The organism is Cohnella herbarum, assembly GCF_012849095.1.
Classification (GTDB): Bacteria; Bacillota; Bacilli; order Paenibacillales; family Paenibacillaceae; genus Cohnella; species Cohnella herbarum.
This window is the reverse complement of the sequence record NZ_CP051680.1, coordinates 3,367,953-3,483,295: the sequence shown is the minus strand read 5'-3', so window position 1 is coordinate 3,483,295 and position 115,343 is coordinate 3,367,953. Positions and strand designations below refer to the sequence as shown.

Sequence of the window (115,343 nt, the reverse complement as noted above, 5' to 3'; positions counted from 1 at the left end):
GATCTTGCTGATGGGCGGATTATCGAATGCCGCCGAAGATTATTTGCCGCGGATTAACGAAAACATCAAGAAACATACGTTTTCCCGAACAAGCGTCGAGGTAACCGTATCCGAGATTAAGGATTTGGCGCCTTTGTACGGAATATCGATTTTGGCTTTGCGGATCGTACAGCCTACCGTTCAATTTCTTAAAGATATTAAGTTAGTCTAACGACCTAGGAGGTGTCTACCTTGCAGATGATGGAAATCAAGCAGCTAAGCAAAGTGTTCGCGGGAGTATCGGGAGAAGTCGTTGCGCTTCAGAATATCGATTTCTCCGTGAAGCAAGGGGAGTTCGTTTCGATCGTCGGCACTTCCGGTTGCGGGAAATCGACGCTTCTGAGCATTGTGGCCGGCTTGAGCAAACATACCTCCGGCGAAATTCTCGTAGAGGGTAAGGCAATCTCGGGCCCGGGGTCCGATCGCGCGGTCGTCTTCCAATCCGATGCGACGTTCCCTTGGCTTACGGTAAGCGAGAATATCGAATACGGCATGAAGGTTAAGCGGATGTCGAAGGAAGCCCGGAAGAAGAAGTGCGACGAGCTTCTCGAATTGCTAGAGCTTGAGAAGTTCAGGGACGCGTACCCTCGCGAGATGTCCGGGGGCATGCGCAAGAGAATCGATATCGGACGAGCCTATGCGGTGGAACCGCAAATTCTGTTAATGGATGAGCCGTTCGGAGCGCTCGACGTCGTCACAAGGGAAGCCATGCAGGACGAGTTGCTGCGGATATGGTCGGAGAGAAGGAAGACGGTTATCTTCGTTACCCATGATCTGGAGGAAGCGATGTTCCTCTCCGATCGCATCATTCTCTTAAGCCCGCGCCCGGGACGGATTAAACAAATTATCGATCTTCCCTTTGCCAGACCGCGCACGCAACAGCTTCGAGAGTCCCACGAGTTCTACGAGCTGCGCAATCAACTTCGGAAGATCATGGGATAGGGGGGACCACAATGAAAATAAAACTGCTCAGTTACGTCTCCATCCTTATTCTGATCGCCGTGTGGCTGGTGTTAACTCTCGGAGGGATCGTGGAGTCTTTGTTTCTCCCGGGACCCAAGCAATTGTACGAGGTGATTTCCACTTCCTACGCGGATTTGGCTAAGCATATGGGATATACCTTGATGAGGCAATTCACCGGATTTTTTATCGGTTCCGCGTTGGGAATTATCGTAGGTTTAATGATCGCTTCCAATCGTTACATTCAGGCTTTATTGGATCCTATTATTGAAATCTTGCGTCCCGTACCTCCGCTTGCGGTCATTCCGATGCTGATCCTATGGCTTGGAATCGGACCAGTTCCGCAAATTCTGCTAGTTATCTTCGGTTGTTTCGTTATCCTCGTCGTAAGTACGGTGGAAGCGGTTAAGAACGTTCCGAAAATATACGTAAACGCGGCACGTACTTTGGGAGCTCAGTGGTTCTATATTTATCGGACCGTCATTCTCCCTGCCATCGTTCCTTCGCTTGTCGGAGCGATTCGCGTTGCGGCAGCGGCTTCGTTCGGCTTGGTCGTGGCTGCGGAATTCATGGGGGCTCAAGAAGGAATCGGCTATTACATGATTATCGCGCAACGATATTTAAGAACGGACATGATTCTAATCAGCATTATTCTCATCAGCGCTATTGCATGGCTGGTGGATCAGGCGATCCGCAAAATCGAGAAACGCATGACCCAATGGTCCGAAAGGCACCAGTAGCTTTCGTAATAATCCATGCGTGGATTCCTGCCCGTATAGAAGAGTTGTAGCATAAGCGGCAGATCCGATAGATGATTAGCATTTCACACACATGAAAAGGGAGATGTTGCGAGATGAAAAAGTGGACTGCGTTATTGGCTTTGATCGTATTGTCGGTTAGTTTGGCAGCTTGCTCGGGGAATGACAAGAATGATGAGGGAGCGGCGGAATCCGGCGGCAAGCTTAAGGAAGTCAGCTTCGGAATGATGCCTTATTACGATTACGCGCCGTGGGCTCTGGCGGAAAATCAAGGATTTTTTGAGCAAGAAGGAATCAAGTTCAAATCGACGATGTTCCCAGTCGAAGGAAACGTAGCGCCTGCGCTCATTAACGGGTCGATCGATATCGGGGGATTCGGGGATACTCCTTCGATTACTCTGGCTTCGCAATTCCAAGATTTGCGCATGGTCAGCTTTCTGAATATTTTCAAAGGTTTTGCTATAATGGCTAATAAAAAAGGCGATTTCAAAACTTACGAGCAGTTTCTCAAGGAATCCAACGATCCGAAGCAAGCGGCTATCGAAACAGGCAAACAGTTGAAAGGCAAATCGATCGTGACGACTTCCGGAGCCGCTTTCTATATGGTTCTCGAACAAGCTTTGGTCAATGCCGGACTTACCATGGACGATGTGAAATTAATAGACATGGAGCCTGACGTCGGAGTGTCGGCCTTTATCTCGGGAACGGGCGATTTCTATCTTGGCGGACTTCCGCAACGCGAGAAGCTTCAAGGCGAAGGATATCCGGCGTTGATCAGCGGCGATGAAATCGGACCTGGCGCGGTCATGCTGGCAGGTTTGGCAACCACGAAGAAATACGCGGACAAAAATCCGGAAACGATCAAGAGTTTGCAAAAGGTTTGGTTTAAGACGATGGATTACATGAAGAGCAATCCGGATGAAGCCTATGCTTTCTTGGCGAAATGGTCGAATGAGCAAAACGGAGGAAAAAGCACGGCGGACGACGCGAAGAAATTCATTGAAGCCTATGTTATTTTCGCGAAGTCTCCGGAAGACGCCAAGGCGCTCTTCTATGACGAGAATTCCTCTACAAGCTGGAAGCAACGCTATGAATACTTAGTGAAGTACCATGAGGAAACGGATATTATCAAGAAGGACTCCGTGAAGATCAACGATTTGGTATTGGCCGAATCTATCTTCCAGTCGTTACAACAGGAATAGGAGGCTGATTTCTTGTCGGGCATACACCTTCATCCGCACGACATTCTTGACGAAGGAGCCGAACGGTTTCTTGAACTGATCGGGTTAATGGGGGATACGGAATATATTTTTCCCGAGGTCAATACCATTTTCGAGCGCAACCCTTATCCGACAGGCAAACTCCCGCATAATCCCGTCCACGAATTCGTGCAAGGGCAAGGGACTTTACATGTGGATATAGACTCGAAAGCGATTTATCCTCCCTTATTTCAGAAGGTAGACGAGTCGATCCTGACGGGTCAAGATCCGATGGCGGTAATAAAGACGGCGCTCGATGAAACCGAACTTAAAGTCATTCCGTGGGTCAATCTTCTAAACGGACATTTCGAAGGCGACGTATCGAACAACGGGGTTATCGATTTTCGCGGTCAACCGGTCGAGCATTGGCTTTGTCCCAACGGGCCGGATGTCGTACCCATGTGGTCTAAAGCGTTAACGGCCATCACCGAAAAGTACGGGTATAAGAAGTTCCTTATCGACCGGATTCGGTTTCCCGACTGGGCCGGCAAGGAAGTCAGGCCTCAAGGGATATTCAGCTGCTTCTGCCGTCATTGCGTGAATCGGATGACGGAAGCAGGAATCGTGGCTTCGCGGCTTCTGGAAGATATGCAGTTAATCGCATCCTTACTGAAGGAACAGAAATTTAGCAAAGCAGCCGATCTCATGCAGCAGTCGCCGCGTGTAAAACTATGGATAGAATTTCGTAAAGACAGCGTATCTTCCTTCGTAGAGCGGTTGGTCGCCGAAGTTCGGCGCATGAATCCCGACATCGAGTTATGGTTGGATCTTTGGCCGCCTTCATACGCCTGGTTATTGGGCCAAGATTACGGCAGGCTGACAAGAACGTCCGATACGTTAAAGCATTTCCCTTATCATAAGCTAGGCGGCGGAGCGGACGTTCAGGGCTTCATCCGGTATTTCGCCCAATCTACGGACAAGCAAGAAGAGGCTTTTCAGGCGTTCCTACGGGTATTCGAACTCGAGTATGACCTGTCCTATGCTACGTTTCAACAAAAAGGATATCCGATTGAATTCGTCCGGAACGAGAACGATAAGGTTAGAGCGCTCTCGAATCCAGGCACGAAAATTTTCAGCGGAGTGCAGATGTGGAACATCGGTCCGGCCGATCTGAAGCTGGCCATACAAGCGGCTCGGGAAAGCGCTGCGGACGATGTCCTCTATTATTGTTACGGATGGGCGGAGAAGGAACTGTTTCAAGCGGTTGGAGAAACCAACGGGACATAAATAATAAGCTGCCGGTAAACTACCGGCAGCTTATTTCGTTGTTTGGTGCCAAAGACGTGTCTAACCGCTTCTTCGCGTTTCCGTCTTATCGTAATCGGATTCTGGGTATGCAATTGTACAAGTTAAGAATCATCGGCTTATTTTCTCGTGGGATAGACCGATCAACTCCAAATCTACCTTCCTCTTACTTAATTGTAGTGGGGATTTTTTTATCATGGCTTTTTCCTAGGTACACTTGATGTGTGCGCGATAAAGTTTTAGTATCAGTGTAAAGCTTATCCAAGTGTCGTTTAAGGGAAAGGAGGGTGCCGTTATGATTGTCGTCGGTTTGGCGGGCTGGGGAGATCATGATTCCTTATATGTACCGGGGACCGCGGCGAAGGACAAGCTTCGCGCTTACGGCTCCCATTTCTCCATCGTCGAGCTGGATAGCTCGTTCTACGCGGTGCAGCCTCCGGATCGAATGGCGCGTTACGCGGCGGAAACGCCGGATGGCTTCGGTTTCGTCGTAAAACCCTATCAGGCCATAACGGGACATTTGCGGGGCAAGTCCTATTATGACAACGATGATGATATGTACCGTGCCTTTCGCGAAAGCCTCGATCCGGTTATGTCGGCTGGGAAATTAATCGCCGCGCTGTTCCAGTATCCTCCTTGGTTCGATTGTACGAAGGACAACGTGCGGTTGCTGCGGGAAACGAAGAAGCGGATGGAAGGGTTTCCGTGCGCGTTGGAGTTTCGTCATCAGAGCTGGTTCGCACCGGAATTCAGGGAGAAAACGCTTGCGTTCATGCGGGATGAGGATTGGATTCATAGCGTCTGCGACGAGCCGCAAGCCGGCGACGGGTCGATTCCCATCATTCTGGAAGCTACGACGCCGGAGTATACGATCGTCCGGATGCATGGGAGAAACGTAGGCGGATGGAATCAAAACGGGGCTCCCAATTGGAGAGAGGTTCGCTATTTGTACGACTATAGCGAGGATGAGCTCCTGGAGTGGAAAGACCGAATAAGTCGGTTGGCATCGCAATCCGCTAAGGTCGGGATCATTTTCAACAACAACTCCGGCGGTCATGCGGCGGGTAACGCGAAGCAGCTTATGCGGATGCTGGGACTTCCGGTGTACGAGCTGCCCGTGGACAATCCGCCCGAGCAACTGGACTTGTTTAACTTATAAACAGCATAGAAGGGAATTATTTCGAATGATTAGATTCGGCATCATCGGCACCAACTGGATTACGGAGGATTTTATTAACGCAGCGCGAAGAATAGGCGATTTCTCGTTAACGGCCGTCTATTCCCGCACGGAGGCAACGGGGCGCCAGTTCGCGGACAAGCACGATATCGCCAACGTGTACACGGATCTAGAACAATTCGCGTCAAGTCCGGAATGGGATGCCGTTTACATTGCGAGCCCGAATTCCTTCCATGCCGAGCAGGCGATCGCATGCATGAATCAAGGGAAGCACGTATTGTGCGAGAAACCGCTGGCCTCCAACGAGCAAGAGATTCGACGTATGACGGAGGCGGCGACAAGTAACGGCGTCCTGTTGATGGAAGCTATGAAATCTACGTTTACGCCTAACTTTAAGGTCATTCAGGAGAACTTGCACAAGATAGGCCCGGTTCGACGTTATTTCGGCAGCTATTGCCAGTATTCCTCGCGATATGATATGTACAAGCGGGGAGAAGTTCCGAATGCTTTTAATCCGGTGTTCTCGAACGGCGCGTTAATGGACTTGGGAGTCTATTGCATCTATCCGTTGATCGTGCTTTTCGGAGAGCCGGAACGGATTCAAGCTAGCGGTTATATGCTGGATTCCGGCGTGGACGGGGCGGGAAGCCTGCTTCTTGGTTATCAGGGAATGGGCATGGACGCGGTTATCCACTATTCCAAAATCGTAGATTCCTATGCGAGCGCAGAGATTCAGGGGGAGAACGGAACGATCGTTTTCGATAAAATAAGCAGGCCGGACAAAGTGCACATCCGTTACCGCGACGGTTCGGTCGAAGACCTCACGCAGCCGCAGGAAGATAATGCGATGTATTACGAGGCATTGGAGTTTATCGAGTTGGTGAAAAAAGGAGAGAAGGAGTCGGCCGTGAATTCCCATGCGAACTCCTTGAAGGTTATCCGGGTCATGGATGAAGCCCGCAAGCAGATGGGACTTGTTTACCCGGCGGACTAACTAATTGAGCTCCTGAAGCCAACTATTGTGAGCCCAGCCAGGTTAACCCCTCCCTCATTGTCGCAAAATGCGACTATGACGAGGCCAAAGAGGGCGACCGCTCCCTCATTGTCGCAAAATGCGACTATGGCGAGGCCAAACACGCCAACTGCCTGCCCATTGTCGCAAAATGCGACTATGCTGAGGCCAAAGAGGGCGACCGCTCCCTCATTGTCGCAAAATGCGACTATGGCGAGGCCAAACACGCCAACTGCCTGCTCATTGTCGCAAAATGCGACTATGGCGAGGCCAAACACGCCAACTGCCTGCCCATTGTCGCAAAATGCGACTATGGCGAGCCCAAACCAACCAACCACTCCCTCATAGTCGGAAATTCCGACTATGGCGAGGCCAAACCAACCAACCGAGCCCTCATAGTCGAAATTTCGGACTATAGCGAGGCCAAACCAACCAACAGCCTTCTCATAGTCGGAAATTCCGAATATAGCGAGGCCAAACCAACTAACCGAGCCCTCATAGTCGGAAATTCCGACTATGGCGAGGCTAAACACACCAACTGCGTGCTCATAGTCGGAAATTCCGACTGGAGTGCTACGATAAAAATGCAGTCGAAAAACACCCTCGTATGAAATAAAATGAAAGCTGACGAGGGGACGAGAGACAATGAATCAGTACGACAAAGCATTCAAAGAAGAAGCAGTCAGATTGAGCGATGAAATTGGACCAAAGAAAGCCGCCGAGCAGTTGGGCGTAGCCTACCACACCTTGCAAGGATGGAGAAAGCAAAGAACCCTGCACGGCGACGGAGCGCATATCGGGAGCGGACGCGCTTATGCATCTGCCGATAAGACTGCGCGAGAAATCGAATTAGAAAAAGAAATAGGCGAGTTGCGCCGAGCGAATGAAATTCTCAAGGATGCACTCGGTTTTTTCGCAAAAGACCGGAAGCGGTAAAGGCATGCCAGCTCTATCTTTACATCTGTAAACGACGGGATCGATGGACCGTCAAGGAGATGTGCGAAGTACTTGCTGTCAGCGAATCGGGCTATTACCGTAGCTTGAAGCCTACGCCCAAACAGGAGCGGCAGCAACGTCTTCTGGTCAAAATCAAAGACATCATTGGAGAACATGACGACAACAGTAACTACGGCGTCCAGCGTATACTGCTGGCGCTGTTACAAATAGAGATCACGACGAGCTACAGCACCGTCTATCGCATCATGAAGATGCACGGTCTGCTGAAGAAAGCCAAGCGTCATCCAAACGGCATTACACGCGAGGATGCCGCTGCTCAAAAGAGCGAGAACCTGATCCAGAGAGACTTTAAATCCACAGCACCCAACCAAAAGTGGCTGTCGGATATCACCGAAGTCCCTTGTTCGGACGGCAAGCTATATCTATCCGCGGTACTGGATTGTTTCAACGGAGAGATCGTGGGCCTCGCCATGGACGACAACATGCGCAAGGAACTCTGCATCCAAGCCTTTGAGAATGCCTGTAAAGCAAGAAATGCCCGCGGAATGATTTATCACAGCGATCGAGGCAGCCAGTTTACGAGCCAAGCTTTCCGTGAGAGTCTGGCTAACTGCGGCGCCATTCAAAGCATGAGCGGCACGGGGCGCTGCTATGATAACGCAAGGATGGAAAGCTTTTTTGCTACGTTAAAGAAAGAGAAGCTGTACAAGATCCGAACGGAGCACTATCCGATGGCCTATATTAAATCAATCATCTTCAGGTACATCATGGTCTACTACAACAGGCGGCGGATCTACACCTCTAATCCAGGGGGCTGGCCGCCAGCTATCTATCGTGAAAGAATGCTGTCAAAGGCAGCGTAGCAACGGGGGTTCCGTATGAGTGTGTTTTCAAACTGCACTTTTTTTGACAACTCCAGACTATAGCGAGGCCAAACCAACCAACAGCCTTCTCATAGTCTGAAATTCCGACTATAGCGAGGCCAAACCAACTAACCGAGCCCTCATAGTCGGAATTTCCGACTATGGTGGGCCCAAACCAACCAACAGCTCCCCCATAGTCGAAATTTCCGACTATGGCAGGGCCAACCAAACCAACCAGCCGCTCATCGTCGCATACCGCGCCCATGGCGAGGCCAAACCAACCAACAGCCTTCTCATAGTCGGAAATTCCGACTATGGCAGGGCCAACCAAACCAACCAGCCGCTCATCGTCGCATACCGCGCCCATGGCGAAGCCAACCAAACCACTTAAGGGGAATCGCAGTGTCCATCGTCACCAGATTAAAGGGTTTCAACTTTTTTTATTTTGCGCTATTCGCGCTGTTCCTTTCTTTCTTGCCTATCTATAGCGCCAAAGTAGGGATATCCGGCACGCATATCGGACTTATCCTCGGCATGGGCAGCTTGATTAGCATCGTGGCGCAACCGCTGTGGGGGATGGTCAGCGATAGGACGCGGACGATCAAGAAGATTTTGCTCCTGTTGCTCTTATCCTCCATTCTCATCGGCACGCTCCTTTTCCAAGCTCACCAGATTTGGAGTTTAGTTATTCTCGTAGCGTTGATGAACGTTTTTTTCTTGCCGACCGATCCGCTTGTCGAGAGCTTGAACTTCCAAACTTCGGAACGCGAAAAGGTAGGTTACGGTTCCGTTCGGATGTTCGGAGCGTTAGGTTACGCTTGCGTGTCGCTGACGGCGGGTTATGCTCTCAACGCGTGGGGAATGGACAGCCTATCGTGGATTTTTTTCGGAGTCGGTTGCGTGGCGTTACTGCTGGCGCTAGGGCTTTCGGATGTTCAAGCATCGACGGTAAGGCCTTCGCTGCATCATTTGAAGCAATTTTTCCTTCAATCGCACACTTTGATATTTTTCCTTATGGTATTGATCGTGGCAATTCCTCACAAGATGAACGATACGTTCATCGGCCTCTATATGGAACAACTGGGCGGGGACGTACGGTTGACCGGTCTATCGTGGTTCGTCATGACGATAACGGAAACGGTCATGTTCGCGCTCATCTCGAAAATAATGAAACCGGGAAAAGAAGCCATTTTCATGATGATAGCGGCTGGCATGTACTGTCTGCGGTTTCTGCTGAGCTCGTGGATCGGGACCCCGTACGGATTGGTTGCGTTGCAAGTTTTCCAAGGGTTTTCTTTTGTTTTTTTCTACGTTGGCGCATTGCAGTATTTGTATAGGATCGTACCCGATCAATGGAAAGCGACGGGGCAGACGGCGCTTACGGCGACCTTCTTCGGAGTTTCGGGTATTATCGGCTCTACCGCCGGTGGATGGCTGATTGACGAATACGGCGGATCGCTCCTCTACAGGGGGATGGGTTTGTTTGCTTTGCTTGGTTTTGCGCTAGGAATCTACTTGGTTAGAAGGCCTATAAAAATCGGCTAGGGAGCTGTTGGAAAAATGCGGAATAGCAATCAGATCGGAGTCATGATCGTTCAAGGCCCGCAATCGTGGGCGATTATCCAGCAATCGAAAGGCGCGGCGTCCATTCGATTGGCGGGGAAGTGGTCTATGGATGCGGAAGTCGAACAATCCCAGGTACTCGCCCGAATCGTAAAAGAGAACTCCGCGGAAACCGTCGTTCATTGGACGAAAGCAGAGATGCAACAAGACCAATCATGGAGCGTTACGCTGGAAAGAGTGCCGGCCGGCGGACTGTATCGAATTGAAACGAGCTTGCAAGTTAACGGAAATCAGGAGCTGGAATGGGCGATTCGCGGAGACATGATCCATCACGTAGGCGTTGGCGATCTGTGGGTCATCGCCGGACAGAGCAATGCCGCGGGTTACGGCAAAGGGCCGGTCAACGATGCGCCCGAATTGGGCATTCACCTGTTTCGGAATAACGGACAATGGGATATGGCTTCCCATCCTTTTAACGAATCGACGCAAACGCTGCACATCGAAAATCGCGAGACATGTAATCCCGGTCATTCTCCGTTTCTTGCCTTCGCACGGCTTCTGAAGCGCGAAACCGGCTATCCGATCGGCCTTGTTCAAACCGCGTTGGGCGGATCTCCGCTTAAGGCTTGGAATCCGCATGAGGACGGGACGCTCTATCGCAATATGCTGAACATCGTGCAAGCTGCGGGAGGCTCGGCCAAAGGCGTTGTCTGGTATCAAGGGTGCAGCGATTGCAATCCGGAGGAAAGCTTAACCTATGCGGAACGTTTTCAGGCGATGGTCGAGCAATGGCGCCGGGACCTCGGAGATGCGGAACTTCCGTTCGCCACCGTGCAGTTGAATCGCCATACGGCGCACGGCGCTACGGATATCGACAACCGTTCTTGGGGGATCGTTCGGGAACAGCAAACGATAGCCGCGCGAAACACGCCGTACGTCACTTTGGTTCCGGCGATTGATTGCCCGTTGTCCGATGAGATCCACAACAGTCCCGCGGGAAATCTGCTGATCGGGGAACGAATGGCGAGAGCAGTGCTGGCTACGGTGTACGGTAAAGAGGTTCATTATCGCGCGCCGGAAGTCGGCGATGTCAGAAGCGAGACCGACGACGAGGGCAACTCGGTCTTGGAGCTTACTTACGACTACGTAGGCGGATATCTTGTATCCATCGGACCTAATCAGCCGGTCTTCGCAGTGGACGATGAATCGGGTACCGCGGAAGTATCGGACTGGTCGATCTCCGGAAGAAACTCGATTCGTATAAAGCTGAAACGACCATTGAAGGGACAAGCGTTCCTTCACGGGGGATACGAGAGAAACCCGGCGGTTTATTTTCCGCTCGATAGCTTAACGTATATGCCTCCGCTATCCTTCTACAAGTATCCCATTCGTTGAGATTTTCGTTGAGCCGATTCTTCTCAAATTAAGCAGGCCGTTCCTGAAGTCGGCTACCCTCGACTGCGGGAACGGCTTTTTGCCGTTTGTTATCTCCATTCGACTTCTATCGCCCGTTTCCGTCAAATAATTGTAAACAAAACATCAAAATTGTAAGTTAAATGTTAAATTTTAAAATGCGATAGGAATGCTCCGCGGGATGCCGAACTACTGTATGAATCATTGAAAGGACGCGTCCGACAACGGGTTCAATCAGATTCAAACAGCATTATCAGCGGAGGTAGGCAGATGATTGAATTTAAGCAAGTAAGCAAAGTATATCCCGGCGGCACGATGGGCTTGAGCAACATTGACTTGACGATACGGCAGGGAGAATTCGTCGTGATCGTCGGGTTGTCCGGTGCCGGCAAATCGACGTTGTTGCGCTCCATTAACCGACTGCACGAAATCACGTCGGGGGACATTCGGATAGACGGCCAATCGATTACATCCGCCGAAGGACGCCGGTTAAGAGAGATGCGGCGAGGCATCGGCATGATTTTTCAAAGCTTCAATCTTGTTAAACGTTCTTCGGTTCTCCGGAACGTGCTAGCCGGAAGAGTCGGCTATCATTCGACGCTGCGGACGCTGCTCGGCTTGTTTCCCAAGCCGGATATGGAACTGGCGTTCGGAGCGCTGAAGCGCGTCAACATGCTGGAGAAGGCCTATCAGCGCGCCGATCAGCTATCCGGAGGCCAACAGCAGCGGGTGTCCATCGCGCGCGCGCTCGCCCAGGAAGCCAAAATCATTCTAGCCGACGAACCTGTCGCCTCGCTCGATCCTCTCACGACGAGACAGGTGATGGATGATCTCAAAAGAATCAATCGCGAGATGGGCATCACGACGATCGTCAACTTGCACTTCGTAGATCTTGCGAGAGAGTACGCGACGAGGATTATCGGCGTACGCGCCGGAGAGATCGTATTCGACGGTTCGGTGTCGGACGCGACGGACGAGGTGTTCTCCGCGATATACGGTCGTCCCGTGTCGGAAGACGAACGCTTGGGGGAACGATCCATTGAAGCCGCCCGAGAGTTATCCGGTTAAACCGTCCCCGAGCCTTAAGCTCTGGATGACCGTACTATTATTGCTCGCTTTGCTCTGGCTGAGCGCTAGGGAGACGGAAGCGTCGATAAGCGAACTTATCGGCGGCATTCCGGAGATGGGGAAATTTATAGCCAAAATGTTCCCTCCGGATTGGAAGTATTTAAGAGTCGTGATCAAACCGATGATCGAGACGGTGCAGATGGCGATCCTAGGCACGACCTTCGGCGCGATCTTCGCCTTGCCGATCTCCTTCTTAGCGGCCAGCAACGTGACGAAAGGCTGGGCTCTGCGCACTCCGGCCAGATTTGTTTTGAACTTGTCGCGGACGATTCCCGACCTGTTGTTTGCCGCTCTCTTCGCTACGGTATTCGGTTACGGACCGCTTGCGGGAATGCTTGCGCTTAGCTTTTTTTCCTTCGGAATTTTATCCAAATGGGCTTATGAAGCGATCGAAACGATAGATAACGGACCGATGGAGGCGATGACGGCCGTTGGAGCGAACAAGCTGCAATGGATTCATTACGGCGTTCTCCCGCAGGTGCTGGCTCAGTTCATCGGATTCGTCATGTACATGTTCGAGATTAATATTAGAGCCGCGGCCATTCTCGGCATCGTCGGCGCTGGCGGGATCGGAATTTACCTGAATCGGACATTGGGAATGTTCCGCTATGATCAGACGATCGTCATTATCCTGTTTACGCTCGTTCTCGTTCTCGCAATCGACGCCGTCAGCTCTAGAATCAGGGGGAAACTCATATGAACGACAAGACGATTCCGCGTATGCCGAATATGCCGAGCCCTCCCAAACCGTATTATGCCCGCGTGAAAACATGGTTAGTGTTTGCCGTAATCATAGCGATCTATGCCTGGGCTTTCTCCGGCATTCCGTTCACGGGAATCAAAGAAACGGCATGGCAAATTACGAAAGCGGTTTTCAACGGATTGTTCCATCCCGACTGGGATTACGTCTATTTGGCGGAAGGGGAAGATTTGCTGCGAGGTTTAGCGGAGACGCTGGCGATTGCTTTGCTGGGTACGACCATTTCCGTATTTCTCACCATCCCGTTCGCCATCTGGGCTTCGCGTAACTTGATCAAGACAAGATTGTTCTCCGGAGCTTCAACGTTTACTTTAAGCCTTATTCGCACGTTTCCCGACATTATTATGGCGATCATCTTCATTAAGGCTGTCGGTCCCGGCGCTTTCGCGGGAGTGATGACGATCGGGATCAACTCGATCGGGATGCTGGGCAAGCTGAACTCGGAGGCGATCGAGGATTTGGACATGGGTCCGTCCGAAGCGCTTAAGGCTTGCGGAGCCAATAGGCTGCAGACGATCTGGTATGCCATCGTGCCGCAGGCGATTCCTTCGTATCTCTCGTTCGCCTTGTTCCGGTTGGAGATCAACGTACGCTCGGCTGCCATTCTCGGCATGGTCGGAGCTGGGGGAATCGGAACGCCGCTGCTCTTCGCGCTAGAAGGGCGAACATGGAGCAGGGTCGGCGTGATCCTGCTTGGCATCATCGTATTGGTGACCGTAATCGATTGGATATCGGGCAAGCTACGACGCAGATTGGTGCAAGGAAAATCCTAATCGCGACACAAGAAAACCCGGACGGTCCGAAGCCCGCTGTAGGGCTTCCGAACGTCCGGGTTATTTTACCGTCGCTTATTGCAATGCTTTTGCGTACTCACGAACGGAATCGAAGTTGCTGTCCGTGCTCTTGGCGTAACCTTGGTGGGAGTAGATTTCGAAAATGATTTTGCGACTTTCTTCATTCGTTCCGAGGCTAATGAACGCGTCTTGGATTTTCGTAATCCATTCTTTGCTCATATCCGAGCGAACGGAAATCGTATCGTTAGGAATCGGAGTCGTGAAGTGAAGGACTCTCGTTTTCTCGAAAATGTCCGGAACGTCTTTAAGCACGATGTTACGGGCGTCTTGGAAGATGGCAGCCGCGTCCGCATCGCCGTTCAGAACCGCCAATACGCCTTTGTCATGGCCTTTCAGTTCAATGCCCGTAACATCGGTGTTCGGATCGATGCCGGCTTTCTTCAACTCTACGGCAGGGTATACGAACCCGGCGGACGACGTTGCGCTCTGCCAAGCGATCTTCTTGCCCTTGAGATCCGCCAACGTCTTGATGTCGGAATCGGCTTTGACGATAATCATCGATTTGTAACTGTCCGCCAGTTCCGTCGTCGGTTGTCCGTCGGCATCGTTAACGCCGAAACGTTGCGCTTGAAGGATGACTTCGGCTGCACCCATTTCCTTAGCTTGCACGTAAGTGTTAGGAGGCAAGAAACCGACATCGACCTTCTTGGATTGCATCGCTTCGATAATCGTGTTGTAATCGGTCGATACGCTAACTTTAACGGGAATGCCAAGCGCGTCGGTAAGCAGCTTCTCAAGCGGTTTGGCTTTGGCTTCAAGCGTTTCCGCGTTCTGGGAAGGTACGAACTGCACGGTTAATTCCGAAGGAACATAACCGTTTTCTTCCGGGCTTGGTTCAGGGCTTCCTTCCGGACTTGGGCTTGCTTCTTGGCTTGGGCTCTCGGATACGCTTGGAGAGGAAGCCTCCACGCTCGCTCCGGAGTTGTCGTTCTTGTTGCCGCACCCCGCGATAATGAGCATTACGATTGAAACGATGAGCATGATACGCAATTTCGGTAAACGGTTAAGCATGTTTTCTGTCTCCTCCTCTATCTTTTGGCAAGAATGGGTAGTACATGCCCTAATCTACCATCGAACTATTTTGCTAATTGAAGTTAATTATTAAATTTGGATTTACGAACGTAAAATTTTATTTACAAATCGATAGGATACGGAGTTGGAACTAAGGATGAAGGAGCTAACGACGATGCGATTAACGGTTCTTGCGACAAGCGATATTCACGGTCACGTCGTTCCGATTCGTTACGTGGATAACGCCGCGACGGATTACGGGTTATTGAAACTCGCCACGATCATTAAGCAAATGCGCCGGGAACAAGAGAATACGCTATTCATCGATAACGGGGATTTGTTGCAGGGGACGCCTTTTGCTTACTATCACGCATGTTTGGATACCCTCGCTCCTCATCCGATCGTGAACATTATGAACGAACTACATCTGGATGCTTTCATTCCCGGAAATCACGAATTCAATTACGGATTAAACTTTGTTGGCAGGGCTAAGCGACAATCCGAGTACCCCTGGCTTTCAGCGAACTTGCTCAAGGAGGGGACGGATGAGCCTTATTTCGGCAAGCCCTATCGGATATTTGCTTTTCCGGGAGGGGCTAAGGTCGGCCTCTTAGGTTTAACGACGTCATATATCCCGAATTGGGAGCAACCGGTTAATATTGAAGGGTTATCGTTCGAATCGGCGACGAGCGCGGCTAAGCGATGGATCCCCGTTATGAAAAATACCGAGGGCGCGGATGTCGTTATCGTCTCTTATCATGGAGGTTTCGAGCGGGACTGGAACACAGGGGAAGAGACCGAGGAGCAGACGGGCGAGAACGAAGGTTGGCAATTGTGTCGCGAAGTCGATGGGATCGACGTTCTGATTACCGGTCATCAACACCGTAGAATCGCGGGAGCGCGAATCGGACGGACGCTCATCGTACAACCGGGTTATCAAGGGAGTTGCCTCGCGCGGATCGATCTGCGATTGCAAAGCCGAAGCGATGGCACATGGTTCGTGGAGGAAAGCGGCGCCGATTTAATCGAAGCTAGCGAAGCCCAAGCGGATGAGACCCTTCTTGCCAAGATACAACAATGCGAGAAACATACGCAGAGCTGGCTCGATCAGCCGCTATGCGAGGTGAGGGGCGAGATGAGAGTCGCGGATCACATGGCGGCCCGTCTTAAAGAACATCCGTTGGTGGAGCTTATTAACCGAATTCAGATGGAGGCGGCGGGGGTGGATATTTCGTGCACGTCGCTTTTCGACAACTTGGCGCCGGGTTTCGGTCCGAAGGTATCGATGAGGGAAGTGACGGCGAATTATCCGTTCCCGAATACGCTTAAAGTGTTGCGCTTGAGCGGAAGGGATATCCGGGAAGCTTTGGAATGGACATCCGCCTATTTCCATATCGCGAACGATGGAGCCATCGAAGTCAATCCAAGTTACCTTCATCCCAAACCTCAGCATTATAATTACGACATGTGGGAAGGTATCGGTTATGCGATTAACGTTTCACGTCCGGAAGGGAGTCGCGTGGAAGAGTTGACATATCGGGATCGACCGATTGATCTTGACGGTCAATACGACGTCGTGATGAATCATTACCGGGCTTCGGGGGGCGGTAATTACCGAATGTTCCGGGGCAAGCCGATCGTTCGGGAAGTGACGGTTGACATGACGGAGATTATTGCCGAATACTTAACGAAGGCGGGCACCGTTCATGCCCGGACGAATAACAACTGGCGAGTTTACGGATAAGGAAGGCGGAATCGAATATGGCGGACACTCACGTCTACACGAAGAGGGAAGAGATCGCCAACGCGATCACGCACGGAATCGGGACTTTGCTTAGCATTGCCGGACTCGTGCTGCTGATCGTATTCGCGAGTTTGGAAGGGACGGCATGGCATGTCGTAAGCTTCACGATCTATGGGGTTACGATGCTGTTGCTCTATACGGCTTCGACGCTCGTGCATTCTTTTCCGGAAGGCAAAGTGAAGGATTTGTTCGAGACGTTCGATCATTCGTGCATTTATTTATTCATTGCCGGCACCTACACGCCGCTCTTGCTCGTGACCTTGCGCAGTCCGCTTGGCTGGACTTTGTTCGGAATCGTGTGGGGGTTGGCCATCGGGGGAGTCGTGTTCAAGGCGTTTTTCACGAAAAAATATTTGGTGCTGTCCACGTTGTTCTACGTATTAATGGGCTGGCTGATCGTTTTCGCGTGGAAGCCCTTGAACGCGCTCCTCGTTCCCGAAGGTCTTCGTCTGCTCATCATCGGCGGGCTTCTCTATACGGTAGGTTCCGTGTTCTACGTATGGAGAGGGTTCCCTTACCACCACGCGGTATGGCATCTGTTCGTCGTGGCGGGTTCGGTCATGCATTTCTTCGCGATCTTGCTCTATGTGCTGTAAGTAGCATACGCGCGTTCTTTTGTGATCAATCCTCGGACAAGAGTCCCAGCCTTTGAGCGGCTAAGACGGCTTGCGTCCGAGAAGAAACGCCGAGTTTGCCGTAGATGCGGGAGGTGTACACTTTAACCGAGCCTTCCGATAAGTTGAGCTTCTCTCCGATCAGCTTATTGGAGGCTCCTTGTCTGATCAGGCTTAGCAGATTGATCTCGGCGGGGGTTAACGGTTCGATGAGAGCCGATTGGTTAACTGCCGCATCTTCAGGCATTTCGGTTCTCGGAAACAGATCGAGCAGCTTTTCTACGTATTGCATCGATACGACCGCTTCCGGTTCGGAGGCCGATCTGTCCTCGTTCTCGTTCTCGATATGAGCCCGATACTTGTGCAACAGTTTCTCCATCGTTGTTCCCCTATCCAAGAAGCTGCGAAGATAACCGTTCGCCTCCCCGATGGCAAGTGCCTCGCTAAGGAAACGAAACGCGTTCGCCCGTTGACCCAATTGATCCGTCAAAACCGCTTGTCCAATGGCAATCTCGACTTGGCACATCAAGCTCCCTTCGCGTTGGGCTTGTGGCTTGAGCAACTCCAGCAATCGGAGAGCTTCCTTCTCCTTGCGCTGCGCCCCTAACAAACGAGCGATCGCCATAAACTCGAATTCCCGATGGAAAGAAGGTTTCTCGATCGCTTTAATTCGCAGTTTGGCCGCCTCTTTCTTTGCCTCCTTCAAATTACCTTCCCGAACGAAAAGCTCTATTTTCCACGCAATCAAATACGAAGTCCAATGGGCTTCGGGCAACTTGGCAACGAATCGCAGCGCCTCGTCCATCGTTTCCAAGGCAAGATCGAATTGTCCGTTCATCCTGTAAAGATTCGCTTGCGTGATTCGGTTCGGAACGTATAAGCCGGGTACGAGCTTCAGCCGGGCCGCCCGTTCGACCTTAAGCAGCAACTGCCGGCTTTCCTCTAAGCGATTCCACTCATAGAACCCCTCGGCCAATGATTGCACGACGTAGAGATTAATTAACGAATCTCCCCACCCGTGTTTCTCGAGCACGTCCGCGAACAGGCGTCCGATCGTCTCCGTATCGTTCGAGAGAACCCCTTTCAGCCCGAATGCGTTTCTGCGAACGAGCGGTTCCGTCAGGTTGTAATTGAAATTGTAGAAGAACGGGTTGTGAGGCAGGATATCGTCCAATATACCGCTTATAAAAGCAAACCATTGGGCGAAGTCTCCTCCGGTGAAAAATAAATTCGATTTGACGAACAGCAGGCCGCTCTGCAACTGTTGGCGCGCCTCGCCGGCTTCCATCTCGGCATAGAGAGCTTCTAATCTTGCGAGTAGTTGTCCCGCGCGCTCCGGTTGCCCCGTTACGACGAGGAGGAAGGCGCGAATCAGCGACATTTCCGGAGAAAGCTCGTATTCCGGAGGAAAGCTGTTCAACCAGCGCAAGAGAGTAGGGAACTCCCCTCGCTTCAAGATCGGCGCGACATGACGGGTGAGCAGGCTTTCCGTTAACGCGTAATCTTCGGCGGAGATGGCGTGATCGATCGCTTCGTCCAACAATCCCCTAGAAGCTAAGCTTTTGCTTGCGGACAAATGAGTCGAATTCCATAACCCCGGTTCATACTTCTTAAGCCTGTTGCGCAGAAACTCGGAGAACAGATGATGATAGCGAAACCAAGTATCGTGGTCGTCCAGAGGAACGAGGAATAAGTTCCAAGATTTCAGCAGTTCCAGCATCCGGGCACCGCCGGACCGGTTCGTGACGGCATCGCAGGCTTTCGCGTCCAGTCGTTCGAGCACGGAGGTGCGAAGAAGGAAGTCGTGGACGTCATCGGGCAATTTGGCGATGACCTCATGGAACAAATAGTCCGACACGTTGCGATTGTATCCTTTGAATTGCTCGATGAAACGATCGTAGTCCGCGTCTGCGCGCAGCGAAATCGAAACGAGCTGAAGTCCGGTTACCCAGCCTTCCGTCTGGTCGAGCAGCTTCTCGATCTGCCTAGCGGAAAGGGGGAGATCGGCATAGTCGCGGTAGAACGTTTCCGATTCTTCCAGCGTGAATTTTAATTGTGCCGCATCGATTACTGTAAGTTCATCTCGGACCTTCCATTTCACCGTCGAGAAAGGGACTTCTTTTCGGCTAGAGATCAGGACATGAATCGTTATCGGCAGATGTTCGATGAGATAAGCGAGACTATCGTGAATTCGAGTCTCGGTAATCGCATGATAGTCATCCAGAATAATCGTGACCGGATGGGAAGCCGTTATCTCGATCAGTTGAAGGATGAACGCATCAAGGAACGTATTCGTCGATAGGCTAGGCATCGTGCGGATAAGCTGTTCGAACGTTTTTCCTGACTTCTTGCCTTTCCCGGGATCGATAACGACGGATAGCGCTTCGGCGACGTATCTCCAGAAGCGAACGGGATCGTTATCCATCTCGTCCAGGGCGATCCATACCGCGGATTGCCCGCTATGACGAACCCATTGGCCAAGCAGAGTCGTCTTGCCGAATCCGGCCGGAGCGCTGACTAGAGTAAGTCGGCCAGCTTGTCCTTGTTCGATCAGCCGAACGAGTCTTTGCCGGTCTACTAGATTTGATCCGGGGGCGGGAAGGGTTATTTTGGTAGGGAGCAGGATCGGTTCCGAAGAAGAATTCATAATACCTCCGCTAATGCTGACAGGTTTCTCTTATTCCCTCATTATAACCTCCTTTTATTCGCTAAATCGACAGGGAGAGTTAACTTTCGTTAATCGTCCATCCCCTGGGATTAAGGAATCCTGCTGGGGACGGCTCTTTTCCATTTTCCTCCGGTTTTTCTAAGCATTCGTTAAGGTTTGTCCTATAGAATAGGTTTGCCGGCTTTTCGTCAATAAGGCCGGGTCGAAGGAGTAAACCGATGAGAATTCTCGTGGTGGAAGACGACCGACCATTGCTGGACGCGGTAACGACGTTGCTCAGAGAAGAGTCGTACCAAGTCGATGAAGCGGATAACGGAATGGATGGTTTATATTTGGCGCAGCAGCGCGTCCATGATCTGATCGTACTGGACATCATGCTTCCAGGCATAAACGGTTTGTCGGTTCTCTCCGAGCTGAGGTCGCAAGGGATCAGAATGCCGGTTCTGTTGCTAACGGCACGCGACAGCGTGGAAGACCGGGTAGCGGGGTTGGATTACGGAGCCGACGATTATTTGGTCAAACCTTTTGCTTCGCCTGAACTACTAGCGCGTATAAGAGCTTTGCTGCGCAGGTTGTCTCTAGGCGCGCCGGACGGGGAGCTGCATTACGGACAGCTTTCGGTGAAGTGCCAGTTTATGGAGGGGTTCGCGAACGGGGAGCCTCTCAAGCTTACGCTTAAAGAGTATGAACTCATGGAATTTTTGCTGCTTAACAGAGAGCAGATTCTAACGAAAGAACAGTTGCTTGACCGGGTTTGGGGGATCGATTCGGAAGCGGGAATGGGCGTGGTCGACGTCTACGTGCATTACTTGCGAAAGAAACTAGCACCCTCCGGTTATGATCGGTATATCCATACCGTACGCGGAGTCGGGTACATGTTAAAGGAGAAAAGCTGATGTTTAACCGTATTCGTACCCAACTAACCATTCGCAACGCGGTCGTGCTCTCCGTTATCTTGATCGCATTGAATTTTTCCGTATTTTTTCTTATGAAAAAGATGTTGTTCGCGCAAGTCGATCAATCTATTACGAACGTTAGCACCAGCGCGACGTTAGCTATCTCGCCGGCGATCGCCGTAGATGGCACCAAACCGCAGAAAACCGTCATGTTCCGAATGGGCCAGATGGATAGGCCGATCATTCAGATGTTCTGGACGGCTGATGGACGTTCCGTACCGATGCCGGGCAACGGTACTTTTAATGAAGAGCAATTGAACGACTTACGACCAAGCAAGTTCGACACTCCTTATACCGTGAAGGCGGGCGATCAGTATTTCCGGGTGTTGAATTCCGGTAACCTGAACGTCTCGGTAGCGAGCAGCACGGACGGGAATACCTATCCGATCATAACGCAGCAATTGCTTAGCAACGTCTCCGCGGAGATCGGAATGCTTAACCGATTGCGGTTGATTCTGCTGGTCGGCGGGATCGTGGGGCTTATGATAGCGGTCATTGCCGGGTTTTATTTGGCGAATCGGGCGCTCATTCCCATCCGTCGATCTCTGGAGAAGCAGCAGCAGTTCGTCTCGGATGCTTCCCACGAGCTGCGAACTCCGCTTTCGGTCATCCAGGCTCACGCTGAGCTCATGCTGCGCCATCCCGACCGCACGATCGAACAAGACAGCAAACATGTTTCTACCGTTTTGCAGGAAGCCCGGCGAATGAGCAAACTCGTCGGAGGGTTGTTGACGTTGGCTCGGTCGGATTCCAATCAATTGGATCTGGAACGAAGGCCTATCCAATTCGATAAAATCGTTCAGGAATGCGTGAGCAAGATGCAGATGCTGGCGGAAGTCAAAGAGATTATCTTGAACGCGGAGATCGACGCCAATATTCCGATGAACGCGGATGAAGAACGACTTCATCAATTGCTCGTCACGGTACTCGACAATGCGATCAAATACACGCCGGAAGGCGGGGTCGTCCGCGTCGTCTGCCGCAAGTTCGCTCACTTCGTGCAACTCGAGGTCGAGGATACCGGAATCGGCATCTCGCCAGAAAACTTGCCGCATGTTTTTGATAGATTTTATCGCGGCGACAAAGCCCGAACCCGGCAAGAAGGCGGCTCCGGGCTTGGACTTGCGATCGCTCAATGGATCGTGGAACGCCACGGCGGCAAAATCCGGATCGATAGCAAGCTATCGACCGGCACTCATGTTTATATCACGTTGCCGTTATAGCGATTAATTCGAAGACTCTCTGCCTTAGACAAGGCGGGGAGTTTTTTTGGTGTGAAGACCTTTGTGGAGGCGAGTTTGTGTACGGAGAGCAATTTCGCGAGTCTGTAGCGCACTGAGTATCTTATCTTTTTCGTGTATTGGTTGGAATGTTCGATAGCGTCCATAGAGGAACTTAACTCGCCCAATTGCGGTTAACACGTACGGTAACGCCCCGAAAGTACTCCATTTTCCTCGCGATCCGCCGGTTTTATCCCATTTTCAGCAACCTTTAAGCTTCCGTTCAGCTTCTCTAACCGATTTCTAAGAATCCGGCACCATACTGGGCTACGAATGATCCATTAAGCGAAGAAGGGTGATAAACGTGAGGAACACGATCAAACAAGGTAAGAAAACGGGTTTGCTGATCGGGGCGCTCGCTCTGGTGATTGCTTTGTCGGCATGTACGTCGTCTGGCGGGAAGAAGGACGCGGCGGTACAAGGGTTGGACAGGGAGGATAAGGGTGCGCTGAAAGTCGCCTATTTCAACGAAGAAGCTTTCTACATGCAGTACGGCAATGCTTTTCAGGCGATGTTCCCCAATGTCCAATTGGAGGTCGTCTCGACGGAATCCGTATTCAACGCGGAGGACCCGGTAGAGGAGATGGAGAAGCTTATCGCGGAACAACAGCCGGACGCACTCTATTTAACGGAAGAGCAATACGCGGAACTGGCGAAAAAAGGATTGTTATACGATCTCGAAGCCGTCGTAAAACAGGACGAGTTCGGTCTCGACGGCTTCCAGCCGTCGGTCATCGAATTGTTGAAAGCGCGCGGAGGCGGCAAGCTGTTCGGCTTGAGCCCTAGTTTCGCCAGCCAAGCGCTCTACTATAACAAAGATATGTTCGATAAGCATGGCATCCCTTATCCGACGGACGGTATGAGCTGGGAAGAAGTCATGCAGCTTGCGGCGCGGTTCCCCGTCAAGAAAGACGGCGACGACGCGTTGAACGGTTTATACCAATCGTCTTCGAATACTTTCGATCTGATTCGCACGATCGGCGAAGCGAAAGGGCTGATGTACGCCGATGCGGATGCGGGGACGGTCTCGATCGATTCTCCGGAGTGGAAAGCGATTTTCCAATCGGTAATAGAGGGGTACAAATCGGGAAGCATCTCCATGCCGTCCGATAGCGGAGGCACCGGCCCGGGTGCGACAGTCTCGATGCGTGGAATGGGCGGCAAAACAATGGTATTCGGCGGGGATTCGATGAAGTTCGTTTCCGGCCAAGCTGCGATGACGATAGACAGTCCGATGATCATGATGTTTATGGGCGGCATGAAAATGGGCGGCTTCTCGACTTCCGTTGGCGCGGCGAAAAAAGCTAATAGCTCAACCGCTAAAGGCCAATCCGTAAGTCCCGCTAAGGAGTTAAATTGGGACGTCGTAACGATGCCGGTAGATCCTTCCCAACCTGACGTAACCGGCAGCATGAGCTTGGATAGCGTGTTCTCTATTAATGCTTCTTCGGAAAATATTCCTGCCGCGTGGGAGTTCCTCAAGTATGCCAATGGAGAACAACTCGCCAAAACGGGCTCGAAATCTTCGCCGTCCTTATCTTCGAGACCCGCTTTCAAGAAAGAAGTAGAAGGTAAAAACATCGACGCCTTTTATGCGCTTGAAGCCAATACGCAGTTATTGCTCCAAACGATGCCGGCAGGTTTCCAGGATTCGTTCGCGCAAATGGCGTCAGGTCAAATCAAGAAAGCGGTGGACGGCAGTCAATCCGTCGACGAAGTGCTTAAGACGATTCAAACGCAGGGGCAGGATCTGCTTACCAAAGCGAAAGTGGAGGCGGAGCAATAATAATGGCTAGCGTTAAGGAGGTGCCGTGCCTCGAAGTGCGGCACGTCCGCAAAAGCTTCTGGTCAAGCAACCGGCAGGTCGACGTGTTAAAAGGGATCGAGATGTCGGTCGCGGCCGGCCAGCTTACGATGCTGCGCGGGCGTTCGGGTTCCGGCAAGACGACGCTGCTTAATCTGATGGGCGGTCTCGACCGCCCGTCGGAAGGCGAGGTGATCTTTCGGGATCGCCCGTTCCATCAGTGGAGCGACAAGCGGTTGACCGTCGTGCGTCGGCGGGAAATCGGGTTTATTTTCCAATCGTTCGCGTTATTGCCGCTGCTTACTGCCTTGGAGAACGTGGAGTTGAGCCTGCGTATGGCAGGTATCCCGCGGGCGGAATGGAAAGAGAGAGCGGCGAAGTGCCTTGATCTCGTAGGATTGACGAAACGAGCGAATCATCGCCCGTTCGAACTGTCCGGGGGAGAACAGCAGCGCGTCGCGATCGCCAAAGGCATCGCGCACAAGCCGTTTCTTCTGTTGGCGGACGAACCGACGGCAGAGCTCGATACGAATATGGCCGCGAGGATGATCGGCGTATTCCGGGAAATCGTGGAAAAGGAAGGGATCGCGATCTGCATGACCACGCATGATTCTACTTTATGGGGGGCGGCGGATGTTGTCTATCAAATGGTCGATGGCCGGATCGTTTCGGAATAAAGGAAAGAGAGCATTGGCGAGCAGGTTGTTGATTATAGCGGCGAGCGTCTCTCTCCTGGCCGGCTGTTCTTTGCTCCCTGCCGAAGAGCATTCGGAAAATCTACTCTCGATCCAGCCTCCGAAAATATCGCAAAAACCGGAGTACGCGGTGAAACGCGGCACGTTGGAGTCGAAGGTGAGCGGATCCGGCAAGCTCATGTCGGAGAAGGAGGAGAACCTGGTTTTCACGGAAGAGAATCGGCGAATCGTCGGCGTTTACGTGAAAGCAGGCGATAAGGTGAAGAAGGGGCAGTTGCTGGCCGAGCTCGATGCGGGCGATACGGAAAGCCGGATACTTCGTAAGGAGATCGAACTGGAGAAGGCTGAACTCGACATTAAAGCCGCCATGCGGGATTCGCAGGATAACGATGAGATTATGCTGCGCAAGCAGCAGCTTGAATACGAATTGATGAAGCAGGACTTGGCTGAATTACGAAAGGAATTGGCAGGGTTGATCCTGACCGCGCCTTATGACGGCACGATCGTCAGCTTCACGGCGGAGAAAGGCGATCTGGCGAAAGCATACGAGAAAGTCGGAAAGATTGCCGATATGAGCTCGCTCGTCGTTGCCGTCCAATTCGGTTCGAGCGATCTGGCGAGTATCGCTCCCGGCATGGAAACGTTGGTCGGAATCAACACGGCAGGGGATCATGCGGGGACGGTAAGAAGGCTGCCGGTCGGCTCGGCAGGGGCGGACGAGGACTCTCTTGATTCGTATGCGCTGATCGATCTAAAGAAACTTCCGGCTAACGTTCAGCATGGCACGCCGTTGTCCGCTTCCGTCATCGTCGAAAGACGAGAGAACGCTCTATACATACCGGTCGCAGCGCTTCGGAAGCAAAACAGCCGCAATTACGTGCTCGTATCGAATGCCGACGGCAGCAAGGGAGAGGTAGACGTAGAGCTCGGCGTGCAAACGACGACGGACGTCGAAATCATCAAAGGGCTACGGGAAGGCCAGAAGGTCGTGGGGAAATAATGCGGATCATCGCCTATCTTCTGCTGAAAATGTGGCAAAATCGTTGGTTTACGCTCAGCACGCTACTCGGGCTGACCGTCGCCGCGGCGTTCGCGATGAGCATTCCGATGTATGCCGACGGCACGTTGAAGCGGGTCGTCTCGCAATCTCTTCAGGAACAGACGAAAGGGTTGCCGGCCGCCTCTCTTTATATGAAGTTCCAGTCGGGAGGCGGCGCGGAACAAACCGATCTAGAAGGACTGGCGGAGTTGGATCGTTGGATCAACGAAGAGCTCCCGGGCCGCATCGGGTTCCCTACCGAAGCGTTCTCAAGCCGAATGAGTTTGCCTATGTCCACGGTACGTTCAGCGCAAGCCGGCACGGGAGGCTCTAGCCAGTTGTTCCGCATGGAGCTCGCCGCGCAAAGCGGTATCACCGAGCTTGTCGATGTGCTGGAAGGAAAGATGCCTAGGGACGGCATGCAGAATGGCGTCGTCGAAGCCCTTGTGCTGAACGAGACGTTAAGCCGCTACGGCTGGAAAATAGGAGATTCGTTCACTTACGATTCCAAGAATGCCGACGGGAAAACGAAACGGCTAACCGTACGCATCTCGGGTACTTATAAATTAAAAGACGAGACGGATTTGAACTGGGCGATCGATGGCAAAGAAAAGTTAGCCGAGACCTTACTCGTAAGCCATGAAACGATGACGAACGATCTGCTTAAGACGAACCGTCTCGTGCTGGATTCCGCGGGTTGGTTTTACGCGTTCGACCTGCGGGATATCCGAATCAGCGATCTATCGTCGCTTATCGGCGAGTTGCAACGGCTGGAGATCAATTTGCACCGAATGCTGGAAAATACGAAAGTTAACCTGTCGTTCATCGATATGCTGCATGAATTCAATCGGCAGAGCGTTGTGCTGCAGGCGATGCTATTCGCGTTAGCGGCACCGGTTCTCGCGATGGTGCTCTATTTCGTCACGCTGAACGCGAAACAATCTCTCGATCGCCAGAGAGGCGATATCTCCGTGCTGCATAGCCGGGGAGCGAGTCCGCGGCAGATCACGGTGTTGTACGCGATCGAAGCCGCGTTGCTCGGAGCGGCGGCGTTGATGATCGGACTTGGACTAGCATGGCTCATGGCCAAGACGATCGGATCGTCCAGCGGATTCCTCTCTTTCGTCGGCCGGAAGTCGATTCCGGTCGGGTGGAACAAATCCGCTTGGTTGTTCGGCATCGTCGCGACCGTGCTCGCGGTAATCGCCACCACGGCGCCGATCCGCAAGTATGCGGAAGCCTCTATCGTGCAGCATACGCAGCAACGCGCACGAATCGATAGGCCTCCGTTCTGGCAGCGTCTTTACTTGGACGTTGCGCTACTGGCAACCGCGGGAACCGGATGGTACCTGCTCGATGCCGGCCTGATTTCTTCGGTCAGCCAGAGCGGAGGGGGCGCGACGGCGGAAGTTCAACCGGTCATCTTCGTCATCCCGGCGATCTTCCTGTTCGCCGCGGGATTGCTCTGTCTTCGGCTATTTCCGCTGCTGCTTCGGTCTTGGAATGCGCTCATGAGAAACCGAATGCCGGTTACGATGTATATCACCTTAACGCAATTGTCGAGATCGGCAGCCGGCTTTTATCCGCTTATGATCTTAATGATTCTTACGATCGGACTTGGCGTATACAATGCTTCCGCAGCCCGAACGATGGACGTCAACGCTTCGGACCGCACGAATTATCAGTACGGGAGCGACGTCTTGCTGAAGGCGGCATGGGATGGCGTTCAGGATGAGAACGACGCGAACAAAATTTACTATAACGAACCGTCTTTCGAGGCTTACTCGAAACTGGAAGGCGTAGAAGCGGCGGCTCGCGTTATGAGGGCGACCGGTAAAGTCGAGATCGGCGGCAAGGCCGCTGGCACCGCTCAGATCGTCGGCATCGATAACGATGATTTCTCCAAGACGGCGTGGTTTCGAGAGGACTTATTTCCGATCCATCCCTTCTACTATCTCAACGCGTTGGGCAAAGCCGAGCAAGCGGTTCTCCTGTCCTCCGGCTTCGCCGAGAAGCACGGCTTGAAGGAAGGAGATCCGTTGAGGATGACGATCGGTTACGGCAATGAACCGGTGGAATTGGTCGTCGTCGGCATCGTGCCCTATTGGCCAAGTCTCTATCCGGAAGAGTCCGCTTTCCTTGTGGCGAATCTCGATTATCTGTACCAGCAGATCGAGAAAATGCCGTATGAAGTGTGGTTGAACATGGAGGAAGGCGCGAAGCTCGCTCCAGCGCTCGAGACGCTTGCGCAGCTAGGTATCGCGATCTCCGAAGCGGAAGATGCCCGGGGGGCGCTCATTGAAAGAAGGAATCATCCGGCGCAAGGCGGCGTCTTCGGTATCCTGAGTCTCGGATTTTTGATTTCGTTGCTGGTTTCGCTGCTCGGTTATTTGATTTTTTGGTTTTTTACTCTGTCGCGCAGGGTTGTACAGCTCGGCATCTTAAGGGCGATGGGACTGTCGAGGGGGCAACTGACGGGGATGCTGCTGCTCGAGCAACTATTTACGACCGGGTTGTCGGTCGTCGCAGGCATCGGGCTCGGGACGATCGCAAGCCGACTGTTCCTGCCGTTCTTGCAAGGAGGGAGCGTGGAAGGAACAAGGCAAGTACCGCCTTTTCGTATCGTTTTCGAGGCCGAAGATACGCTTAAGCTATATATCGCCATGGGGATCATGCTTGCATCGGGAGCATGTCTGCTCATCCTCCAACTGCGGCGGCTTCGGATCACTCAAGCCGTTAAGCTTGGCGAAGAGAGATGAGAACGGAAAGAAAGATAAGGTTGACGGATGATTCGAAGAAGGAGGCCCTGCGATGATCCATTGCGAAGGTCTAGTGAAGATTTTCAAGTCCGACGACGTAGAGGTCGTTGCGCTTCAGGGCTTGAATATGACGGTGGAGCAAGGCGAAATGATGGCCATTATCGGCAATAGCGGCAGCGGAAAATCAACGTTGCTCAACATTCTTGGCGGCCTTGATCGGCCATCGGCAGGACAAGCGATTGTCGGGCCATGGAATCTGCTGAAGATGACGAAGGAGCAACTTATCGAATACAAGCGCCGCACCGTCGGTTTTATATGGCAGAATAACGCTAGAAATCTGGTACCTTATCTTACCGCCCTCCAGAACGTCGAGCTGCCGATGCTTATCCAGGGCAAAGCGGATCGCGCTTACGCTAAGCAATTGCTTGCCTCGGTCGGCTTAGAGCAACGGATGGGCAGCCGGCTCACGCAATTAAGCGGAGGCGAGCAGCAGAGGGTGGCGATCGCGATCGCGTTGTCCAACCGTCCGCTCCTCGTCCTGGCCGATGAGCCGACTGGCTCGGTGGACAGCGCCACGGGAGAGCAGATTCTCGATATTTTCCGCAGGCTCAACCGGGATATGGGGGTTACGATCGTCATCGTCACCCATGATCTCTCCGTTGCGGACAAAGTCGATCGCGTCGTCGCCATAAGGGACGGATTAACGAGCACGGAATGGGTCAAACGGGAGATGACCGCTCCTACGTCGGACTCTGTACAGATGGACTTTGGTTCGGCGGACGAGGAAGCGTCAAACCTAGTCGCCGAGGGTTCGAACGTTGCCGGGCACGCGTCAAAGTTCGGAGCGCAGCATGAACAATTCGTCGTCATCGACCGCGTCGGCCGGCTTCAAATCCCGCAGGCGTATTTAGACGCGATGAGCGTCGACGGCAAGGCGGTGCTCGAATTCGACGGGAAACGGGTTATCATCGGACCTCCCGACGTCTCGGCGCATCCAACGGGACAGATCGGAGGCGAGCGAACGGATGGAACGGGTAACGGCCGATCTGGGTGAACTCTATACGGCGCATTACCTCTATTTGAACAAATTCATGCTTAATCTGACCCGCAACCGGGAAGAAGCGGCCGACCTGGTTCAGGAAATATTTTTAAGGCTGTGCCAGCAGAATCGTCTTCCTGAGCATGCGAAGGAATGGCTCGCCTTAACAGGATATCGCCTCTTCGTCGATCAATGGCGCCGGAAACGGCGGGTTTCCTGGCAACCGCTAGACGATTCCGCCATTTCGAACCGAACGACTCCGGAGCAGGCCGTGCTGGATCGGGAATTCGAGAGGTTAGTGCGGAGACTGCTCTTGCGGTTCAATTCTCGAATGCGTACTGCGTTGTACCTGCGGTTCTATAAGCAATTCAGCTGCGGCGAAATCGCACGTTTGCTCGATTGCCCGGAGAACACCGTCAAGTCTTACTTGCGGCGAGGGAGAAAGCAATTGTCCGCGTGGCTGGTCGACGATCGAGCGATCGGGCTTTGATGCTATCCGACGATGCCGACCTCTCGCTTTACACACGGACTTCTGTGTGATTGAGTTCCATTTCACGCGCGAGTTGCACGAAATTTTCGAGTAATTCTTCTCAATAGTTCCGTTCACGCGCGAGTTGTTCGATATTTTCGAGTAATTCTTCTCCACAGTTCCGTTCAAGCGCGAGTTGTACGAAATTTTCGAGTAATTCTTCTCCACAGTTCCGTTCACGCGCGAGTTGTTCGATATTTTCGAGTAATTCTGTGTTTAGGTGTGATATCGCGGACGAAAATGATTTGGTATTCTAGTTTGGGCTTTGCGATGGGGGGACCAGTAGAGATAGAGGAAACGTGTTCCGCTATCCCGTGTTCTTCCTTGGACTTCCAGCGTAATAATAGAACGCAGTGCCGCTAAGTATGAAGTTTGGCCAGTGGAGGGGGACTATTGGTTGTAGTAGAGGAACTGTATTCCGCTATCCCGTGTTCTACCTGGACTTTCGGCGTATTAGCGGAACGCGGTTCCGTTATGCGTAGAGCTTGGACGGCTTAGGATGTTGGACAGCGAAAAGGATAGATTCGAAGCACTCCAAAGAGATTACTCTGCGTCCTCGATTCATGCGACTTCCCATTCGTCCGCGATTCCTCCATAATAGAAGGACTGTATCAGGACTGATTCTTCAGTAGCCTGACGGCACAGTCCTTTTTATTATCCATAGCTCGATCCGAATGGAGGCATGTCTTATGGCAGTAACGAAAAAAATCAACAAGAGCACGTTGGAAGCTCCGCGAATACCCGACCACTTGGAAACGCTAACGATCGAAGACTATGAAATGCAAGATAAACAAGTATTCGAGAATGGTCGATTCACCCAAGGAACGATAGCGAACCATTCCGCGGACAAAGTCAGTTTCGACCGCGTTGTATTCGAGAACGTCCTGTTCGACCAAGTCAACTTGGAAAGAGCGGAATTTACCGATGTCGTGTTTAACCGCTGCGATTTGTCGAACGTTAATTTCCGCGATTCGATATTGCATCGCGTGCAATTCAATAACTGCAAGATGCTCGGGTTTGATCTCTCGACCTCGACGATGCGCAACGTGAAGTTCGACCAATGCAACGCCCAATACTCCGTCTTCCGGTTCGCGGATATGAAGCAGGTCTGTTTCGCGCAAAGCAATTTCGATAAAGCCGACTACTACGAAGCAAAGTTCTCCATGATCGAATTCAACGAATCGGGCATTGATCAAGCGCAATTCTCAGGAACGAAGCTGACGGGCGTCGACCTCAGCACATGCCGATTTCAGAGCATCGGCGCTACATTGGAAAGCTTGCAAGGCTGCATCGTCGGCTCAGAGCAGGTGCGGGGTTTTGCTTACCTGCTTGGAGTTAAGGTGAAAGAAGATTACCAATAAACTCGCGATGAACGCGAACCCCCGGCTTTGAATAGGATAATACCTATTCAAGGCCTTTTTGTTGTTTCGGAAATGGTAATAACCGCCCACAGCTGCTTGCAGCACACGTTACCTCGAAATCCGACTAATTAGACCGCCCACAGCTGCTTGCAGCACACGTTACCTCGAAAATTGACCAATTAGACCGCTCACAGCGGCTTGCAGCACACATTTAGCGAGGCCGATCCGCACCACCGAGCCCTCATAGTCGAAAAAACCGACTATTGTGAGGCCGAGCCGCACCACCGAGCCCTCATAGTCGAAAAAACCGACTATAGTGAGGTCGATCCGCACCACCGAGCCCTCATAGTCGAAAAAACCGACTATAGCTAGGTCGATCCGCACCACCGAGCCCTCATAGTCGAAAAAACCGACTATAGCTAGGTCGATCCGTACCACCGAGCCCTCATAGTCGAAAAAACCGACTATAGCTAGGTCGATCCGCACCACCGAGCCCTCATAGTCGAAAAAACCGACTATAGCGAGGCAAGTCCGCTTCACCGAGCTCTCATAGTCGAAAAAACCGACTACAGCGAGGCAAATCCGCACCCCCTCCCTAGCTAGTAGGTAGCAAGGAGGCCGAGCGGCCCCCATTTTTCCACGTCGCCTATTCCGGTTCAGCTACGGGCCGTTCATATAGAACGAACGTCAATCAGAGAGGAAGAGACCCCTAATGTTCAACAGGAGAAAACCGGTACTGCTTGTCTTGGTCGCGATGCTTCTGCTTCTGACTGCGGCTTGCTCCAACAAAGGCAAAGATTCCGATAAGCTTACGACGGTTAAATTTTCCGAGGTTATCCGCTCGATTTTCTACGCGCCGCATTACGTGGCCATGTCCCAAGGCTTCTTCAAGGACCAAGGGCTGAACGTAGACATGAACACTTCGCAAGGCTCGGATAAAGGAGCGGCAGCATTGATCGCGGGCACGGCGGATATTTCCTTGGTCGGACCGGAAACGAGCATCTACATCTACAACCAAAAAGGAGACAAAACGCTTAAAGTATTCCACCAGCTTACGTCCAAGGACGGTTCCTTCCTCTTGTCCCGCGAGAAGCTCGACGATTTCAAATGGAGCGATCTGCAAGGAAAAACGATTATCGGCTGGAGACCGGGCAGCGCTCCTCAGATGGTCCTGAACTCTATGCTGATCAAGGAACAAGTCAAAGACGCCAAGGTCATCACGAATCTCGCGGCTCCGGCGATGGCGGGCGCGTTCGCTAGCGGGCAGGGCGATTTCATTCAGCTGTTCGAACCGGTCGCTTCCACGCTCGTGAAGGAAGGCAAAGCCTATTACGCCGCATCGCTGGGCGAAGCGTTCGGGCCGTTCCCGGAAACGTCCTACGTCGCGACTTCGGACTATATTAAAGCGAATCCGAAGATCATCCAGAAATTCACGAACGCGGTCGCGGAAGGCGCCAAGTGGCTGAATACGGCATCCGATGCGGACATCGCGAAGGCGCTGGCTCCTTTCTTCGAAGGAACGCCAGAAGATCTCATCCTGCAATCGGTCGAGAGATATAAGAGCCAGGATACTTGGCCGACGAACCCCGAGCTGACGCAAGCGCAATTCGACACGCTGCAAAACGTGCTTATAGAGAACGGCGTGCTTAAGTCCGAAGAGAAAGTAGCGAATATGGATGACATCGTAGACATGAGCTTCGTCAAAAATATCGGAAAATCGGATTGATGAGCCTATGGAGCAGATCGAACTGAAGGACGTCGGGTTGAGTTATTTTACGCTTAAACAAGAGACCGAAGCGATACGCGACATCAACCTGTCGATCGGGCACGGAGAATTCATCAGCATCGTAGGGCCGAGCGGCTGCGGCAAAAGCACGCTGCTCTCCCTTGTTTCCGGCATGCTAAAGCCTACGAAAGGGACCATTCTGATCGACGGTCACGAGGTGTCGGGAACTTCTCCTAAGGTTGGATACATGCTACAGCATGATCATCTGTTCGAGTGGAGGGACGTTCTTAGCAACCTGATGGTCGGAGCGGAAATTCGCCGGATGGATCGCGCCAAAGCGAAGCGGAAAGCTCTGGAGCTGCTAGATCGGTACGGGCTGGGAGAATTCGCGTCGCACTATCCTTCACAGTTGTCGGGAGGGATGCGCCAACGGGTTGCTTTGATTCGCACGCTCGTTGCGGAACCGGATATTTTACTGCTGGACGAACCGTTCTCCGCGTTGGATTACCAGACTCGGCTAACGCTTTCCGAGGAGGTGTTCCATATCATTAAGGATCAAGGGAAAACGGCGCTGCTCGTTACCCACGATCTATCCGAAGCGATCAGCATGGCCGACCGGGTCATGGTCATGTCGAAGCGTCCGAGCACGATCTCTTCGGTCCATCCGATCCGTTTCGACGAAGGAGACGATCTATCCCCATGGAAGAAACGGGAGGCCGGCCGATACACTTTTTATTTCAATGCGATATGGAAGGAGCTTGAGGAGCATGTCGTCCCCTCTTTATGACCGTTTCCTTAAAGTTCAGAGGCGCAAGCTTCGGCTGATCGCATTGACGCGCTTGTCGGTGCTCGCGGCGTTCCTTGTCTTGTGGGAGCTCGCGGCGAGATGGAAATGGATCGACCCAATGTTGACGAGCAAACCCTCGCAGCTTCTGACTTCTTTTCGCGAGCTGGCTTTCGAAGGCAGTCTGTTCAGGCATACTTGGATTTCCGGAGTGGAAACGTTGGTCGGTATCGTCATCTCCATGGCGCTCGGAACGGCTATCGCGGTCTTGTTCTGGTGGTCGACATTCGCCTCCAAGGTGCTGGAGCCTTATATCGTCGTATTGAATGCTCTTCCGAAGGTGGCGTTAGGCCCGATTTTCTATATATGGCTCGGAGACCGCTACTCGATATACGGCATGGCGGTCGCGATCTCGATTATCGTAACGATTATTATGGTGGAAAGCGGATTTAGGGAAATCAGCAAAACGAAACTGAAGCTCATGGAATCTTTTGGAGCTACGAAGGCGCAAATGCTGCGAATGGTGCTGCTTCCGGCAAGCGTGCCGCATTTTATAGCGACATTGAAGGTGAACGTCGGATTGACTCTCGTCGGGGTCGTGATGGGAGAATTCTTGTCCTCCAAGGCGGGTCTAGGCTATTTAATCATCTACGGCGGTCAGGTTTTTCAGATGAATCTCGTCATGGTCAGCATTATGATGTTAGCCCTTTTGTCCGTCATTCTGTATGGATTCGTAAACTTGTTGGCGAGATTCGCGCGGAAAAAATACAACTACGAGGCGTGACGGCGGCGGGAAAACGAGGGGAGTCAGAGAGCGTCGGATATGGCGATAAAAAAATCAGCGCCGTCGCGGCTGCCCTTGTGGCGGCAATGCGTTCGGCGCTGCTCTGCTTTCTTGTTCGCTACGACTTGCGTTTGCGGCTTTCTTTGCCATTGCAACCGGCTCATTTCAGGGTTGTTGTTGCCGGCGCGTTCCGTCTTTCGTCGCTGTTGCTTGGATTTCGATATTCCCATTTTCATATGCACCTCCGTGTTTGAAACGATCATACCGCATGATTATCGATGCATGCAACCGCCAATTGTCAGAAAACTATTTACATAAGGGTCTATTTACCTAGATAATTCATTATAGAGGACAAATCGCGAATCGCCTCCGAAGGAGCAAACCCTTTGAACGATAAAAACTCGAATGCGGGAGATTCCGCTTATTTAGATGAGATGATAAGCAGTCAGCAACGGTTCTACCACACCGGAGCGACGAGATCGGTTCGTTTCCGCAAGGAACAGCTTCTCTTGCTTCGGCAAGCCGCACAACGTCTCGAGCCCGAGATGATGGATGCGCTGAAACAAGATTTGAATAAGTCCGAGCAAGAGGCTTACTCGACGGAGATCGGTATTATTCTGAATGAAATCCGGGTTGCCCTTCGGAACGTGCGACGCTGGTCCAAGCCGAAGAGGGTAAGGACTCCGCTAACGCATATCGGCGGCAGCAGTCGCATCGTTCCCGAGCCTCTGGGGACGACATTGATTATGGGTCCTTGGAATTACCCGCTGCAATTAATGCTCGTTCCGGTCGTATCCGCGATCGCGGCGGGCAATACGATGGTATTGAAGCCTTCCGAACTTGCCCCGGCTACGTCCGGTCTGCTTGCCCGGCTTATACGGGAGACGTTCCCGCCGGAATATGCAACGGTTGTCGAAGGCGGCTTGGAGACGAGCACGGAGTTGCTTAAGCGGCCGTTCGACCACATCTTCTTTACCGGCAGCCCCGCTGTAGGACGAGTCGTAATGGCTGCCGCCGCCAAAAGTCTGATTCCGGTGACTTTGGAACTAGGCGGCAAAAGTCCTTGCATCGTTCACAAGGATGCGAACATCGAGTTAGCCGCGAGGAGAATCGTGTTCGGCAAGTGGACGAACGCGGGTCAAACCTGCGTGGCTCCCGATTATTTGCTCGTGCATAAGGAAGTCAAGACGGCTCTGTTGAACAAGATGTCCGAGGTCATCGAGGAGTTCTACGGCAGAGAACCGTTGCAAGACCCGGATTACGGCAAGATCGTGAACGGGCGCCACTTCCGCCGGTTGCTCGATTTATTGGACGATGACGTTCGCATCGTTCACGGGGGACAGTCGGACGAGATTACCGGCAAGCTTGCTCCGACGATATTGGACGGAGTTACGTTGGAATCCAAAGCGATGCAAGGGGAAATTTTCGGTCCGATTTTGCCTGTAATAGTCTATGAAGGTACCGAAGAAATTCTGAATACGGTTCGAGCTCATCCCAAACCTCTCGCGCTTTACTTATTCTCGGGGAGCCGCGAGTTCCAGCAACGGATCATCGAAAGAATTCCGTTCGGCGGGGGCTGCGTCAACGATACGATCCTTCATCTGGCCAATCCGTATTTGCCTTTCGGAGGCGTCGGCACGAGCGGGATAGGGAGTTATCACGGGGAGTTCGGTTTTCAGGCGTTCTCTCATTATAAGAGCATCCTCAAGCAGTCGGATCGTTTCGATTTGCCATTCCGTTATCCGAAATCCAAGTGGGGATTACGCATGATCCGCAAGCTGCTTCGATAAATTGACGCCGAAAGGACGATCTCGCCCTGACTCCCGACTATGAAGCTTACAAGAAATGCTTTGCGAATGTTTCGATGCCGTTCGCTTATTTGGATAGGGAATTGCTCGATCGGAACATACAGGACATCGCCCGCGCGGCGGGAAGCAAAAAGATTCGCGTAGCCAGCAAGTCGATCCGTTCGGTAGAGGTGCTCCGGCATATTTTCTCGTCGGGGGATACGTTTCAAGGAATTATGTGCTATACGGCTGCGGAAGCCGCTTTTCTGGCGAAACAGGGATTCCGGGACCTGTTGCTCGGATATCCGACCTGGGAGCCGGAAGGGATACGTCGATTAATCGAGCTCATCGGCGAAGGTCACGAGATTACTTTCATGACGGATTGCGTCGAGCACGTCGATCGGATCGCAACGATTGGGCAAGAGCTTGGCGTACGCGTGCCGTTGTGCCTCGACATCGACATGTCGTCGAATTTCCCGGGCTTACGATTCGGCGTGTGGCGCTCGCCCCTGAGCGAATGGGATAACGTCAAACCGATCGTAGAGCGAATGATGGAAAGTCCTTGGGTACGCCTCGACGGAGTAATGGGATACGAAGCCCAGATCGCCGGAGTCGGGGATCGGGTTCCGGGAGCCGCGTTGAAGAACGCCGTGATCCGCCAATTAAAACGCAGGTCGATCCGCGAGATCGCGAAACGGAGAACGGAGATCGTTCATCGCATTCAAGCACTCGGAGTCGAATTGCGCATCGTTAACGCGGGAGGCACCGGAAGCTTGTCGAGCTCGCGGGAAGAGGCCCACGTGACCGAATTGACGGTCGGTTCGGGGTTCTACAGCCCGACGTTGTTCGATCACTATCGAGACTTCCGATACCGGCCTGCGGCAGGCTTCGCAGTCGAGATCGTCAGGAAGCCGCGCAACGATATCGTGACGTGCTTGGGCGGGGGGTACATCGCTTCGGGAGCGCCGGGTATCACGAAGCTTCCGCAACCTTACTTGCCGCAAGGCTTGGAATTGATTCCGCTCGAAGGAGCGGGGGAAGTTCAGACGCCTCTGCGGTATCGGGGACGGATTCCCAATTCGCTTAGCTTGGGCGATCCGGTATTTTTCCGTCATGCGAAAGCGGGCGAGCTGTGCGAGAGGTTCGACTCCTTGTACGTGATCTCGGATGGCGTTATCGTTGGGGAATACTCGACCTACAGAGGCATGGGGGAGAACTTCTTATGAGGAAGAGCGGACGAAAGTGGAGCAACTGGTCGGGGCTCGTGAAAGCGACGCCGCAAACGGTCGTCTATCCAAGCCATGTCGAAGAAGTCGTCGACGTCGTTAAGCTATGCCGAAAGGACGGAAGAACTCTCCGCGTCGTCGGTTCGGGGCATTCTTTTACCCCGTTGGCGGCCTCCGATGACGTATTGCTATCGCTCGATCGGATGCAAGGCTTGTTAAAAGTGGATATGGAAGCGCGTACAGCGATCGCGTGGGCGGGGACGAAGCTGAAGACGCTAGGGGAGTTATTGCATACCGAAGGTCTAGCGCAGGAGAATTTGGGAGATATTGATGTACAGTCGATTGCAGGCGCGATCAGCACGGGAACGCACGGCACGGGTTTGCAATTCGGCAATATTTCCACGCAGGTCGTCGGCCTGACTGTCGTGACCGGAACCGGGGAAGTCATGGATTGCAACGAGCAATCGCATCCCGAGCTATTCAAGGCGATGCAGATTTCACTCGGCGCTTTGGGTATTATCGTGAAGGTTACGCTACGTCTGCGACCGTCCTATAGACTGAGCTACGAGAGTGCCAGAGTCCCGCTGAGCGATTGCTTGGACCGTCTTCCCGTCCTAGCGAGCGAGCATCGCAATTTCGAGTTTTACTGGTTTCCATACGCGGAGCCGTGTCAGCTGAAAATGATGAACGAGACCGAGAAACCCGCGACGCCGAGCAGATTCAGCAGTTACGTCAGCGACGTGATTATGGAGAATGCCGTATTCGGAGCGTTGTCTAAGGTATGCAAATATATTCCTCCGCTTAGCGCGTCGGTTAGCAGATTATGCGCGTCGGCCGTCCCGACGAACGGCAAGATCGAGCAAAGCCATAAGATTTACGCCACGAAGCGGCTTGTTCGCTTTAACGAAATGGAGTACAATCTACCGGTCGAGGCGATGGAGACTGTCATTCGCGAGATGCGAGAGACGATGGCGCGCGAGAAATACCGCGTGTTCTTCCCGATCGAATGCCGCTTCGCCCGGGAGGACGACATTTGGCTAAGCCCGGCGTATGGACGGAATTCTGCTTATATCGCCGTCCACATGTACCGCGGCATGCCGCACGAGAAATATTTTGCAGATATGGAACGGATATTCCTTCGCCATGGCGGACGCCCGCATTGGGGCAAGATGCATTCATTGAACGCGGATCGGCTAAGCGCGTTGTATCCGAAGTGGGACAAATTTCTCGCGTTTCGGGCTTTGATGGATCCCGATGGTATCTTTCTTTCTCCTTATCTGAGAAGGATTTTCGCATTAAATTGACGATTACCGGTATTATTTACTGAAGGAGTGCCTATGAAATGCCTCATTTGCTTATCAGGGGAGTATCCCCGGAACAAATTCGCTCGATCAGCAAACCATTAGTGGCGGAGCTGGCCAGTCATTGCCAATGCCCGCCGGATCATATTTTACTTGAATGCTTGCATACGACGGCTTGTTACGACGGGGAAATCGTTCCTTCCTATCCGTTCGTAGAGATAAACTGGTTCGAACGGGGACAGTCCGTTCGGGATCAAGCCGCGGAATGCATCGACAGGCACGTTCGTTCGCTCGGCATTGCCGAAGTCGAGGTCGCGTTCAGGACTTACGAAGCGAATAGTTATTATGCCAATGGGATCAAGCTATCCGTTAATGGAGAACTGCAAGCTCTCCAAGCGGAAAATCAGCGGTTGAAGGATGAGCTTAACAAAGCTAGAAAAGCGTTGCAATCGAATCAGACAAACTCGAATTCGTACATGTCGAGCAAGTTATACGATGCTTTGAGAGAATAGGTTGCCGACTGCGAGGCAGGGGGATTCATGAACAAGAGGAACCTGACTTTTCGTCCGGACGGGACGTTCACGATCGTACAATTCACCGACTTGCATTGGAAAAACGGCGGGCCGTCGGATCAACGCACCCAAGCGCTGATGGAGAGCGTATTGGCGGCGGAGAAACCGGATCTGATCGTATTTACGGGAGACGTGATCGAGAGCTTGGGCTGTAAGGATCCTTTGCAGTCTTATCGCGACGCGTTATCCGTTGCGGAGAAGAGCGGCATTCCGTGGGCGGCGATATTCGGCAATCATGACGCGGAGGATAACGTGACAAGGGAGCAGTTGATGGCCGTCCAGTTGGAGCATTCGGGGTCGGTGGCCGAGGCCGGCCCTTCCGAGTTGGACGGTGTCGGCAACTTCGTCGTCCGGGTGTCTGATTCTCGGGGCAGTACGGCAGCGGCTCTTTATTTTCTCGATAGCGGCGGGTATTCGAGTTTGCCGTTCGTGAAAGGGTATGACTGGATCCGCGATAGCCAAGTCGGATGGTACCGGGAGCAATCCCATGCGTTGAAAGAGGAGAATGGAGGGGATACGGTTCCTTCCTTGATGTTCTTCCACATTCCTTTACCGGAATATCGCGAAGTCTGGGATAGAGGAATTTGTTACGGTCATCGATACGAGAAAGTACAATGTCCCCGGCTCAATTCCGGATTGTTCTCTGCCATGGTTCACTCAGGGGGCATGATGGGCACCTTCTGCGGCCACGACCATATCAACGATTACTCCGGTGAATGGCATGGGATTAAGTTATGTTACGGAAGAGCTACCGGGTACAGCACTTATGGACGTTTGTTCTATCAGAGGGGGCCCGAGTTATCCGACTCCGGCAAAATCATCCGAGCTTCGAGACCTGGTATCGGCTCGCCAACGGGAAGAAATTACGGAAAGCAAGCAAACATTCCCCTAGGTGGTATTCTCGGGGATAAACTTATAGCAGGACGAATTGACACGGCTCGACATTTCATTCATACTGCAAATATATGGATATTACAGAGGGAGCACCTCGTTAAAGCCGGACACGAAACGTGTTGCTTTGACGGGGGCATTTTTATTTTCTAAGCGGGAAGGGCGGGGCGAATGGCATCGAAAAAAACGAATAAAGATCGGGTCAAGGAACAGCCGGTGACCTATGAAATCTATGCGGGAATACCCGACGACGGGCGACGTTACGAGGTCCTCGAAGGCGAGTTGGAGTTGATGTCTCCTGGGTCGTCCGCCGTTCATCAGATGGTAGGCATGGCTCTGTCTCTTATCGTACAAAGTTGTAGTTCCGAGTACGTCATTCTTACAGCCCCATTGGACGTTATTTTAAGCCGGACGAACGTTGTGCAACCGGACTTGGTCATGATTCATCGGAACCGTGCGCAGATCGTGAGTATACGAGGTATCGAAGGCGTACCGGATCTCGTCGTCGAAGTATTGTCGCCGAGTTCCCGCAAGAAGGATCGTCTGCGGAAGCTGAAGATCTACGCTGAGCACGGTATACCGGAATATTGGATCATCGACCCGGCGACTCAGACGCTGGAGCAGCTTGAACTGATCGGAAACGGCCGGCGATACGAGATCGTAAATCTGTACGAGAACGATGACGTCGTTGCTTCGGGCAAGCTGCCTTGCGTCTCTTTCGCAGTTAGCGAGCTGTTTAAGGATGAGATCGTTAGAAGGTTGCTTGCGTTAAATTAAGCAGATGCAACTAGCAGTTGTGTTCCCCTTAGAGGAAACCGCCAAAGCACATGAAAAAAGCGAGAGCCGCCGAGCGCGCGGTAAAATCATCGTCCGCGTACTGTAGTGGTAAAGCCAAGGGTCTTTACTTTTCCTAGTAATGAGGTAGTTTGAGTATTTCGAGGACTTGCATTCCGACTTTTCGTTGAAGGCTGCCGACATCAATGTCGGTAGCTTTAAGCGCTTACGGAGAGGATTTTGAACCAGCTATGTTGAATAAAAGGAGTTCCATCCCATTGAAACGTCTGGAGGTATAATTGTTGGAGATCCGACTATTAAGCGCAGAAGATGCGGAAATATATCGCGAGCTAAGACTACATTCCTTGAAAGAGAACCCCGCAGCTTTTTTGACTTCTTTCGAGATGGAGATAGCAAAGCCATTTGAACAAATACAGCGAAATCTTAGTCCAACAGATAATCGATTTACTTTAGGTGCTTTTAACGTTAATGAACTTATTGGTATGGTCACCTTTGTAAGGGGAAGCAACCCGAAAACCATGCACAAAGGAAATGTTTTTGCTATGTACGTTTCTTCTATTTATCGTGGAAATGGAATCGGCAAAATGTTAATAGATGAGCTAATTAAAAGGGCGAGTCAGTATGACGGGCTTGAGCGGATTAATTTAACGGTGATTTCAAATAATTCAGCGGCCAAGCGACTATATGAAAAAGTTGGTTTTGTAGGATATGGAATTGAACGGAACGCTCTGAAATCGGGGGTTCACTATTGGGATGAAGAGTTAATGGTGCTGCAATTACGCTAACGGGCCGGAGTATTATTTTCTAACGGCTGCCATGCAGCTAGAATAGAAAGTGGACACCTCATAAGAACTAACAGATAATAAAAAACAATAAGAAGATGAGGTGTCCGGTATGGGTGAGAAGAGACAGCGTTACAGTGAAGAGTTTAAAGAACAGACTGTTAAATACATTCAGGAACAGACAAAGACATTGCCCCAGATCGGAGAAGATTTAAACATCCCAAGTGGTACGTTAAAACAGTGGATGACCAAGTACCGCAAGTTTGAGAATGAACCGCTTGTAGATCGTGCGACCCTTCACCAGAAAGATAAGCAACTGATGGAGCAAGAACGCACGATTGAGGATCTCAAGGAAGAAATCGCTATCCTAAAAAAGGCCATGCACATCTTCAGCAAAGAAAGGAACTAAGGTTCCAATTCATCGAAGATCATCGCTCCGAGTTTCGAATGGAGAAGATGTGCACAGTTCTATGTGTATCACGGAGCGGTTACTATAAATGGCTTCTGGAGAAGACCGTCCAGAACAGTTATCAGAAGCGTCGCAGAGCGCTATTGGCGCGAATCACCTGGCTTTTCCTAGACGCTCACAACAGGTATGGTAGCCCTAAAATCACAAAACTTCTACGAAAAGAAGGTTGGACAGTTTCTGAACGTTTAGTAGGGAAAATCATGCATGAGAATGGTTTACGTTCTTGTGTATCTAAGAAATTCCGAGTGACCACCACTGACTCGAATCACGATCAACCTATAGCACCAAATGTGCTGAATCAGGATTTTAAGACGACTGCACCTAACAAGATTTGGGTAACCGATATTACCTATATACCGTGCCGTGAAGGTCGTTTGTACCTCGCCAGCGTTCTGGATTTATATACCCGTAAGATTGTGGGCTGGAAGCTCGCAGACCGGATGACAACCGATTTAGTGCTTGCAGCGCTTGATCAGGCATACAGTACGCACAAACCTCCCAAAGGGCTTATACACCACTCTGATCGGGGTTCGCAGTATGCATCAGATGAATACCGTGAAAGGTTAAAGCAATATGGCATGGAAGCAAGCATGAGCCGCAAAGGTAACTGCTACGACAACGCCTGTATCGAATCGTTCCACAGCGTGCTGAAGAAGGAGTTTATTTACTGTACGAAATTTCAAACGAAGGCGCAGGCGCAACAAGAGATGTTTGTATATATTGAGCTCTTCTACAACCGTAAGAGAATACATGGTTCGCTAGGTTACTTATCACCTTCGCAATTCGAAGCTCAGTACTATAGCAGTATTAAATAAACGCTCTTATAGCGTGTCCACTTTCTTGACAGAGGTCCACCACGGCCGCTATTTAGTCGAAAACTAGTGTTTCAAAATTCTAACGGAGCTGGGAGCCTCTATTTATGATAAAATGCCATGATTTCACTATCAAACATCCAAATAAAAGCGCTGATTTCCGTTAGATTTTGAAAAGAACCTTTTTGAGCAGAATAACGTCTGCTGGTTCCGCTAGAATTATGCTGCCCATTGATGTTTCGTCCGTTCTAATCGGACTTCGGTTTGAATTGCATGATGTGCGAAAGAAAAGAGTAATGAAAATAGAATTGTACTTTTGAGAGATGATGTTTCCGGCGATTAGGCTCGTTTTACTGTCAGGCGATAACAATCCACATAGGGCAAGGAGCGTGAAGAAATGCAAAACGATCGAAACTGGGCAGGGAACTACAGGTATAGCGCTTCGGAACTTCATGTTCCGGAAAGTATAGAGCGAATAAAAGAATTAGTGGCCGGCAGCCGTCGAATAAAAGTGCTGGGGACGCGTCACTCGTTTAATGGAATCGCCGATTGTACCGATAGCCTTCTCTCTCTCCAGAAGTTCAATAGAGTAATAGAGTTAGATCGGAACAACAACACGGTAACGGTCGAAGCCGGAATCCGATATGGAGAGTTGAGCCAATACCTTCACGGTTACGGTTATGCGTTGCACAATTTGGCGTCTCTTCCGCATATTACGGTTGCGGGCGCATGCGCAACGGCTACGCATGGTTCAGGCGACCGGAACGGAAATTTGGCTACAGCGGTTCATTCCCTTCAGGTCGTCACGGCGAATGGGGAGACGGCGGAGTTCTCACGTGAACTACATAACGGGGACATAGCGGGAGCAATCGTCGGACTGGGAGGATTGGGCGTAGTTACGCAAATGACGCTCGAAGTGGTTCCGGAATTTCAGATGAGTCAGTACGTATATGACAACTTGCCTCTAGCTCAGCTTAAAGAACACTTCGAAGATATTTTCTCCAGTGCTTATAGCGTCAGTCTGTTCACGGATTGGAAGGAGGCAAAGTTTAATCAAGTCTGGCTAAAGAAAAAGATTACCGATCCATTCTCTTACGATGAGGCTTCTGAATTTTACGGCGCTACACGAGCAAACGAGCATAGGCACCCGGTGCCAGGGTACACGTCCGAAAATTGCAGCGAACAGTTGGGGATTCCGGGACCTTGGCACGAACGGCTTCCGCACTTTCGCATGAATTTCACCCCAAGCGCCGGAGAGGAATTGCAAAGCGAGTATTTCGTGCCGCGCGAAGTTGCCTATCACGCATTGTGCGCGATTGACGAGATACGAGATTACATATCGCCGCTTCTTTATGTTTCCGAGGTCCGCACAATAGCCAAAGACAATCTGTGGATGAGTCCATGTTACGACCGGGAGTCGGTTGCTTTTCATTTTACATGGAAGCCGAATTGGGGGTCGGTGCAGGAAGTGTTGCCGATGATCGAAAAACAGCTAGCCCCTTTTAGCGCTCGTCCGCACTGGGCCAAGCTGTTTACAATGCCTGCTGTCCGACTGCAATCGCTCTACGAGAAGCTGCCGGATTTTCAACGATTGCTTCTCCGCTATGATCCGGAAGGAAAGTTCCGCAACGCGTTTTTGAATGAATATATTATGCGGAGGTAACTCATAACCGCGCTTCTGCCCGGAATAACTCTGGACAAGTTGTTACCATTCGTATCTTTTTGTTAAATATTTTCTCATAATAGAAACAAATCGTATCCGAATTGCGTCAAACCTTTCAGATCGCCGCAAATGAAGCCGTCAAGGAAGTAGCGGAGACCATGAGGAGGTAGCGGGATGAGGAAAATCATTGCGGGTATGCTCGTTATGCTGATGCTGATAAGCAGTCCGATTACAGCCTTGGGAGCATCGAATTTATCGACTGAACAGAAGTTCGAGGTGCTTAAACAGAAAAATATTTTTACCGGCTTTGCGGATGGCAGCTCGCGGTTATACGATACGATGTCGCGGGAGCAGTTGGCCGCCGTGTTGTTTCGCTTGCTGGAGCTTCCCGCGCAAAGTTCGTCGCCGAGCTATGACGATGTGTTGAAGACGCGTTGGTCCTATCAAGAAATCGAGACGGTTACCCGCACCGGCTTAATGAACGGTACGAAAAAAAGAATCTTCTCGCCGGGGAGCAACGTGACGGTAGAGCAGTTAGCCGCGATTTTCATTAGAAGCTACGGGGTATCCGAAGGCGGAGGAACTCCGGTGACCGGCAAAGTGTCGAAATGGGCGCGAGGCGTCGTCAGCATGGCCTTGGATCGGCAACTTATTCCGCAACTGAGCGACTATACCGTCGACGCGACGCGGGGACTATTGGTCGATGCGGCTTATGCCCTGTATGAGGACGCGCATATCGATCCGCTGCTCGTTCGCTCGGTAGAACAAACCTCTAATCAATCCGTCAGGGTGAACTTGCTGCAGTGGACGAATCAGACGGATAACGTCACGGACAAAGATCGTTTTACGTTGAAAGACGCATACGGCAGCATTCGCACCGTTTATCAAGCCACTTTAAGCCAAGACGGAATGTCTATCGTTTTATGGACGGATCGCCAGGTCGGGAACCTGCTTCACTTGCTAACGATTGACGGGAATACGTGGAGTTACACGTCCGCGCCGGATGATACGACAAAGCCCCAAATTATCTCGCAGCCGGTCAAACTGCCTAACCGGGCGTACGAAATTACGTTCTCCGAGCCCGTCGAGATGACTTCCGCGACGAATTCGTCCAACTATCAATTCAGCAACGGGTTGAAGCTGACATCTCTGCAGCTTTCGCAGGATCTGCGCAAAGTGACTTTCACGACTTCGGAGCAATCGGACGGAAGAAACTATCAGCTTACGGTTCGGAACGTCAGGGACATCGCCGGAAACGTGATGGACACGAGAAACGACCTAACGATCTTGGGCAGCAACGATAGCTCTAAGCCGAAAATAACCGAAGTGAAGATCGATTCGAATACCGCGCTCATCACCGTTAAATTCAACGAAAAAGTCGACCCGCAATATGCCGTACAAACGAATCGTTACGCGATAGATAAAGGCTTGGCGGTCGTTCAAGCGATACTGGATAACGAGGGGAAAACCGTCACGCTCAGAACGACGCCTCAGCAAGATGCAATCGTATATACGCTGACGGTAAGCGGCATTCCCGATATTGCCGGTAACGTCATGGATACGTCGACGAACTGGAAATTCGGAGCGGTTGCCAACCCCGTCGTTCAGGCGAAGTTGCAAAGCATAGTCGCAATAAACAAAAACACTCTGGAGATTACCTTCAATAGAGCTTTATCCGATTCCGACGCGAATAACGTGAAATTAAGCGAACTGAAGGATAATAATTCAGGGGTATCGATGACGGAGTGGAAATCGTTCGTCCAAAGAAAGCCGGAAAGCGACCGGGCGGTTACGATCCAATTCCGCAACAAATCGAGCAATCCCGAGCTGTTCCGCAGCGGTCATGTCTATGCTGCCCGAGTAACGGGCGTCGCCGCGTTGGATACTTCCAACAATGCGGACGTTGCCGAATTCGCGGGTACTTCCGTGGAAAACTTGCTGCCATTCGTTACGCAGGTCATCGTGCTTGACCGTAAATCGGTCAAAGTCATGTTCAGCGAGCCTGTCCGGAACGTGGATGAAGCGGCTTTCCAAATTCGCGACGCGGATGGCCGCAACGTAGACATCGATTATGACGAGCTTAACGATAAAGGGAGGATCGTCAGCGAGGTCACGTTAAGACTCGATGACGATCTGGAAGGCAACAGGAGATATGGGATGGCCTTTAGGAAAGACGTCATTACCGATGCCGCGCAATGGAACGGATTAAAGACGGCGGATGGTGATCAACCTTACATCGTGCCTTTCAACACCTAGATAATCATGTATTCGTTAGCTACAGCCGGCCTCGTGTTTCGCATCGCGAAACATGGGGCTTTGTGGTGCCGTCGGGCTATATTCAAACGGCTCCCCTCATTGTACAATGGGAAAGGATTGAATTCCCTAACCGAGCGGAAAACGATATCATGCGTCATCGGGAGTGTACAACTTGCATTTGCATTCTAAAAATAGGTTAATGTTCCAATTAGCGCTTGGGGTCGTGATTCTGTCCGTCATTACGCATGCGATCTATCAAAATCAGTCCGGACATCATGGATCGAACCTAGAACAGTATCGCTGGCTGACATGGACGCTGTTCGTACTACCGCTGATCTCGATCGGTTTAAGCGCGTTTGGATTGTTTAAAGGAACGGTTAGCCGGGTTCCGCTTTACAATACGCTAACCTTAACGCTCTCTAGCATATCGATCATTGCGGGGGCCGGAGGCAGGGTCGAGTTCCATTTCTCCATCTTCATGGTCATTGCCATAATCGCTTATTACGAAAGCATATCTCTGATCTTGATCTCGACGGCTATATTCGCGGTGCAACACTTGGGAGCCGGGTTGTTCTTGCCTGACGTCGTATTCGGAGATCATGAATATTCATTCTCGATGGTACTCGTCCATGCGCTCTTTCTTATTTTCACTTCGGCTTCCACGATTGTCCAAATTCGATCCGGTAAGCGATATACCGCGAAGTTGGAAGAAGAGAAAAGAGAGAAGGATCGGTTGATCCGCGAGACGACCGAGCAGGTACGCGAAACTTCGGTTCAGCTTGTTCAAATCGTTCAAGCGTTATCCCGTAACGCCGTTAAGTCTCTCTCCTCGGTGGAGGAGGTCGCGGAAGCGATCGGCGAGGTCAACGACTACGCGGGGAAACAGGCGATATCTTCTAACGAAAGCGCCGGAGCGATGGAAGAGATGGCTGTCGGCATTCAGCGGATAGCCGAATCGTCCAATCGGCTTGCCGATGCTTCGGTCGAGATGGTTGAGCGTTCCGAAGCAGGCAGCGAATCCGTGCTTGGCGCCATCGATCAGCTTGACCGCATCAAGAAATCCACGTTAGCGGTTTCCGAAGCCGCTGCCATACTTGAAGCCAATACGCAACGAATTGGCGGAATCGCCGCAACGATAACCGATATTTCCGCGCAGACGAACCTGCTGGCGTTGAACGCATCGATAGAAGCGGCTAGGGCGGGAGAGTTCGGTCGCGGATTCGGAATCGTCGCGTCGGAGGTTCGTAAGCTTGCCGAACAATCCAAGCAATCGGCCATGCAAATCGCAAGCTTAATCGAGCAGGTCCAGATTTCGACCGACGTGGTCGTCAATCGGATGGCGGATGGGGTGCAGGAGGTAGAGAGAGGGAGTCAGATCGTTAAGAATGCCGGTCATTCCTTCGCGTCTATACTGGAAAGGGCGCATTCCCTATCCGACCGGATCGGCGATATCTCCGCGGCATCCGAGCAAATGTCGGCCGGATCGGAGCAGGTCGTGGCGTCGATCGACGAAATATCGCAATCGTCGGGCGACATCGCTTCCAGGGTTCAAACCGTGTCTTCGTCCTCGCAAGAGCAGAGAGTGTCGATGGAGGACATTACTCAATCCATCCGCAATGTGGAGTCGCTTGTCCAATCGTTGGACAAGCTTGTCGGGCAGTTATCCAATTAGAGTACAGCCATTAAGGCGCGGGTTATAAGCAAACGACCGCGCGTGCAAGGGGGAACGCAGTTATGCTGCTTTTGATCGGTTATTATATCGTCGTGAATCTTATCACGGTCTATTTAATGGCGCACGATAAGTCGCAGGCAAGGAAACACGGCAGAAGGGTGCCGGAAAGAAACTTATTTCTATGGGCGCTGATCGGAGGATCCGTGGGAGCAATTATTGCGATGAGAGTTTGGCGTCACAAAACGAAGCATATGACATTCGTCGTCGGCATGCCCGCGATATTGGTCGCGCAGGCGATCCTCGTATTGTGGTATAACGGTACGACCGGTCATTAATATCATAGACAAAGCAAAACGGATGCTTCAGGCTCTAAGAGCTGAATGCATCCGTTTGTCATTGAGGCCTATTCGTTGCCGGATTAGGGCGCCGATTGAATAATCTTCTCGAGCAGCAGGCGGGAGTCGGCCCACTTGTCTTCTTTGGCGCGAATCGCGATGATCGGACGTTCTCCGTTTAACTCGATACCGCTGAATATAGGGCTTCCCGAAATATCGATTCCGTAAGGCTGTTCGGCGGGATCCTCTTCGGAAGCCGCTTTGCGAATCTTGTCCTGCGGAATGCTCATGCCCGTCTTCGCCATGAAATCGTCCAAATTAACGAAAGCGCCTTGGAAAGCTAAGCTCTCGAAGTTTTTCTGATCCGTAATATAGAGCTCGGTCATCTCGGTCATCAGCATAAGAACGCTTTTCTGCTGCATGGCCATATCCTGCTGGCTTTTAATTTCCGTCGGAACGTAGACGAGCTTCGTTTCGATTCGTTTCCATTCCGGAATGAGCTTTAACATGTTTTGTTCCAGCATTTCCGTGTCCACGAAGTAATAGTTGCCGAATACGCTTAGGCTGAGATTGGCGGGAGGCGTGTTGGCGGCTTCCCTTCGCTTGTCGATGCCTTCTTTGATCATGTAACCCGCGATCAAGACGACAATGATTCCGATGATGACGTGAAATTTATAATAGTAAAAGAAATGAGCGGTTTTGGTCTGCTTCTCCATCGTGCCGGTTTTCTCGGACTCGATTCCCAGTACGAGGTTGTAAGCGCGATTAATTTCCGTCAGATCTAATGCCTGATTATCTTCGTCACCCGCGTCCGAGCGCGATTTCTCCGACCGTGCTCTTTTTAACAAAATAAAATAGCGGTTTTCCACTTGTTCCCTAGTCGCGTCTTCCGGCAAACCCAGTATTTCGTACGCCTTCTTCAAGTCTTCCAATTCGCTCACTCCAGTCAGCCTTCCGATCTATCTTCCTACTTAAGAATCATACACGAAATCAGGAAGGACACGCAAACTTACCACGTTTTGAAAACGGCAGCCGCATCGCCGTCAGGAGAGACGGACTTAACGATTTCGGGTTCGCGAGGCGCGATTTTTTCTTCGGCGATAACCGGTACGGGGGCATCCTTAGCATCCATCTTACTCGTTCCTTGGAAAATGCCTCCGGATTCGATAGACAACTCAAGAGCGGACAGGTTGCCGTGGAGTTGTCCGCTTGCTTTGATCGTCAACTTGCCGGATGCGGCTACGTTACCCACCACTTGTCCGGCGACGACCACGTTCCTGGCTCTGATATCGGATCGGGCTATGCCGTTCTCTCCGATCGTAATATCGCCGGCGCAATCGATGTCGCCGACCATCTGACCTTCAACGCGGATTCCGGCTTCCGATTTAATCTTTCCCTCGAAAGTCGTTCCTTCTCCGATTAAAGTGTCGGTCATATTGGGATCGATCTTTGCTTTCTTATTCTTAAACATGGGTTAATTGCTCCTTCTAGTTGCTCTAAGATAAGGACTCGGATCTACATGTTCGCCATTGATGATCACTTCGTAATGGAGATGGGGGCCGGTGCTTCGTCCCGTCGAGCCAAGGTCGCCGATAACGTCGCCTTTCTTGACTTTGGTTCCGACCGTCGTACGTATTTTGCTCATATGGGAATAATGAGTTCTCAAACCGTTAGAATGCGCGATGAGCACGTTGTTGCCATGGGAAGGGCTTCTATCGGCCTCGATTACGGTGCCGTCGGCAGCCGCGTAGATCGGATCCCCGGTATCTCCGCCTATGTCCAAACCTGCGTGAGTGGTGGCTCGATTCGTAAAAGGGTCCTTGCGTATGCCGAAGGTAGACGTTATCCGCCGTGAATCCGTCGGCCAGATCGTTGGAGTAACCGCGAGCAGCTTCTGCTGTTTGGCGACTTCGACCTTCGTTAATTCGAGCTCGGGCTTCATGATCTCGATCTGCTCATCGAGGGAGAGAAGCCGATCGCGGGTTCGGTCGATCAATAAGGCCATTTCATCATCGCTGACCGGTAGTTCTTCTCCGCCTTTGCCGCCATCCATGGCAAACTGCTCGGCATCCTCGTCCGTTTCGGTAGACGACGTCTTAGCCGCCTTGCTTTTGGTGGAATCCGCGGAATCCAATCCGACCATTTCCCGTAATTCCGCCTCGAGCTTTTTGATCGCGTTCATGCGAGAGCTCATCGTCTTCGTTTGTTCGGACAAATTAGCCAGATCGGTTTGAAGCTCGCTAATATGGTCGTCCTTGTTTTCGATCATTTGTTCGTAGTCTCCGGTTGCCGCCGACAATTGCTGTTTAAGCTGACCGATTTGGCCCGTATTTCCGCGGTATAGCAGGAATGCCGTAATGCTGCTCGCAAGTATAGCAATGGCTATGATCGCGCCGATTACGAGAATGACCGCCGATAGTTGGAAACGCCTAACCGTGCTGTTCGCATCCGGGATCACCATGAAGGTGAACTTCTTATGTCGCCATTTCATGACTTTCCTCCTGCTTGTTCTACATCGTCATCAAGATTATTCGACGATTTTCGCCTATATTCCTTTTTTACTCAAAAAAATGATAAGAATCAATAGTGGTAAAGGAGGAATTTGTCGTAATAAGGCGAACTCCTATATAAAAGCAAGTGGCAAAGGTTGGAGCCCGGGAGGTTCATTACATGATTAAACTAGCAGGAATAGATATCGGCAACGACAGCGTCAAATTGGTCGTAAGCGGTTCGAACGAACCGGTTATTATCCCTAACATCGTATCGCCAGGTTACGAGCGGCACGTCCTTCAAGAGGAGGACGCCCCTCTTAAAGCCCTCGACGTTATGGTATATAGTCCGAAGTTGAAAAAGAAGAGCCAGCGTTACTTCGTCGGACAGCTCGCGTCGGAGGATCAAGATAACGCGGAGTTGGAGGAAACGGACAATAAAGCGACTAGCGATCAATCGTTGATCGTCGCGCTGACGGCTCTGGCTTACGCAAGCGTGACGAGCGTAGCGCATACTTTGCAGCCAGGCCAGACGATCGATCAGGTCGAATACATAATCGGAACGGGATTGCCGGTTCGCACGTACGCGCGTTACCATCAATCTTTCGAAGAGCGTCTGGTCGGCGAACACGAGGTTACTTTCTTGTCCACGCCGAAGCTGCGCGGACGCACGGTGCGGGTTAACATCCGTAGGGCAATCGTCTCCATCGAAGGCGCGGCTGCCTTGTTCCATATGGCTACTCACGAGAACCTTCAGGTAAGGGACGAGGAACTGTATTACGGCTGCATCGGGATTTGCGAGATGGGCGCGTTGACTACGGATTTCCCGGTCGTGAAGCGGATGAGCATAGACAACCAATTCAGCACGGGCGAACAGCTCGGATTAGCTTCCTATCTGGATTACATCATTCGCGACGTCGAAGATCAATTCGGTTATCGCTTTCCGAGCCGCACGAAGCTTATCCAACGTATTCGCAGGCACGAATTCATCATTCAGCGCGTAGGCGAAGGGCAAGCGGACATTCGGCCGATCGTCGATAACTACTTCAGCAGGGCCGCTCAGAAGATCGTGGATCTCATCCGCAAGCGCTGGAAGAAGTATCCCGATATTCAGTGCTTCTACGTACTCGGCGGCGGCGCGGCGGCGTTAAAGCCTTACATCCTGGATGCGGCAGAGAACATGCGCCTTCGTTTCGTCGAAGATAGCGAATTGCAGAACGTCTATGGCTACCTTAAGCTGGCGAAGAACAAAACTTCGCAATCGGAAGCCGTTTAAGATGATATAAATACAAAAGCAAAGGACCGTCAGGGAAACCCCGACGGTCCTTTGCTTTGTATGCATCTGCTTCAGTTTGCGAAACGAGATCCGCGAATCCAGATAGACTGGAGCTCCAGAGAATCATCCAATAGCAGGAAATCCGCGGCTTTGCCGACTTCCAGCGAACCGGTCAAGCTATCGATTCCAAGCTGACGCGCAGGATTTGCGCTAGCCATTCGGCTTGCTTCTTCCAAGGATACGCCGACCGTCCGAACCAAATACCGCACGGCGCTAATCATCGTGAGCGTGCTTCCGGCAAGGCTATCGTTTTCCTTCAGACGCGCGACGCCGCATTTCATATGGACGGGAAGTCCGCCAAGATCGTATTCCCCATCCGGCATGCCCGCGGCTGCCATGGCGTCGGTGACAAGAATAACGTTATGAGTGCCTTTGGCCCGAGTGATCAGCTTAATGCCGGCCGGATGAACGTGGTGCCCGTCGGCGATGACCTCCGCCGTAATGCGATCGTCGGTCAGCACGGCGCCGACGGTGCCCGGTTGGCGATGGTGAAGCGGAGTCATCGCGTTAAAGGTATGGACGGCATGCCTTAAGCCGTGATCGGCGGCTTCGATGATCTGCTCGTAGGTCGCATCGGTATGACCGCAACTGGGGACAATACCGTTACTGGCTAACTTCTCAATATATTCAAGAGAACCTTCGACTTCCGGAGCGAGCGTCTGGATTTTAATAACGCCGGGGAATCGGTTTACCCAATCTTCCAGCCATTCCGGTTGCGGAGGAAGGATGTAAGCCGGATTTTGCGCGCCTTTCCATTTTACGTTCACGAACGGCCCTTCCAGATGAACGCCGACGATTTGCGTATAAGGCATCGATTCGGCCATGAATTGGCTAACGCGCTCAAGTACGGCAGTCAAATCTTCGCGGGAAGCGGTCAGCGTAGTCGCCAATAAGCTTGTCGTTCCGTTCGCGGCATGGAATTTCGTGATTGCCGCTATTCCGTCCGAGTCGGAGTCCATGAAATCATGACCGCCTCCGCCGTGTACGTGCACGTCGATAAATCCCGGAATAACCCATTGTCCATGGGCATCGATTTGAAGCAAATTGGGATCGAGCCCTTGCCCATTCGAAGCCGAAACGGCTATCTCCGTAATGATACCCTCTTTAACGGTCAATATTCCGTGCTCCACGACGCCGGCTGGCGTTACAATACGGGCGTTAACGACTTGGAAATCGCTGCGAGGGTTATTGTTCATGCGAGTTTACCTGCCGCTGCGGTATCCAGCAGTACGATCAGATTCGGATGCGTCTGAAGCAACGATGCCGGAACGTCGGTCGTGATCGGCCCTTGAAGGGCTTTTTGAACGATATCCGCTTTGTCCGCGCCCTTGACGACGAGCAATATTTTTTTGGCTTTCAGAATGGTACCGACGCCCATCGTTAAAGCTTGTTTAGGCACATCGTCGATCGAGTCGAAGAAGCGAGCGTTCGCTTCGAGAGTTTCTTCCGCCAGATCGACGACGTGCGTGCCTTTGATCAGCGCATGTGCCGGTTCGTTAAAGCCGATATGACCGTTATGGCCAAGTCCTAATAACTGAAGATCGATTTGTCCGGATATTTCGATGGATTCGTCGTACCGGCTGCATTCGGCTACGGGATCGGCGGCATTGCCGTCCGGAATATGGCACTGCGATGCAGGTAAGTCAATGTGATCGAACAGATTGGCATTCATATAAGAATGATAGCTTTCAGGGTGATCTTTGGGAATATTAACGTATTCGTCCAGATTGAAGGTCGTCACGTTGCGGAAGCTGACCATGCCTCTTTGGAAATCGCGGACGATTTGCTTATAGATGCCGACGGGCGTTCCGCCCGTTGCCAACCCGAGCACTGCCCGAGGGGTAGTTTGGATTTGGCCGACGATAATGTTGGCCGCCGCTTCGTTAAGCTTGTCGTCGCTGTCGTAAGTTAGAATGTTCATTTGGATTTCCTCTCTTCTTTGTTCGTAATGTACTGCTCGACCGTTTCGTAAGATCTCTTCAACCTAGGGACGTAAAGTTCGAAATGCTCGCTGACGAGTCCGGTGAATAGAATGTCTACTACGTGAAGCTGGGCCATCCGGGAAGCCATGTCCCCTCGCCGCATGCCGATTTCCGAAGAGGAAGTAAACAATCGGATGTCCGCATCCTCCGCGAGCCTATTCGCTCCGAACCGGGTAATGGACAACGTCGTGGCGCCCCGCTCGGCCGCGCTGCGAAGAGCATGAATCGTTTCGGGGGTTTCCCCGGAGTAGGAGATTCCGACGGCTACGTCGTTCGGAGTCAACGACGCGGCCGAAGTCAACTGAAGGTGGGGGTCGGAGAACGAAGCCGCGACTTTCCCGATTTGGATCAGCTTATGGAAGAAATCCTGGGCCACGATCCCCGAAGTCGCCGAGCCGTAAAGATCGATGCGAGTAGCCCCGTGCAAGGCGTCGATCGCCAAGCGAAGCTGGTTCAAGTCGAGCACTTGCGTCGTGTCCGTGATCGAGCGAAGGTGATTGGCCGTTATCCCGGATACGATGTCATGGAGCGGGTTGCCGGCGACAACGTCTTGATACTGGTTGGAGGTGGAAGTTTGTTGTACGAGCTCGGTTGCCAGCTTCTGCTTGAAATCGGGAAAATTGTGCGAATGGAACGTTTTGCAGAAACGGGAAATCGTTGCCGCGCTGCTGCCCGATTCCGCCGCCAGCTCGGTGATCGTCATTTTCGCGGCTTGCTGGGGATGTTTAAGCAAGTATTCGGCAAGCCTTCGTTCTTTGACGTGTAAGCTGTCCATTTTATCCAGAATCGCATTCAATAGGCTCATAGCCGACATCCTCTGATTTGAAAATTAATTTCTTTTTTACTATTAACTACAAGAAAACTATTTTCATATTATAAACTTATTGTACTGTACGGGAATTTATCTTGCAACGAATGTTTCATCCTTAATCCTAACCATCCATTCCGAGAATAGCTCCTTCTCTTCAAAATGCGGGAAATGAGCCGATCTCTCGAACCATACGAACGTTTTGGAAGGGGCGATTAACTGTTCGTAATATTCGTAAGCGATTTCCGAAGGGGTCATATAATCGTATTTGCCCATGAAAAAGTAAACGGGAACTTTTAATTCCGGGACGGACTCGAATAAATTCGCGGTTGCCGTTTGCGGTAAAATGGCGTTTCTGGAGAAGGAGTCCCCGAGAGCGAGTTTAATTCCGTCGAACCAGGAGTATTCGGGCGCGAAGAACACGCCTTTGATCAAATCCTTGTAGGTGCTGATATTCCTCTCGGAGCCCCCGAAAGCGGATACCCATTTCCGTTCTAAGGTCGCGTCCTTGCGAGGATTGCGATAAGGAGGAGATCCTATCGTTTCAAGCTCCTTAATCGCTTTACCGTTGTTCCGCAACTTGGCTTCCCTTAGAGCGAATTCATAGGAACGTTGCTCTCCCAGAGGGGAATTCGCGACTTGTCCGATGCCGATGTAGGCATAATAATTTTCCGGATATCGCTGTATGGTTAACGTTCCGAGCAGGCTTCCCCAAGAATGGCCGACTATGTAGATTTTCTTTTGATCGAACCTTTCTCTCAAATGCATTGTTAATCTATGCGTATCCTCAATAAGCTTGTCCACTTGAAGATCCTCGTTCGTTAGACTCCAATGATAGGACTTCCCGGAACCGCGTTGATCCCAGTTCACGACGATAAAATCTTTTTCCAATTGCTGCTGATATTTACGAGAATAAGCGATTTGCGGATATCCCGGACCTCCATGCAGGAAAAGAAGGACTGGATTATCCGTACTCTGACCTCTAATCAATATCGATTGTTTAACGCTGCCGAGAGAAATTTCTTCAAGGGTCGCTATACTGTTCGGGAGTACTTTGCCATCTTCGTCTTTAATTGCGGGAGTCCATGAAGGAAAGAATAGAAAGAGAAGGAGAAGAATAAGAAAAAAGAGTGGAAACAGAATTCGTTTTCGCTTGTAAAATGCCTTGCGCATAGAAATCACGTCCTAGAATAGAGATTCCCATTAGTATAACCGCGGAATAAGCAGGTGTATATTTATCTTATTCATGTCGAATCTATCGAAAAATCGTTTGAAGAATTGACAGTTATTTACTCCTGAATTATATTGAAAGCAGATTTATTGCAAACGTTTGCAAAAAAGTAAACTCGAAGCGAAAGGGGTTACTTGTTTGTTCCTTGCCGAATGGAGTGGAGGAAGTTGAAAAGCATGAAATCCCCCATGGCCGAGGGAGGCATCAAGGCGGTCGCCAAGGCTCTGAACCTATCGGCTAGCACGGTATCGCGAGCCTTAAACGGAGTATACGGCGTAAACGAAGACACAAGGAAGCTTGTTCGGGAAACGGCAAGCGCGATGGGGTACGTGCCCCATCTCGGCGCCAAGCAACTCGTAGGGAAAAGCAGCAATATGATCGGAGTGTTCATCCCCCAATTCGAGTTCGAGGCGAGTTCGGGATACGTTGACATGTTTTCACCCTTGCAATTGGCATTGCAGAGCCATGGCAAGGATGCTTTATTTTTCTCGATTCCCTTCTTGCATTATCCGAAGGATCGACTGACGGAATGTATCGGTTCCCGGAGCTTGGAAGGTTGCCTGATTTTTCCGGCGTTCTCTCTGTCGCATCCGATCATGCAAGAAGCTCTGGCGCTTAATCTTCCTTGCGTGAATTTCGAGAACGTCGTCGGACCCCGATGTTCTTCGGTCGTGTCGGACGATCGCGAAGGCGGAAGATTGGTCGGGCGAAAGCTAGCGGAGAAAGGACACCGGGTTATCGGTTTCCTAAGCGGTCCGCCCCAGATTCGGATCTGCCAAGAGAGGTATGAGGGATTTTGCGAGGGGTTACGCGAAGCCGGCATCGCGCACGATCCCTCGCTGGTCGCGATCGGGGATTTCTCGGGATCTAGCGGAGCGGATCTTGCGATCCGGCTGCGGAATGAGCATCCGGGGATGACGGCTTTATTTTGCGCGAACGATCTGATGGCCATGGGTGCGATGATGGCTTTCGCCAAGTCGGGCGTCTCGGTGCCGGATCAAGTCTCGATCGTAGGTTATGATGGCGATCACTTCACGCCCTACACTTCGCCTCCAATGACTACGATTAAACATTCGAGAGAAGAAGTGAGCTCCACCGCGGTGAAGCTGTTAATGGAACTGCTGGAGGGAAATCCGGGAAGAGGGACTTCCGTGCCGCCGCAGCTCATCATGCGACAATCGCTTATCGGTTTGGACTGAGTAATCGGAGAAAGGAGACCACGAGCAGGATGACGGTCGCAACCAAAGATATTATTCATGCGAATGGCATTAAACGCGTATTCGGCAAAGGCAGCGGAGCCGTAACCGTGCTGAAGGGGGTCGATATTCGTCTTCCTTCGGGCAAGCTGGTCGCGTTCAAAGGCAGGTCGGGTTCCGGTAAAACGACGCTGATTAATTTGCTTAGCGCGCTGGATCACCCTTCGGAAGGGAAGATTATTTTCGACGGACGAGATCTCACCGCGATGTCGAGTAAACAAAGGGATGCCGTACGGAGGAAAGAGATGGGGCTTATTTTCCAATCGTTTGCCCTTATTCCTCTCATGTCCGCTTACGAGAATGTCGAGTTCGTGCTCAGAATCGCCGGAATTCCGGCCAATGAGCGGAAAGCGGCGGCTATCCAGGCATTGGATCATGTCGGACTGAAACCGCGGATGCATCATAGACCTTTCGAGATGTCGGGAGGAGAGCAGCAGAGAACGGCGATCGCGCGGGCGATCGCGCATAAACCGAAGCTGATTCTAGCAGATGAGCCCACGGCGGAGTTGGATAGCCGGACGGGGTTGCATATTATTAAAGTTTTTCGGGATCTGGTAGAGCAAAGCGGGATTACGATCGCCCTGACCACGCACGATCCGGCCATCATGGAAATCGTTGACGAAGTATACGAACTGGAGGATGGACAAATTGTCTCGCACAATGAATAAGGCGCTATCTCTCGGATTAACGATCGTATTAGGCAGTTCTCTGGCAGGTTGCTCGCTGTTGCCCAAGGAAGAGGAAGCGTTGAAGCCGCCGCTCATCAAACCCGCTCAAGAAAACTATTCCACGGTTAACGTCGAGAAAGGATCGATCGTCAAAGCCATTTCGGGTAGCGGCACCTTCGAATCGCTCGCGACGGACATTTCCCAGTTTACGGGAGGAGGCGGGAGAATCGACAAGATTCTCGTTAAAGCCGGAGACGTGGTCAAAAAAGGCGACGTGCTCGTCGAATTGATCCTGGACGGTCTGGACATTCAGTTGAAGGAGCAGCAGCTGGCGCTGGAGAAAGCGAAACAGGGCTTTCGTCTGGCCCGTAGCGGCGGAGATGAAAACACGCTAAATATCGCACAGTTGCAGCTCGAACTCGAGCAGCTCAAATATGACAGGCTGGCGAAACAGTTTGAAAGCAAGAGGCTGTTAGCGGGCATGGACGGTCAAGTGGTGTTCGCGGAAACATTAGACGAAGGCGACTTTGTCGAAGCGTATCAGACGTTGGTCATCGTGGCCGACCCGTCCAAGCTTCGGGTAGCGATTCGCGTCGATAACGCCAACGATATCCGCGAGGTCGAGGTAGGAGTTGAAGCTAAGATTACGCTTAAGAAGGAAGAGGTTATCGGCAAGGTCGTGCAGACGCCGTCCTCTTCTCCGGAGACGTTGAATAAGGATTTAGCCGAGAAATACGCAAAAACATTGTATATCGAAGTTCCGAAGCTGCCTAAGGAAGCTAAGATCGGGTCTATGCCGGACGTGAAAATCGTTACTCAGCAACGCGACAACGTCATTAAAATTCCTCGCAGCGGATTAAGATCTTATTTGGGTCGGAATTTCGTCCGGGTATTGGAAGAGGGCAAGCGCCTTCGCGAAATCGACGTCGAACCCGGACTGACCAGTTCCACCGAAGTCGAGATCATTAAAGGGCTGACGGAAGGCCAAGTCATCGTTCTGCAGTAATTATTCCGCATTCCTAGAGCCAGGGAGGCTATATCGTGGCCTTATTCGTAATGATTATTCGTAAAATGATTCAAAATAAATGGCTCGTTTCCAGTATGTTTTTCGGCATCTTGATGACCGTAGCGCTCGTTGGAACGATGCCGATTTACTCTGAAGCGATTTTGACGCGGATGTTGGTCAAGGATTTGGAAACGTTCCAGAACGAGAAAAAGGTCTACCCGGGCTCGTATTGGACGATGATGGGGTTCTATAACGAGAAGAGCGACCGGCGCGCCAAGATGATTTCCGATACCGATCGGTTCATGTCGGACGAAGCCGGACCCGGGTTCGGCATTCCGGTTAAGGAGCTCGTGCGCGAGCGTCGGACCAAGTCCGTCTCGCTCATTCCCGACGGGCAAACCTCGGCTAAGAAAATCAGCACGACTCTAAGATCGTTCAGCGATCTGGAGCAGCATATTAAGCTGGAAGACGGGAGATTGCCCGCTAAGCAGCCGGTTAACGGCGTTTACGAGGTGCTACTAACGGAACAAGCTCTTAGCAGTTTCAAGATCGTGCTCGATCAGGTGTTCGAGCTCAAGGACGATAAAATAATGGGAACGATCAAGATCAAGCCGGTCGGCCTATTCAGCAAGAAGCAAGACGACGATCCCTATTTTCGCAATGCGAGCTTAAGCGATCTGAATTCGGTGTTCGTAATCGGCGAAGAGCTGTTCACGCAGGAATTCATCAAAGGCAATAAAATCCCGGTAGCTTCGAGCGGATGGTTTTTCGTTCTGGATTATTCCAAGATGGAGCTTGGGAACGTAAATAACTTCATCGAAACGGATAAAGCGATAAGAGCCGAAGTCAAAACCAAAGTCGTCACTTTTCAAAGCGAGTTTACGGTGCCGGCGATCGCGACGATCACGAAATATTTCGAGCGGTCGAAGCAACTGAGTAAGCTGATGTGGTCGTTAAACGTTCCCGTCTTGATCATGCTCGGGTTCTATATGTTCATGGTATCCAACCTGATCGTGGATCGGCAGAAGAACGAGATCGCCATATTGCGAAGTAGGGGCGCCTCGAGATGGCAGATCGTGCTCTCGTTCGCCATAGAAGGGTTATTGTTATGCGGAATCGCATTGCTGGCGGGTCCTTTCATCGGGATGGGGTTAACGAAAATGCTTGGGGCGTCCAACGGCTTCTTGGAATTCGTGCAACGTTCGAGAATGACGGTTCATGTTAACGAGCAGGCATTCCTATATGGCGGGGTTGCCGCCGCGGTGTCTTTCGTCATGCTGCTCATTCCGGTTATGATGGCGACCCGCGTATCTATCGTAGGGCATAAACAACAGCTTGCGAGAATGCAACGGATGCCGTTCTGGCATAAAGCTTTCTTGGACGTACTGGCTCTGGCCGTGTCCATCTACGGTCTGTACACGTTCCAGAACCGATTGAAGGATATTCGGAGTCTCGGGTTGACGACCGACGATTTGAATCTCGATCCTCTGCAGTTCGTCATGCCGGCGTTATTCGTCATCGGTGCCGGTTTGCTGCTGCTCAGATTATATCCATTCGTTCTGAAGCTCATTTATTGGATCGGACGCAAGTGGTGGCCGCCTTCCTTATATGCCACGCTAATCCAAGTCGGGCGTTCGAATAGCCAGTACCAATTCCTGATGGTATTCCTGATTATGACCATCGCGATCGGAGTATTCAGCGCCGGGGCGGCTAGGACGCTCAACACGAATACGGAGGATCGGATTCGTTACGGCAACGGCGCGGATTTCGTCCTGAAAGCGCAATGGGCGAATGACAAGCCGCCACCGCCGGGTCCGGGGGCTCCGCCATCCGCGGCCGCGACTGCGGAGGTCGTACCCAAGGTGATCCACTATCTGGAGCCGGCTTTCGATCCGTATTTAGAATTGACGGGCGTCGAGCAGGCCGCGAAAGTATTCATAAAAGAGAAGGCAAGCTTCTCGTCGGGGTCCTCGCAAGGATCGGCCACTTTAGTCGGCGTGGACAGCGATGAATTCGGCAATACGACTTGGTTTCCGAAAAATTTGCTTGATTATCCTTTTTACGAATATTTGAACTTGATCGCCTCCGATCCTCGCGCAGTTCTAATCTCTCGAACATTGGCGGAGCAGAGGGGCGTCAAGACCGGCGACACGATCAGCATAGGTTGGGAGAACGTCAATTCGCAGCCTTTCGTCGTGTTCGGCATTATCGATTATTTTCCGACCTTTAATCCGAATCCGCCTATCGGCTCCATCGACGTGTCGGAAGAAAACGGAAAGAAAAACGCGCCGATGCTCATCGTCGGCAATTTAAGTCGGATCCAGTTCCAGCTCGCGTTGGAGCCTTACGAAGTATGGTTAAAGATGAAGCCCGGTTATTCCACGACCGAGCTTTACGACAGTATCGAGAAAATGAAGCTGCCAATTACGAGTATTTCGAATACGAGAGAAGAGTTGACCAAGGCGAAGAACGACCCGTTCTTGCTGGCGCTTAACGGAATATTGACCCTTGGCTTCATCATTTCGATCGTGATCAGCTTCGTCGGTTTCCTGCTCTACTGGATCTTATCGCTGAAAGGACGAACGCTCCAGAACGGGATCATGCGGGCGATCGGCTTGTCTCTCAGGCAGTTGATCGGAATGCTGGCATTGGAGCAGTTGTTAACCTCCGGCGTAGCGATCATGATCGGCGTTATGGTCGGCAACGTCGCTAGCCGATTGTTCGTTCCGAACTTCCAAATCGCCTTTAATCCGAGCAGTCTCGTACCTCCGTTCAAGGTCATATTCGACGCGATCGATTTTATCCGTCTATATTCCATCGTAAGCATCATGTTGTTCATCGGGCTTTGCATACTTTCGTATATGCTCTCCCGTATCCGCGTTCATCAAGCGCTGAAGCTGGGGGAGGACTAAACGATGATCCATTGCGAAGGATTAGTCAAAATCTACAAGGCGGCCGATCTCGAAGTATTCGCCCTGCAAGGCTTGGATCTCCAGATCGAAACCGGAGAGCTGATGGCGATCATCGGCAACAGCGGAAGCGGGAAGTCCACGCTTCTGAACATGTTAGGCGGATTAGATCGTCCCTCGGCGGGTACGCTCGAGATCGACGGCAAGAACATGCTTAAGATGACGGAGCGCGATCTCGTTCGGTATAAACGGGAGAGCGTCGGCTTCGTCTGGCAGAACAACGCCCGGAATCTGATTCCGTATTTGACGGCGCTCGAGAACGTGGAGTTGCCGATCTTGCTGAAGGGCAAGCGCAAGCGGCTCCGCGCGTTGGAGCTGCTGGAAGCCGTCGGTCTTACCCATCGCAAGAACAACAAGCTTCATCAGCTTTCCGGGGGGGAGCAGCAGCGCGTAGCGATCGCGATCGCGCTGGCCAACCATCCGAAGCTGCTGCTTGCGGACGAACCGACGGGCTCGGTAGACTCGCGCATGGCGGACCAGATCTTGGATCTGTTCCGCGAGCTGAACCGGACGATCGGGATTACGATCGTCATCGTCACCCACGATCCCCTTCTCGCCAAGAAGGTGGATCGCGTCGTGGCGATCCGCGACGGCAAAATCTCCTCGGAGATGCTGCGTCGTAAATCATACGCCGAGGAACTCGAGGAGTTGGAACGGGGAATCGCCCAGTCCGAGGAGGATTCGCACGTCGAGTACGCGATCCTCGATAAAGCGGGACGCCTTCAAGTGCCCGCCGCTTACCTGGAGTCGATCGGCGTGAAGAATTCGAACAAGGTGAAGCTCGAACTGGTCGAGGGCAAGATTATGCTGACCTCTCCCGAGACTCCCGAGGAAGCTTCTTAGGGCGGGATCGAGGGTGGGGGGGAGCTAGGGAGATAGGATAGTAAACCGAGATTACGTTATCCCTTTTGCTCAGGATGTTCATGATCAGCTAAACAATCAACAAGGAATCCTTAGTATATTAATTAGTCAAAGTAACCAGTGATTCGACGCATAACCGCTACTCGCCAAACTAGGTGAACCCGTCGAACAAAGAGTCAGGCCGATCTAATTCGTCAAACCCGCCAAACGTTGAAGCGATGAACGATTGCTAATCACTGGGAAATTTGTTATCGTATGCGCATAGACTTTCAAATACGTTTATATTGCGCGTGAAGCACACGCCGCTACTCCTCTGCTGGGGGGTAGCGGCGTTTTATTTTATCTAGGAGGAGATCGAATGTTCGAGAAGGAGTACGAAGCTTTTTGGAAAGATCAGGTCCGTAACGCTAGCGGTCAGAGGTTGGAGATGCTGCACAGGGACTTAACGGGAACGAAAATTATGCTGAAAACGCTGCTGGTGCCCGTTTTTGGTTCTTTTGAGGGATTGGTGTTAGAGCACGAGATGGTGAGCGTGTCGGGAGTGAAAATATTTGGAGACACCTTGCTTCCCCAGTTGCGCATCATTTTCGAGGAGGAGCATTACGTAACGCATGCGGAGAGGATTACGAGAGATCGGTTCTCTTTCGAGAGGGCACGCGCAAGATCGGTAGCCATGCTAGGCTTTACCTATTTTCCATATAGCAGAGATGAACTGGAGAAGAAACCTGAATTCTGCCAACGAAACCTGTTTGAGTTCATAGGGAGGATCGGAAACGCTGAAGGGGTTGGTTTGCTTCAGTTGCCGGTCTACGAAAGAGAGGTTATGCGTTTTGCGATCATGCGCAGTAAACCTTTTGAATTATCGGATGTGAGTTTATGGCTTCAACTCAAGCATGAAACATGCAGGAAGGTTATGAGGGAGCTTGAGCTCAAAGGTTTAGTGCGTTCGATCGGCGGCGGAAAAATCAGGTGTCATGAGTTCATGTTAACCGACAAAGCAGCTTCTCTATTGTTTCGCCATAGCAAATTCGGTGATTAGGTCGTAGTGTGTAAAGGGGATTGACCTTCCAGCGAGAGTTTCGCGAGAGTTACTCGAAAAAATCGAGCAATTCCGGCTCGGAGTGAGAGTTAAGAGAGAGTTACTCGAAAAAATCGAGCAATTCCGGCGCGGAGTGTGAGTTTTGCGAGAGTTACTCGAAAAAATCGAGCAATTCCGGCGCGGAGTGAGAGTTTCGCGAGAGTTACTCGAAAAAATCGAGCAATTCCGGCGCGGAGTGAGAGTTTCGCGAGAGTTACTCGAAAAAATCGAGCAATTCCGGCGCGGAGTGAGAGTTTCGCGAGAGTTACTCGAAAAAATCGATCAATTCTAGCGCGGAGTGGGAGATTAGCGGGAGTTACACGAAAAAATCGAGTAATTCCGACGCTGGAGATAGTTAGTTTCTTCGAGCCGATGAAAATGGTAAGCTTTCAACAAAGAGGACGAATGTCATCGTTCGCCGATTTTGAGTAGAAAGAAGTAGAAGGAGCAAAGACGATATGGCTTTGTTGCCCATTGATTCGGTATTGCCCGAATTAAAGCAAGCTTTGTCCGATCATAGCAACGCCGTGCTGATCGCGGCGCCCGGAGCGGGCAAAACAACGCGCGTGCCGCTGGCGTTGCTCGGCGAGAAATGGCTTGAAGAAGATCTTAAAATCATTATGCTGGAGCCGCGGAGACTGGCTGCCCGCAGCTCGGCTAAACATATGGCAGCTACGCTAGGCGAACAAATCGGGGAGACGGTAGGGTACCGGGTGAAGATGGACACGAAGGTTGGTTCAAAAACCCGGATAGAGGTTGTGACGGAGGGCGTGTTGACCAGAATGCTGCAGGCCGATCCGGCGCTCGACGGGGTAGGTCTTGTTATCTTCGACGAGTATCACGAGAGAAGCTTGCAAGCGGATTTAGGATTGGCGCTATGCCTGCAATCGCAAGCGTTACTACGCGAGGATCTGAAGCTGTTGGTCATGAGCGCGACGTTGGAAGCGGAGCCGGTTGCCGCATTACTCGGGGAGGCGCCGATCATCCGTAGCGAAGGGCGCAGCTATCCGGTCGAAACGATCTATCGCCCGAAGCCAAGCGGAGGATATTTGGTGGATGCCGTTGCGTTGGCGGTAACGGATGCTCTCCGCGCCCATGAAGGGGACGTGCTTGTTTTTCTTCCGGGAATCGGCGAAATACGAGCGGTCGAGTCGATGCTAAGGGGACGGTTACCGGAATCTTCGACGAAGATATGCCCCTTGCACGGGAGCTTGTCCATGGATGCTCAAGATCAAGCTCTAGCTCCGTTAGATAAGGGCCAACGCAAGGTCGTGCTTGCCACCTCCGTCGCGGAAACGAGTTTAACCGTGGAAGGCGTCACCGTAGTCATCGATAGCGGACTATCGCGCGTATCCCGCTTTTCTCCCCGGACGGGCATGTCCCGCTTGGATACGGTCGCCGTTTCCGCCGCGTCGGCGGATCAACGGCGAGGACGCGCGGGCAGGGTTATGCCCGGGACTTGTTACCGATTATGGAGCCGCGAGGAACAAATGGGGCTTTCCCCCATCAGCGTACCTGAGATTTTGGAGGCCGACTTAGCTCCTCTCTTACTAGAACTGTCCGCATGGGGCGTTCAAGATGCGTCCGAGCTCTCGTGGTTGGATGAACCTCCATTACCTGCCTTGCAGCAGGCGCGCGATCTCCTCGTCCAGTTAGGAGCCTTGGATAAATCAGGTAAATCCGTGACCGCTCACGGAAAGCGGATCGCGGAAGCCGGAAGACATCCCCGAATCGCGCATATGCTGCTGCGAGCGATATCTATCGGACTTGGCGGATTAGGCAGCGAAATGGCCGTGCTACTAGGAGAGCGTGATTTCGTTCGTTACGAAGGCAAGCCTCCGAATGCGGATATTCGCGTAAGACTTGAAGCTTTGCGAGGAATCGGGCCGTATGCGGCGGACGATGCGGCGAAGCGGAGACTTGGCGAAGAGATCAAGCGATTGCGTCGGGAGTACGATCTCAAGCCGACGAAAGAGAACGAGGAGAACGATTCCGTTCAGGATTGCGGACTGCTGCTCGCATTCGCTTATCCGGATCGTATCGGTCGACAACGGGACAACGGCAAATACCTGCTAAGCGGCGGAAGAGGCGCCGAGTTCGGAGGAGGACAGGCGCTCTCCCACGAGAAGTGGATCGTCGTGGCGGAAGTCGACGATTCCGGAACGGATAGCCGGATTCGTCTGGCTGCTCCCGTCTCTTTCGAACAGTTGGCCGTTCATTTGAAACAAGAAATGAGCGAGGAGACGCATATTTACTGGGATGCCGAGTCGAAATCCGTACGGGGGCGTTCCCGCAAAAGGCTAGGCGCTCTGTTATTGGAAGAAACCCCGATTAACCGTCCATCATCCGATCTTATGCTACGCGCTTTGCTTGCAGGGATAAGAGAGGAAGGATTAGCCCTTCTCCCTTGGACGAAGGCGGCGCGGCAATTTCAAGAGAGAACGATATTTGCACGCCTACAAGATGCTTCTTGGCCGGACTTATCGGACGAGGCTCTGATTGACACGTTAGAGCAGTGGCTTGCCGGTTATGCGGAAGGGATGAAGGGGCGATCCGATCTTCAGCGCCTCAACCTCAAAGACCTGCTGGAGTCCATGCTAACCTGGGATCAACGGCGCGAATTGGACGAATATGCCCCGACTCACTGGGTCGTCCCAAGCGGCACAAGAGTTCCTATTGATTATAGCGATTTGGCTTCACCATTTGTCGCGGTTCGGTTGCAAGAGTTGTTCGGCTTGCCGGAAACGCCGCGTATCGCGGGTGGACGGGTGTCGCTAACGCTTCATCTCTTATCCCCGGCGCAACGTCCCGTTCAAGTGACCAGGGATTTGGCCAGCTTCTGGAATAACGCTTATTTCGAGGTGCGCAAAGAATTGAAAAGCCGTTACCCGAAGCACTATTGGCCGGATAATCCGCTTGAAGCCGAAGCGACGAGAAGAGTGCGTCCGCCTAACACGAAGTGAAGCAGGAAACGGGCTCGGCATCGAATCTTGAATTCAGCCAAGCCGTCCGGTGCCACGTAGATTTCGATTAGGCTCCGCTCATCGATCCCTAGCACCCTATCTTCTCAACCAGGACATCCGGTGCTCAAGTAAGTTTTGCTTTTGCCCGTTCCGCTCCTCAGTCCCTAGTTGCATCCAACCTTCTCGGTGTCGAAAATCTGACATTTCGAAAACTCGCTATAAGAAAGTGCCGAAAAACTGCATTTTTTGTCAGATTCAATATGATATGATAGAAAGAGTTGGAAAATCTCGAACGCCGGCGAGAAGAAGCGGGGTGCTTAGGGTGGCGGAGCAAGGAAATGGCCGTATGGAGATTGCCTTCATTCAGCTAGCCAATCACTTGGGCGAGTTGGATCGTTTGCATGCTTTTTTCGAGGAAGTCGGACTTCGTTTCGATTGGCCCGCCCGGTTGAAGTGGGATCTGACGCTCGCGTGCGAGGAATTACTGACCAATACGATCTCCTACGGATTTCCTCAAGGCGGTCAGCATTCGATCGCTTTGACGGTTCGGTACGACCCCGGTCAAATCGAAGTGCGGTTGGAGGACGATGGAATGCCCTTTAACCCTCTGGAACAAGATGAGCCCGATCTCACGTTAAGCGTGGAAGAGCGTGCGATTGGAGGTCTGGGCATTTTTTTCGTCAGGCGGACGATGAACGAAGTTGTCTATGAGAGAACGGAAACGGGAAACCGGATGATTTTACGTAAAATGTTATGAGAATCAGGAGGGCGCGATCCGATGAATATTGTGACGACACAGCGCGAAGGCGCTACGATAATGAGTATAGAAGGTCGATTGGACGGTCATCATGCCCAGACGGCGGAAGCTGCATTTTTATCGTTGACCGGCGAAGGACATACGCGGTTTGTTTTTGATTTTACCGATATGCAATACATTAGCAGCGCCGGTTTGCGGGTCGTACTGGTAGCCGCGAAGAAGATAAGAAGCTTGCAAGGTAAACTCGTGTGCGCGAATATGAGCGATCAGGTACGGGACGTATTCGAGATGTCGGGCTTTTTAAGCATTCTAGAGACGGCGGCTTCGACGGACGAAGCGTTGACTATGGTTAATAAATAGTTCAATAACGGCCGTAAACGGAGGCGGGAGGTAAAATCCGGTGGATGGACAATGGGTGGGGCCTATACTGGGCTTATTAGCAGGCATCTTACTCGGCTTGGGAATCATGTATGCCTTTCTTCGAGGCCGGATCAAGCGCAGCAAGGTATTATTCGATATTAGCATGCAACTCAATTCAACCTTGAAACGCCGGGAGCAGATGGAGCTTATCATGAACACCGCAAAGCAGGTAATTCCCGTGGAAGCGGCTTCCGTATTGCTGCTCGATCCGGACACGGACGAGCTTTTCTTCGAGCTTGCCCAAGGGGATAAGGGAGATGAAGTGCGAGAGATCCGGCTTAAATCCGGTGAAGGTATCGCCGGTTATGTCGCCCAGAACGGCCAAAGCATAATCGTTAACGATACGAAAACGGATCCCAGATGGTCCAACCGCGTCGCCCAATCTACGGGTTTCGTGACCCGCAATCTGCTTACCGTACCCATCTTGAACGGAGGACTTGTCGAAGGCGTGCTACAGGTCGTCAATAAGAAAGGCACTCGGCCATTTACGAAACGCGATCGCCATCTGCTCGAGAGGGTTGCCCAGCCGATGGCCGTCGCGCTGGAGAATGCGCGTCTGTATGCGCAGGTGGAGCACTCGCTTGAAGCGCTTAAGACGACGACCGCCATTAAGGAAAGGCTGGAAAGCGAATTGCAGATCGCCGGTACGATCCAGATGAGCTTTCTTCCGCGGATCATGCCGTCCTCGCAGGAGCCTTACGACGTGTGCGCGTTGCTTAAATCCGCCAAAGAAGTCGGAGGAGACTTCTACAACTTCTTCAAAATCGACGACGATCATTTATTTTTTGCGCTTGGCGACGTTTCGGACAAGGGGATTCCCGCGGCATTGTTCATGGCCGTAACGCTTACGTTGCTTAAGGGGAAAATGGGTCCGGGTCTTTCGCCGGGAGAATTGCTCACCACGGTTAACGAAGAATTGGCCCGGGATAATCCGCTTGTGTTCGCGACGATTGTCTGCGGGGTGTTCACTTGCTCGACGGGCGAAGTGGTCATGAGCGAAGGCGGGCATTGCACGCCTTACGTCGTCCGCGCGGACGGCAAGATCGAGCCTGTAAAATTAAAGAAGAGTTTGCCACTTGCCGCGATGGAGGAAGCCGTCTATCACGACGGGTATTTGACATTGGGGCATGGGGACCGCTTGCTTCTCTATACGGATGGGATTACGGAAGCCGAGAATGCCGTGCAAGAACAATATTCGCCCGATAGATTGCAGCAATTTCTTGAGATGACCCCCGGAATGTCCAGCGCGGAAATTATCGACGCGTTACTCATGCATGTATTTATGTTTACGGACGGAGCGCCGCAATCCGACGATATCGCGGTGTTGACCTTATTGCGCCGCTAGCGGGTGCGAATAAGCGGAAAGGAGATGAGATGCCGTGGCACATCTAGAGCCCTATCGAAACGGGCAAGAGCATCTTGATGATGAATTACGTTGGCTTGAAGCCGGCTTTCGGACGCTGCTGGAGATCGGCGGAGGCAATCCGTTTGCGTTTCCCCTAATCGGCGCAAGGGGGCTTGTCGTGACCGCGGAAGAACTTCGCGATACGGAGTCGGACGACCGAACGGACGAACCGGTGACGGATTGGCTTCGATATCTCGAGATTAGGAAAGCATTCGAGCAGTCGATCACGGTATCCGCGGAAGCAGCCATGAACGCGGGCGTTACGCTGCCATTGGCTCAGATTTGTTCGAGGCTTCGCCTAACGGTCTGGGAGCGTCGGTTCGTCGTGTTTTGTCTCGCCGCGGAGCATAGCCGTCAATACGAGAAATGGTTCGCTTATTTCAACGACGATGTAACATGCAAGTCGCCTACGCCGGATTTGGCGTATAGGCTTCTTTGCGATTCGGCCGACGAACGAACGCTGGCAAGGCAATATTTGAATGGCAGCGGAGTCATTCGCAGCATATTGCTAGAGTCGGAGGATCCTTACGAAGTCAACGTTACCGGCAGCCAAGCGCGGCCGAAGTTAAAAACGGCAATGAGGCTCGATGACCGAACGGTAAGTTTCCTAATGCAAACGGAAGCGTTGGATTCCCGTTTAGAAGGAATAGCAACCGTCTTCAGCCCTCAAGAGCTAACCGAGCTCCCGGTGCTGGTTCCGAACGATTCCGTAAGCGATTCGTTTAGCGGTTTGGCTGATTCTCGGAAGACGGAGAGCATTCCGTTTATCCATTTGTCGGGACCCGAAGGAGGAGGCAAGAAGCTGCGTCTTCGCCACCTGTCTAGCGCAAGGAGTCAACCTCTATTGGTCGTAGCGCTTCGCGACATGCCGACGGATCCCCAGCAAGCGAGGGTGGCGATGTCCCGAATCGTGAGGGAAGCGGTCTTGACCGATTCGGCGATCTGCTTGACCGAGGAACATGCGATCGTCGGTTCCGCCGTATCCCATTACGGATTGTGGAATGCGGCTTTCGCATCGTACGCTCGATTTGCGCGAAGGCCGCTCATCTGTTGGACCTCCAACGTGAAGCGGCAACCTTCCGAACTGCCGCTGCCTCCATTAGCGGGGTGGATTTACGGAGAAGTCGGCATCCCCGACGCGGCCATCCGCGAAGCGTTCTGGCGGGCGGAGGCGATGGACTTGAACGGCGAATACCCCGAGCAGCTTTGTCGAGAGCTGGCGGACAAGTATCGCTTCACCCCGGGCCAGATCGAGAGGGCATGGAGACAAGCCGTCTCGATCGCGAAGGCTCGCGGGTACTCGAAGCCGGTTAGATCAGACCTGGAGACGGCGAGCCGCGGGCAATTCAGACATCGGCTTGCCCAATTGGCCGATCGAATCGTTCCGGCTAGGACGTGGGACGATCTTGTATTGGCAGACGAGCCTTACTCTCTCATTCGGGAAGCTTGCAATCGGTTTATGCATCGCGAAACGGTGTTCCAGCGTTGGGGGTTCGGAAAGAAGCTGCCTTACGGCAAAGGGTTGAGCTTGCTCTTCGCGGGTCCGCCGGGCACGGGCAAGACGATGGCCGCCGAGATCATCGCCGGGGAGCTCGGATTGGAACTGTACCGCATCGATCTTTCCAGAATCGTAAGCAAGTATATCGGAGAAACGGAGCAACGGCTTAGCGAGTTGTTCTCGGAGGCCGAGAATAGCGGCGCGATTCTTTTCTTCGATGAAGGGGACGCTCTCTTCGGCAAGCGGACGGAGGTCAAAGACGCTCACGATAAGTACGCGAATTTGGAAGCGGCTTATTTACTGCAGCGGATCGAAGCGTACGACGGCGTCACCGTGCTCGCGACCAACCTGATGCAGAACATGGACGAAGCGTTGATTCGAAGGATGAGCTTCGTGATCAAGTTCCCCTTCCCCGGACCGGAGGAAAGAGAACAGATTTTCCGCGCTCATCTACCGTCGGCCGCGCCCGTATCGGACAACTTGGATTTAGCGTTTCTGGCTGCCCGGCTTGACGTTTCCGGAGGGTATATCAAGAACATCGTTTTAGCTGCGGCCTTCCTAGCCGCGACGGACGATTCGCCGATCGGGATGGAGCATTTCGTCCGTGCCGCTCAGCAAGAATTAAGAAAAATGGGGAAAATCCTAGTCAAGGACGCATTTTCGCCATATTACGACAAAATCCACGAAACATTTGGATAGTCAGCCAGAATTTTTACAGTTATAATGATTGAGTATGGCGTTTTACCACGTTTTACCTTGAATTTTATCGGTTTATGTTCGGCAAGGGAGGAGGAACTCTCATCGGAGGTTATACCGTTATCGCGGATGTCGGCTCCAGCTTGTTGAAGCTGCTTCGTGAGCAGTTGTCTCCGGATCCCGTTCCGCGTCCAGATCTGATCGGCATGGCATCCCCCGTGGACAAAGGCGATTTCGTTCTCTCGCTCTACTTATGCAGCATACGGGAGAACGGGGAAGCGAGACGGAATGAAATGCAGGCTCAAGGCGGAATATTGCGATACCCCCCTCTAGCCGTCGATTTGCACTATATTTTAACGGCGCATTCCACGGCGGATCTGCATACGCGAACACTGGACGAGCATCGTGTCTTGGGCAAGGTCATGCAAGTGCTCTACGACAATTCCGTTCTGCGAAGTCCTTATTTAGAGGGCTCTCTTGCGGAAAATAACGAAGAACTTCGGATTACGGCGGAGAACTTCAACACGGAGCAGCTTACCCAGCTGTGGCAATTCGGAGATAACCCTTATAAGCTTTCGCTAGCATACCGCGTCGGACCCGTTCTGCTCGAGTCCAACCGCGTGAAACCCGGACCTCGCGTTCTGGAACGCAAGATTACGTTGCGCGACAAGGGAGGCGAAGGTTCTTGACCCGGGCGGAAAGAACGTTCGTTACCCGCTGTTCGTTAGTCGTCAAGCCCATCGACGTGTGGACAGGATTCACGCCTGGCGCTTCTTCGATTCGGGTGGCGCTGACGGAAACCGAACGCAAGCCGATCCGAACGTCGGACGGCAGCTATGCGTTCCTGGATTACGCGGGGCAAACTTGCACTCTGGTTATTACTTCTTCTACATACATAGAATACCGCAAAGAAATTATGTTGTCCGAGGACGGAGCAGTGCCTCCTATTTTAACGGTTAGCCTGCTTCCGAATCGAACATATCTTCCTCCTGCCGCCGCTACGGGGTTGATCGTTCAAGTATGCGACGAGTCCGGTTTGCCGCTGCAAGGCGCGCAACTGTCCGCGTATATCGACGACGAGTCGGCGGTAAGGGGACGATTGGCCGACGACGACGCCGATGGCGAATGTAAGCGGATTCGGATTTCCCATGGCGTTACTAAGCTTTCGCCGGGAGATTCGTTCGTCGTTAAGGAAAGGGAAGGAACGGCGACGGAATGGAACGCGATGGTCGATTGGCATGGCGATCCGTCCGTAATCGGCTTGGAACGGCCCTTCAACCGGAAATGGAATCGCGGTACGAAGTTGTTGGCTGCCGTTAGAACAACGAGCGACAAGAATGGATTCGCGGTCATTCCTTTTCGGGGATTACTGCCTTCCGTCTGTCCGGTCAACGTTGAGATCGTAGCCGGTGACCGCAGACTAGCAGCCGTGTGGAAGGCGGAGGGCGGAAGGGTCATTCAGATTCCTCCTGTCCGATTGTAAAGAATTATGAATTGTGTGTGGCGTTGATTGGGCCGAGTGCCGCTTGGCAATGCGTTTCCGGTTGACGAAAGATAAACCCATTATAAGAGAGGAGGAACTGGTTTTCCCCATACGATCAACTAGAATCGGCATAATTTCGTATCAAGGGAGAAACCGGGGAACATGGCAGAGTATTTGTCGCCTGGGGTATACGTAGAGGAATTCGAGAGTGGCTCGAAGCCGCTCGATGGCGTAAGCACGAGCACGGCCGGTTTTATCGGTCTTGCACAACGGGGAGCGGTCGAAGGTTTGCCGCTGTTGATTACCAGTCCCGCCGATTTTCAACGCAATTACGGTTCGTATTTATCCGAAAGCGCGTTTGGAAGCTATCGCTACCTAGCGTACGCGGTAGACCAATTTTTCACGAACGGGGGATCCCGTTGTTACGTGATGCGCGTTGCTCCTTCCGATGCGCAACTGGCAACCAACCTCGGTTCTGTTTCGGAGAAGCTCAGCATCACGACGAAGAATCCCGGAGCATGGGGCAACCTGGTTAAGGTCGTTCTTACCGATGCCAGCAAAGCCAAGACGCAAATCTATGAAGTTACGGATAAACGCTATCGCGTTAAGAACGCAGGCGGTTTCTACGCAGGCGATGTCGTTGCCTATAACGCCGGAGGCGAGACGCAATATAATCGGATCGTCAGCGTACAAGGTAACGTAATCGAGCTTGCGGAAGCTTTGAGCGGAGACGTCGTTGACAACGCTTTGCTGCCTACCAAGATTTTATCGACCAGCGAGTTTTCGCTTCATGTCGTCTACAGCGACGAAGTAGAAAGCTACGAGAGGGTATCTTTGAATCCCGAAGCGCCTACGTTCGTGGAGAAAGTCGCCGGACGGTCCAATCTGGTTAACGTTCGCGCGTTGATCACGTCGACGGACGCTACGCATCCTTTCGATGCCATTACCGGAGCCGGTGCGGAAGGTAAAGTAGAATTCGTGCTTGCCGGCGGTACCGACGGTTCCGTATCCGGAATCGCTGCATCCGATTTCATCGGAGAAGATCGCGGTCCTGGTCGTCGTACGGGAATTCAGGCTTTCATCGACAACGACGTCGTCAGCATTATGGCCATTCCGGGCGTGACGGATGCCAATGTGCAATTATCGTTAGTCGCTCATTGCGAGAACTTGGGCAGTCGTTTCGCGATCTTGGACATTCCGCGGGAGAAAACGAAAGTCGCGGACGTCATGACGCATCGCAACCTGTTCGATTCCAGCTATTGCGCGCTTTACAATCCTTGGCTATCGGTATTCGATCCGCTAGATAAGAGAAACATTTTCGTTCCTCCATCCGGTACGATCGCGGGTATTTACTCCCGTTCCGACACAACGCGCGGCGTGCAGAAGGCGCCGGCGAACGAAGTGCTTCGCGGCGTAGTCGGCCTGGACGTTCAATACAATAAAGGCGAACAAGATATTCTCAATCCGGCGGGAGTCAACTTGATACGTTCCTTCACGGGTCAAGGGATTCGTGTATGGGGAGCTAGAACGGCATCCTCCAATACGCTTTGGAAATACGTCAACGTACGTCGTCTGTTCATTTTCTTGGAAGAGTCGATTAAAGGCGGCACTAACTGGGTCGTGTTCGAGCCGAATAACGATCAATTATGGGCCCGCGTGCAACGTACGATCGATGCCTTCCTGACAAGGATCTGGCGCGATGGGGCGTTGATCGGCAATAGCGCATCGGAGGCATTCTACATCGATATCGGCCGCAGCACGATGACTCAGGACGACATCGACAACGGTCGCCTCATCTGCGTGATCGGCGTTGCTCCCGTTAAACCTGCCGAGTTCGTTGTCTTCCGCATTACTCAGAAAACCGGATCTGAATAAACCGAATATAAATTGAACGGAAGGGGATACCCATGCCAGGAGAACGTAACGATCCATACCGTAATTTTAGGTTCCGCGTAGAGATTGAAGGACTTGAACAAGCCGGATTCAGCGAAGTCGGCGGATTCGACGCTTCGTTCGATGTCGTGCAGTACCGGGAAGGCAATGAAGTTATTACCCCCCGTAAGCTTGCGGGCCTAGCCCGTTACGGTAACATTACCCTGAAGTGGGGCTCGACGGAATCGATGGAGCTCTATGAATGGGTGCAAGCGTGCATTGAAGGCACGATCGAGCGCAAGACGGTAACGATCATTGCGATCGATGACGAAGGCGGCGACGTTGCCACTTGGCAAGTTATCGAAGCATGGCCGGTTCGTTATACGGCTCCGGGCTTTAACGGTTCCGGCGCTGAAGTCGCCATCGAACTCCTTGAGCTTGCTCATGAAGGAATGACTCGTACGGCATAATCGAGATTGACCGCTCTTTACTAGCGCAATAGCGATATGCGATACCGCTATTGCGCTGTAACGAGCCATATGTTTCCGTGATTCGAGGCAATAACGTTAGGAGATAACGTTATTTGATTGATATGCGTTGTGGATATCCATTTAACGTTATGCCGTAACGTTATTGATACAGAGCGGCAGGACCGCGGAAGAACAATAGAATAGAGATTCACCGACAAGGGAGGCCCTCTCTCTTGTTTTCCTTTTTTATATAACCCGTTCTAGTTAGGAGTGAATCATCCAAATGGCTTTCCAAACGGAATACGATTTCGAACTGCCGCGAGGATATGTGGACGATAGCGGCACGCTGCACAAACGAGGGGTCATGCGGTTAGCTACCGCGGCCGACGAAATATTGCCGATGCGGGATCCTCGCGTTCAGCAGAATCAAGGCTACCTGACCGTAATTTTGCTTGCCCGGGTGATTACTCGTCTAGGCGACGTTAAACACGTTGATACGAAAACGATAGAGAAATTGTTTACCGCGGATTTGGCGTATTTGCAAAACTTATACCGGCAAATTAACGATTTAGAAGCTCCGAAGCTTCATACGGCATGTCCGAAATGCGATCACGAGTTCGAGGTGGAAGTCGATTTTTTATCCGTAACGGAGGGCCTCTCGTAGTTCATTCGCCAGAGCGAATCTACGAGGAAGTCGGCTTTATCGCCTATTATTTCCATTGGCCCCATGATGACATTATGAATATGGAACATCGCGAACGTCGGCGGTGGTGCGACGAAATATCGAAAATCAACCGGAAGTTGAACGACGAACCGGATAAACAGAACGTATTCGATGTTTTCGGGAAGAGGTGATGACGGAACGTGACCGTAGCGGCTATGAATCATAATGTGAACGGAGCGTTTCGCTTCCTGGTCGAGCTCGACCATATGCTTGTTGCCGGGTTTTCCGAGGTTCAGGGATTGGAATCGCAGATCGAATACGAGGAAATTCGCGAAGGCGGGGTTAACGGATACGTTCACCGATTGCCCAAGGGCGTGAGGAACTCCTCGATTATTCTGAGGCGCGGATTGTCTTCCTCCCAGGAACTATGGAACTGGTACTCGCAATCTTCTCTCGGCAAAGTGGTTCGCAAGAGCGGTTCCATCATCCTGTATAAGCATGACGGCACGGAGCTGTGCAGGTGGAATTTCTTCGATGCTTATCCGACGAAGTGGAGCGGCCCGAGCCTGAACGCTGCGACGAGCGAAGTCGCCATCGAAACGATAGAGCTTGTGCACAACGGAATCAAAACGATTTTCCGATCTTAATTATGTGGGCGAGCGATCGTGATTTAAGTAGATGAATGAGATGTCATCGGCAATTATCAGAAGAGGAATGGAGGGGTTAGGATGGGCCGCATTAAAGCGTGGAATCGACAAACGCCTGGCTTGAAAGTTTCTCATAACAAGTTTGCCAGCGTCATTTCCGACAAGTACGGTCCCATCCGCCGCGGAGTCAAGAGCGGTCAACCCCTTATTTTCAAGATGAATGCGGCGGAAGGCCGCAAAGCGACAAGGAAATCGCCTTCAAGCCAGGCCGTCTATCGAACTCAAACGCCAATTCAGCCAACGGTTCCGGCTACGCTAGTGGCGGCAAAGAAGGATCAATCCGTCGATGCGAAAAATAGGTTCATAGATAGGGACCGGCTAGTTGAGCGGGAACGCGTCGTTAAACGAGAGAAAATCATCGATCGGGAGAAGATCGTAAAGCAAGAGAAGGTCGTGCAGCAAGAGAAAGTGGTAGAGCGCGAGAAGATCGTGCTGCAGGAGAAGATCGTAAAGCAAGAGAAGGTTGTGCAACAGGAGAAAGTCGTAGAGCGTGAGAGGATCGTTCAGCAGGAGAAGATCGTAAAGCAAGAGAAGATCGTGCAACAGGAAAAGGTCGTAGAGCGCAAGGTGATCGTCGTCCGTGAAGTGGATCGGATCGTCATTGAACAGCGTAAGTTACGCGAGCTGGCGATTAACGGTACGCCTCAAGTGCGTTCGGAGAACGTTGAGAGGGGTAAAGTTCGCGGTCGGGGCGAGGGAAAAGCGGCAACGGAAGCTCGTTTGCTTCCGATGTCGGCAAGCGATAAATCGGATCTTTCCCATGATGTCGCGGATTCGGACCGGCAGGAGTCGGGAGAAAGCTTCGAGGCTCCAGCCGTTAAGTATCGCGAATCCGTCAGGCAATCTTTCGCCGAGTCGATCGAGAGCCGGGTTGCATGGCCGCTCACTGCAACGGTTAATGCGGCGTTTCGCGAACCGAAAGAGGTTCGGAGAGCTAAGCTGAAGTTTACGAAAGCACCTGCGGACAAGCGGGGAAAAGGATCCGTTTCGGAGCCTGCGCCTTCAAATCCGAAAACCTCGAAAGGTTCTAGATGGAAACAGGAAAACTCCCTCTACGCAGACGTTCTTTTCGTTAACCGTGAGATTATGTCCCGTCAAGCTGAATCGTCCGGAAATCTGCAGAACCCCACTCGAAATAGATCGAATCCCATGCCGGGATCGCCAGAGAAGGTTATCCCTTCCGTTCAGGGAACAACGAGTTATTCGATTCAGACAGGCTCAATTCCCGTTTTGAGACTATCGCACGTTAGCGGTCCGACACGGAACTCTCGTGCGAATGTAACTTCTACTGTTCACCGTAGGGGGAGCGAAGATTTTAATGCCGGAAATCGTGGGATCGCCGACAATCGAGAGCGCCAGAGTGAAAGAGCGAACAACTTTGGTGACGCAACGTCGCAGCATCGTTCAGCGAGTCCAACGCCAAATTCATTGCCGACAGCATCTCCTAGCGCGATGTCGGGTGTCTCACCTAACGCAGCATCAAGAATCTCGCATGAAGCCGCGTTAAGTGAAGCGTCGATTGTATCGCCAAGCACACCACCAAATACAACAACAAGTGCATCGTCAAATATATCAGTAAGTGCATCATCGAGTGCATCGCAACGGACAATACCAAACGCAACACATAACGAAACCCAAAACGCATTTCAAAGTACAATACCAATCGCATCGCCAAGCACATCTCCAAATGAATCACCAAACGTATCTCAAAGGACAATACCAAACGCAACACAAAGCGCATTATCGAGTACTCCGTTAAATGTGACGCAAGGCGAAGCATCGGGTGCAACCGGGAAAGCTTCAGGAAGTGTATCTTCGAATGGGGCAGCGACTTCATCTAGGCTTGAATCCCAAGGATCATTACCAAGCCGATCAGCGAGCATATCATCAAGACCATCTCCGAACGGAATACAAGGCGCATTTCCTCATGGCTTGCCTTCTTTAGCCGAACATGTCATGGATACGCATCGGAAAGCGGTTTGGAAATTGTACAAGCCTTTCTGGAAGGATGAAGGTGGAGCTTCTGTTGTCGAGAATCGGGAGCTGTCAGATCGAGTTACACCGCTTCGATTGAGGATTAGAAGATTAGTGGAGCAACAAGCACCGACAGTAGCGAAGCTGGATTCTCATAAGGGTTTTGCCGTAGGTAATCGAAATTTTCCTAAAACCGATAATTCGAAGGGGAGCAAAGCGCAAGCGCTAAGTTCTCCCCAAATCGTTGCCGGAACATTGAAACTTTCCCATCGCTTGCTCGAGAAACAAACGGCACGGAGTTCCGGGATTCAACAAACCGCGAAAGCGATCGTTGGTCGGTTGGGGAGAAGCCCCCTTCGCAAAGCATCCCCATTAGTGTCAAGAAACGTACGATCGTCGACATCTGGAAAAAACTGGAATAATTCGGAAGCTTCGATACCGGTCACGAATTATAAAGTTGCTACTAGATTTACCGAGCCAAGCGGAGCGACTCGAAATGAATTCGTGCTTAGGCAATTCTCAAGGTTGCAGTCTCGTCAAGGCAATAGGGCTGTACCGATGCAGACCGATCAAGAAGTAGCGGTACTTAAGGACCGGAAACCAACGTTACCTGGGAATAGACGATCCGAACAATCGCTTAATACAGATACGGCGCCGATGACGGCATACAGTCGTTTGACCGCTCGGGCAAGAGCTATTAGCTCTGCCGCCGCTTCTAGGCAAACGCCGATCGTGTTGAGGCGAATGGCTGAACAATCAACCTCTGCTAAGCGTGAAAGCCGTAGTATCGATAAAGAAAGTCTGACTAATGCGATGACGCAGGGATCGACTCGCCAAGAGAACGAGACGGAGGAAGCTTTACCAAGAACGAATGTTAGCTTGAATCAGCAACAGGAACCGGTTAAAGGGATTATCCAACGATCGGAGATGACCCCTTTCCTGGTGGCTAGCCATGAATTCCGCAGAAGGATTCAACCAGCGGCTAAGGGCTATCGCGAGGCTGTGGACGCACAGGAATTTCAAGTAAATACGCGAGAATCTCAATTAATGAAACATCGGTTGGAAAATAAGCGGATTAAGCCGATTAAACAGAATGAACACAACCGTACTACCGCGAATATCGCACATGCGGTTGTTGCTAAGAACACGCGAACGAATGTGGCGGCCCCGTTTATCCAAGCATTAGGCACGCATGCAAGATCGGCTTCAAGTCGGTCAGCCGCCTTGACAAGCCGGGTACAACAGCAACGAATGCCGTCGGCATATTCGCCCATTCGCGTATTGGAGCCATTAACTGCCGCGAATATGATCCTATCGACCGGAACGGAAGACAGCGCGCAGTCAATCATGGGTGCAGCACAGCAGCCTAATCCATCGTTGGCGCATGTTACCTCGGCGATCTCCGGTCCAAGATCTGGACCAAGGGCATCCGCAACGCGGATTCACGACGACAATTCGAACGTTGACCGGGAGCAGCCGACATCGTTGGAACTACGCCGGAACGTTAAGGAAACGGTACAATCCGATAAGGAAAAAAATCGAGTAGAGGTTATAGATAAACCTCCTGAGATTAACGCGGAACAACTGCAAAAAGCGATCAGCTCGCTACCGCAGCTTAATCCGGATCAGCTCGCCGACCAAGTATACAAATCTCTCATGAAACGAATGAAATTCGAACAGAGTTTGAGAGGTTACTAAGGCGGCACAGCCGCTCTAAATGCATCGAATGAGGCAGAATCGAGGAAATAAGGCGGTACAGCCGCTCTAAATGCGTCGGATGAGGCAGAATCGAGGAAATAAGCCGGTGTAGCCGCTCTAAATGCGTCGGATGAGGCAGAACCGAGGAAATAAGGCGGTACAGCCGCTCTAAATGCATCGAATGAGGCGGAATCGAGGAAATAAGGCGGCACAGCCGCTCTAAATGCGTCGGATGAGGCAGAATCGAGGAAATAAGGCGGTACAGCCGCTCTAAATGCGTCGGATGAGGCAGAATCGAGGAAATAAGGCGGTACAGCCGCTCTAAATGCGTCGAATGAGGCAGAATCGAGGAAAAAAGCCGGTGTAGCCGAGCTAAATCTCACAGCCGCTCTAAAAACGTCGGAAAAGGAGAGAACCCAAGTTGGCTTTAAGCAAAGCGCAAATCATCATTTCCAAGAACGACTCGCAAGAAACGGTTAACGTCCTATTTAATCCGAACGAATACGTGCTCCAGTCCGGTAACCAATACGCATGGCAGACGATCCCGGGACTGCAATCCCCGATCGCGCAATTCATTAGCGGCGAGGCCACGACGCTAACGATGGATCTCTTCTTCGATACTTTCGAGAAGGGCACCGACGTTCGCAAGCTCACGGCGAAAATTTCCGGGTTGCTTAACGTGGACCACGGGTTGCATGCGCCGCCGTCTTGTCGGTTCGTCTGGGGATCGCTTGATTTCAAAGGCGTCGCGGAGAAGGTACAGCAGCGGTTTACGATGTTCTTGGACTCCGGTCTTCCCGTTCGCGCAACGTTAAACGTCACGTTCCGCGCCATTCTATCGATGACCGAACAGTATCAGAAAGTCCCCCGCGAGAGCGCCGATAGAACGAAGCAGAAAACATTGAAGCAAAACGAGCAATTGTGGATGATGGCGGCGGACGAATACGAAGATGCCGGGCAGTGGCGATCGATCGCGGAAGCGAACGGAATCGACAATCCGCGCAAGCTTCCTTACGGAAGGAAGCTCATTATACCAAGGTTGGAGTGAGAGTATCGTGGCGACCATCAAATTCGACAGCACCACTTATACGTTCGCCGAGCTTGAGCGGAAGTACCGTAATTTTTTCGCGCCTGCGTTCGACATCAGCGTGGATGGACAGAGCTTCGTATTGAAGCAAATCGCCGTATCCGCTCTCACGGTGAACACGACAATGGAACCGAAGTCGGATTCCTTTCAATTTCGAATCGAAAACGCTTATGATGCCGTGGCACGCCAGTTCAAGTGGCTCGGATCGCTCATCGACGTCGGCAAAACGATAGAGATCAAGATGGGCTACACCGACAAGCTAGAGTTGGTGTTCGACGGCATCATCACGGGATTCACGGTGGATTATCCATCGGAAGGCCAACCTACCATCTCGGTGCAAGGGATGGACCGATCCTGTCTTATGATGCGAAGCATCACCTCCAATCTATGGAAGCAAAAGAAGGTTAGCGACGTCGTTAAAGAAATCGGCGGTAAGTACAGCCTGCAGCTTAAGGTGGACGACACGCTAACGCCGAAGCCGGCGATCGAGCAAATGCGCAAGAGCGACTTTCACTTTTTACGGGATTTGGCCGAAGAAACCAATCATGACTTTTTTATCGTCGGTCAAAAGCTTTATTTTCGCAAAATGAATCCTTCCGCAAGCCCGGTCATTACGCTTATGTACGGTAAAAATCTTAAGAGCTACTCTGCGGTCGTGGATATTTCCAAACAAGTCAGCAAGTTAATCTATCGAGGGACCGATCCCCAGACTTGGGAATCGTTCGAGGCGACTGCTTCCGGAGTTAACAAGATCGGCACCAACGGCAGGACGGGTCAAGATATTATGACGGCGTTATCCAGCAATACGATCGAAACGGTATATAGTAACGCGTCATCGCAGGCGGAAGCTCAGGAGATGGCCGATTCCATGCTTAACGAACGCGCGATGGAATTGGTGCGAGGCGAAGGCGAATGCCTAGGATTACCCGAGATTCGCGCCGGACGACACATCAAGGTGGATGGCTTGGGTGCGCAATTTAATCAGCCGTACGTGTTGAGCAGCGTTACGCATACGATCAATAGCCAGGGGTTCGTTACCAAATTCGAAGTGGAAGGGAATGCGATCTAATGCCTTCGATGAACGACTTCTTTCCTTCCCGTTCCGATAGCGGCACAAGCGGGGGACTCAGTACCATGAACGGCGTCATGGTAGCCACGGTCACGAATAACCAAGATCCTAACGGCCTAAACCGGGTAAAGTTGAAATTTCCGTTAAGGGAAAACGAGCACGAAACCGATTGGGCTCCGATCACTTCGCTCATGTCGGGGAGCAGCATGGGAACATTATTCGTTCCCGAAGTCGGGGATGAGGTTCTTGTAGCTTTCCTGCTCGGAAACATGAATCAACCGTTCGTGATCGGGTCGCTATGGAACAAGAATAAGAAACCCCCGGCTAAAGACGAGAAGAACAACATTCGGAAGATTTACTCGAGAGCCGGTCATGAGCTCATATTCGACGATACCGAGAACGCGGGCAAGGTGACCTTAAAGACGAAACAAGGCATCAAGCTGGAGATCGACGATCAGAACGAGAAAATCACGTTAGGAACGAAAAGCGACGCGCAATCGATCGTCATGGCGGGGAGCTCCGCGGGCACGGTTACGATCAAGTCCGGAGCGAATAAAATCACCATCGACAATAAGGGCGATATCAAAATAGAATCGACGAAAGAAATCACGTTGAAGAGCACGCAGATTAACCTTGAAGCGACCGCGGCGATGAAAGTTAAGGGCGGAGCGAAGCTGGATCTGCTGGCGGACGGAATCATTACGATTAAAGGCGCGATGGTCAAAATCAACTGATGGCGGATAAGGGGGACGACGTAAGATGAGCGCATCTTTTCTGGGCAGGGGCTGGAAATTTCCTATCGCAGTCGACGCCACGACCGGACGGTTCCTGTTGTCGGAAGGCGAAGACGACATCGCGGAGGCGATACGAATTATACTGATGACCTCGAAGGGAGAACGCGTCATGCGCCCCGACTTCGGCTGCGGTTTAAGAAATTTCATTTTCGGGACTATGGACGCTACGACAATGAGGTTGCTAGAAAGCGACATCGCGCAAGCGATTATGGTTTGGGAACCAAGGGTGACGGACGTCAACGTGGAGGCCCGGCTGGACGAGTCGCAATCGGGACGGTTGCTGATCAGCATCGCTTACGTCGTGCGATCGACGAACAATTTGTTTAATCAGGTTTACCCTTTCTATCTCGAAGAAGGCGCGAAATAAGACGAAATCATGGGAGCGACAAAGCGGATGAGCAATGAGCGATGGCAAGACGGGCCGGCCCGTTCGCCTGCGATCGATGGGAGGGACCTTAACGCTCTCGTCGACCAGATGAAAGCGATGGTTCCCCATTATACGCCGGAATGGCGATTTTCTCCGGACGACCCCGATGCGGGTACCGCGCTGTTCTACTTAGCGGCAGAAATGCTGGGAGAGAACATCAAACGGCTGAATCGCGTTCCCCTCAATAACTTCATAGCTTTTTTGGATTTGCTTCAAGTTCAAATTCAGCCTGCGCGGCCTGCTCGAGCGCATGTTGTTTTTGCGTTGAACGAAGGGGTACGGGAGCCCGTATACGTTCCCGGCGGTACGTTGCTGACGGCCGTCCCTAATGACGGGGGAGAAGAGCTGCCGTTCGAGACGGAAAGCGCTTTGTTGATTACTCCCGCCAAGCTGACGGAAATCTTTAACGTACATCCCGAGAAGGATGTAATCGTTCTGGCGCAAGAAAAGTACGACGAGCGTTTGCAAGCGGGTTCCATGCCGGAATTGTCGCTTTTCTCGGTGGAAGGGGATAATCTTCAGGATCATGTCTTCTACATTCGTCATGACGATTTGTTTCATCTCGATCATCCTGCCCGCTTAACCTTGAAATGGCATAATACCGAACGCAGATACGTGGAAGGGGAACTCGCGTCGATATTTGCCCGCATGGATTGGTTGGAGTGGTCTTATTCCCGCGGGAGAGAATGGATTCCATTCGAGGAGACGGCCGTTCAAGGGCAAGAGGTCACGTTGTGGAAAAAAACGGCGGGAGCGGTGGAGTCGACGGAAGTTAACGGAGTAGCGGGCCGTTGGATTCGCTGTCGGGTCAAGCCGAACGAAGACGGAGTAAGCGGGCCGCCCGTGCTGAAGTCGATTCCGGATATGGATCGGTTAACGATGAGGGCAGCGCACGATCTTCGGACGGACCCGGAAGGAATCGCTCCGAGCGAGCTGTACTTCAACGATACGGAGCTGGATAAGTCCGGATTTTATCCTTTCGGCGAACACTCGATTCCGTACTCGGTCTTCTACGCTTCCTGCGCGGAAGCTTTCAGCAAACGCGGCAGCCGTCTACGCATGACGTTCCGCGCCAGCAACGTTCCCAATCTGTTAAGATTGGGCCCAGACCCGGAAATTCGTTGGAAAATGGTCATGAGAACGGCGGATTTCGAGAAGGAGCCGCCTCCGCGATTGTTCATTAGGCGTGTGCTCTGGGAGTATTGGAACGGAGAGAATTGGATGAGGCTGCCGGAAAGCGGCTCATTCGAGGAATTGTTCGCCACCCTCGGCGAGGAACAGAAGGATATCGTTCTTGATTTCCCTTGCCCGGAGGATATGTCCTCAACGTTCGTTAACGGCCGCGAGGATTGCTGGATTCGCGCGAGGGTTACGGTTACGGACGCCCCGACGGCTCCGGTCGTCGAATATATGAGCCCTAGGCTGGAGAAGCTGGCGTTCTCGTACGCTTATCCATCTAACTCCGAACTAAAGCCGGAGGTTGCCTATACGTTGAATAACGCGGTTCTTACCGACGTTACGGCAACGGTACGACAAGGCGGGGATACGTTCAGGCCTTATCTTCCTATCCCTTGTCCTGCTCCATCGGTCTATATGGCTTTCGATATCCCGCCGCTTAAAGGCCCGATCCGGTTGCACTTTACGCTAGGCCGCAAACCCGAAGAAGACGAGCGGAGCCCTTGGATGGAGTGGGAAGCTTATATTAAGAGCGGAACCGAATGGTCTTGGGTAGCTTTGAAAACCGCCGACGAGACGCTGGGGTTCACGCAATCCGGAACGATTCAATTCGTCGGACCGGCGGGACTTGGCGTCGCAACCCTGTTCGGAAGAGAAAGGGTATGGCTAAGAGCGGTCAATCGAGATGGACGGTATGGATCCGCGGATATCGCGTATCCCGGGGTTAAGAGCATACATCGGAACGCGGTATTGGCCGTACAGCAACGCACGGTTTTGAACGAATATCCCGAAAGCGGCAAGGGCGGTCACGTTTTATCGCAAACTCCCGTCGTGGGACAGGTAGTATGGGTCGACGAGACCGGATTTATCGGCGAGCACGAGTTGAGCCGGTTAACGGAAGCGGATCCGGATCGTTACGAGATCTATAGAGATAGCGAAGGATCCGTTCAAAGGTTATGGGTGAGATGGGACGAGGTTAAGTCGTTAACCGGATCGAAAGCCGATCAACGTAACTACACGATTCAACCGGCTACCGGATTTATTCGTTTCGGAGACGGCGTTCGGGGAATGGCGCCTCCTCAAGAAGGCGGGGACAAGATACGCGTCACTTATCGGGTGACTAACGGCTCCCGCGGCAACGTAGGGGCAGGCCAGATCGCCGGAATCATGCAGTCGCTGGCTTTCGTTAGCGGGGTCGTCAATCCGGCGCCGGCGATCGGGGGAGGAGATTCCGAAGCGTTGGAGGCGGCGCTGCGAAGAGGCCCGCAGCAATTGAAACATCGGGGCAGGGCGATCTCCGCCTCCGATGTGGAGTGGCTCGTTAAAGAGACGGACCCGGGTATCTTGAAGGTGAAGTGCTTGCCGAATCGCAACGTGCGTTTGGAATATAGTCCGGGTTCGTTCGCCGTCGTTGCTTTGCCTTCGGGCGGCGAGGCAGGCAAGGAGCATTTTCCGGAAACGAAGCGCAAGCTGGAAACGGCGCTCAGACGCAAAGCATCCAATTTAGTCGCGATGGGCGGCAAGCTTACCGTGCTTGTCCCGGCCTTCATCGAAATTAGCGTGATCGCTACCGTGGTCGTGGATTCTCCGGATCTCATCGTCCCCGTTGAAGTGTCCTGCACGGATGTCTTGAATCGGTTTCTAGACCCGATTAGCGGACAGTTGGACGGTCAAGGCTGGGAAATCGGCGAGCCCGTACACGCTTCGGCTTTCTATGGCTTGTTGCAATCCGTTAGGGGAGTCCAGCGCGTCGAGCAGCTGCATATAAGCGTGCTGCGCACGGAAAACGGCCAGGCCGTCGAGATGCTGCCGGATGATATTCGGCTCGTGCAGCATGGCATCGTGGCGAACGGCCGCCATCATCGCCTGACCGTTGTCGTGACGTAGAAGTTCTATTGAAAGGAGGTTGATCCTCATGCTGCCACGCATCCCGTTAGATGATCGAACGTTCGAAAGCATACTGCAAGAGGCGCGCCGCGGCATTTCTCAGCGACTGCCGGAGTGGACGGACGAGAATACGCATGATCCGGGCATGACGTTCCTGGAGTTATTTTCATGGCTGAGCGAGATGCAGCAATTTTACCTTAGCCGCGTACCCGAGCGAAATTTGCGCAAGTTTATGGATTTGCTCGGAGTTTCCCCTCTCGAAGCTTCATCCGCCGAAGCCGAGGTAAGCTTCGGAAATATCCGCGAGGCGGTCGTGCTTCCAAGAGGCACGAAGCTGCTAGCGGAGGATCAACCGTTCGAGACGCTCTCCGCCGTTAAGCTGCTGCCGCTTGCTATCGACAGGATCGTTACCCGAACGGAATTGGAGGCAAGCGATAGATCCGCGTCCAATACGGGAGGGAACGTCGCATTTTACGCTTTCGGCAGGGAGGCAGCGGCGGATAGCCGCTTATATATCGCATTCGATCGGGAACCGGTCGTCGGCGAAACGATATCGATGCATATCCGATTGGCCGACGATGCGGATTATTCGGAGCAATCCAGCGGAAGATCGCATAACGGAATTATTCCTTCGGCCCGGGTAGCTTGGAAAATATTCGGTTGGGAAGAAGAACACGGAGCCTCTTGGCTGCCTCTCCGATTGTTAGAAGACGACACGCAACATTTAACCTACAGCGGTCGGATTTCTTTCGAGATCACAATGCCGGTGCGACCGGTTATCGTGCATCCCGCCGGCGATCGTCCCCGATATTGGATTAGCTGTACGTTGGAACAATCGGGATACGAACTGCCCCCTCGTATCGATCGCGTGCTGTTGAATACGACCAAGGCGAGACAGCAGGATACGAAAAGCGAGCAGATCGAATACGACGGCGAAGGCGTGTCAAGCCAGTCAATCGTCGAGGATAGTTTCCTTGCCCGTTATGGCAAACTGCGCGTCCAGGTCCGGGAGCGGGATGGGCGTTGGCGGGAATGGAACGAGCTGGCGAGCTTCTCGGGAGCGGAATCCGATAGTCGCGCGTTCGTGGTAGAACGCGAATTCGGCGTCAACGGGCCCGTGACCGTTAGGTTCGGGGATAGCAAACAAGGAGCGATTCCTCCGGAAGGCAAGGGGAACATCAGGCGAATTCATTATACGGAGGATTTTGCTTCGTTATGCTGGATCGGACGAAGCAACGGATTACCGCATCAGAAATTCCAACTCTTCGATCTTCCTTGCAAATGGAGGGAGGGTTTGCTCCTGCAGGTTGGCGTCCGGGAAGCCGACGGCGAGCTGTTATGGGAAGATTGGGAGCCTGTCGAGAACTTCGACAGATCGGGCCCGCTTGATCGCCATTACGTCTATGATCCCGAATCGGGACAGCTGATGTTCGGCAATGACGAGAATGGCGCGATTCCCTCGTCCCATGAAGATTTGAACCTATGCGTCACGTCTTGCGTGCTCGGCGGGGGAGAGCGGGGAAATATTAAGCCGCATCTGCTTAACCATTGGGTTCAGCCGGAGCTGGAAGCTTACGGCTTGACCGCCGATAATGCCGGTTACGGAGTTGGAGGAAGAGAAGGCGAGACGCTGGAGATGAGCTTGGAGCGAGCGCAGCGGGAATGGCAAACTCCCTATTGCGCGGTTACCAATGAAGATTACGTTCGCATTGCCAAGAGCACTCCGGGACTTAAGGTATCCCGCGTGCACGTCATCCCCGATTACGCTCCCGGGCGCGAAAACGCGCCGGGCGCAGTGACCGTCGTTGTCGTACCGCAAGGTTTAAGCGACACTCCTATGCCTAGCGCCGGATTTCTGGCTACGGTAGCGAAACATCTGGACGATAGACGCCTCATTACGACGGAGGTTAGCGTGATCGCGCCGGAATATATCAAAGTAACGGTTCATGCGATCGTCGTCGTCGAGCCCCATTACACGGAAGAGGCTCATCGTATCGTATCGACATTGAACCGACTGCTCACCCCGTTAGACAAGTCGGACGGCATTCAAGGCTGGCCGTTCGGGAGAACGGTTCACAAAGGCGATATCTACGGCGCGATTAGCCGGATCAAGGGAGTCGCTTACGTCCAAGATTTATGGCTGGACGCCGAAGGCCGTTTTCTACGCAAGAGCGCGGGCGGGGACATCGTGCTTCCGGGCAGCGGAATCGTATATTCCGGAGATCATCGGATCGAATTGATTAGCAGAACGCAGCTCTAGCATTCGCGGAGTCAGAGGAGGGATGCAGGTGGAAGGCGGGGCAACATATTTTTCGTTGAATCAACCGGAGCATTGGTCGCGCCGGGGAAGCGGCAGTAATCTCGATATGACGGAAGGCGTCTCGATTAAACGGGGAGAGAAGTACGGCGTTCTCGAATCGATTCATTTAGACGATCTGGAGGGCGTAGGCGAAGTGACCGCCTTCGCCGTAAGCCCCAGGGGACATTTGGTACTGCTCAACGCGGATGGCGACTTGTGGACCTATGATCGCGGAAGTCGGCATCACGAACGACTGTTCGTACCGGGTCATAACCTGTTCACGGCTTCGGCGATGCTAGCCATTTCCGGCGATATCCTGTTCGTCGCCGATGCGGCAGAGGAACCTTCCGTGTCGGCATACGATATGGCTAACGGGCAGCTTCGTTTCCGACGATCGGGACATTTTCTGGATGAAAAGCCTTTTCATCCCCTTGCGATCGCGTCGGATTCGGAAAGTTTGTATATCGTCACGACGAAACATTCTCCTGACGAGCCTACGGCTTCGGATTCGTTAGGCTTCAGGCCATTGGCGCTGATCCGGCTTTCCCTCTCGGGAACGCTGGTCGACGTTTACTGTGATGATCGGTTTACCGCCAAGCTGCCGGAAGGGCAAGAACAATGGAGAGGGACCCAGTTCTTGTCCGTCTCGCCCTTCGGCGATCTCTACGTGCTCGAAACGTGGACTTGCGCGCTCTATATTCTCTCGAAGGAAGAACGCAAGTTGGATCGCCTGCTGATGCCTCCGCTTTATTTTGCCGGAATCGGCGTGGACGCTCGCAGACAGATTTATATTGGCGACGCTAGAGTCATAGGAGAAGACGGGGAAGACGACCGCTTCATCGTCCATTTCAGCCCAAACGGCGAGCTTCAGGACCGGGTGGCCGGATTTCGGGGCAAAGTGAGCGGAATCCTTATCGACGGCAGGGACCGGATGTATATTTGGAACGGGGAATCCAATACGGTCACGGTGTTGGAGCTGCAGCCGCAGACGATGGGATGGGAAGGAAGCACATCGCCGGAAGGCGTATGGCTATCCAAAGCGTTCGACAGCGCCGAAGCGGAGACGGTGTGGCACAAATTCACGCTGGATGCCGACATTCCGGACGGTACGCAAATCCGCGTCTCGTATTACAGCTCCGATTCTCAATTTCTCCCGCTGCAAGGGACGATCTGGAAGGTGGACGACTGGATAGCGGAAGCGAGCCACTCCTATAGGGAAAAGCTCTCCGGAATGGCGGCTTACTGGTCGCAGCCGGTCGTCAATCCTCGGGACGCGTTGTTCTTCGGGGCGAAGGGAAGGTACTTGTGGCTGAAGGTGGAATGGATCGGAAGCGAGAGGCACACGCCGGAGCTTAGACGGTTTCGGGTCTATTTTCCGAGGGAAACCTTGTTATCCTACTTGCCCGCCGTATACCAGGAGGAAGAGAGCAGCCAAGACTTTCTTGCCAGATATTTGTCGCTCTTCGGTACGCTGTTCGATAGCGTGGAGGAACAAATCGACGGCATGTCCAAGCAGTTCGATCGGGAGCGGGTTAACGGAAGGCAGCTTCGCTGGCTGGGCTCTTGGTTAGGATTGGACAGCGACGAGCATTGGCGGGACGATACGATCAGAAGATTGATTCGCGCCGCACCCGAACTGTATCGCTATCGAGGGACGAGGCGAGGCATCGAGAAGCTCGTAGAGACGTTTACCGGCACGGCTCCGATCATCGTCGAGCCCTTTCAATTCAAGGCGATGAGGGAAAACGCGGAAATGCGCTGGCTTACGGATCGATTGTACAGCGATAACCCGTTTACGTTCACCGTCCTGCTCGATCAGAGACAGGCTTCGTCGGACAAAGAACGCGTACTTCTTCGAGGCCTCATCGAGGAGCATAAGCCGGCGTATACGGAAGTCCGTCTGGCGTGGCTTCAGCCTTGGATGTACCTCGATTTACATACTTATCTGGGCATCAATACCGTTCTTGCGGAACCGTCCCTATTCACGCTCCATGCGGATAGGAATATGCCGAACGACACCTTGATAGTGGATCTGGACATGGATGGCAGAATGGACGCGCATACGCGGTTGGGAATGGATTCCGAGTTGGAATAACGATGAAAGAGGAGGGTTTCCGGTGAAAAAGGCAAGAATGTTTCCATTCGAGAGGAACAGGTATTTTTACGGAAAATTGCTGACCGTGCGGGATTTTGAATCGGAGCAGAAGTATTTCAACGACAAGCGGAGATTGTTGAACCGGTTATTGTTCGGCAGCGGCGTCGTCGCGGGCATGCAAGTCGTTCCTGTCGACGACAAGACGATTACGGTCGAGATGGGCGTAGCGATCGATTACTTGGGAAGAGAGATCGTCGTTCCGGCCCCCGTGACCTTGAAGCTGTCGATGATCGACGGGTTTACGAACAACGAGTACAAGAAAAACGTTTATTTGTACGTCGCGTATGATGAAAAAGGTCGCGAGCCCGTTCACGCGGTAGGCAATTCCTCCGTACGGGGCGAAGAGACGAGCGAGTATAATCGCTTCTTGGAAAGCTACAGACTGTACGTGAAGGAAGAGGCGCCATCTCCGCTGAGCTTCGAGCACTCCGGGCTGATGGAAGATATCGTTACGATCTATCAGGATAACGACGTTCGCGTCACGCAGAGAATGCCTAAGTACGCCAATCCGGGCGATGTCGTCGATGTGACCTTGGTCGTAGAGAAAACATTGCAAACTCCGCGCGTTTCTATTGCTTTCGAGTATGCGGCGGATGGTTTCGATGCATTGGATCAAGAAGGGAACCAGGTTCGCTTTCTGGAGCCGGGGGATAAGCAAGATACGGAGTATCGTCTTTCCTATAGCGTGAAGGTGCAAGACCGCCCGGGCACGATCGGCAAGCTGGTTTTGAATTCCGGAGCCACTGAACTGTTCATCGGCGACAATCGGATTCCGCTGGATCATACCGTCAGCCATTCCGTAGAGATCATCGAGCAGCCCGTGGCCGAACGCATTCTGAAAGACTGGTACGAGCGCTCCTTGGATCAAGCGGCGGAAGGGTACGCGGATAGAAATGTTTGCTTGGCGAAAATCGGACTGCTTCAATTAGGACCGACTTACATGATCGAACAGGTGGAGAGAGTTCCCTATGGGGAATATATTCCTAACGCTTCGCTCATGCATAAGATCGCGCACAATAACCGGGCTTCGTCCTTGCATCGTTTCTATGCGGAGTCGCAAGCTTACGAACTGGAATTCGGCAGCAAACCTACGCTTGACGTCGTCTACCATCCTGAACGCAACGCGTTCGATTTTAAGCTGGGGATCCCTAAGCCGCAAGCGATTAACGACGAGATCGCTACCGGAACGATCGATGTGACGATGGATACGCAAGAGCGGTCGGGCATGCGGTTTTTCTCGAGGGGCAAACGAAACTACGTCAGCGAGGAAATCGTCCATGGTCTCGGCGCAGGTCAAGTGACGGTCGTGGTCGGGCTTGAGGAAATTCCGGATGCGAATGCTCCCGTCGGTTCGGGCGGGGCTAAAGTGTACTTCGGCTCCGCTGACGTCTTCAAGGATACGGAATATGAGGCGGTTCTGCCGAATATTACTTTTGGAACGTTGATTTATCCCGATAAGGGCAGCTTCCGGATCGGAATGAAGCTGGCGGGGGCAACGGAAGCGACTTCGCTGCGAGTCCGCTGGTGGGCGTTCAAGAAGTTGGCGGATGGCGGGAACGTTATCGTTTCGAACGTGGAAACCGCGATAAACGAAGCGGCGGCCGGAACCGAGAACAACTAGAAGATGATTTTTTGAATAACCTCTAATAGTCAGACATCACGGCTAACGCGACCATTGAGTGATGAGGAAATGGAGACGTGGTGTTCGATGAGCAAAATATTGCTGTTTCTCGGATTGACTTGGTTGTTCGGGAGCCCTTTCGTCGCGATATTGGTTTTGCTCGTAATCATCTATGTGCTTGAACGCCGATTTATCGGGTTATCTCCTAGCTTGGTTCGTCCTTTCCGAAGGCGCAACGCGATCGCGAAGTGGAAGCGGCTGCTGCACTTAAGCCCTCATGACGTATCGGCCAAATCGGAGCTGGCGCGGTTGCTGATCGAAAGTAAGAAGTATACCCAAGCCAGCGAGATTCTGCAGGGAATCGAGAATCAGATGGACCATTCCGCAGAGTACTGGAGCGACAAGGGAACATGTTCTCTTGCGCTAGGTCGCCTTGAAGAAGGCGAACGGGAGATGAAGAGGGCGCTTGCGATTAGCGCGAGAGTCAAGTACGGGCAACCGTATTTACGGCTTGCGGAATCGTTCGCGAAGTCGGATCCTGCTAAGGCGATTGCCTACTTGCAGGAGTTCAAAGAAGTTAACTCTTCTTCCTGCGAGGCCTATTATCGGCTTGGAATCGTATATGCGAGTTTAGGGAATCCGGGCGAGGCCGCCAACGCTTTCCGGGAATGCCGTCTCCTCTATCGTTCCTTACCAAAGTACATGAGACGCCACGAGCGGAAATGGGCGCTTCGCAGCTTATACCATAGCCGATCTTAAACGGCTAACTCGGGCGAGATAGACTAAATATCAAGGGGCTTTCCGGCTGGGTCTTATAAGACCTAATCGGAAAGCCCCTTCGATCAATCGGATTAAAGGAATTAGTCCGCTACGGACTCCGACTCTTCTTCGGAAGCCTCTGGTTCATGCGCGGCCACTTCGGCTAGGGCAGGCTCGTCCGCCTCGGCTTCGGCAGTAACTTCAGCTACTTCGGCTTCGGCTGCTTCTTCCTCGGCTTCCGCGGATACTTCTTCGGAAGCTTCTTCGGCGGATTGTTCCGCGTCGGCGCTAGCTTCTACGACTTCAGCTTCCTCAGCGACAACCTCGACTTCCTCAGCGGCAGCTTCTACCTCTTCTGCTACGGCTTCAACTTCTGCATCCGCTTCCAATCCCTCAACTGCTACTACTTCTTCCGCATCCATCGATAATACCTCCCGGGGTCCATGATAGGGGGGACAATCCCCTAACATCAACGTTATATCTAAAGTAAAAATGTGGCAACGGTGTTATTTTGTTGGATAATGACTGGTTTAATCGAAAGCGGGGGCACTCGAGTTAATCCGTCTAATAACGTCAGATGTTCCTATGAGAGTCGAATGGAAAAAGTGGCGGAAAATCGGGGGAAGATGCCGTCGGAAGGTCGTTGCGTCATTTTTCAACCTAATCGAAATCTATCATTTTGCTAACGAACGATTCATGGGAAGAAGAATATGAACAACATAGAGGCTGCCATGCGCAGCCTCTATCGAATAATGGGTAATTTATTTAGCCAACGCGCTTACGGAAAGTCTAACCGGAACATCCTTGTTATAGGTGAAAATATACAAGGAATCGTTCCAACTGTAAGCCATCTCGTATTTATCGCCTTGAAGCGTTTCTTTAATTCCTCTAATTTTACTCTTCTTAATGGCTTCCGCCAGTTGCAAGAGTACCGCCTTATTCCAAGTGTTGATCTCGGTAACGGCGTAAGCTTCGGGATTGTCCTCGTCGGCCTTCAGCTTGAATGACAACTGGTGGGCGGAATAAGTAAAGTCCAGAGGCAGCGCCGGCGGGATGATCTCTTCGGGAAGCAACTCGGTTGCATCGGGTAACGGCGGCAACACTTTGATTTTCTTAGCCGCCGATTTCTTCGCGTCTGCGGCCTCGGGAGCAGTCGTCGGCGATGGCGTCGGCGATGGCGTGTCCGTTGGCGTGGTGGCGGACTCCGGTTTGTCCGATGAACCTGTCGCTTCTCCCGATCCGGTAGCGGCCTCGACCGACTTTGGAGTCTCGGTAGCGGAATCCGTACCTGTAGCTTCTCCTGTCGGGGAACCCTTCCCGGCATCCGTCGTCTGTTCCGAACCGGATCCCGGTGCGGTTCCTGTTCCGGAACCCGTTTCCGTTACGGTGCCAGCTTCGCCTGTCGCACTCGGTTCGGTGCTTGTCCCCGATTCCTCGGGGAGCGTTTCCTCGGTAGGCGTTCCAATTTCCTCCGGAAGGACGGTTTCTTCTTCGACGGGAGGCGCATCGGGCGCCCCGAGCAGCTCTTGCAGCTTCGGCAGCGTAATCGCTAAAAATCCTTGCAGATAAATGTCTCCGCCGCGGAAATAACCTTTGTAGATCGTTCCTCCGTCCGCGTCGAGAAGCGAGCCGACGCCTTCGTATTTATCGGCCTTGAACTTGCCGGTGTATAACGCGATTCCCTCGGCGTTAAACGCTTGCCCTTCTCCGTCTTTCTTGCCGCCGACGAAGTTTCCGGCGTACAAGGCGACCCCTTGCTCGTTCATAAGCGAGCCGACGCCGTGATAGTTGCCGAGCAGGAAAGCGCCTTTGTACTTCGCGACGCCCGAAGGGAAGTATTCGATTCCTTCCCCGGACAAGACGCCCCCAAGGAATTGTCCTTCGAACTGCAAAGAACCGTCTTCCCTGTAGAGCTTACCCGGCCCCTCGTATTTCCCTCCGTTAAATCCGCCTTCGTAGACGAGTTTGCCGTTATCGTTGAACAGCTTGCCTGTCCCTTGATAACCTCCGGCGACGAAAGCTCCGGTATACCGAGGCACGCCATCCGCTAGATATAACGTTCCGTCGCCCTCGTATTTCCCGCCGACGAACGCTCCTTCGTACAGCACCGTCCCATCCGGCTTAAACAGCGTTCCTTTGCCCGCATACTGATCCGCGGCGAATTCGCCGCGGTAGAGCAAGAGGCCTTTCTCGTCGTATTGCTCGCCTTTGCCCGCTTTTAAGCCTTGGCTGAAGTCGCCGATATAGAGTAGCGTCCCGTCCGGCGCGAACAGCTTACCGGCCCCGGAATATTGTCCGTTCTCCAGAGGGCCTTGATAGACGAGATTGCCGGCTTCGTCCGTAATTTTCGCTTGTCCGTTAAACCCCTTCGCCATGGCGGCCGAAGCTTCGATCTTAGGAGTTCGGGCGAACCATTTGTCCACGAACTTGGGAGGTTTGATGAATCCGAAGTAAACGATGACTAACGTAAGAATAAGAATGATGACGAATAGTTTCTTGGCTATGTAGAACGTTCCTATTTTCCAATAGTTGTCCAGAGAGCGGAGTTTCCCGCCCATGATGCTTCTCATCCACTTGACTAACCATCTGATGAGGAGCTTGGGAAGCGATTTCGCTCGCTTGAGCGGCATGATGACCATGCGTTTGACCGGTGCAATAAACGGTTTTAATATCGCCTCTATCATCTTATGGCACCTGAATCGTAACTTGTCCAGGATTAACGATCTGTATGACGCCGCCGAAATTGCACATGCATTTGGAAGAGTTGTTCAACGCGGGCATGTTGGCCACGAGCACGGTCGGCGATCCCGGGGCCCAAGGCGCGGCCGTTACGGGCGTGCAAGGCATCGGAGTCAGTGCTCCAAGAGCAGCGGCGGTAGCGGAAGCGACGGCCGGGTTGGCCATGGAGTTGCACATTCCGAACGGCGCGATATTGACGAACGGTTTATTGTCCATAATGTTGGCGATCGGCATGGCCGTCATCGTCCGATTAATCGGAAGCACGTTAAGCATGCCGGGCGCTAGGCCGAATGAGCATTGCAGCGTGGCTCCGCCGCAAACGAGTTGACCCATTTAAACGTCCTCCTATGGGCTTTATCCGCCCGGTTGATCCGATATTTAACCGTTCCAAATCTATCTATTCCATACTACAACATAACCCGAAAAATGTCATTTTATCTGGGAAAAAGGGTGTAAAATGTCGTGGATTATAGTACCATGGAAATAACAGGTTGGCAGACGGAGAAGGCATTAAGTGCGTGTTCTAAATTGGACTTTTGGAACAACCTCTTTAAGCACATGCCAAAAAAGAAGGTAGGATAATATGAAGAAGCTTTCGGTGTTATTGCTGCTCATCGCGCTTGGGGTGACGGGGTTATTCGCCTTTCGGATTCAGGCGAACGGCGGATTGTCGTCAGGTCCATGGAACACGCAGGTTTCTTTGGAGAACTTATCGCGGGTAGCCGAAGCGAAAGCTCCATCGCTCGTTGTCATCGGTCAATCGAAACAGGAGATCCTGCGTCTATCCCCGGAAGGGAAAGTAGAAGCGGAAATCCGTCACGGCAATAACGGCGGGGAATCGCGTCGGGATTATACGGAGGCCGTCGTCGACGGCTCCAATGCGACCATCGTGTTAGACACGGTGTTGGATTCCTACGGCTTGATCGTACAGAGCGAGCAGATCATTCGGTACGACGAGAAAGGGAAATCCCCGGAAGTTCTATACGAGTGGAAAGGAAACGGTTCCAGCAAAAGGATCGGCCAATTGAAAGGTTTGCAAGTAGAGGGGGATATCCTGAGCTTCTTCATTACGACGCCGGAGAAAGTATCCCTCATGCAGCTTCCTCTTTCCGGAGGTCAGCCGGAAGAGGCTTTCTCGTTCCCGTTGCCGGAACACCGTTACTTGTCGGAGATCAAAGGGACCCAGCCCGGCAAAATCTATTACACGACGAAACGCGGGGGGATTTTCCAAGTTACGGAGAAGGGTGCGAGCGAAATCGTTTACCCTCTTTCCAGTATGGACCGCACCCGCAAAAATTTCCCCGAACGGCTGACGATCGACGCGGAAGGTAAATTGCTCTTCATAGACCGGCTGCTGAATTCCGTTACGATCATGGAGCCTGGAAACAAATACATAAACGTTCTGCTAAGCGAGGCTTCGATCGTCAAGTCGGTACCGGGCTTGGAAAGTTATGAAATGATGGACGTGCTCCCTACGGGCAACGGAGGGTACGCGGTCGTGCTGAACGACCGGATATTGATCTATGACACGCAGCACCGTCTATCCGGCGTTCTATCTCAAGTCGGTTATCAAAAAGGGTTGCTGCTGAGCGGGTGGTTGAATTGGGGCGCGGGAATCGCGGGGTTATTGTTGCTCGCGCTATCTCTGTATCTCGTATACAAACACGTGATGAATCGCAAGTTCTCGCTCTTTTTCAAACAATTGATTGTTACCGTTCCGGTTATCGTCGTCAGTATGCTGCTCCTCTCTAACTTCATCTATAATAGCTTCTCGGCGAGAATGGAAGATGAAATGCAGAGAGAGTTGTCGATCTTAGCGCGCAACGGGCAACAGCTCATAGACGGAGACGGATTGGAGAGACTACGTTCTCCGGAAGATTATCGGAACGAAGATTACGAGAACATTCGCGATAAAATGAGTTTCTTGTTCGAAGGCGAGCAAGAGGCCAACCGGCAAGGTTTATACAGCACTTTGTACAAATACGACGATAATCAGCTCTACATTATCATGGACGACGATGACGGCGTTAATATGTTCAAACCGTTCGAAATGAACGAGGAGAACGAAGAGGTGCGTAAATCGGGCGTTATCCGTACCGGTCAATGGGAAGACGCGAACGGCAAATGGATGTACGCCATGGGTCCCGTGTTCAACAGTAAACACGAAGTCGTGGGGATTTACGAGACGGGCCGGGATTTGAGCGTTCTCTATCAGGCGAATCAGAAAATTTATCAGAGTATCCTCAAAAATATCGTGATCATAACTTCCGTCTTGCTGATCGTTATTTTCGCGGGTACGTTCTTCATGCTGTCGACGGTACGTAAATTGCGTCGCAGCGTGATGGAAATGGCGGACGGAAACTGGGATGTCGAAGTAAGCGTCAAAAGTCGCGACGAGGTAGGAGATCTGGGAGAGCAGTTTAACCGGATGGCCAAATACATAAGGCAATATATCGCCGACATTACGCTGTTCTCGGAAGCTTCTTACCGGTTCGTTCCTCAGCAGTTTTTCAAATCGTTAGGAAAGAAAGGCATTCTGGATATCCGCTTAGGCGATCAGGTGCAGCAAGACATGTCGGTCATGGTAGCTAACTTAAGAGGGTTCCGAAGGTTATCGCAGACGCTGTCTCCGATGGAAAATTTCAATTTCATGAATTCGTTCTTGCGGAGGTTCGGCCCTCTTGTCCGTAAAGAAGACGGCTTGATTAGCAAGTACCTCGGCGCGGGTTTCATGGCGTTATTCCCCGGATACGCGGAGGAAGCGTTAAGAGCGGCAATCGCCATTCGCCAGGAACTATCGGAATATAACGCCGGACGCCGTCGCGCGGGTTACGTTCCCGTCGATATCGGCATCGCGATTCATAGAGGTCCGCTCATGATGGGGATTATCGGCGAAGAACGCCGCTGGGAAGGAAACGTGATCTCGGACGACGTTCATCTGACGGCGACGCTGGAGAAGTTATCCGAGGATTTGGGAGCTTCCGTGCTCGTGACGAAAGATTTGTTCGAACAGCTCAGAGAGCCGGAGAGATTCCGCCACCGTTCGCTTGGGCGCATTACGCCGGAGGGACAGGATGCGGCGATAGAGCTCTTTGACATCTACGAAGGCGATTCCGAGCAGCTTCGTCAAGCCAAGGATCGGACGAAAGTGTTGTTCGAGCGGGGGCTAATGCTTTGCCAAGAGGGCCGCTTCTACGATGCGAGGGAAACCTTCGTCGAAGTCATTAAGCAGAATCGGTTGGACAAAGCCGCGAAGTTGTACTTTTTCCTGTGCGACGAGTATTACCAAAAAGGAACATCGACCGGCTGGAACGGAACGTTGGCGGTATAAGGATGTAAGAGGAGAGATAAGTCATGATAACCGGAACATTCGTCATCCATCGTCTGGAAACGGAGGAGCAGGCGTCAAGGATCGTAGACTTCTTCTTCTCTTCGAACTCCTTCGACGATACAAGGTACACGCCCGGAGAAGAAGAGCAATTACGCAGCTTGCCTTACCGTGCGATAAGCGGGCAAGTGATGTTCTGGTACGTAACGAACGAAGACGACGAGATTATCGGGGCGAGCTGCGCCGCCGAGAACGATCAGAAAACCGGAGGCTACAGCTGGGATTACGTCGTCGTTCATCGAGCTTATCGCAGATGGGGAATCGCGGCCGCTTTGCTGGAGCGGATGATCGATTTTCTGCGGCAAGTGTCAGCCCGATATATATTAACTTATACGTGCAGTTTGCCTGAATACAAGACGGTACGGAGATTATTCGAACGGAATCAATTTCAATTGATCGGGACGTGTCCGGATTATTATTTCGACGGAGAAGACAGGCTCATCTATTGGCGGAAAATTTCCTAGTCGCGCTTGATCCCCTTCCATTCATACCGGGAAAAAGAAAGAGAGAATCCATGGACTTACAACGATGGTCGCGCCGGCTTGGCATTAAAGCCGAAGACCGGCGCAAGCTATGGCTGATGGTGCCGGTTTTCCTACTGTGTGGCATCGCCGAGACGCTTAACTACAACGGATTCATGACCCTGTTCAACCAACGGTTCGGCAGCGCCAACTTGCCTTACGTGTATATTGCCGAAGCTGTCATTTTGCCGCTGGAAGCGTGGTTCATGACTTGGCTTGCCGGCAGGTTATCGAAGCCGGATCTCATGCGGGCGATGTATGCCATCATGACGGGAATCGTCTTATTGAATGCAATCATATTGCTGGGGATGAGAGTGACCGGGGAGGACTTCCGGTTTTATTATCCCTTTCTTTTTCTTTCCTCGAGTTTTGTCGTTAGGCAGCAAACCATATTGTTATGGAGCCTTGCGGTAGATTTATGTCCTACGCAGCAAGCCAAACGTCTTATGCCGATGTTCGTGGCGGCGGCAACGTTGGGTGGAGTCGCGGCGGGGATAATTACGCAGATCGTGAGCCCTTTGTTAGGGCCGGATTGGGTTTACGCGTTAGGCCCGGTCTTCTTATTGATCGCTTCGGTTAAATATCGGAAAGTGATAGCGGTCTATTTGGTTCCATTAACGTTGAAAGGTTCGGGGGATTCCGCGCAGGAAGCCGAATCACTTACTTCGATGGATTATTTCCGCAGGACGCTCAAGTCGCCGTTCCTGCTCGGCGTGTTAGGCATGATGACGATTATGCCCGCCTTGTATTTCTTAATGGAGTTCGTTTTCCTGAATACGGCGCATGTCGCCTATCCCGACGAAGCCGATTTCGGGCGGATTTTCGGCATCGTGACCACGTTGTTATTCACTTTGGCATTCTTGCTTCAACTCGTATCCGGGCGCCTGATGGCGTTGCTGGGAGCAAGCAGCATGCTGACGGCGATATCGGGGGTATACGTTTTATCTTTCGCGTTGGTATGGTTGTTAATCGGTTCTCCGATCGTGATGTTAGCCGTATCGGGCGGTTACATGCTGACCTATTTGCTAATCTACTATTCTGCCGAGCCATCGTACCAATTGTTTTACAAAATGCTTCCCCTGCAACAGAGGGACGGATTTCGATATGTCGCTCAAGGTATCGCGACCTTCATGGGTATTTTGCTTGGAGCCGGCCTTCAATTTCTGCACACGGGGCTCGGCTGGGGGTTCCCGGCTTTGGCGGCGATCGGAACGGTCGGCGCCATCGGTTTGTTCGCGCTGACGTGGATCGTCCGGCAATTATATATGAAGGAATTGGTTCAAAGCGTTCAGACATTGGGGTTAGCGGTTGATTTGGAATTAGCCGAATCGTACAAAGGCTTCTATCGCAACGCGCGTACGATGGGCGCCGTTCAAGCGATGCTGCAGCACGAGAGCGAGGAAGCCAGAGAGATAGCGATAAACATTCTTGGACGCAGTAAAGATAAGCGGTATTTGCCGGAGTTGCTTGAGAAGATTAACGACGAGAGCGTCAGAGTCAAGATTGCCTCGCTGAAGGCGATCGATCTATCGGACGCGGATTTGAACGCGATGGTAAAGGTGGCTTCTCTGCTGGAGGACCCTGAACCGGAAGTCCGCAAGGAAGTCGTCGGCAAGCTTGCCCAGATGAAGCATTTATCCTCGCAGGCTTTCTTCTTCTTGCGGATGAAGCTGCTGGATAGCTCGCCGATGGTCGTGGCCGAAGCCGTCAAAGCGATGTACTTGCTGGAAAGCGCGCAAAGCTACGAAGCGTGTTACGAAGTGATCGAGCAGTTGTTGAAGGATGGCGGGGAACCCGCGATCCACGTGTGCCGGGTCGTTGCGGAGTTGAATCTGGATCGGTTCTCTCCCGATGTCGAGAAGCTGTTAGCGGATCCGCATCCGGCGGTTAGGGTGGCTGCGACGGCAAGCTTAGGAGCTCTGAAAAGATTGAAGGTAGTGCCGTTGTTAATCGAACGATTACCTACGGCAGATCAAGAGCTTCTCCGGGTGACGACGCAAGCTTTGGTCGATATGGGCGTAGGCGTCGCGGATAGTCTGAAGAGCATGCTGCCCGATGCATCGCCTCAAGTATGGAGAGCGGCCGTAACGGCATTGTCGCAGCTATTGTCCGATGAAGAAGCGAAAGGCTGGCTTGCGGAGCATGCGACGGATAAACTTGGCAACATAGCGGCAACGGCACTGCTTCCCGAAGCATATCGCAAACTCGGGAGACCGGATCTTGCCGAACTTGCGGAGATGAGACAGTGCGATTTGGAATCCACGATCTATGCTGGCGTGTGGGCGCTTATGGAGCGATTAACGGATGAACAGGTTGTTGCCGCCATTCGCAGGGCGCTGGCCGATCCGGACGAGGAGACGCAAAGCGGCGGCTTGGAAGTGCTTGCGGAAGGCTTAGGGGAGCGGAAGTTATCGCAGAAATTCGCGGCGGTATTGCTGGCGGATAACGATAGAACGGCAGGTCTAACGATAGAATCGGCACGGGAGGCAGTGAATAAGTCCGCTGAAACCTCGGATGACTGGTGGAAAGAAATGGCCACGGAGCTGCGACGCGGAGAGAAGGGGACGGGTATGCAAGAGGAGCAGGGGATTTTAGGAAGATTAAATAAGGTCGTATTCCTCAAAAAAGTACCGTTCTTCGCCGATCTGTCGCTGGAGGAGTTGGGCTTAATCGCGGGAGCGGCTACGGAGGAGAAATTCCCGGACGGATATTTCCTTCTGAAGCGCGGCGAGGGGAACCCGGCTATGTACGTTATTATCGAAGGAAACGTAGAGTTAACGAGTATATCCGCCGCAGGTTGGGAAGGTACGCTAGGCGTGCTTGGCGCAGGCGAGGTGTGCGGAGCGACGTCCGCCTTGGACGAATCTCCTTCCTCGGTCACGGCCCAAGCTTTCTTCGGGGACATTCGCGTCTTGGCCTTGCAACGCGAAGACGTTACCCGTCTTGTACGCCTTTACCCCGAGATCGGCATCGGTCTACTGCGGGCATCCTTAGCGCGTATTCGTCTGCTGGAAGAGATGATGATGAAGATTGATTCTTAAGAAGGCGCGTTCTGGTTCGGTGGCAACGGGGGAGATGGCCATGATCGGCACGGCGGCGGGCGGATTCAGCGAGAGCGAATCTATCCAATCGACTAACTGATGTTCAACAGGGGAGAGCTTACGATGAATAGATTATACGCTAATGTTAAGGCAGCGAAAGGGTTCTCCAATGCGATACTGTGTATGGTTGTGCTTTTCGCGAGCATGGGGCTAGGACTTACGATCGGTTCAGGCACTTTGAACGCGGAAGGAAAGGCGAACGTCCGGACGGATATTTCTTTCGATTACGATAGCCGTACCGACTCTAAGCAATGGATTCCGAGAGCCACGATTACTTCCGGAGATTTCTCGAATGGCAATATTACGGTTGATAAGTATTCTTTTCCGGAGTTTGCGTTGGAGGCTCCAGCCAAGGGAGAGCTTAGCGACAATTGCGGATTCAAGAAAAATAATGTCCACTGGGTTCAAACGTCTAAAGGAGACAAAGTTTATTGGGCCGATTGTTACTCTGTAAAAGCTTCTTCTTCCTCAATCGGTTTTATGAAAATCGTGTCCCGTTTATATGAGTTCGATGTCGCAACGAAACAAATAAAGTTAGTTAAAGAAGCACCCGACCGCTTCATCGACTTCTATCCTTCGTTCGGAGGGTATTCAATCTACAAGAAGGACTATTACAACGATCAGGTGGGTACCGATCGGTTTCATATCTATTCGATAGCCACGAATAAGCTGGTGAAGAAGGTTCATTCTGTCAACGGAGAAGGTTCCGAGAATGCGATAATGAACCGTTACAACCGTGCTCCGGCACCGGGCGCGTTGATCGTCATTGAACTTACGCAGACGAAAGTCGAACCGGGCTCCGATAAGTTTTATTCAAAACTCGGGAACATGTATTACATCGAACGTACATTGGAACTATTTAAGGATGGCAAGAGCAAGGAGCTTGTTTTCAACAAAAATCAGGCGTCCAGGGAATGGGAAAAGAAGGTTGGCGTCTTGCTGTATGCCAAATACTACGACTCCAAGAAAAAGCAGTGGTTCGTCGGATATTCCACCAATAATGGCAAAAGCTTCACTTCAATTAGCCAGACAGGCATGGATGCGACAGCCGCTTTCTCTCCTAATAACAAGTACGTCATCGTGACGGAGGTTCCGCTAAATCGGAACAAGCGGAGTAAAACGGTAGATTACAGTACGACGATCGTAGATGCCGCGACAGGCAAAACTCTTCGAAAGCTGCCGATTTTCGGGAGCAACAATTTCTATCATACGTTTTATTGGAAATATGGAGACGAAATGGTCGGTGTCTATTTCTTTGATTACAAAGGCTCGAAAGATGGATACTTGAACTTATCTTCGGGGAAATTCACGTTGGCGTCAGACTATGCAGAACGCTGGAAAGTAAGCAAGAACTCCGGTTCGTTCGCCGACCTGCTATCTCCCGAAACGCCTCCTCGGCTTATCTTGGACGGCAAACCGGTAAGCTTCGAGGAACAAGGGCCATTCCTGGCAGCCGATGGGCAATGGTATGTTGGAGTCTCGGATTTCGCCGAGGCCGTTAAAGCTAGGATGACGGAATCGAGAGGCATAGTAACTTTAAGCAACGGAGCGGAGAGCATCAAGCTCAAGTCCGACGCTTTAATCTCGCTGAACGGTCTTGTTTACGCTCCAGTCAACGAACTGACGGCCGGCTTCGGAATCGTGGCCGCCTTCGATCATGGATTGCCAGGGGAGAACGGTAAAAGACAACTTTTCCTATATAGCAACCGCATGAACCAAGAGCAGTTTCTAGCCACATATCCCGAAGCTGTACGAGTCAACAACCAAGCTTTCTATCGCAGCATCGGCGGCAATCAAGTGGAGCGGGTAACGGGTGCCAAAACGGAGGGTTATGCGACGTACGGGATTTACAACGAGCTCTATTTTACGTTTAAGGACGGCAAGCTAATAAGCATCGACAACGGTTTGTACCCCTCGGCGACAATGAAAGGGTTACAGAACTATGAAGACAAATTTAATTCCGTTATCCAAGCATACGGAGCCGCAAAATCAATCAAATCGGGCAGCGGCGAAATATTGGTGTATCCTTCGAAAGATCATATGAAGGTTTTCTATTTCGTAGGTAAAGAGCTGCAAAGGGTGTTCTACGTCCCTATTGAGAAGTAAGTTGGGAGTTGGGGGAGGCTTGCAGCAACGGTTATGCTAATGGCGGTTAAGTCGCATTTAGGCCGCGATTTTATCGAGTGCCGAGCGCCGTTATTGGACAGGAATTCGGCTCCCGGAGCGAAATAGCGGCGCTGAGCACCGTTATTGGACCGGAAACCGGCTCCCTGAGTGAAATAGCGGTGCTGAGCACCGTTATCGGACAGGAATTCGGCTTCCGGAGTGAAATAGCGGTGCTGAGCACCGTTAGTGGACAGGAATTCGGTAGCGTCAAGTAGTCTGTGTAGTAGGTTTTTCCATCGGGACGATGGATAGAAAAAATCAATTTGTTTAAGGTCGTGTGACTTGAGGCGCGTAGCTCAAGCGAAGGCGCGGGAGCTACCGCTTTATGTCCTTTGTCTTGAATATTTCTCAGTGTACATCTTCTCAAATGCTGCTTTGGTGTCCGGGTCTACAAAGCCTCGAATTGCTCTTCCGCACCATTTCTCATTGTAGTCTAGGGATTGGAGGTAGATGATTTTCTCTGCTGCTTCAATGTTAGTTAGACTATTCATTGGCTTCAGGCGCTTGCGTAACTCTTTGTTCGTCCGTTCAATGGGGTTCGAAGTGTAAATCGCAGGTCGTGTGAGTGCTGGGAACTTGTAGAAGGTCAGTAACGTCGGGAGTTGTTCCTCCCACGACTTCACTTCCTTCGGATATTGCTTGCTCCATTTGGCTTTGAACCCATCGAAGACCGCCAAAGCTACATCGCCATCGAATGCCGTGTATACACCCTTCAAATCTTCGAGAAACTCGGTTTTATCGTTGACTCGAATTTTTGGAAAGGTACTTCTCACTTTATGGACGATACAATGCTGCACATCGGCTTGAGGATACACTGCTCGAAAAGCTTCCTCAAGTCCAGGTAGTCCGTCAAAAACGCCAACTAGTACTTCGGTTGCTCCGCGGTTCTTTAAGTCAATTAAGACCTCTTTCCAAACGTTAGAACTCTCTTGGCCACCGACGTAAAATCCTAGAATTTGACGTATCCCTTTCTCGTCGATACCCATGACCAAGTAAACAGCCTCGCTACTGACTGTATTACGTTTGAGCTTAACATAGAGGCCGTCCAAATAGATAACGGAGTAGCGTTTCTCTAGCGGGCGCTTCTGCCACTGTTCGATGTCCTCCATAACCGTCTGAGTAATGTTACTGATGGTGGTCGGAGAATACTGAGTACCGAACATGCTCTCGATGAACTTGGCAACTTCGCGTGTGCTCATTCCGCCTTTGTACATATGAATGATGGCCTCTTCCAGCCAGCCTTCCCTACGTTGGTAGGGTTGGAACAAACGTGTTTGAAAAGTCCCTTTACGGTCGCGAGGAACTTGGAGTTCGTTTATGGTTCCGTAACGGGTTTGGAACGTACGCTTGTAGTGACCATTACGACTGTTTCGCTGATCCTGTTGCTCGTTAAGCATGTAGTTCTTAATTTCTTCACGCATGAGCAGTTCTAGTTTCTCCTGCAACAGCTTTTTTACAGCATTTTCAAGTAGATTGTCGTACGCATTTTCGGATATAGTAGTCATCGAGTAGGGCTCCTTCTTGGTGATGTCGTAATCCCGAGGATACCCTACTTTTTTGTTGCCTGTTAAGGCTCCAAATGTTGGTACACAGACTACTTTACATCATCAGGAATTCGGCTCCCGCAGTGAAATAGCGGTGCTGAGCACCGTTATTGGACAGGAATTCGGCTCCCGGAGCGAAATAGCGGTGCTGAGCACCGTTATTGGACAGGAATTCGGCTTCCGGAGCGAAATAGCGGTGCTGAGCACCGTTATCGGACAGGAAACCGATTCTCGTAGCAAAATAGCGGTGCTGAGCACCGTTATTGGACAGGAAACCGGCTCCTGGAGTGAAATAGCGGTGCTGAGCACCGTTAACGGACAGGAATTCGGCTTCCGGAGTGAAATAGCGGTGCTGAGCACCGTTATTGGACAGGAAACCGATTCTCGTAGCGAAATAGCGGTGCTGAGCACCGTTATTGGACGGAGTTCCCCTCCCCGAGTTAGATAAAGTCGAACCTTGTTCAACGCTGTCTACTAGGTGATTTCTAGTACGATTGCGCTGTAGAAAAGCGCACGAAAAGTTGACTTTGAACGGGCATTCACGTATATTGGTCGGCAAAGCCTTGCTAACGTGGATCGCAGTCCGGCGGCTCTATTAGGTTGTGCAGTGGCAGATGGAGCGTCGGATGAGGCAATAGAGTTGTAATGTGTTCTTAAGTGGATAGCGGTGTTGGAATGGAATCGGAGGAATTAGAGGGATGAGTGGAGCGGGGCGGAATCGACAGCACGGTGGACAAAAGCAATCGGGCGGCGGTAATGAGCGAAGGGGCCGTGCGGATCGCGGGAACGCGAGTTCGGGCAACGGTTCGAGATCGGGAACAGGTTCGAGGTCCGGAACAGGATCGGGGCTGGGAGCAGAATCAAAGTCCGGAACAAGCTCGAAGTTAGGATCAGGTTCGAGGTCGGAACCAGGATCGAGATCCGGATCAGGGGCGAGAACAGAGTCGCGATATGGGGCTGGCTCAAGCGCGGGATCTTCTAGAAGATTTAGCGAACGAAGCCCGCAAGGTGGACGCAATGATCGTAATGAACGAAATGACCGAAATGAACGGAGTCCTAGACCGGAAACTTCGAATCGCGGCGGTTCGCTTGGAAGTAAGCCTAGGGGCAGGAGCCGGGTTGATTCGAATAGATCGCCCCTCGCGCGTGGAGCAAATCTCGCTGGGAACGGAAATGTCGCCGGCACAGCGGGGAATCGCGGCGGTCGAAGCGAGGGTGGAGGAAGTCAGCCCGTTCTCGGTATGGGCAGAATTAAAGGTGAATGGATGGAAATCCGTTTACCTGACAACCTGATCGGTGCTCCAATGTCGATCATAAGCCGGGTGCTACCGCTGCCTCCTAAGATGATATCCAAATTACTGCAAACGAAAGGCTGTCTTTTACAGGGGCCGAATTTGAGACTTCATTTGTTCCCAAGGGAAAATCGGGATTTTCCTTCCGACTGGATGGAGCTTAATATTTTATATGAGGATGAGTTTACTCTAATCGTCAATAAACCGGCAGGCATCGAGGTACATCCGAGCGAGAAAGGGCAACGAAAGACTCTTGCCCACGCCGTTGCTGCCTACTACGAGATGTCCGGCCAAGACGTAAGAATCCGTCATGTTCATCGGATAGACAAGGATACGACGGGGCCGGTATTATACGCCAAGAACGAGTTTGCTCACTATCAATACGATAAGGCGATGCGCGAGAAAACCATCGAACGCATCTACGTCGCGCTGGCCGAAGGTTACGTAGAAGGTAACAAAGGCAAGATCGACAAACCGATCGGACAGGACCGCCATCACTCCACGCGTCGCCGAGTTAGCGACACTGGAGATCCGGCGGTAACCCATTTCGAGGTGATGGAGCGTTTGGCGGATCATTCGCTTGTCCGACTCCGATTAGAAACGGGACGTACGCATCAAATCAGGGTTCATCTTTCGTCGATCAATCATCCGCTTGCGGGAGACGGAATGTATGGAGGATCCCGCGGCGTGATTTCCCGACAAGCCTTGCACGGCGAGCGACTCATTTGGAATCATCCATGGACGGGCGAGAAGCAGCAAGTTACCGCGCCTTTGCCCGACGATTTTAATCAAGCGCTGAATAAGCTGCGCGGCCATTAACTCGACGGCGCCGAACCTGGAAATAAGCCTGCCCAGCCGGCTTAAATCCCCGAAAACGGCGCCGAACCCGGAAATAAGCCTGCCCAGCCGGCTTAAATCCCCAGAAATGGCGCCAAACTCGGAAATAAGCCTGCTCAGCCGGCTTAAATCCTCAGAAACGGCGCCGAACCCGGAAATAAGCCTGCCCAGCCGGCTTAAATCCCGGAAAACGGCGCCGAACCCGGAAATAAGCCTGCCCAGCCGGCTTAAATCCCGGAAAACGGCGCCGAACCCGGAAATAAGCCTGCCCAGCCGGCTTAAATCTCCGAAAATGGCGCCAAACCCGGAAATAAGCCTGCCTAGCCGGCTTATCCAATTCAACAAAAAAACCTTTCATGATTTCGCGCCGATAGCGCCTTATCATGAAAGGTTTTTGCTAGTTAGTCCGCCTACATAGCGCTTCCGTCATTAAGTAGGAGATCGTCGCTTCGGCTCCGCAGTTGATGTTAGGGCCGTACGGAGTAAGTCCGTCGCAGCAGCTTCCGTCTTGCGGATCGGCGACGGGGACGTGGAGGTCATTCGCGCCGTAATACCATTCCCTGCATAAGTGGAGAAGCGCGTCATAATGAGATTGTGAATCGGAACTCGGTTGACCTAAAGTACCGTGAAGATCGGAACGGGTTCTCCTCGGTAAACCGTCGTCTCTCCGGCCACCAAGATCGCCTACGCTAACATCGCCAGCCCTAAAATCGCCTATCCTAAGATCGCCTGACCGCGGACCGCGGGCACTGCCGACTAACCGCTCACTGCCGACCATCCGCTCACTGCCGACTAACCGCTCACTCCCGACCATCCGCTCACTGCCGACTAACCGCTCACTCCCGACCATCCGCTCACTGCCGACTAACCGTTCACTTCCGACCACCCTCTCACTGCCGACTAACCGTTCACTGCCGACTAACCGCTCACTGCCGACTAACCGCTCACTGCCGACCATCCGCTCACTGCCAACTAACCGTTCACTTCCGACCATCCGCTCACTGCCGACTAACCGTTCACTGCCGACCACCCTATCACTGCCGACAAGCTGCTCACTCCCAACCAACCGCTCGCTGCGATCTCTTTGCGCAATTCGATCGGCCTTCGCGGCTTCTTCCAAAGCAAGCGCAAGCTTAAACATTTCCAGCGGCTGTTGATCCCATCGGCTCACCGATCCTGAGTCCGAAGTACACCATTTTTCGTTCCCGATCGGTCGTAACCACCCTTCCTCGACGGTCATGACTTCGAGCAGGAAAGATAGGCTTTCTTTCCCCGTTGCGTAGGTTTCGGGGCGACGCGTGTAGCGGTACGCACGTAGCATTGCCCAAGGGAGCACACCGTTGCTATAAGTCATCGCGGGTTCGAACCAACGCCAATCGCCATCGGAGAAGTCTCTGAAAGCACGGTTAAGAAGCAGCTCCAGTCGGCTTAAATGATGCTTAAGCTCTTCCCGAACATCAAGAGGTAGATCGATCAATCCGTTCTTGGATGCTTCGAGCAAATGAGCGCAAGTCGCCATGACGAAAGCCTGGCCGCGCAAGGAATCGATCTTGCCCATCGTAGGAACCGCTCGTTCCACGATAACACGGGCCGTTTCCCGGGCCGGACCGGAGAGACGAATCCAAGCGTCCGAGCACGCCCATATCGAGCGGCCTTGGCAATCGTGGGAAATCTCCTCCGGTTCTAACGAACGATCGTAGGAGAAATTATTGAGCCACCAACCGTTTTCATTTTGCGCCCAAAGCATGAACGCCATATAAATGTCGGCCAACCGGTTAAGCTCGATCCGATCCTCTGCTCGTAGTTGATTATCCCCGAGCTCGTTCTGATCCGCCGTCCGCTGTTGATTATTCCCAAGCTCGATCCGATCCTCTGCTCGTAGTTGATTATCCCCGAGCTCGTTCTGATCCGCCGTCCGCTGTTGATTATTCCCAAGCTCGATCCGATCCTCTGCTCGTAGTTGATTATCCCCGAGCTCGTTCTGATCCGCCGTCCGCTGTTGATTATTCCCAAGCTCAATCCGATCCTCTGCTCGCAGTTGATTATCCCCGGGCTCGTTACGATCCGCCGACCCCGGTCGATCATTCCCGATAGATAGCCATTCCGTTACCGTCCACAACGCTCTCGCGTTGTCGTCCGTCGTGTAGCCTTCCCGACGTCGCGGGATACGCCCGAGAGCATGCTCGAGCAAACCCGTGTCGTCCGTCAATCGGCGCAAATGGGCGAAAGAAGGTTGCGCCGATGGACTGCTGATCCTGCCACTAACCGACATAGGCAATCTTATCCCGTTGTTCCGCAATCACTTGCTGGAATAACCGCAAATGCTGCGCCCCTACATGAGGCCAGTGCATGCTTCGCCCGATATCCGATATGACCCGTTCCCAGTTTTCCAACCTGCCGGGATAAGTAAACACTTCGATGAGCTTGGAGCTCCAAGCTTCGACGTCGCCGAACGGAAGGAGCATTTCTCCGTACCCTTGTACCAAATCTTTGGCATATTCGTAAGGGGTAGAGAGAATCGGTCTTCCCAATCCCGCGGCATAAGCCAACGTTCCGCTTGTAATTTGCCCCATCCCCGGATAAGGAGTGACATACAGATCGCATGCGGAAATCAGATCCGTCAGTTGGTCTTCCGGCACATACCGGTTGATCCATTGCACATGATGCTCCAATCCCAGTTCCTTGATTAACGAGATTAATTCTTCGCGATAGTTTTCTCCTTCATGCTTGCGAACTTCCGGGTGAGTCTGACCGGCGATGACGTACAGCAATTCCGGGACGGCATGAACGGCGGAAGCCATCGCGCGCAGAATCAATTCGATGCCTTTGCTGCGTCCAAGCAGACCGAAAGTAAACAGAACTTTGCGATTAACCCATCCCGCCTCTTGTCTGGCGTACAAGCGGTTAGCCCGGTTGGGAACGGGAGTCCCATGCGGAATAAAAGTGATTTTCTCGGGAGAGATATCGAAGTTAGCCTGTAAATAGCCGCTTGCTTTGCGGTTCATGACGAGAAGATGATCGCTCCATTGCGCGATTTCTTTTTGCAAGTTCGCATAGGGAGCAACAGGGTTTTCGAAAACGGTATGAAAGGTCGTCACGACCGGTTTTTTCACGCGTCGCAGAAAGTCGAGAACATGAGAGCCGGCTTCACCGCCGAAAATTCCGAATTCATGCTGGAGAGAAACGACGTCCACGTTGCTTTGATTGATCGCATCGGCTACTCTTCGATATTCGTCTTGCTCTTGTTTAACGAGAGGGAACATCCACGGCTCCCGATAGTCCGCGATTTCTTCCGAATTGCACATGGTCACGACCGGATCTAGCGGGCGATTTCCTTTGGCATGATTGATCGCTTCGCGTAAATGGTGCGTGTAGGTGGCAAGTCCGCATTTTTTGGGAATATAAGTACTCACATAAGCGATCTGAGGAAGACGGTTGTTCATCGGCGTTGCACCTCCAAGTTACGATTGCATACGGCTTCGTGTAAAATATGGGGACCAACCTGCATGCCGGATCCGAAAATACATTCGTTCAATTGAGCTCCAGCGCGAACTTTACAACGATCCCATAAGATGGAGTTGGCTAAACGTACCTGATTGCCGATACGGCTGCCGTTGCCAACGACGGCATAGGGCCCGATAATCGCCCGATCTCCGATCGTAACGTCATCCCCGATCATCACCGGAGGCACGAACAATACGCCTTGACCGATCCGGACATTGTCGCCTAGCCAGATGCTTCTATCCTCCATTTCTTTGCCTTTGATTCCGACCGGGAAACGCCGATCGAGCAGATCCCAGTGAAGCTGGCGATACCGTTCTTTGGTTCCCATGTCCATCCAGTATCCGCCGAGGGGATGACCGTACACTCCGCTGCCGTTCTCGATCAAGAGCGGGAACGTTTCTTTCTCGATGGATACCGATCGTCCGGAAGGGACCAAGTCGAGCGCGCTCCGTTCCATAATGTATATGCCGGCATTGATCCGATTTGACGGTGCTTCTTCTTTTTTCGGTTTTTCGATAAAACGGACGATTTGCCCGATTTCGGTTTGCTCGACGACTCCGTAATGCGAAGGATCGTCTACTTCCGTCAGGCAGATGGTTGCCAGACCGCCATGGCTTTCATGGAAACGAAGGGCCGAAGCCAGATCGACCTGATGGATAATATCCGCGTTGACAACGATAAATCGCTCGGATAACAGATGCTCCGCGTTCTTGATCGCGCCGGCCGTTCCTAGCAATTCCTTCTCCACCGAATAATCGATCCGAACGCCGTATTTGGAGCCGTCCCCGAGATGGCTTTCGATTAACTCGCGATAATGTTTAACGGCGATGACGAATTCAAGTATTCCTTGGTCTTTGTAATGCAGGAGAAGGTGCTCTAACCAAGGGCGATTACCCACCAGGGCCATCGGCTTCGGAAGATGTTCCGTTAAAGGGCGCAATCTGGTTCCTAAACCGCCAGCAAGAAATAATGCTTTCATGATAGGATCAACCTCCGTTTAATTGATGTATTCCCCGTAGGGTCAACTCACTACCATTAAACGCAATCTTTCAAGGTTCAATCACCTCCGTGAAAAAAAAACGACGCTTCCCGAACCGCGAAAGCGTAGGGAAGCGTCAGTATCGATTAGAGGTTCTTTTTCAATAAAGTAGGCGGCGATGTTCTGTTTCGTTCAGAAGATGAGCTTAACCCCGGTCGTTATGTTGAAGAGGAAACGGAAGCATATGCTAAAGCCTACTTTACCTGAAAAAGGAATTTACTGCAACCATTATCCAGATTGCTTGT

The 115,343-nt window shown here is 52.1% G+C and carries 96 protein-coding genes and 2 pseudogenes (1 of these 98 only partly in view); 78 read left to right on the top strand and 20 right to left on the bottom strand.

Translation table 11 applies throughout. The annotated features are described in order from the left end of the window. From HH215_RS15550 to HH215_RS15520, 7 genes are all read left to right on the top strand, one after another. A protein-coding gene (locus HH215_RS15550) for an ROK family transcriptional regulator (RefSeq protein ID WP_217362296.1) crosses the window boundary here: on the top strand, positions 1 to 211 show its 3' portion. 989 nt of this gene lie to the left of the window's left edge; the window shows 211 of its 1,200 coding nt (coding positions 990-1,200); the start codon falls outside the window, past its left edge; its stop codon occupies positions 209 to 211. Positions 212 to 237: 26 nt separating this feature from the next. After that, complete coding sequence (locus HH215_RS15545; protein ID WP_169284413.1) at positions 238 to 981, top strand: ABC transporter ATP-binding protein; 744 nt, start codon at positions 238 to 240, stop codon at positions 979 to 981. Positions 982 to 992: 11 nt separating this feature from the next. After that, a complete protein-coding gene (locus tag HH215_RS15540; protein WP_169280732.1) occupies positions 993 to 1,739 on the top strand; it encodes an ABC transporter permease in 747 nt (248 codons plus the stop codon). 113 nt (positions 1,740 to 1,852) lie between these two features. Further along, the gene (locus HH215_RS15535; RefSeq protein ID WP_169280731.1) at positions 1,853 to 2,959 is read left to right on the top strand and encodes an ABC transporter substrate-binding protein; all 1,107 of its coding nucleotides are present in this window, start codon (positions 1,853 to 1,855) and stop codon (positions 2,957 to 2,959) included. A 12-nt stretch (positions 2,960 to 2,971) separates the two neighbouring features. Further along, positions 2,972 to 4,243, top strand: coding sequence for a hypothetical protein (locus tag HH215_RS15530; RefSeq protein WP_169280730.1), 1,272 nt, complete (start codon positions 2,972 to 2,974; stop codon positions 4,241 to 4,243). A 313-nt stretch (positions 4,244 to 4,556) separates the two neighbouring features. Continuing rightward, positions 4,557 to 5,420: a DUF72 domain-containing protein gene (locus tag HH215_RS15525; protein ID WP_169280729.1), complete on the top strand. Its 864-nt coding sequence runs from the start codon at positions 4,557 to 4,559 to the stop codon at positions 5,418 to 5,420. A 25-nt stretch (positions 5,421 to 5,445) separates the two neighbouring features. Next, the gene (locus HH215_RS15520) at positions 5,446 to 6,432 is read left to right on the top strand and encodes a Gfo/Idh/MocA family protein (protein ID WP_169280728.1); all 987 of its coding nucleotides are present in this window, start codon (positions 5,446 to 5,448) and stop codon (positions 6,430 to 6,432) included. Here the strand turns inward: HH215_RS15520 and HH215_RS15515 are convergent. Beyond that, the gene (locus tag HH215_RS15515; protein ID WP_169280727.1) at positions 6,429 to 6,983 is read right to left on the bottom strand and encodes a hypothetical protein; all 555 of its coding nucleotides are present in this window, start codon (positions 6,981 to 6,983) and stop codon (positions 6,429 to 6,431) included. The two genes, HH215_RS15520 and HH215_RS15515, sit on opposite strands and share 4 nt — an antisense overlap. Positions 6,984 to 7,095: 112 nt before the next feature. Between HH215_RS15515 and HH215_RS15510 the strand changes: the two genes are divergently transcribed. The 7 genes and pseudogenes from HH215_RS15510 to phnE (HH215_RS15480) all read left to right on the top strand — a co-directional run bounded on the left by HH215_RS15510 (position 7,096) and on the right by phnE (HH215_RS15480) (position 13,907). Further along, positions 7,096 to 7,386 carry a transposase gene (locus HH215_RS15510; protein WP_169280726.1) on the top strand — a complete coding sequence of 97 codons (291 nt, stop codon included), beginning with the start codon at positions 7,096 to 7,098 and terminating at the stop codon, positions 7,384 to 7,386. A gap of 11 nt (positions 7,387 to 7,397) precedes the next feature. After that, positions 7,398 to 8,270: pseudogene (locus HH215_RS15505) on the top strand (IS3 family transposase); the annotation flags it as partial. Positions 8,271 to 8,672: 402 nt separating this feature from the next. Then, on the top strand, positions 8,673 to 9,815 hold the full coding sequence (locus HH215_RS15500; protein WP_169280725.1) for an MFS transporter: 1,143 nt from the start codon (positions 8,673 to 8,675) through the stop codon (positions 9,813 to 9,815). A gap of 15 nt (positions 9,816 to 9,830) precedes the next feature. Next, positions 9,831 to 11,228 (top strand): sialate O-acetylesterase, encoded by a 1,398-nt coding sequence (locus HH215_RS15495; protein WP_169280724.1) that lies wholly within the window; start codon positions 9,831 to 9,833, stop codon positions 11,226 to 11,228. Positions 11,229 to 11,516: 288 nt separating this feature from the next. Continuing rightward, the gene (phnC, locus tag HH215_RS15490; RefSeq protein ID WP_169280723.1) at positions 11,517 to 12,314 is read left to right on the top strand and encodes a phosphonate ABC transporter ATP-binding protein; all 798 of its coding nucleotides are present in this window, start codon (positions 11,517 to 11,519) and stop codon (positions 12,312 to 12,314) included. A gap of 25 nt (positions 12,315 to 12,339) precedes the next feature. Next, a complete protein-coding gene (phnE, locus tag HH215_RS15485) occupies positions 12,340 to 13,074 on the top strand; it encodes a phosphonate ABC transporter, permease protein PhnE (RefSeq protein ID WP_169284411.1) in 735 nt (244 codons plus the stop codon). 20 nt (positions 13,075 to 13,094) lie between these two features. Then, complete coding sequence (gene phnE, locus HH215_RS15480; protein WP_169284410.1) at positions 13,095 to 13,907, top strand: phosphonate ABC transporter, permease protein PhnE; 813 nt, start codon at positions 13,095 to 13,097, stop codon at positions 13,905 to 13,907. 75 nt (positions 13,908 to 13,982) lie between these two features. Here phnE (HH215_RS15480) and HH215_RS15475 read toward each other — a convergent pair whose 3' ends face one another. Beyond that, positions 13,983 to 14,999, bottom strand: coding sequence for a phosphate/phosphite/phosphonate ABC transporter substrate-binding protein (locus tag HH215_RS15475; protein WP_169280722.1), 1,017 nt, complete (start codon positions 14,997 to 14,999; stop codon positions 13,983 to 13,985). A 157-nt stretch (positions 15,000 to 15,156) separates the two neighbouring features. On the opposite strand from HH215_RS15475, the gene HH215_RS15470 reads away from it, so the two are divergent. Next, a complete protein-coding gene (locus HH215_RS15470) occupies positions 15,157 to 16,743 on the top strand; it encodes a bifunctional metallophosphatase/5'-nucleotidase (RefSeq protein WP_169280721.1) in 1,587 nt (528 codons plus the stop codon). A 17-nt stretch (positions 16,744 to 16,760) separates the two neighbouring features. After that, a complete protein-coding gene (gene trhA, locus HH215_RS15465; protein ID WP_169280720.1) occupies positions 16,761 to 17,399 on the top strand; it encodes a PAQR family membrane homeostasis protein TrhA in 639 nt (212 codons plus the stop codon). A gap of 25 nt (positions 17,400 to 17,424) precedes the next feature. Here trhA and HH215_RS15460 read toward each other — a convergent pair whose 3' ends face one another. After that, the gene (locus tag HH215_RS15460) at positions 17,425 to 20,064 is read right to left on the bottom strand and encodes a winged helix-turn-helix domain-containing protein (protein ID WP_254450500.1); all 2,640 of its coding nucleotides are present in this window, start codon (positions 20,062 to 20,064) and stop codon (positions 17,425 to 17,427) included. Positions 20,065 to 20,303: 239 nt separating this feature from the next. Between HH215_RS15460 and HH215_RS15455 the strand changes: the two genes are divergently transcribed. The 9 genes from HH215_RS15455 (at position 20,304) to HH215_RS15415 (ending at position 31,547) form a co-directional block, all read left to right on the top strand. Further along, positions 20,304 to 20,981, top strand: a complete 678-nt coding sequence (locus HH215_RS15455; RefSeq protein WP_169280719.1) for a response regulator transcription factor — start codon at positions 20,304 to 20,306, stop codon at positions 20,979 to 20,981. Continuing rightward, positions 20,981 to 22,264, top strand: a complete 1,284-nt coding sequence (locus HH215_RS15450) for a sensor histidine kinase (RefSeq protein ID WP_169280718.1) — start codon at positions 20,981 to 20,983, stop codon at positions 22,262 to 22,264. Before HH215_RS15455 ends, HH215_RS15450 begins: the two co-directional genes overlap by 1 nt. A gap of 361 nt (positions 22,265 to 22,625) precedes the next feature. Further along, complete coding sequence (locus HH215_RS15445) at positions 22,626 to 24,107, top strand: ABC transporter substrate-binding protein (RefSeq protein ID WP_169280717.1); 1,482 nt, start codon at positions 22,626 to 22,628, stop codon at positions 24,105 to 24,107. 2 nt (positions 24,108 to 24,109) lie between these two features. Continuing rightward, positions 24,110 to 24,802 (top strand): ABC transporter ATP-binding protein, encoded by a 693-nt coding sequence (locus HH215_RS15440; RefSeq protein ID WP_169280716.1) that lies wholly within the window; start codon positions 24,110 to 24,112, stop codon positions 24,800 to 24,802. Next, the gene (locus tag HH215_RS15435; protein ID WP_254450499.1) at positions 24,759 to 25,820 is read left to right on the top strand and encodes an efflux RND transporter periplasmic adaptor subunit; all 1,062 of its coding nucleotides are present in this window, start codon (positions 24,759 to 24,761) and stop codon (positions 25,818 to 25,820) included. Before HH215_RS15440 ends, HH215_RS15435 begins: the two co-directional genes overlap by 44 nt. After that, complete coding sequence (locus HH215_RS15430; protein ID WP_169280715.1) at positions 25,820 to 28,618, top strand: ABC transporter permease; 2,799 nt, start codon at positions 25,820 to 25,822, stop codon at positions 28,616 to 28,618. The genes HH215_RS15435 and HH215_RS15430 overlap by 1 nt, the downstream gene beginning before the upstream one ends. Before the next feature lie 52 nt (positions 28,619 to 28,670). Beyond that, complete coding sequence (locus tag HH215_RS15425) at positions 28,671 to 29,672, top strand: ABC transporter ATP-binding protein (RefSeq protein WP_169280714.1); 1,002 nt, start codon at positions 28,671 to 28,673, stop codon at positions 29,670 to 29,672. Continuing rightward, entirely contained in the window at positions 29,644 to 30,147 is a 504-nt protein-coding gene (locus HH215_RS15420) for an RNA polymerase sigma factor (protein ID WP_169280713.1), read from the top strand. Before HH215_RS15425 ends, HH215_RS15420 begins: the two co-directional genes overlap by 29 nt. Positions 30,148 to 30,875: 728 nt before the next feature. Next, positions 30,876 to 31,547 carry a pentapeptide repeat-containing protein gene (locus HH215_RS15415; protein WP_169280712.1) on the top strand — a complete coding sequence of 224 codons (672 nt, stop codon included), beginning with the start codon at positions 30,876 to 30,878 and terminating at the stop codon, positions 31,545 to 31,547. Positions 31,548 to 31,706: 159 nt separating this feature from the next. On the opposite strand, the gene HH215_RS15410 is transcribed toward HH215_RS15415, so the two are convergent. Beyond that, entirely contained in the window at positions 31,707 to 32,033 is a 327-nt protein-coding gene (locus tag HH215_RS15410) for a hypothetical protein (RefSeq protein ID WP_169280711.1), read from the bottom strand. A gap of 226 nt (positions 32,034 to 32,259) precedes the next feature. Here HH215_RS15410 and HH215_RS15405 point away from each other — a divergent pair, with 226 nt between their 5' ends. The 3 genes from HH215_RS15405 to HH215_RS15395 are packed head-to-tail and all read left to right on the top strand — an operon-like array spanning position 32,260 to position 34,841. Beyond that, the gene (locus HH215_RS15405; protein ID WP_169280710.1) at positions 32,260 to 33,273 is read left to right on the top strand and encodes an ABC transporter substrate-binding protein; all 1,014 of its coding nucleotides are present in this window, start codon (positions 32,260 to 32,262) and stop codon (positions 33,271 to 33,273) included. Positions 33,274 to 33,280: 7 nt separating this feature from the next. Beyond that, positions 33,281 to 34,060, top strand: a complete 780-nt coding sequence (locus HH215_RS15400) for an ABC transporter ATP-binding protein (RefSeq protein WP_169280709.1) — start codon at positions 33,281 to 33,283, stop codon at positions 34,058 to 34,060. Next, entirely contained in the window at positions 34,041 to 34,841 is an 801-nt protein-coding gene (locus HH215_RS15395) for an ABC transporter permease (protein WP_169280708.1), read from the top strand. Before HH215_RS15400 ends, HH215_RS15395 begins: the two co-directional genes overlap by 20 nt. A 23-nt stretch (positions 34,842 to 34,864) precedes the next feature. On the opposite strand, the gene brfA is transcribed toward HH215_RS15395, so the two are convergent. Then, positions 34,865 to 35,071, bottom strand: a complete 207-nt coding sequence (brfA, locus tag HH215_RS15390; RefSeq protein ID WP_254450498.1) for a ribosome rescue factor BrfA — start codon at positions 35,069 to 35,071, stop codon at positions 34,865 to 34,867. A 156-nt stretch (positions 35,072 to 35,227) separates the two neighbouring features. Here brfA and HH215_RS15385 point away from each other — a divergent pair, with 156 nt between their 5' ends. From HH215_RS15385 to HH215_RS15325, 14 genes and pseudogenes are all read left to right on the top strand, one after another. Beyond that, positions 35,228 to 36,631 (top strand): aldehyde dehydrogenase, encoded by a 1,404-nt coding sequence (locus HH215_RS15385; RefSeq protein ID WP_256376724.1) that lies wholly within the window; start codon positions 35,228 to 35,230, stop codon positions 36,629 to 36,631. Positions 36,632 to 36,705: 74 nt separating this feature from the next. Further along, positions 36,706 to 37,854 (top strand): amino acid deaminase/aldolase, encoded by a 1,149-nt coding sequence (locus tag HH215_RS15380; protein ID WP_169280707.1) that lies wholly within the window; start codon positions 36,706 to 36,708, stop codon positions 37,852 to 37,854. Beyond that, entirely contained in the window at positions 37,851 to 39,158 is a 1,308-nt protein-coding gene (locus HH215_RS15375) for a D-arabinono-1,4-lactone oxidase (RefSeq protein WP_169280706.1), read from the top strand. The genes HH215_RS15380 and HH215_RS15375 overlap by 4 nt, the downstream gene beginning before the upstream one ends. A gap of 38 nt (positions 39,159 to 39,196) precedes the next feature. Further along, positions 39,197 to 39,667, top strand: coding sequence for a DUF1904 family protein (locus HH215_RS15370; RefSeq protein ID WP_169280705.1), 471 nt, complete (start codon positions 39,197 to 39,199; stop codon positions 39,665 to 39,667). 27 nt (positions 39,668 to 39,694) lie between these two features. Then, entirely contained in the window at positions 39,695 to 40,771 is a 1,077-nt protein-coding gene (locus HH215_RS15365; protein ID WP_310735599.1) for a metallophosphoesterase family protein, read from the top strand. An 18-nt stretch (positions 40,772 to 40,789) separates the two neighbouring features. Continuing rightward, positions 40,790 to 41,395 carry a Uma2 family endonuclease gene (locus HH215_RS15360; protein WP_169280704.1) on the top strand — a complete coding sequence of 202 codons (606 nt, stop codon included), beginning with the start codon at positions 40,790 to 40,792 and terminating at the stop codon, positions 41,393 to 41,395. Between the two features lie 4 nt (positions 41,396 to 41,399). Beyond that, the gene (locus HH215_RS37040) at positions 41,400 to 41,501 is read left to right on the top strand and encodes a zinc-binding dehydrogenase (RefSeq protein ID WP_169280703.1); all 102 of its coding nucleotides are present in this window, start codon (positions 41,400 to 41,402) and stop codon (positions 41,499 to 41,501) included. Between the two features lie 193 nt (positions 41,502 to 41,694). Continuing rightward, positions 41,695 to 42,198, top strand: coding sequence for a GNAT family N-acetyltransferase (locus tag HH215_RS15350; RefSeq protein WP_169280702.1), 504 nt, complete (start codon positions 41,695 to 41,697; stop codon positions 42,196 to 42,198). Positions 42,199 to 42,307: 109 nt separating this feature from the next. Continuing rightward, entirely contained in the window at positions 42,308 to 42,604 is a 297-nt protein-coding gene (locus HH215_RS36070; RefSeq protein WP_217362261.1) for a transposase, read from the top strand. A gap of 8 nt (positions 42,605 to 42,612) precedes the next feature. Continuing rightward, positions 42,613 to 43,479 (top strand): annotated as a pseudogene (locus tag HH215_RS15345) (IS3 family transposase); the annotation flags it as partial. Between the two features lie 394 nt (positions 43,480 to 43,873). Then, positions 43,874 to 45,139: an FAD-binding protein gene (locus HH215_RS15340; RefSeq protein ID WP_169280701.1), complete on the top strand. Its 1,266-nt coding sequence runs from the start codon at positions 43,874 to 43,876 to the stop codon at positions 45,137 to 45,139. 174 nt (positions 45,140 to 45,313) lie between these two features. Beyond that, positions 45,314 to 47,395 carry an Ig-like domain-containing protein gene (locus HH215_RS15335; protein ID WP_169280700.1) on the top strand — a complete coding sequence of 694 codons (2,082 nt, stop codon included), beginning with the start codon at positions 45,314 to 45,316 and terminating at the stop codon, positions 47,393 to 47,395. A 172-nt stretch (positions 47,396 to 47,567) separates the two neighbouring features. Next, positions 47,568 to 49,067: a methyl-accepting chemotaxis protein gene (locus tag HH215_RS15330; protein ID WP_169280699.1), complete on the top strand. Its 1,500-nt coding sequence runs from the start codon at positions 47,568 to 47,570 to the stop codon at positions 49,065 to 49,067. Positions 49,068 to 49,129: 62 nt separating this feature from the next. Continuing rightward, the gene (locus HH215_RS15325) at positions 49,130 to 49,402 is read left to right on the top strand and encodes a DUF1294 domain-containing protein (RefSeq protein ID WP_169280698.1); all 273 of its coding nucleotides are present in this window, start codon (positions 49,130 to 49,132) and stop codon (positions 49,400 to 49,402) included. An 83-nt stretch (positions 49,403 to 49,485) separates the two neighbouring features. Here the strand turns inward: HH215_RS15325 and HH215_RS15320 are convergent, their stop codons facing one another. The 3 genes from HH215_RS15320 to HH215_RS36860 all read right to left on the bottom strand — a co-directional run bounded on the left by HH215_RS15320 (position 49,486) and on the right by HH215_RS36860 (position 51,893). Further along, the gene (locus tag HH215_RS15320; RefSeq protein ID WP_169280697.1) at positions 49,486 to 50,343 is read right to left on the bottom strand and encodes a J domain-containing protein; all 858 of its coding nucleotides are present in this window, start codon (positions 50,341 to 50,343) and stop codon (positions 49,486 to 49,488) included. Between the two features lie 68 nt (positions 50,344 to 50,411). Further along, complete coding sequence (locus HH215_RS15315; RefSeq protein WP_169280696.1) at positions 50,412 to 50,873, bottom strand: bactofilin family protein; 462 nt, start codon at positions 50,871 to 50,873, stop codon at positions 50,412 to 50,414. A gap of 3 nt (positions 50,874 to 50,876) precedes the next feature. Then, positions 50,877 to 51,893: a M23 family metallopeptidase gene (locus tag HH215_RS36860; protein WP_169280695.1), complete on the bottom strand. Its 1,017-nt coding sequence runs from the start codon at positions 51,891 to 51,893 to the stop codon at positions 50,877 to 50,879. 179 nt (positions 51,894 to 52,072) lie between these two features. On the opposite strand from HH215_RS36860, the gene HH215_RS15305 reads away from it, so the two are divergent. Then, positions 52,073 to 53,167 carry a ParM/StbA family protein gene (locus HH215_RS15305; RefSeq protein ID WP_169280694.1) on the top strand — a complete coding sequence of 365 codons (1,095 nt, stop codon included), beginning with the start codon at positions 52,073 to 52,075 and terminating at the stop codon, positions 53,165 to 53,167. A gap of 71 nt (positions 53,168 to 53,238) precedes the next feature. Here the strand turns inward: HH215_RS15305 and nagA are convergent, their stop codons facing one another. The 4 genes from nagA to HH215_RS15285 all read right to left on the bottom strand — a co-directional run bounded on the left by nagA (position 53,239) and on the right by HH215_RS15285 (position 57,190). Beyond that, positions 53,239 to 54,423, bottom strand: a complete 1,185-nt coding sequence (gene nagA / locus HH215_RS15300) for an N-acetylglucosamine-6-phosphate deacetylase (protein WP_169280693.1) — start codon at positions 54,421 to 54,423, stop codon at positions 53,239 to 53,241. Then, positions 54,420 to 55,148 carry a glucosamine-6-phosphate deaminase gene (nagB, locus tag HH215_RS15295; protein WP_169280692.1) on the bottom strand — a complete coding sequence of 243 codons (729 nt, stop codon included), beginning with the start codon at positions 55,146 to 55,148 and terminating at the stop codon, positions 54,420 to 54,422. Before nagB ends, nagA begins: the two co-directional genes overlap by 4 nt. Continuing rightward, positions 55,145 to 56,014: a MurR/RpiR family transcriptional regulator gene (locus tag HH215_RS15290; RefSeq protein ID WP_169280691.1), complete on the bottom strand. Its 870-nt coding sequence runs from the start codon at positions 56,012 to 56,014 to the stop codon at positions 55,145 to 55,147. The genes nagB and HH215_RS15290 overlap by 4 nt, the downstream gene beginning before the upstream one ends. A gap of 96 nt (positions 56,015 to 56,110) precedes the next feature. Then, a complete protein-coding gene (locus HH215_RS15285; protein WP_169280690.1) occupies positions 56,111 to 57,190 on the bottom strand; it encodes an alpha/beta fold hydrolase in 1,080 nt (359 codons plus the stop codon). A gap of 234 nt (positions 57,191 to 57,424) precedes the next feature. On the opposite strand from HH215_RS15285, the gene HH215_RS15280 reads away from it, so the two are divergent. The 28 genes from HH215_RS15280 to HH215_RS15145 all read left to right on the top strand — a co-directional run bounded on the left by HH215_RS15280 (position 57,425) and on the right by HH215_RS15145 (position 94,967). Then, the gene (locus tag HH215_RS15280; RefSeq protein WP_169280689.1) at positions 57,425 to 58,447 is read left to right on the top strand and encodes a LacI family DNA-binding transcriptional regulator; all 1,023 of its coding nucleotides are present in this window, start codon (positions 57,425 to 57,427) and stop codon (positions 58,445 to 58,447) included. 29 nt (positions 58,448 to 58,476) lie between these two features. Beyond that, entirely contained in the window at positions 58,477 to 59,172 is a 696-nt protein-coding gene (locus HH215_RS15275) for an ABC transporter ATP-binding protein (protein ID WP_169280688.1), read from the top strand. Beyond that, positions 59,153 to 60,178: an efflux RND transporter periplasmic adaptor subunit gene (locus HH215_RS15270; protein WP_169280687.1), complete on the top strand. Its 1,026-nt coding sequence runs from the start codon at positions 59,153 to 59,155 to the stop codon at positions 60,176 to 60,178. Before HH215_RS15275 ends, HH215_RS15270 begins: the two co-directional genes overlap by 20 nt. Before the next feature lie 35 nt (positions 60,179 to 60,213). Then, entirely contained in the window at positions 60,214 to 63,090 is a 2,877-nt protein-coding gene (locus tag HH215_RS15265) for an ABC transporter permease (RefSeq protein ID WP_169280686.1), read from the top strand. A 3-nt stretch (positions 63,091 to 63,093) separates the two neighbouring features. After that, complete coding sequence (locus HH215_RS15260) at positions 63,094 to 63,990, top strand: ABC transporter ATP-binding protein (RefSeq protein ID WP_169280685.1); 897 nt, start codon at positions 63,094 to 63,096, stop codon at positions 63,988 to 63,990. A gap of 376 nt (positions 63,991 to 64,366) precedes the next feature. Continuing rightward, positions 64,367 to 65,047, top strand: coding sequence for a hypothetical protein (locus HH215_RS15255; protein WP_169280684.1), 681 nt, complete (start codon positions 64,367 to 64,369; stop codon positions 65,045 to 65,047). Between the two features lie 497 nt (positions 65,048 to 65,544). Then, positions 65,545 to 68,049, top strand: a complete 2,505-nt coding sequence (gene hrpB, locus HH215_RS15250) for an ATP-dependent helicase HrpB (RefSeq protein ID WP_169280683.1) — start codon at positions 65,545 to 65,547, stop codon at positions 68,047 to 68,049. A gap of 322 nt (positions 68,050 to 68,371) precedes the next feature. After that, positions 68,372 to 68,806 carry an ATP-binding protein gene (locus HH215_RS15245; RefSeq protein ID WP_169280682.1) on the top strand — a complete coding sequence of 145 codons (435 nt, stop codon included), beginning with the start codon at positions 68,372 to 68,374 and terminating at the stop codon, positions 68,804 to 68,806. Between the two features lie 21 nt (positions 68,807 to 68,827). Further along, positions 68,828 to 69,166, top strand: coding sequence for an STAS domain-containing protein (locus HH215_RS15240; protein WP_169280681.1), 339 nt, complete (start codon positions 68,828 to 68,830; stop codon positions 69,164 to 69,166). A gap of 40 nt (positions 69,167 to 69,206) precedes the next feature. Next, positions 69,207 to 70,571, top strand: a complete 1,365-nt coding sequence (locus HH215_RS15235) for a PP2C family protein-serine/threonine phosphatase (protein WP_169280680.1) — start codon at positions 69,207 to 69,209, stop codon at positions 70,569 to 70,571. A gap of 34 nt (positions 70,572 to 70,605) precedes the next feature. Beyond that, on the top strand, positions 70,606 to 72,828 hold the full coding sequence (locus HH215_RS15230; RefSeq protein ID WP_169280679.1) for an ATP-binding protein: 2,223 nt from the start codon (positions 70,606 to 70,608) through the stop codon (positions 72,826 to 72,828). Positions 72,829 to 72,902: 74 nt separating this feature from the next. Continuing rightward, positions 72,903 to 73,514: a Pvc16 family protein gene (locus tag HH215_RS15225; RefSeq protein WP_169280678.1), complete on the top strand. Its 612-nt coding sequence runs from the start codon at positions 72,903 to 72,905 to the stop codon at positions 73,512 to 73,514. Next, positions 73,511 to 74,308: a hypothetical protein gene (locus HH215_RS15220; RefSeq protein ID WP_169280677.1), complete on the top strand. Its 798-nt coding sequence runs from the start codon at positions 73,511 to 73,513 to the stop codon at positions 74,306 to 74,308. The genes HH215_RS15225 and HH215_RS15220 overlap by 4 nt, the downstream gene beginning before the upstream one ends. Positions 74,309 to 74,470: 162 nt before the next feature. After that, on the top strand, positions 74,471 to 76,183 hold the full coding sequence (locus tag HH215_RS15215) for a phage tail sheath family protein (RefSeq protein ID WP_169280676.1): 1,713 nt from the start codon (positions 74,471 to 74,473) through the stop codon (positions 76,181 to 76,183). Positions 76,184 to 76,215: 32 nt separating this feature from the next. Beyond that, a complete protein-coding gene (locus HH215_RS15210; RefSeq protein ID WP_169280675.1) occupies positions 76,216 to 76,650 on the top strand; it encodes a phage tail protein in 435 nt (144 codons plus the stop codon). A gap of 283 nt (positions 76,651 to 76,933) precedes the next feature. Further along, complete coding sequence (locus tag HH215_RS15205; protein WP_169280674.1) at positions 76,934 to 77,314, top strand: phage tail assembly protein; 381 nt, start codon at positions 76,934 to 76,936, stop codon at positions 77,312 to 77,314. Then, positions 77,245 to 77,505 (top strand): DUF6760 family protein, encoded by a 261-nt coding sequence (locus tag HH215_RS36855; RefSeq protein ID WP_310735598.1) that lies wholly within the window; start codon positions 77,245 to 77,247, stop codon positions 77,503 to 77,505. Before HH215_RS15205 ends, HH215_RS36855 begins: the two co-directional genes overlap by 70 nt. A gap of 9 nt (positions 77,506 to 77,514) precedes the next feature. Continuing rightward, a complete protein-coding gene (locus HH215_RS15195) occupies positions 77,515 to 77,961 on the top strand; it encodes a phage tail protein (RefSeq protein ID WP_254450497.1) in 447 nt (148 codons plus the stop codon). 81 nt (positions 77,962 to 78,042) lie between these two features. Continuing rightward, positions 78,043 to 81,693 (top strand): hypothetical protein, encoded by a 3,651-nt coding sequence (locus HH215_RS15190; RefSeq protein WP_169280673.1) that lies wholly within the window; start codon positions 78,043 to 78,045, stop codon positions 81,691 to 81,693. A gap of 421 nt (positions 81,694 to 82,114) precedes the next feature. Further along, a complete protein-coding gene (locus HH215_RS15185; protein WP_169280672.1) occupies positions 82,115 to 82,741 on the top strand; it encodes a CIS tube protein in 627 nt (208 codons plus the stop codon). Between the two features lie 7 nt (positions 82,742 to 82,748). Next, on the top strand, positions 82,749 to 83,849 hold the full coding sequence (locus HH215_RS15180) for a phage late control D family protein (RefSeq protein ID WP_169280671.1): 1,101 nt from the start codon (positions 82,749 to 82,751) through the stop codon (positions 83,847 to 83,849). Beyond that, on the top strand, positions 83,849 to 84,583 hold the full coding sequence (locus HH215_RS15175; protein WP_254450496.1) for a phage baseplate assembly protein V: 735 nt from the start codon (positions 83,849 to 83,851) through the stop codon (positions 84,581 to 84,583). The genes HH215_RS15180 and HH215_RS15175 overlap by 1 nt, the downstream gene beginning before the upstream one ends. A 25-nt stretch (positions 84,584 to 84,608) precedes the next feature. Beyond that, the gene (locus HH215_RS15170) at positions 84,609 to 85,010 is read left to right on the top strand and encodes a gp25 family contractile injection system sheath assembly initiator (protein ID WP_169280670.1); all 402 of its coding nucleotides are present in this window, start codon (positions 84,609 to 84,611) and stop codon (positions 85,008 to 85,010) included. Positions 85,011 to 85,037: 27 nt separating this feature from the next. Next, on the top strand, positions 85,038 to 88,133 hold the full coding sequence (locus HH215_RS15165; RefSeq protein WP_169280669.1) for a baseplate J/gp47 family protein: 3,096 nt from the start codon (positions 85,038 to 85,040) through the stop codon (positions 88,131 to 88,133). Between the two features lie 28 nt (positions 88,134 to 88,161). Next, complete coding sequence (locus tag HH215_RS15160) at positions 88,162 to 90,393, top strand: putative baseplate assembly protein (RefSeq protein ID WP_169280668.1); 2,232 nt, start codon at positions 88,162 to 88,164, stop codon at positions 90,391 to 90,393. Between the two features lie 28 nt (positions 90,394 to 90,421). Continuing rightward, a complete protein-coding gene (locus tag HH215_RS15155; RefSeq protein WP_169280667.1) occupies positions 90,422 to 92,527 on the top strand; it encodes a phage tail protein in 2,106 nt (701 codons plus the stop codon). 22 nt (positions 92,528 to 92,549) lie between these two features. Then, positions 92,550 to 94,208: a hypothetical protein gene (locus HH215_RS15150; protein ID WP_169280666.1), complete on the top strand. Its 1,659-nt coding sequence runs from the start codon at positions 92,550 to 92,552 to the stop codon at positions 94,206 to 94,208. 87 nt (positions 94,209 to 94,295) lie between these two features. Then, positions 94,296 to 94,967 carry a tetratricopeptide repeat protein gene (locus HH215_RS15145; RefSeq protein WP_169280665.1) on the top strand — a complete coding sequence of 224 codons (672 nt, stop codon included), beginning with the start codon at positions 94,296 to 94,298 and terminating at the stop codon, positions 94,965 to 94,967. Positions 94,968 to 95,068: 101 nt separating this feature from the next. On the opposite strand, the gene HH215_RS15140 is transcribed toward HH215_RS15145, so the two are convergent. From HH215_RS15140 to HH215_RS15130, 3 genes are all read right to left on the bottom strand, one after another. After that, positions 95,069 to 95,389 carry a hypothetical protein gene (locus HH215_RS15140; RefSeq protein WP_169280664.1) on the bottom strand — a complete coding sequence of 107 codons (321 nt, stop codon included), beginning with the start codon at positions 95,387 to 95,389 and terminating at the stop codon, positions 95,069 to 95,071. Positions 95,390 to 95,728: 339 nt separating this feature from the next. Further along, complete coding sequence (locus HH215_RS15135) at positions 95,729 to 97,651, bottom strand: MORN repeat-containing protein (protein ID WP_169280663.1); 1,923 nt, start codon at positions 97,649 to 97,651, stop codon at positions 95,729 to 95,731. Between the two features lies 1 nt (position 97,652). After that, a complete protein-coding gene (locus tag HH215_RS15130; RefSeq protein WP_169280662.1) occupies positions 97,653 to 98,039 on the bottom strand; it encodes a DUF4280 domain-containing protein in 387 nt (128 codons plus the stop codon). A 250-nt stretch (positions 98,040 to 98,289) separates the two neighbouring features. Between HH215_RS15130 and HH215_RS15125 the strand changes: the two genes are divergently transcribed. The 4 genes from HH215_RS15125 (at position 98,290) to HH215_RS15110 (ending at position 106,822) form a co-directional block, all read left to right on the top strand. After that, a complete protein-coding gene (locus HH215_RS15125) occupies positions 98,290 to 101,037 on the top strand; it encodes an adenylate/guanylate cyclase domain-containing protein (RefSeq protein WP_169280661.1) in 2,748 nt (915 codons plus the stop codon). Between the two features lie 23 nt (positions 101,038 to 101,060). After that, positions 101,061 to 101,558: a GNAT family N-acetyltransferase gene (locus tag HH215_RS15120; protein ID WP_169280660.1), complete on the top strand. Its 498-nt coding sequence runs from the start codon at positions 101,061 to 101,063 to the stop codon at positions 101,556 to 101,558. Between the two features lie 50 nt (positions 101,559 to 101,608). Continuing rightward, positions 101,609 to 104,656, top strand: coding sequence for a cyclic nucleotide-binding domain-containing protein (locus HH215_RS15115; protein WP_169280659.1), 3,048 nt, complete (start codon positions 101,609 to 101,611; stop codon positions 104,654 to 104,656). A gap of 123 nt (positions 104,657 to 104,779) precedes the next feature. Then, positions 104,780 to 106,822, top strand: a complete 2,043-nt coding sequence (locus HH215_RS15110) for a hypothetical protein (RefSeq protein ID WP_169280658.1) — start codon at positions 104,780 to 104,782, stop codon at positions 106,820 to 106,822. Positions 106,823 to 107,205: 383 nt separating this feature from the next. Here the strand turns inward: HH215_RS15110 and HH215_RS15105 are convergent, their stop codons facing one another. Next, positions 107,206 to 108,387 carry an IS256 family transposase gene (locus HH215_RS15105; protein WP_169280657.1) on the bottom strand — a complete coding sequence of 394 codons (1,182 nt, stop codon included), beginning with the start codon at positions 108,385 to 108,387 and terminating at the stop codon, positions 107,206 to 107,208. Positions 108,388 to 108,481: 94 nt separating this feature from the next. Beyond that, the gene (locus HH215_RS15100) at positions 108,482 to 108,985 is read right to left on the bottom strand and encodes a hypothetical protein (protein WP_169280656.1); all 504 of its coding nucleotides are present in this window, start codon (positions 108,983 to 108,985) and stop codon (positions 108,482 to 108,484) included. A gap of 143 nt (positions 108,986 to 109,128) precedes the next feature. Between HH215_RS15100 and HH215_RS15095 the strand changes: the two genes are divergently transcribed. The 3 genes from HH215_RS15095 to HH215_RS15085 all read left to right on the top strand — a co-directional run bounded on the left by HH215_RS15095 (position 109,129) and on the right by HH215_RS15085 (position 110,537). Next, positions 109,129 to 109,314: a hypothetical protein gene (locus HH215_RS15095; RefSeq protein WP_169280655.1), complete on the top strand. Its 186-nt coding sequence runs from the start codon at positions 109,129 to 109,131 to the stop codon at positions 109,312 to 109,314. 63 nt (positions 109,315 to 109,377) lie between these two features. Further along, complete coding sequence (locus HH215_RS15090; protein ID WP_169280654.1) at positions 109,378 to 109,719, top strand: hypothetical protein; 342 nt, start codon at positions 109,378 to 109,380, stop codon at positions 109,717 to 109,719. Further along, positions 109,692 to 110,537 carry an RluA family pseudouridine synthase gene (locus HH215_RS15085; RefSeq protein ID WP_254450495.1) on the top strand — a complete coding sequence of 282 codons (846 nt, stop codon included), beginning with the start codon at positions 109,692 to 109,694 and terminating at the stop codon, positions 110,535 to 110,537. The genes HH215_RS15090 and HH215_RS15085 overlap by 28 nt, the downstream gene beginning before the upstream one ends. 415 nt (positions 110,538 to 110,952) lie before the next feature. Here HH215_RS15085 and HH215_RS37035 read toward each other — a convergent pair whose 3' ends face one another. From HH215_RS37035 to HH215_RS15070, 3 genes are read right to left on the bottom strand one after another with little or no spacing between them, the layout of a single operon-like run. Beyond that, positions 110,953 to 112,827 carry a hypothetical protein gene (locus HH215_RS37035; protein ID WP_510549637.1) on the bottom strand — a complete coding sequence of 625 codons (1,875 nt, stop codon included), beginning with the start codon at positions 112,825 to 112,827 and terminating at the stop codon, positions 110,953 to 110,955. Next, positions 112,817 to 113,998 carry a glycosyltransferase family 4 protein gene (locus HH215_RS15075; RefSeq protein ID WP_169280652.1) on the bottom strand — a complete coding sequence of 394 codons (1,182 nt, stop codon included), beginning with the start codon at positions 113,996 to 113,998 and terminating at the stop codon, positions 112,817 to 112,819. Before HH215_RS15075 ends, HH215_RS37035 begins: the two co-directional genes overlap by 11 nt. Then, entirely contained in the window at positions 113,995 to 115,038 is a 1,044-nt protein-coding gene (locus tag HH215_RS15070; protein ID WP_169280651.1) for a nucleotidyltransferase family protein, read from the bottom strand. The genes HH215_RS15075 and HH215_RS15070 overlap by 4 nt, the downstream gene beginning before the upstream one ends. Positions 115,039 to 115,343 lie beyond the last annotated feature (305 nt).

What these genes read in the sequence shown, in the direction of transcription:
- HH215_RS15545 (WP_169284413.1), top strand. Translation starts at nt 238, where the DNA reads ATGATGGAAATCAAGCAGCTAAGCAAAGTGTTCGCGGGAGTATCGGGA.
- HH215_RS15540 (WP_169280732.1), top strand. Translation starts at nt 993, where the DNA reads ATGAAAATAAAACTGCTCAGTTACGTCTCCATCCTTATTCTGATCGCC.
- HH215_RS15535 (WP_169280731.1), top strand. Translation starts at nt 1,853, where the DNA reads ATGAAAAAGTGGACTGCGTTATTGGCTTTGATCGTATTGTCGGTTAGT.
- HH215_RS15525 (WP_169280729.1), top strand. Translation starts at nt 4,557, where the DNA reads ATGATTGTCGTCGGTTTGGCGGGCTGGGGAGATCATGATTCCTTATAT.
- HH215_RS15520 (WP_169280728.1), top strand. Translation starts at nt 5,446, where the DNA reads ATGATTAGATTCGGCATCATCGGCACCAACTGGATTACGGAGGATTTT.
- HH215_RS15510 (WP_169280726.1), top strand. Translation starts at nt 7,096, where the DNA reads ATGAATCAGTACGACAAAGCATTCAAAGAAGAAGCAGTCAGATTGAGC.
- HH215_RS15495 (WP_169280724.1), top strand. Translation starts at nt 9,831, where the DNA reads ATGCGGAATAGCAATCAGATCGGAGTCATGATCGTTCAAGGCCCGCAA.
- phnC (WP_169280723.1), top strand. Translation starts at nt 11,517, where the DNA reads ATGATTGAATTTAAGCAAGTAAGCAAAGTATATCCCGGCGGCACGATG.
- phnE (WP_169284411.1), top strand. Translation starts at nt 12,340, where the DNA reads ATGACCGTACTATTATTGCTCGCTTTGCTCTGGCTGAGCGCTAGGGAG.
- phnE (WP_169284410.1), top strand. Translation starts at nt 13,095, where the DNA reads ATGCCGAATATGCCGAGCCCTCCCAAACCGTATTATGCCCGCGTGAAA.
- HH215_RS15475 (WP_169280722.1), bottom strand. Translation starts at nt 14,999, where the DNA reads ATGCTTAACCGTTTACCGAAATTGCGTATCATGCTCATCGTTTCAATC.
- HH215_RS15470 (WP_169280721.1), top strand. Translation starts at nt 15,157, where the DNA reads ATGAAGGAGCTAACGACGATGCGATTAACGGTTCTTGCGACAAGCGAT.
- trhA (WP_169280720.1), top strand. Translation starts at nt 16,761, where the DNA reads ATGGCGGACACTCACGTCTACACGAAGAGGGAAGAGATCGCCAACGCG.
- HH215_RS15460 (WP_254450500.1), bottom strand. Translation starts at nt 20,064, where the DNA reads ATGAATTCTTCTTCGGAACCGATCCTGCTCCCTACCAAAATAACCCTT.
- HH215_RS15455 (WP_169280719.1), top strand. Translation starts at nt 20,304, where the DNA reads ATGAGAATTCTCGTGGTGGAAGACGACCGACCATTGCTGGACGCGGTA.
- HH215_RS15450 (WP_169280718.1), top strand. Translation starts at nt 20,981, where the DNA reads ATGTTTAACCGTATTCGTACCCAACTAACCATTCGCAACGCGGTCGTG.
- HH215_RS15440 (WP_169280716.1), top strand. Translation starts at nt 24,110, where the DNA reads ATGGCTAGCGTTAAGGAGGTGCCGTGCCTCGAAGTGCGGCACGTCCGC.
- HH215_RS15435 (WP_254450499.1), top strand. Translation starts at nt 24,759, where the DNA reads ATGTTGTCTATCAAATGGTCGATGGCCGGATCGTTTCGGAATAAAGGA.
- HH215_RS15430 (WP_169280715.1), top strand. Translation starts at nt 25,820, where the DNA reads ATGCGGATCATCGCCTATCTTCTGCTGAAAATGTGGCAAAATCGTTGG.
- HH215_RS15425 (WP_169280714.1), top strand. Translation starts at nt 28,671, where the DNA reads ATGATCCATTGCGAAGGTCTAGTGAAGATTTTCAAGTCCGACGACGTA.
- HH215_RS15420 (WP_169280713.1), top strand. Translation starts at nt 29,644, where the DNA reads ATGGAACGGGTAACGGCCGATCTGGGTGAACTCTATACGGCGCATTAC.
- HH215_RS15415 (WP_169280712.1), top strand. Translation starts at nt 30,876, where the DNA reads ATGGCAGTAACGAAAAAAATCAACAAGAGCACGTTGGAAGCTCCGCGA.
- HH215_RS15405 (WP_169280710.1), top strand. Translation starts at nt 32,260, where the DNA reads ATGTTCAACAGGAGAAAACCGGTACTGCTTGTCTTGGTCGCGATGCTT.
- HH215_RS15400 (WP_169280709.1), top strand. Translation starts at nt 33,281, where the DNA reads ATGGAGCAGATCGAACTGAAGGACGTCGGGTTGAGTTATTTTACGCTT.
- HH215_RS15395 (WP_169280708.1), top strand. Translation starts at nt 34,041, where the DNA reads ATGTCGTCCCCTCTTTATGACCGTTTCCTTAAAGTTCAGAGGCGCAAG.
- brfA (WP_254450498.1), bottom strand. Translation starts at nt 35,071, where the DNA reads ATGGGAATATCGAAATCCAAGCAACAGCGACGAAAGACGGAACGCGCC.
- HH215_RS15380 (WP_169280707.1), top strand. Translation starts at nt 36,706, where the DNA reads ATGCCGTTCGCTTATTTGGATAGGGAATTGCTCGATCGGAACATACAG.
- HH215_RS15375 (WP_169280706.1), top strand. Translation starts at nt 37,851, where the DNA reads ATGAGGAAGAGCGGACGAAAGTGGAGCAACTGGTCGGGGCTCGTGAAA.
- HH215_RS15370 (WP_169280705.1), top strand. Translation starts at nt 39,197, where the DNA reads ATGCCTCATTTGCTTATCAGGGGAGTATCCCCGGAACAAATTCGCTCG.
- HH215_RS15365 (WP_310735599.1), top strand. Translation starts at nt 39,695, where the DNA reads ATGAACAAGAGGAACCTGACTTTTCGTCCGGACGGGACGTTCACGATC.
- HH215_RS15360 (WP_169280704.1), top strand. Translation starts at nt 40,790, where the DNA reads ATGGCATCGAAAAAAACGAATAAAGATCGGGTCAAGGAACAGCCGGTG.
- HH215_RS37040 (WP_169280703.1), top strand. Translation starts at nt 41,400, where the DNA reads ATGCAACTAGCAGTTGTGTTCCCCTTAGAGGAAACCGCCAAAGCACAT.
- HH215_RS36070 (WP_217362261.1), top strand. Translation starts at nt 42,308, where the DNA reads ATGGGTGAGAAGAGACAGCGTTACAGTGAAGAGTTTAAAGAACAGACT.
- HH215_RS15340 (WP_169280701.1), top strand. Translation starts at nt 43,874, where the DNA reads ATGCAAAACGATCGAAACTGGGCAGGGAACTACAGGTATAGCGCTTCG.
- HH215_RS15335 (WP_169280700.1), top strand. Translation starts at nt 45,314, where the DNA reads ATGAGGAAAATCATTGCGGGTATGCTCGTTATGCTGATGCTGATAAGC.
- HH215_RS15325 (WP_169280698.1), top strand. Translation starts at nt 49,130, where the DNA reads ATGCTGCTTTTGATCGGTTATTATATCGTCGTGAATCTTATCACGGTC.
- HH215_RS15315 (WP_169280696.1), bottom strand. Translation starts at nt 50,873, where the DNA reads ATGTTTAAGAATAAGAAAGCAAAGATCGATCCCAATATGACCGACACT.
- HH215_RS36860 (WP_169280695.1), bottom strand. Translation starts at nt 51,893, where the DNA reads ATGAAATGGCGACATAAGAAGTTCACCTTCATGGTGATCCCGGATGCG.
- HH215_RS15305 (WP_169280694.1), top strand. Translation starts at nt 52,073, where the DNA reads ATGATTAAACTAGCAGGAATAGATATCGGCAACGACAGCGTCAAATTG.
- nagA (WP_169280693.1), bottom strand. Translation starts at nt 54,423, where the DNA reads ATGAACAATAACCCTCGCAGCGATTTCCAAGTCGTTAACGCCCGTATT.
- nagB (WP_169280692.1), bottom strand. Translation starts at nt 55,148, where the DNA reads ATGAACATTCTAACTTACGACAGCGACGACAAGCTTAACGAAGCGGCG.
- HH215_RS15290 (WP_169280691.1), bottom strand. Translation starts at nt 56,014, where the DNA reads ATGAGCCTATTGAATGCGATTCTGGATAAAATGGACAGCTTACACGTC.
- HH215_RS15285 (WP_169280690.1), bottom strand. Translation starts at nt 57,190, where the DNA reads ATGCGCAAGGCATTTTACAAGCGAAAACGAATTCTGTTTCCACTCTTT.
- HH215_RS15280 (WP_169280689.1), top strand. Translation starts at nt 57,425, where the DNA reads ATGAAATCCCCCATGGCCGAGGGAGGCATCAAGGCGGTCGCCAAGGCT.
- HH215_RS15275 (WP_169280688.1), top strand. Translation starts at nt 58,477, where the DNA reads ATGACGGTCGCAACCAAAGATATTATTCATGCGAATGGCATTAAACGC.
- HH215_RS15260 (WP_169280685.1), top strand. Translation starts at nt 63,094, where the DNA reads ATGATCCATTGCGAAGGATTAGTCAAAATCTACAAGGCGGCCGATCTC.
- HH215_RS15255 (WP_169280684.1), top strand. Translation starts at nt 64,367, where the DNA reads ATGTTCGAGAAGGAGTACGAAGCTTTTTGGAAAGATCAGGTCCGTAAC.
- hrpB (WP_169280683.1), top strand. Translation starts at nt 65,545, where the DNA reads ATGGCTTTGTTGCCCATTGATTCGGTATTGCCCGAATTAAAGCAAGCT.
- HH215_RS15240 (WP_169280681.1), top strand. Translation starts at nt 68,828, where the DNA reads ATGAATATTGTGACGACACAGCGCGAAGGCGCTACGATAATGAGTATA.
- HH215_RS15225 (WP_169280678.1), top strand. Translation starts at nt 72,903, where the DNA reads ATGTTCGGCAAGGGAGGAGGAACTCTCATCGGAGGTTATACCGTTATC.
- HH215_RS15215 (WP_169280676.1), top strand. Translation starts at nt 74,471, where the DNA reads ATGGCAGAGTATTTGTCGCCTGGGGTATACGTAGAGGAATTCGAGAGT.
- HH215_RS15210 (WP_169280675.1), top strand. Translation starts at nt 76,216, where the DNA reads ATGCCAGGAGAACGTAACGATCCATACCGTAATTTTAGGTTCCGCGTA.
- HH215_RS15205 (WP_169280674.1), top strand. Translation starts at nt 76,934, where the DNA reads ATGGCTTTCCAAACGGAATACGATTTCGAACTGCCGCGAGGATATGTG.
- HH215_RS36855 (WP_310735598.1), top strand. Translation starts at nt 77,245, where the DNA reads ATGTCCGAAATGCGATCACGAGTTCGAGGTGGAAGTCGATTTTTTATC.
- HH215_RS15190 (WP_169280673.1), top strand. Translation starts at nt 78,043, where the DNA reads ATGGGCCGCATTAAAGCGTGGAATCGACAAACGCCTGGCTTGAAAGTT.
- HH215_RS15175 (WP_254450496.1), top strand. Translation starts at nt 83,849, where the DNA reads ATGCCTTCGATGAACGACTTCTTTCCTTCCCGTTCCGATAGCGGCACA.
- HH215_RS15170 (WP_169280670.1), top strand. Translation starts at nt 84,609, where the DNA reads ATGAGCGCATCTTTTCTGGGCAGGGGCTGGAAATTTCCTATCGCAGTC.
- HH215_RS15165 (WP_169280669.1), top strand. Translation starts at nt 85,038, where the DNA reads ATGAGCAATGAGCGATGGCAAGACGGGCCGGCCCGTTCGCCTGCGATC.
- HH215_RS15160 (WP_169280668.1), top strand. Translation starts at nt 88,162, where the DNA reads ATGCTGCCACGCATCCCGTTAGATGATCGAACGTTCGAAAGCATACTG.
- HH215_RS15145 (WP_169280665.1), top strand. Translation starts at nt 94,296, where the DNA reads ATGAGCAAAATATTGCTGTTTCTCGGATTGACTTGGTTGTTCGGGAGC.
- HH215_RS15140 (WP_169280664.1), bottom strand. Translation starts at nt 95,389, where the DNA reads ATGGATGCGGAAGAAGTAGTAGCAGTTGAGGGATTGGAAGCGGATGCA.
- HH215_RS15135 (WP_169280663.1), bottom strand. Translation starts at nt 97,651, where the DNA reads ATGATAGAGGCGATATTAAAACCGTTTATTGCACCGGTCAAACGCATG.
- HH215_RS15130 (WP_169280662.1), bottom strand. Translation starts at nt 98,039, where the DNA reads ATGGGTCAACTCGTTTGCGGCGGAGCCACGCTGCAATGCTCATTCGGC.
- HH215_RS15125 (WP_169280661.1), top strand. Translation starts at nt 98,290, where the DNA reads ATGAAGAAGCTTTCGGTGTTATTGCTGCTCATCGCGCTTGGGGTGACG.
- HH215_RS15120 (WP_169280660.1), top strand. Translation starts at nt 101,061, where the DNA reads ATGATAACCGGAACATTCGTCATCCATCGTCTGGAAACGGAGGAGCAG.
- HH215_RS15115 (WP_169280659.1), top strand. Translation starts at nt 101,609, where the DNA reads ATGGACTTACAACGATGGTCGCGCCGGCTTGGCATTAAAGCCGAAGAC.
- HH215_RS15110 (WP_169280658.1), top strand. Translation starts at nt 104,780, where the DNA reads ATGAATAGATTATACGCTAATGTTAAGGCAGCGAAAGGGTTCTCCAAT.
- HH215_RS15105 (WP_169280657.1), bottom strand. Translation starts at nt 108,387, where the DNA reads ATGACTACTATATCCGAAAATGCGTACGACAATCTACTTGAAAATGCT.
- HH215_RS15090 (WP_169280654.1), top strand. Translation starts at nt 109,378, where the DNA reads ATGGGGCTGGCTCAAGCGCGGGATCTTCTAGAAGATTTAGCGAACGAA.
- HH215_RS15085 (WP_254450495.1), top strand. Translation starts at nt 109,692, where the DNA reads ATGGAAATCCGTTTACCTGACAACCTGATCGGTGCTCCAATGTCGATC.
- HH215_RS37035 (WP_510549637.1), bottom strand. Translation starts at nt 112,827, where the DNA reads ATGTCGGTTAGTGGCAGGATCAGCAGTCCATCGGCGCAACCTTCTTTC.
- HH215_RS15075 (WP_169280652.1), bottom strand. Translation starts at nt 113,998, where the DNA reads ATGAACAACCGTCTTCCTCAGATCGCTTATGTGAGTACTTATATTCCC.
- HH215_RS15070 (WP_169280651.1), bottom strand. Translation starts at nt 115,038, where the DNA reads ATGAAAGCATTATTTCTTGCTGGCGGTTTAGGAACCAGATTGCGCCCT.